Annotated in this window: 111 protein-coding genes, 1 tRNA gene and 2 pseudogenes (1 of these 114 running past the window's edge); 70 read left to right on the top strand and 44 right to left on the bottom strand. The window is 53.4% G+C overall.

Annotated features, from left to right (window positions below):
* The 5 genes from rbsB to kup form a co-directional block, all read right to left on the bottom strand.
* Positions 1 to 387: the 5' end (the start) of a ribose ABC transporter substrate-binding protein RbsB gene (rbsB, locus tag DK872_RS23785; RefSeq protein ID WP_007369354.1), read on the bottom strand. 504 nt of this gene lie to the left of the window's left edge; only the first 387 of its 891 coding nucleotides appear in the window; its start codon is at positions 385 to 387; its stop codon lies beyond the left edge, outside the window.
* Positions 388 to 413: 26 nt separating this feature from the next.
* On the bottom strand, positions 414 to 1,379 hold the full coding sequence (gene rbsC, locus DK872_RS23780) for a ribose ABC transporter permease (protein ID WP_007369355.1): 966 nt from the start codon (positions 1,377 to 1,379) through the stop codon (positions 414 to 416).
* 5 nt (positions 1,380 to 1,384) lie between these two features.
* Positions 1,385 to 2,890, bottom strand: a complete 1,506-nt coding sequence (gene rbsA, locus DK872_RS23775) for a ribose ABC transporter ATP-binding protein RbsA (protein ID WP_007369356.1) — start codon at positions 2,888 to 2,890, stop codon at positions 1,385 to 1,387.
* 7 nt (positions 2,891 to 2,897) lie between these two features.
* Entirely contained in the window at positions 2,898 to 3,317 is a 420-nt protein-coding gene (rbsD, locus tag DK872_RS23770) for a D-ribose pyranase (protein ID WP_007369357.1), read from the bottom strand.
* A 204-nt stretch (positions 3,318 to 3,521) separates the two neighbouring features.
* The gene (gene kup / locus DK872_RS23765) at positions 3,522 to 5,390 is read right to left on the bottom strand and encodes a low affinity potassium transporter Kup (RefSeq protein ID WP_007369358.1); all 1,869 of its coding nucleotides are present in this window, start codon (positions 5,388 to 5,390) and stop codon (positions 3,522 to 3,524) included.
* 222 nt (positions 5,391 to 5,612) lie between these two features.
* On the opposite strand from kup, the gene ravA reads away from it, so the two are divergent.
* On the top strand, positions 5,613 to 7,109 hold the full coding sequence (ravA, locus tag DK872_RS23760) for an ATPase RavA (RefSeq protein WP_161518471.1): 1,497 nt from the start codon (positions 5,613 to 5,615) through the stop codon (positions 7,107 to 7,109).
* Complete coding sequence (gene viaA / locus DK872_RS23755; RefSeq protein WP_007369360.1) at positions 7,103 to 8,554, top strand: ATPase RavA stimulator ViaA; 1,452 nt, start codon at positions 7,103 to 7,105, stop codon at positions 8,552 to 8,554. Before ravA ends, viaA begins: the two co-directional genes overlap by 7 nt.
* Here the strand turns inward: viaA and asnA are convergent.
* Positions 8,551 to 9,543, bottom strand: a complete 993-nt coding sequence (gene asnA, locus DK872_RS23750) for an aspartate--ammonia ligase (protein ID WP_072440502.1) — start codon at positions 9,541 to 9,543, stop codon at positions 8,551 to 8,553. The genes viaA and asnA overlap by 4 nt on opposite strands.
* A 150-nt stretch (positions 9,544 to 9,693) precedes the next feature.
* Between asnA and asnC the strand changes: the two genes are divergently transcribed.
* The 13 genes from asnC to DK872_RS23685 all read left to right on the top strand — a co-directional run bounded on the left by asnC (position 9,694) and on the right by DK872_RS23685 (position 21,207).
* Positions 9,694 to 10,152 (top strand): transcriptional regulator AsnC, encoded by a 459-nt coding sequence (gene asnC, locus DK872_RS23745; RefSeq protein WP_007369362.1) that lies wholly within the window; start codon positions 9,694 to 9,696, stop codon positions 10,150 to 10,152.
* A 119-nt stretch (positions 10,153 to 10,271) separates the two neighbouring features.
* Complete coding sequence (mioC, locus tag DK872_RS23740) at positions 10,272 to 10,721, top strand: FMN-binding protein MioC (protein WP_007369363.1); 450 nt, start codon at positions 10,272 to 10,274, stop codon at positions 10,719 to 10,721.
* A gap of 372 nt (positions 10,722 to 11,093) precedes the next feature.
* Positions 11,094 to 12,983, top strand: coding sequence for a tRNA uridine-5-carboxymethylaminomethyl(34) synthesis enzyme MnmG (mnmG, locus tag DK872_RS23735; RefSeq protein ID WP_007369364.1), 1,890 nt, complete (start codon positions 11,094 to 11,096; stop codon positions 12,981 to 12,983).
* A 94-nt stretch (positions 12,984 to 13,077) separates the two neighbouring features.
* The gene (rsmG, locus tag DK872_RS23730; protein WP_144134644.1) at positions 13,078 to 13,701 is read left to right on the top strand and encodes a 16S rRNA (guanine(527)-N(7))-methyltransferase RsmG; all 624 of its coding nucleotides are present in this window, start codon (positions 13,078 to 13,080) and stop codon (positions 13,699 to 13,701) included.
* A gap of 617 nt (positions 13,702 to 14,318) precedes the next feature.
* Positions 14,319 to 14,699 (top strand): F0F1 ATP synthase subunit I, encoded by a 381-nt coding sequence (gene atpI / locus DK872_RS23725; protein ID WP_035941962.1) that lies wholly within the window; start codon positions 14,319 to 14,321, stop codon positions 14,697 to 14,699.
* A gap of 8 nt (positions 14,700 to 14,707) precedes the next feature.
* A complete protein-coding gene (atpB, locus tag DK872_RS23720) occupies positions 14,708 to 15,526 on the top strand; it encodes a F0F1 ATP synthase subunit A (RefSeq protein WP_007369367.1) in 819 nt (272 codons plus the stop codon).
* A gap of 48 nt (positions 15,527 to 15,574) precedes the next feature.
* Positions 15,575 to 15,814 carry a F0F1 ATP synthase subunit C gene (gene atpE / locus DK872_RS23715; RefSeq protein WP_007369368.1) on the top strand — a complete coding sequence of 80 codons (240 nt, stop codon included), beginning with the start codon at positions 15,575 to 15,577 and terminating at the stop codon, positions 15,812 to 15,814.
* 58 nt (positions 15,815 to 15,872) lie between these two features.
* Positions 15,873 to 16,343 (top strand): F0F1 ATP synthase subunit B, encoded by a 471-nt coding sequence (atpF, locus tag DK872_RS23710; protein WP_007369369.1) that lies wholly within the window; start codon positions 15,873 to 15,875, stop codon positions 16,341 to 16,343.
* 13 nt (positions 16,344 to 16,356) lie between these two features.
* On the top strand, positions 16,357 to 16,890 hold the full coding sequence (gene atpH / locus DK872_RS23705; protein WP_007369370.1) for a F0F1 ATP synthase subunit delta: 534 nt from the start codon (positions 16,357 to 16,359) through the stop codon (positions 16,888 to 16,890).
* A 12-nt stretch (positions 16,891 to 16,902) separates the two neighbouring features.
* On the top strand, positions 16,903 to 18,444 hold the full coding sequence (gene atpA / locus DK872_RS23700; RefSeq protein ID WP_007369371.1) for a F0F1 ATP synthase subunit alpha: 1,542 nt from the start codon (positions 16,903 to 16,905) through the stop codon (positions 18,442 to 18,444).
* A gap of 50 nt (positions 18,445 to 18,494) precedes the next feature.
* Complete coding sequence (gene atpG, locus DK872_RS23695) at positions 18,495 to 19,358, top strand: F0F1 ATP synthase subunit gamma (protein WP_007369372.1); 864 nt, start codon at positions 18,495 to 18,497, stop codon at positions 19,356 to 19,358.
* Between the two features lie 26 nt (positions 19,359 to 19,384).
* The gene (gene atpD, locus DK872_RS23690; protein WP_007369373.1) at positions 19,385 to 20,767 is read left to right on the top strand and encodes a F0F1 ATP synthase subunit beta; all 1,383 of its coding nucleotides are present in this window, start codon (positions 19,385 to 19,387) and stop codon (positions 20,765 to 20,767) included.
* A 20-nt stretch (positions 20,768 to 20,787) separates the two neighbouring features.
* A complete protein-coding gene (locus DK872_RS23685; protein WP_035886837.1) occupies positions 20,788 to 21,207 on the top strand; it encodes a F0F1 ATP synthase subunit epsilon in 420 nt (139 codons plus the stop codon).
* 336 nt (positions 21,208 to 21,543) lie between these two features.
* Here the strand turns inward: DK872_RS23685 and DK872_RS23680 are convergent, their stop codons facing one another.
* On the bottom strand, positions 21,544 to 23,652 hold the full coding sequence (locus DK872_RS23680) for a right-handed parallel beta-helix repeat-containing protein (protein ID WP_161518470.1): 2,109 nt from the start codon (positions 23,650 to 23,652) through the stop codon (positions 21,544 to 21,546).
* Between the two features lie 344 nt (positions 23,653 to 23,996).
* Here DK872_RS23680 and glmU point away from each other — a divergent pair, with 344 nt between their 5' ends.
* The 7 genes from glmU (at position 23,997) to phoU (ending at position 32,308) form a co-directional block, all read left to right on the top strand.
* On the top strand, positions 23,997 to 25,367 hold the full coding sequence (gene glmU / locus DK872_RS23675; RefSeq protein ID WP_035886834.1) for a bifunctional UDP-N-acetylglucosamine diphosphorylase/glucosamine-1-phosphate N-acetyltransferase GlmU: 1,371 nt from the start codon (positions 23,997 to 23,999) through the stop codon (positions 25,365 to 25,367).
* A gap of 179 nt (positions 25,368 to 25,546) precedes the next feature.
* Positions 25,547 to 27,376, top strand: a complete 1,830-nt coding sequence (gene glmS / locus DK872_RS23670) for a glutamine--fructose-6-phosphate transaminase (isomerizing) (protein WP_007369381.1) — start codon at positions 25,547 to 25,549, stop codon at positions 27,374 to 27,376.
* A 303-nt stretch (positions 27,377 to 27,679) separates the two neighbouring features.
* Positions 27,680 to 28,720 carry a phosphate ABC transporter substrate-binding protein PstS gene (gene pstS, locus DK872_RS23665; RefSeq protein WP_007369383.1) on the top strand — a complete coding sequence of 347 codons (1,041 nt, stop codon included), beginning with the start codon at positions 27,680 to 27,682 and terminating at the stop codon, positions 28,718 to 28,720.
* 123 nt (positions 28,721 to 28,843) lie between these two features.
* Entirely contained in the window at positions 28,844 to 29,803 is a 960-nt protein-coding gene (pstC, locus tag DK872_RS23660) for a phosphate ABC transporter permease PstC (protein ID WP_007369384.1), read from the top strand.
* On the top strand, positions 29,803 to 30,693 hold the full coding sequence (gene pstA, locus DK872_RS23655) for a phosphate ABC transporter permease PstA (protein WP_007369385.1): 891 nt from the start codon (positions 29,803 to 29,805) through the stop codon (positions 30,691 to 30,693). Before pstC ends, pstA begins: the two co-directional genes overlap by 1 nt.
* 46 nt (positions 30,694 to 30,739) lie before the next feature.
* Positions 30,740 to 31,513, top strand: coding sequence for a phosphate ABC transporter ATP-binding protein PstB (gene pstB / locus DK872_RS23650; RefSeq protein ID WP_007369386.1), 774 nt, complete (start codon positions 30,740 to 30,742; stop codon positions 31,511 to 31,513).
* Between the two features lie 69 nt (positions 31,514 to 31,582).
* On the top strand, positions 31,583 to 32,308 hold the full coding sequence (gene phoU, locus DK872_RS23645; protein WP_007369387.1) for a phosphate signaling complex protein PhoU: 726 nt from the start codon (positions 31,583 to 31,585) through the stop codon (positions 32,306 to 32,308).
* A 44-nt stretch (positions 32,309 to 32,352) separates the two neighbouring features.
* On the opposite strand, the gene DK872_RS23640 is transcribed toward phoU, so the two are convergent.
* From DK872_RS23640 to yieH, 3 genes are read right to left on the bottom strand one after another with little or no spacing between them, the layout of a single operon-like run.
* A complete protein-coding gene (locus DK872_RS23640) occupies positions 32,353 to 33,249 on the bottom strand; it encodes an ADP-ribosylglycohydrolase family protein (RefSeq protein ID WP_007369388.1) in 897 nt (298 codons plus the stop codon).
* A 27-nt stretch (positions 33,250 to 33,276) separates the two neighbouring features.
* The gene (cbrC, locus tag DK872_RS23635; RefSeq protein ID WP_035886833.1) at positions 33,277 to 33,864 is read right to left on the bottom strand and encodes a PF03691 family colicin E2 tolerance protein CbrC; all 588 of its coding nucleotides are present in this window, start codon (positions 33,862 to 33,864) and stop codon (positions 33,277 to 33,279) included.
* A 26-nt stretch (positions 33,865 to 33,890) separates the two neighbouring features.
* Entirely contained in the window at positions 33,891 to 34,556 is a 666-nt protein-coding gene (gene yieH / locus DK872_RS23630; RefSeq protein WP_071921734.1) for a 6-phosphogluconate phosphatase, read from the bottom strand.
* Positions 34,557 to 34,723: 167 nt separating this feature from the next.
* On the opposite strand from yieH, the gene DK872_RS23625 reads away from it, so the two are divergent.
* The gene (locus tag DK872_RS23625) at positions 34,724 to 36,061 is read left to right on the top strand and encodes an NCS2 family permease (protein WP_035886832.1); all 1,338 of its coding nucleotides are present in this window, start codon (positions 34,724 to 34,726) and stop codon (positions 36,059 to 36,061) included.
* Positions 36,062 to 36,097: 36 nt separating this feature from the next.
* On the opposite strand, the gene DK872_RS23620 is transcribed toward DK872_RS23625, so the two are convergent.
* The 7 genes from DK872_RS23620 to rpmH form a co-directional block, all read right to left on the bottom strand.
* A complete protein-coding gene (locus DK872_RS23620; RefSeq protein WP_007369392.1) occupies positions 36,098 to 36,664 on the bottom strand; it encodes an NADPH-dependent FMN reductase in 567 nt (188 codons plus the stop codon).
* A 20-nt stretch (positions 36,665 to 36,684) separates the two neighbouring features.
* Complete coding sequence (locus tag DK872_RS23615; RefSeq protein WP_007369393.1) at positions 36,685 to 37,428, bottom strand: 4'-phosphopantetheinyl transferase superfamily protein; 744 nt, start codon at positions 37,426 to 37,428, stop codon at positions 36,685 to 36,687.
* A gap of 197 nt (positions 37,429 to 37,625) precedes the next feature.
* Entirely contained in the window at positions 37,626 to 38,990 is a 1,365-nt protein-coding gene (mnmE, locus tag DK872_RS23610; protein ID WP_007369394.1) for a tRNA uridine-5-carboxymethylaminomethyl(34) synthesis GTPase MnmE, read from the bottom strand.
* Positions 38,991 to 39,092: 102 nt separating this feature from the next.
* Positions 39,093 to 40,739 carry a membrane protein insertase YidC gene (yidC, locus tag DK872_RS23605; RefSeq protein WP_007369395.1) on the bottom strand — a complete coding sequence of 549 codons (1,647 nt, stop codon included), beginning with the start codon at positions 40,737 to 40,739 and terminating at the stop codon, positions 39,093 to 39,095.
* Between the two features lie 2 nt (positions 40,740 to 40,741).
* Positions 40,742 to 40,999, bottom strand: coding sequence for a membrane protein insertion efficiency factor YidD (yidD, locus tag DK872_RS23600; RefSeq protein ID WP_071531959.1), 258 nt, complete (start codon positions 40,997 to 40,999; stop codon positions 40,742 to 40,744).
* Complete coding sequence (gene rnpA / locus DK872_RS23595; RefSeq protein WP_035886831.1) at positions 40,963 to 41,322, bottom strand: ribonuclease P protein component; 360 nt, start codon at positions 41,320 to 41,322, stop codon at positions 40,963 to 40,965. The genes yidD and rnpA overlap by 37 nt, the downstream gene beginning before the upstream one ends.
* A 16-nt stretch (positions 41,323 to 41,338) precedes the next feature.
* A complete protein-coding gene (gene rpmH / locus DK872_RS23590) occupies positions 41,339 to 41,479 on the bottom strand; it encodes a 50S ribosomal protein L34 (RefSeq protein ID WP_000831330.1) in 141 nt (46 codons plus the stop codon).
* Positions 41,480 to 42,083: 604 nt separating this feature from the next.
* Here rpmH and dnaA point away from each other — a divergent pair.
* The 6 genes from dnaA (at position 42,084) to DK872_RS23560 (ending at position 50,621) form a co-directional block, all read left to right on the top strand.
* Complete coding sequence (dnaA, locus tag DK872_RS23585) at positions 42,084 to 43,481, top strand: chromosomal replication initiator protein DnaA (RefSeq protein WP_007369397.1); 1,398 nt, start codon at positions 42,084 to 42,086, stop codon at positions 43,479 to 43,481.
* Between the two features lie 4 nt (positions 43,482 to 43,485).
* Positions 43,486 to 44,586, top strand: coding sequence for a DNA polymerase III subunit beta (dnaN, locus tag DK872_RS23580; RefSeq protein ID WP_007369398.1), 1,101 nt, complete (start codon positions 43,486 to 43,488; stop codon positions 44,584 to 44,586).
* A gap of 140 nt (positions 44,587 to 44,726) precedes the next feature.
* Positions 44,727 to 45,800, top strand: a complete 1,074-nt coding sequence (recF, locus tag DK872_RS23575) for a DNA replication/repair protein RecF (RefSeq protein WP_007369399.1) — start codon at positions 44,727 to 44,729, stop codon at positions 45,798 to 45,800.
* 28 nt (positions 45,801 to 45,828) lie between these two features.
* Positions 45,829 to 48,243, top strand: coding sequence for a DNA topoisomerase (ATP-hydrolyzing) subunit B (gene gyrB / locus DK872_RS23570; RefSeq protein WP_007369400.1), 2,415 nt, complete (start codon positions 45,829 to 45,831; stop codon positions 48,241 to 48,243).
* Positions 48,244 to 48,466: 223 nt separating this feature from the next.
* Positions 48,467 to 49,279, top strand: a complete 813-nt coding sequence (gene yidA / locus DK872_RS23565) for a sugar-phosphatase (protein WP_144134632.1) — start codon at positions 48,467 to 48,469, stop codon at positions 49,277 to 49,279.
* A 115-nt stretch (positions 49,280 to 49,394) separates the two neighbouring features.
* On the top strand, positions 49,395 to 50,621 hold the full coding sequence (locus DK872_RS23560) for a DUF3748 domain-containing protein (RefSeq protein ID WP_007369402.1): 1,227 nt from the start codon (positions 49,395 to 49,397) through the stop codon (positions 50,619 to 50,621).
* A 1-nt stretch (position 50,622) separates the two neighbouring features.
* Here DK872_RS23560 and DK872_RS23555 read toward each other — a convergent pair whose 3' ends face one another.
* The gene (locus DK872_RS23555) at positions 50,623 to 50,952 is read right to left on the bottom strand and encodes a YceK/YidQ family lipoprotein (protein ID WP_007369403.1); all 330 of its coding nucleotides are present in this window, start codon (positions 50,950 to 50,952) and stop codon (positions 50,623 to 50,625) included.
* 311 nt (positions 50,953 to 51,263) lie between these two features.
* On the opposite strand from DK872_RS23555, the gene ibpA reads away from it, so the two are divergent.
* Both ibpA and ibpB read left to right on the top strand, forming a co-directional pair.
* On the top strand, positions 51,264 to 51,677 hold the full coding sequence (gene ibpA, locus DK872_RS23550; protein WP_007369404.1) for a small heat shock chaperone IbpA: 414 nt from the start codon (positions 51,264 to 51,266) through the stop codon (positions 51,675 to 51,677).
* Positions 51,678 to 51,788: 111 nt separating this feature from the next.
* Positions 51,789 to 52,217: a small heat shock chaperone IbpB gene (gene ibpB, locus DK872_RS23545; protein WP_071921730.1), complete on the top strand. Its 429-nt coding sequence runs from the start codon at positions 51,789 to 51,791 to the stop codon at positions 52,215 to 52,217.
* 42 nt (positions 52,218 to 52,259) lie between these two features.
* On the opposite strand, the gene oxlT is transcribed toward ibpB, so the two are convergent.
* Complete coding sequence (oxlT, locus tag DK872_RS23540; RefSeq protein WP_071921729.1) at positions 52,260 to 53,522, bottom strand: oxalate/formate MFS antiporter; 1,263 nt, start codon at positions 53,520 to 53,522, stop codon at positions 52,260 to 52,262.
* A 276-nt stretch (positions 53,523 to 53,798) separates the two neighbouring features.
* Between oxlT and DK872_RS23535 the strand changes: the two genes are divergently transcribed.
* Positions 53,799 to 55,460, top strand: a complete 1,662-nt coding sequence (locus tag DK872_RS23535) for a putative transporter (RefSeq protein ID WP_007369408.1) — start codon at positions 53,799 to 53,801, stop codon at positions 55,458 to 55,460.
* Here the strand turns inward: DK872_RS23535 and DK872_RS23530 are convergent.
* Entirely contained in the window at positions 55,407 to 56,174 is a 768-nt protein-coding gene (locus DK872_RS23530) for a GntR family transcriptional regulator (protein WP_072440492.1), read from the bottom strand. The two genes, DK872_RS23535 and DK872_RS23530, sit on opposite strands and share 54 nt — an antisense overlap.
* Positions 56,175 to 56,396: 222 nt before the next feature.
* Between DK872_RS23530 and DK872_RS23525 the strand changes: the two genes are divergently transcribed.
* From DK872_RS23525 to DK872_RS23505, 5 genes are all read left to right on the top strand, one after another.
* A complete protein-coding gene (locus DK872_RS23525) occupies positions 56,397 to 58,013 on the top strand; it encodes an alpha-glucoside-specific PTS transporter subunit IIBC (RefSeq protein ID WP_161518474.1) in 1,617 nt (538 codons plus the stop codon).
* A complete protein-coding gene (locus tag DK872_RS23520) occupies positions 58,010 to 59,332 on the top strand; it encodes a 6-phospho-alpha-glucosidase (protein ID WP_161518469.1) in 1,323 nt (440 codons plus the stop codon). The genes DK872_RS23525 and DK872_RS23520 overlap by 4 nt, the downstream gene beginning before the upstream one ends.
* A 163-nt stretch (positions 59,333 to 59,495) precedes the next feature.
* Positions 59,496 to 59,843: a YidH family protein gene (locus DK872_RS23515; protein ID WP_007369411.1), complete on the top strand. Its 348-nt coding sequence runs from the start codon at positions 59,496 to 59,498 to the stop codon at positions 59,841 to 59,843.
* Entirely contained in the window at positions 59,833 to 60,183 is a 351-nt protein-coding gene (locus DK872_RS23510; protein ID WP_007369412.1) for a DUF202 domain-containing protein, read from the top strand. Before DK872_RS23515 ends, DK872_RS23510 begins: the two co-directional genes overlap by 11 nt.
* Positions 60,184 to 60,193: 10 nt before the next feature.
* The gene (locus DK872_RS23505; protein WP_161518468.1) at positions 60,194 to 61,315 is read left to right on the top strand and encodes an anaerobic sulfatase maturase; all 1,122 of its coding nucleotides are present in this window, start codon (positions 60,194 to 60,196) and stop codon (positions 61,313 to 61,315) included.
* 1 nt (position 61,316) lies between these two features.
* On the opposite strand, the gene DK872_RS23500 is transcribed toward DK872_RS23505, so the two are convergent.
* Positions 61,317 to 62,633: a D-serine ammonia-lyase gene (locus tag DK872_RS23500; protein ID WP_071921727.1), complete on the bottom strand. Its 1,317-nt coding sequence runs from the start codon at positions 62,631 to 62,633 to the stop codon at positions 61,317 to 61,319.
* 160 nt (positions 62,634 to 62,793) lie between these two features.
* On the opposite strand from DK872_RS23500, the gene DK872_RS23495 reads away from it, so the two are divergent.
* Entirely contained in the window at positions 62,794 to 63,882 is a 1,089-nt protein-coding gene (locus DK872_RS23495; RefSeq protein WP_050998872.1) for a cellulase family glycosylhydrolase, read from the top strand.
* Here DK872_RS23495 and emrD read toward each other — a convergent pair.
* From emrD to tisB, 3 genes are all read right to left on the bottom strand, one after another.
* Positions 63,785 to 64,969 carry a multidrug efflux MFS transporter EmrD gene (emrD, locus tag DK872_RS23490; RefSeq protein WP_079517163.1) on the bottom strand — a complete coding sequence of 395 codons (1,185 nt, stop codon included), beginning with the start codon at positions 64,967 to 64,969 and terminating at the stop codon, positions 63,785 to 63,787. The genes DK872_RS23495 and emrD overlap by 98 nt on opposite strands.
* Before the next feature lie 177 nt (positions 64,970 to 65,146).
* Positions 65,147 to 65,980, bottom strand: a complete 834-nt coding sequence (locus DK872_RS23485; protein ID WP_007369417.1) for a DMT family transporter — start codon at positions 65,978 to 65,980, stop codon at positions 65,147 to 65,149.
* A gap of 119 nt (positions 65,981 to 66,099) precedes the next feature.
* The gene (gene tisB, locus DK872_RS23480) at positions 66,100 to 66,189 is read right to left on the bottom strand and encodes a type I toxin-antitoxin system toxin TisB (RefSeq protein WP_064562565.1); all 90 of its coding nucleotides are present in this window, start codon (positions 66,187 to 66,189) and stop codon (positions 66,100 to 66,102) included.
* A 513-nt stretch (positions 66,190 to 66,702) separates the two neighbouring features.
* On the opposite strand from tisB, the gene ivbL reads away from it, so the two are divergent.
* The 5 genes from ivbL (at position 66,703) to nepI (ending at position 70,737) form a co-directional block, all read left to right on the top strand.
* A complete protein-coding gene (gene ivbL, locus DK872_RS27385) occupies positions 66,703 to 66,801 on the top strand; it encodes an ilvB operon leader peptide IvbL (protein WP_139227959.1) in 99 nt (32 codons plus the stop codon).
* Between the two features lie 103 nt (positions 66,802 to 66,904).
* Positions 66,905 to 68,593 carry an acetolactate synthase large subunit gene (gene ilvB / locus DK872_RS23470; protein ID WP_071921725.1) on the top strand — a complete coding sequence of 563 codons (1,689 nt, stop codon included), beginning with the start codon at positions 66,905 to 66,907 and terminating at the stop codon, positions 68,591 to 68,593.
* Positions 68,594 to 68,596: 3 nt separating this feature from the next.
* On the top strand, positions 68,597 to 68,881 hold the full coding sequence (gene ilvN, locus DK872_RS23465; protein ID WP_007369420.1) for an acetolactate synthase small subunit: 285 nt from the start codon (positions 68,597 to 68,599) through the stop codon (positions 68,879 to 68,881).
* Positions 68,882 to 69,007: 126 nt separating this feature from the next.
* Complete coding sequence (locus DK872_RS23460) at positions 69,008 to 69,460, top strand: DUF1198 domain-containing protein (RefSeq protein ID WP_090397932.1); 453 nt, start codon at positions 69,008 to 69,010, stop codon at positions 69,458 to 69,460.
* Positions 69,461 to 69,558: 98 nt separating this feature from the next.
* Positions 69,559 to 70,737: a purine ribonucleoside efflux pump NepI gene (nepI, locus tag DK872_RS23455; protein WP_072440486.1), complete on the top strand. Its 1,179-nt coding sequence runs from the start codon at positions 69,559 to 69,561 to the stop codon at positions 70,735 to 70,737.
* 100 nt (positions 70,738 to 70,837) lie between these two features.
* Here nepI and DK872_RS23450 read toward each other — a convergent pair whose 3' ends face one another.
* The 6 genes from DK872_RS23450 to DK872_RS23425 form a co-directional block, all read right to left on the bottom strand.
* Positions 70,838 to 71,752, bottom strand: coding sequence for an EamA family transporter (locus DK872_RS23450; RefSeq protein WP_072440484.1), 915 nt, complete (start codon positions 71,750 to 71,752; stop codon positions 70,838 to 70,840).
* Between the two features lie 109 nt (positions 71,753 to 71,861).
* Positions 71,862 to 73,241, bottom strand: coding sequence for a carbohydrate porin (locus DK872_RS23445; protein WP_072440482.1), 1,380 nt, complete (start codon positions 73,239 to 73,241; stop codon positions 71,862 to 71,864).
* 146 nt (positions 73,242 to 73,387) lie between these two features.
* On the bottom strand, positions 73,388 to 73,699 hold the full coding sequence (locus tag DK872_RS23440; RefSeq protein WP_007369426.1) for a PTS lactose/cellobiose transporter subunit IIA: 312 nt from the start codon (positions 73,697 to 73,699) through the stop codon (positions 73,388 to 73,390).
* Between the two features lie 5 nt (positions 73,700 to 73,704).
* A complete protein-coding gene (locus tag DK872_RS23435; protein ID WP_007369427.1) occupies positions 73,705 to 75,093 on the bottom strand; it encodes a glycoside hydrolase family 1 protein in 1,389 nt (462 codons plus the stop codon).
* A gap of 12 nt (positions 75,094 to 75,105) precedes the next feature.
* The gene (locus DK872_RS23430; protein WP_007369428.1) at positions 75,106 to 76,434 is read right to left on the bottom strand and encodes a PTS cellobiose transporter subunit IIC; all 1,329 of its coding nucleotides are present in this window, start codon (positions 76,432 to 76,434) and stop codon (positions 75,106 to 75,108) included.
* A 12-nt stretch (positions 76,435 to 76,446) separates the two neighbouring features.
* Complete coding sequence (locus DK872_RS23425; RefSeq protein WP_161518467.1) at positions 76,447 to 76,761, bottom strand: PTS sugar transporter subunit IIB; 315 nt, start codon at positions 76,759 to 76,761, stop codon at positions 76,447 to 76,449.
* A gap of 296 nt (positions 76,762 to 77,057) precedes the next feature.
* On the opposite strand from DK872_RS23425, the gene DK872_RS23420 reads away from it, so the two are divergent.
* Positions 77,058 to 78,014, top strand: a complete 957-nt coding sequence (locus DK872_RS23420; protein WP_007369430.1) for a LacI family DNA-binding transcriptional regulator — start codon at positions 77,058 to 77,060, stop codon at positions 78,012 to 78,014.
* Between the two features lie 48 nt (positions 78,015 to 78,062).
* On the opposite strand, the gene fabV is transcribed toward DK872_RS23420, so the two are convergent.
* A complete protein-coding gene (fabV, locus tag DK872_RS23415; protein WP_071921722.1) occupies positions 78,063 to 79,256 on the bottom strand; it encodes an enoyl-ACP reductase FabV in 1,194 nt (397 codons plus the stop codon).
* A 16-nt stretch (positions 79,257 to 79,272) separates the two neighbouring features.
* Positions 79,273 to 79,695, bottom strand: coding sequence for a MaoC family dehydratase (locus DK872_RS23410; protein ID WP_007369432.1), 423 nt, complete (start codon positions 79,693 to 79,695; stop codon positions 79,273 to 79,275).
* Positions 79,696 to 79,931: 236 nt separating this feature from the next.
* Here DK872_RS23410 and DK872_RS23405 point away from each other — a divergent pair, with 236 nt between their 5' ends.
* The 10 genes and pseudogenes from DK872_RS23405 (at position 79,932) to DK872_RS23360 (ending at position 90,157) form a co-directional block, all read left to right on the top strand.
* Entirely contained in the window at positions 79,932 to 81,119 is a 1,188-nt protein-coding gene (locus DK872_RS23405) for an acetyl-CoA C-acetyltransferase (protein WP_071921721.1), read from the top strand.
* Between the two features lie 40 nt (positions 81,120 to 81,159).
* Positions 81,160 to 81,900 carry an acetoacetyl-CoA reductase gene (gene phbB, locus DK872_RS23400; RefSeq protein WP_071921720.1) on the top strand — a complete coding sequence of 247 codons (741 nt, stop codon included), beginning with the start codon at positions 81,160 to 81,162 and terminating at the stop codon, positions 81,898 to 81,900.
* Positions 81,901 to 81,981: 81 nt separating this feature from the next.
* On the top strand, positions 81,982 to 82,872 hold the full coding sequence (locus DK872_RS23395) for a phosphate acyltransferase (protein ID WP_072440474.1): 891 nt from the start codon (positions 81,982 to 81,984) through the stop codon (positions 82,870 to 82,872).
* Between the two features lie 2 nt (positions 82,873 to 82,874).
* A complete protein-coding gene (gene buk, locus DK872_RS23390; protein WP_035886815.1) occupies positions 82,875 to 83,945 on the top strand; it encodes a butyrate kinase in 1,071 nt (356 codons plus the stop codon).
* Positions 83,946 to 83,957: 12 nt separating this feature from the next.
* A complete protein-coding gene (locus DK872_RS23385) occupies positions 83,958 to 84,158 on the top strand; it encodes a hypothetical protein (RefSeq protein ID WP_007369437.1) in 201 nt (66 codons plus the stop codon).
* Between the two features lie 393 nt (positions 84,159 to 84,551).
* Positions 84,552 to 86,254, top strand: a pseudogene (locus tag DK872_RS23380) (ABC transporter substrate-binding protein).
* A gap of 45 nt (positions 86,255 to 86,299) precedes the next feature.
* Positions 86,300 to 87,259: an ABC transporter permease gene (locus DK872_RS23375; protein ID WP_161518466.1), complete on the top strand. Its 960-nt coding sequence runs from the start codon at positions 86,300 to 86,302 to the stop codon at positions 87,257 to 87,259.
* Positions 87,259 to 88,206 (top strand): oligopeptide ABC transporter permease, encoded by a 948-nt coding sequence (opp4C, locus tag DK872_RS23370; RefSeq protein ID WP_161518465.1) that lies wholly within the window; start codon positions 87,259 to 87,261, stop codon positions 88,204 to 88,206. The genes DK872_RS23375 and opp4C overlap by 1 nt, the downstream gene beginning before the upstream one ends.
* The gene (locus DK872_RS23365; protein WP_071921716.1) at positions 88,203 to 89,183 is read left to right on the top strand and encodes an ABC transporter ATP-binding protein; all 981 of its coding nucleotides are present in this window, start codon (positions 88,203 to 88,205) and stop codon (positions 89,181 to 89,183) included. The genes opp4C and DK872_RS23365 overlap by 4 nt, the downstream gene beginning before the upstream one ends.
* The gene (locus DK872_RS23360; RefSeq protein ID WP_161518464.1) at positions 89,180 to 90,157 is read left to right on the top strand and encodes an ABC transporter ATP-binding protein; all 978 of its coding nucleotides are present in this window, start codon (positions 89,180 to 89,182) and stop codon (positions 90,155 to 90,157) included. Before DK872_RS23365 ends, DK872_RS23360 begins: the two co-directional genes overlap by 4 nt.
* Before the next feature lie 29 nt (positions 90,158 to 90,186).
* Here DK872_RS23360 and DK872_RS23355 read toward each other — a convergent pair whose 3' ends face one another.
* Entirely contained in the window at positions 90,187 to 90,723 is a 537-nt protein-coding gene (locus tag DK872_RS23355; RefSeq protein WP_007369443.1) for a carboxymuconolactone decarboxylase family protein, read from the bottom strand.
* Between the two features lie 125 nt (positions 90,724 to 90,848).
* Here DK872_RS23355 and DK872_RS23350 point away from each other — a divergent pair, with 125 nt between their 5' ends.
* Positions 90,849 to 91,754 (top strand): AraC family transcriptional regulator, encoded by a 906-nt coding sequence (locus DK872_RS23350; RefSeq protein WP_107146765.1) that lies wholly within the window; start codon positions 90,849 to 90,851, stop codon positions 91,752 to 91,754.
* Between the two features lie 142 nt (positions 91,755 to 91,896).
* Here the strand turns inward: DK872_RS23350 and DK872_RS23345 are convergent, their stop codons facing one another.
* Entirely contained in the window at positions 91,897 to 92,550 is a 654-nt protein-coding gene (locus tag DK872_RS23345; RefSeq protein ID WP_007369445.1) for an oxygen-insensitive NAD(P)H-dependent nitroreductase NfsB, read from the bottom strand.
* 189 nt (positions 92,551 to 92,739) lie between these two features.
* Here DK872_RS23345 and DK872_RS23340 point away from each other — a divergent pair, with 189 nt between their 5' ends.
* Positions 92,740 to 93,675 (top strand): LysR family transcriptional regulator, encoded by a 936-nt coding sequence (locus DK872_RS23340; RefSeq protein ID WP_071921713.1) that lies wholly within the window; start codon positions 92,740 to 92,742, stop codon positions 93,673 to 93,675.
* A gap of 79 nt (positions 93,676 to 93,754) precedes the next feature.
* Complete coding sequence (locus DK872_RS23335) at positions 93,755 to 94,708, top strand: aldo/keto reductase (protein ID WP_035886809.1); 954 nt, start codon at positions 93,755 to 93,757, stop codon at positions 94,706 to 94,708.
* 49 nt (positions 94,709 to 94,757) lie between these two features.
* Here DK872_RS23335 and DK872_RS23330 read toward each other — a convergent pair whose 3' ends face one another.
* Positions 94,758 to 95,510, bottom strand: a complete 753-nt coding sequence (locus DK872_RS23330) for a molybdenum ABC transporter permease (protein WP_035942317.1) — start codon at positions 95,508 to 95,510, stop codon at positions 94,758 to 94,760.
* A gap of 17 nt (positions 95,511 to 95,527) precedes the next feature.
* A complete protein-coding gene (locus DK872_RS23325) occupies positions 95,528 to 96,445 on the bottom strand; it encodes an extracellular solute-binding protein (RefSeq protein WP_369878897.1) in 918 nt (305 codons plus the stop codon).
* 347 nt (positions 96,446 to 96,792) lie between these two features.
* Between DK872_RS23325 and DK872_RS23320 the strand changes: the two genes are divergently transcribed.
* The 7 genes from DK872_RS23320 (at position 96,793) to DK872_RS23290 (ending at position 104,020) form a co-directional block, all read left to right on the top strand.
* A complete protein-coding gene (locus DK872_RS23320; protein WP_007369451.1) occupies positions 96,793 to 97,674 on the top strand; it encodes a YafY family protein in 882 nt (293 codons plus the stop codon).
* An 80-nt stretch (positions 97,675 to 97,754) separates the two neighbouring features.
* Positions 97,755 to 98,684: an ATP-binding protein gene (locus DK872_RS23315; protein ID WP_035942318.1), complete on the top strand. Its 930-nt coding sequence runs from the start codon at positions 97,755 to 97,757 to the stop codon at positions 98,682 to 98,684.
* Positions 98,685 to 98,697: 13 nt separating this feature from the next.
* Positions 98,698 to 99,963 carry a hypothetical protein gene (locus DK872_RS23310; RefSeq protein ID WP_007369453.1) on the top strand — a complete coding sequence of 422 codons (1,266 nt, stop codon included), beginning with the start codon at positions 98,698 to 98,700 and terminating at the stop codon, positions 99,961 to 99,963.
* On the top strand, positions 99,960 to 101,714 hold the full coding sequence (locus DK872_RS23305; protein WP_161518463.1) for a hypothetical protein: 1,755 nt from the start codon (positions 99,960 to 99,962) through the stop codon (positions 101,712 to 101,714). Before DK872_RS23310 ends, DK872_RS23305 begins: the two co-directional genes overlap by 4 nt.
* Positions 101,715 to 101,722: 8 nt before the next feature.
* Positions 101,723 to 102,409: an OmpA family protein gene (locus tag DK872_RS23300; protein WP_007369455.1), complete on the top strand. Its 687-nt coding sequence runs from the start codon at positions 101,723 to 101,725 to the stop codon at positions 102,407 to 102,409.
* A complete protein-coding gene (locus DK872_RS23295) occupies positions 102,399 to 103,139 on the top strand; it encodes a DUF3944 domain-containing protein (protein ID WP_071921710.1) in 741 nt (246 codons plus the stop codon). Before DK872_RS23300 ends, DK872_RS23295 begins: the two co-directional genes overlap by 11 nt.
* Complete coding sequence (locus DK872_RS23290; protein ID WP_007369457.1) at positions 103,139 to 104,020, top strand: hypothetical protein; 882 nt, start codon at positions 103,139 to 103,141, stop codon at positions 104,018 to 104,020. The genes DK872_RS23295 and DK872_RS23290 overlap by 1 nt, the downstream gene beginning before the upstream one ends.
* Here the strand turns inward: DK872_RS23290 and DK872_RS27850 are convergent.
* From DK872_RS27850 to DK872_RS23280, 3 genes are all read right to left on the bottom strand, one after another.
* Positions 104,017 to 104,139 (bottom strand): hypothetical protein, encoded by a 123-nt coding sequence (locus tag DK872_RS27850; protein WP_255416474.1) that lies wholly within the window; start codon positions 104,137 to 104,139, stop codon positions 104,017 to 104,019. The genes DK872_RS23290 and DK872_RS27850 overlap by 4 nt on opposite strands.
* A gap of 10 nt (positions 104,140 to 104,149) precedes the next feature.
* Positions 104,150 to 104,545, bottom strand: coding sequence for a cupin domain-containing protein (locus DK872_RS23285; protein WP_161518462.1), 396 nt, complete (start codon positions 104,543 to 104,545; stop codon positions 104,150 to 104,152).
* Positions 104,546 to 104,709: 164 nt separating this feature from the next.
* A complete protein-coding gene (locus DK872_RS23280; RefSeq protein ID WP_161518461.1) occupies positions 104,710 to 105,876 on the bottom strand; it encodes a multidrug effflux MFS transporter in 1,167 nt (388 codons plus the stop codon).
* Between the two features lie 191 nt (positions 105,877 to 106,067).
* Here DK872_RS23280 and DK872_RS23275 point away from each other — a divergent pair.
* Positions 106,068 to 106,291 (top strand): annotated as a pseudogene (locus DK872_RS23275) (hypothetical protein); the annotation flags it as partial.
* Between the two features lie 19 nt (positions 106,292 to 106,310).
* Complete coding sequence (locus tag DK872_RS23270; RefSeq protein WP_161518460.1) at positions 106,311 to 107,198, top strand: dihydrodipicolinate synthase family protein; 888 nt, start codon at positions 106,311 to 106,313, stop codon at positions 107,196 to 107,198.
* Between the two features lie 32 nt (positions 107,199 to 107,230).
* On the opposite strand, the gene DK872_RS23265 is transcribed toward DK872_RS23270, so the two are convergent.
* Positions 107,231 to 108,283 carry an AbrB family transcriptional regulator gene (locus DK872_RS23265; RefSeq protein WP_090397957.1) on the bottom strand — a complete coding sequence of 351 codons (1,053 nt, stop codon included), beginning with the start codon at positions 108,281 to 108,283 and terminating at the stop codon, positions 107,231 to 107,233.
* A 771-nt stretch (positions 108,284 to 109,054) separates the two neighbouring features.
* On the opposite strand from DK872_RS23265, the gene DK872_RS23260 reads away from it, so the two are divergent.
* Positions 109,055 to 109,684, top strand: coding sequence for a LuxR C-terminal-related transcriptional regulator (locus DK872_RS23260; RefSeq protein WP_090397959.1), 630 nt, complete (start codon positions 109,055 to 109,057; stop codon positions 109,682 to 109,684).
* 103 nt (positions 109,685 to 109,787) lie between these two features.
* Here DK872_RS23260 and DK872_RS23255 read toward each other — a convergent pair whose 3' ends face one another.
* Positions 109,788 to 110,069, bottom strand: a complete 282-nt coding sequence (locus tag DK872_RS23255) for a hypothetical protein (protein ID WP_007369466.1) — start codon at positions 110,067 to 110,069, stop codon at positions 109,788 to 109,790.
* Positions 110,070 to 110,546: 477 nt separating this feature from the next.
* On the opposite strand from DK872_RS23255, the gene DK872_RS23250 reads away from it, so the two are divergent.
* On the top strand, positions 110,547 to 111,230 hold the full coding sequence (locus tag DK872_RS23250) for a hypothetical protein (protein WP_090397961.1): 684 nt from the start codon (positions 110,547 to 110,549) through the stop codon (positions 111,228 to 111,230).
* 146 nt (positions 111,231 to 111,376) lie between these two features.
* Here the strand turns inward: DK872_RS23250 and DK872_RS23245 are convergent, their stop codons facing one another.
* Both DK872_RS23245 and DK872_RS23240 read right to left on the bottom strand, forming a co-directional pair.
* The gene (locus tag DK872_RS23245; RefSeq protein WP_107146774.1) at positions 111,377 to 112,414 is read right to left on the bottom strand and encodes a virulence RhuM family protein; all 1,038 of its coding nucleotides are present in this window, start codon (positions 112,412 to 112,414) and stop codon (positions 111,377 to 111,379) included.
* Between the two features lie 110 nt (positions 112,415 to 112,524).
* On the bottom strand, positions 112,525 to 112,833 hold the full coding sequence (locus DK872_RS23240; protein ID WP_007369470.1) for a SymE family type I addiction module toxin: 309 nt from the start codon (positions 112,831 to 112,833) through the stop codon (positions 112,525 to 112,527).
* 132 nt (positions 112,834 to 112,965) lie between these two features.
* Between DK872_RS23240 and DK872_RS23235 the strand changes: the two genes are divergently transcribed.
* Entirely contained in the window at positions 112,966 to 113,139 is a 174-nt protein-coding gene (locus tag DK872_RS23235; RefSeq protein ID WP_072000377.1) for a YlcI/YnfO family protein, read from the top strand.
* Positions 113,140 to 113,697: 558 nt separating this feature from the next.
* Here DK872_RS23235 and DK872_RS23230 read toward each other — a convergent pair.
* A tRNA-Sec gene (locus DK872_RS23230) sits at positions 113,698 to 113,792 on the bottom strand.
* Between the two features lie 289 nt (positions 113,793 to 114,081).
* Between DK872_RS23230 and DK872_RS23225 the strand changes: the two genes are divergently transcribed.
* A partial coding sequence (locus DK872_RS23225) for a glycoside-pentoside-hexuronide (GPH):cation symporter (protein ID WP_202626153.1) occupies positions 114,082 to 114,755 on the top strand: 674 nt, incomplete at its 3' end.

Raw genomic sequence — 114,755 nt, 5'->3', positions numbered from 1 at the left:
GTCAGACGCAATGTGGCTTACCACTTCACCGCTGCTTGCTACGCGGTCGAGGGTAATTACCGGGATTTTTGCCTGGTTAGCCATTTTGATCGCGTTACCAACAGCATCGGAGTCTGTCGGGTTAATCAGCAGCAGTTTGGTACCGCGAACGGTCAGATCCTGCACGTTGGCCAGCTCTTTGGCCGGGTTGTTCTGCGAATCCAGGACAACCAGGTCATACCCCAGTTTATCCGCCTCTTTCTGTGCTCCATCCTTCAGGGAGACGAAGAACGGGTTGTTCAGCGTGGAAATCACCAGAGCAATAGAGTCTTTCGCCATCGCGTTTGCGCTAATGGTGGCGCTCAGTGCAACAGCAGAAACCAGAGTGGCCAGTTTTTTCATGTTCATATTCACGAGTCCTGTTGTGTAGGTAATTACTGCTTTTTGTTGTCTACCAGCACCGCGAGCAGAATCACCACTGCTTTAACGATCATCTGGTAATAGGAGGAAACGCTCAACAAATTCAATCCATTATTGAGGAAGCCCAGAATCAATGCGCCGATCAACGTCCCAACAATGCGACCTTTACCGCCAGCCAGACTGGTTCCGCCCAATACCACCGCAGCAATAGCATCCAGTTCATAACCGGCCCCAGCAGTAGGCTGTGCAGAAGAGAGACGCGCCACTTCAATAATGCCCGCCAGTGAAGCCAGCAGGCCGCACAGCGAGTAGACGATAATTTTCACTTTATCGACGGAGATGCCGGACAAGCGCGTCGCCGCTTCGTTACCGCCCAAAGCATAGATATAGCGACCCAGGCGAGTTTGATGCAATAAATACCAGGCGGCGATAAAGACCACAGCCATCAGCCACACTGGCGTCGGGATCCCGAGCGGACGGCCAATACCAAACCAGCCAAAAATATCTGCGTTAGCGGTAAATCCGGTATTGATTGGGCTGCCATTGGTATAAACCAGCGTTACGCCGCGCAGCAGCAACATCATTACCAACGTAGCGATAAACGCCTGCACGCGGCCTTTCGCGACAATCGCCCCGGTAACGGCGCCGATAGCCGCCCCCAGCGCCAGCGCGCCAGCAACGGCCACCAGCGCATTCACTTCCACGCCAATCATCGATGCCGCAACCGCGCCGGTGAGCGCCAGCAGGGAACCGACGGACAGATCAATTCCCGAGGTCAGGATAACCAGCGTCATCCCCACCGCCATAATGGCGTTTACCGAGGTTTGTTGCAGGATATTCAGCAGGTTATTGACGGTAAAAAAGTTCGGACTCATGGTCGAAACAATCGCAATCAACACCAGCAAAGCAATTAACGATTTTTGTTCCATTAGCCATGCTTTGCTGAAATAACGGCGACCAGAAACAGCCTGGGTAGTCATCTTTTTTACTCCTGATTCACACGATTAAGCTTGCCCACAGCGGCAGCCATCAACACTTCCTGAGTGGCCTGCTCGCGCGTGAATTCACCGCCGAGATGCCCTTCATGCATCACCATAATGCGATCGCTCATTCCCAGCACTTCCGGCATTTCAGAGGAGACCAGGATGATGCTCAGCCCGTCTGCCTTGAACTGGTTAATAAGCTGATAAATCTCTTTTTTCGCCCCAACATCGACGCCACGCGTCGGTTCGTCGAGGATCAGCACTTTTGGCCGCGTCATCAGACCACGGGCAATCGCCACTTTTTGCTGATTACCGCCGGAGAGCAAACCAATCGCCTGTTCCATCGATGGCGTTTTCACATTGAACAGACGGATAAAATCATTCACCGCCTGCTGTTCATCTTTATGCTTCAGCGAACCGCCCGCACGGCTGAAGTAACGCAGTGCCGTCAGCGACATATTCTCTTTCACCGACATGCCGAGCACTAAGCCGTCGCGCTTACGGTCTTCTGAAATATAGACGATGCCGTTCGCCAGCCCGTCCTGCGGAGAGCGGGTGATCACTTCATGGCCGTCGAGTGTCACATAACCGCTGGTGCGCGGCAGTGCGCCATACAGCACTTTCATCAGTTCGGTGCGGCCAGCGCCCATCAACCCGGCGACGCCAAGGATCTCGCCTTTGCGCAGGGTGAAACTGACGTTTTCCACGCCGGGACCACACAGATTATTGACAGTAAGGCGCACTTCGCCCGGCGCTTGATCCAGACGCGGGTATTGGTCTTCCAGCTTGCGGCCAACCATCATTTCGATCAGCGTATCTTCGGTGAGCGTCGCCACTTCACGCTCGGCGATAAACTGCCCGTCACGGAAAACCGTCACATCATCGCAAATCTCGAAGATCTCTTTCAGACGATGGGAGATATAGACAATGCCGCGCCCCTGCGATTTCAACTCGCGGATCACGCGGAACAGCGATTCAGTTTCGGTGTCCGTCAGGGCATCGGTGGGTTCATCCATAATGATGACCTGTGATTCGTAGCTCATCACTTTGGCGATTTCGACCATTTGCTGATCGCCAATGGAGAGTTCGCCTACAAGCCGATCGCTCTTAAAGCGCAGATTCAGTTTGGCCAGCAGCTTGTCGGCTTCAGCAAACATCTTTTTCCAGTCGATTTTACCGAAACGATTGACGAACTCACGTCCGAGAAAAATGTTCTCAGCAATGGTGAGCTGCGGGATCAGGTTCAATTCCTGGTGGATGATGCCGATACCGGCTTCCTGCGATGATTTTGGGCCGTTAAAGGTGGTCTCTTTTCCCAGCCACAGCAGCGAACCAGCGTCACGGGTATAGATGCCCGTAAGCACTTTCATCATCGTGGATTTACCGGCACCATTTTCGCCCACCAGCGCCATCACACGGCCAGGATAGACGTTCAGCGCCGCGCCGGAAAGCGCTTTAACGCCGGGGAATGCTTTATCGATCCCCTTGAGTTGCAGTAACGCGTCCATGATGGCCTCAGAAAGTGACGCCAGCACAGAGAATGATATTCGCAAACGGGGAACACTCCCCGCTGCGAATCACCGCATGACTGTCCGCGGTGTGTTTTTTAAACTGCTCGTGCGTAACGTACCGCACTTCTATGGTGTTTCCCTGGTGTTGTTGCAGTTGCTCAAGAGACTTAAGCAACGTTTCGTGGAGCTGCGGATTATGTTCTTTGATTTCCAGCGCCAGGATAGCGGATTCAACTTGCATTTCGGTTGTCACCACATCCAGCACCTGCATAAAGGACGGTACGCCCTGCGTTAGCGCCATATCGATTCGTTGCGTATTACGCGGCACCGGCAACCCGGCATCACATACCACCAGCGTATCGGTATGACCAAGACGAGAGATAACTGACGAAATGTCAGTGTTCAATACACGACCTTTTTTCATTTTTTATGCTCCACTAGCGAAACGTTTCGCTGAACGCAGTGTAGTACAAAGAATAATCTTATAACTATGTCTCAGTTACAGAAGTGTGATCGATATCGAAACGTTTCGCGTCTGAATGTGATGAAAAAAACAGCTTGATTATCTTAAATGAAATTAACAGGCATAAATAACAAAAACCCCTCATAAGGAGGGGTTTGATAAACGCTAAATTTCGACCTGTGTTCCCAGCTCGATAACCCGGTTTGGCGGGATTTCAAACTGGTCCGGCGCGCGCAGCGCGTTGCGCTGTAATACCAGGTAGAGCTTACCGCGCAGCCGCAAATACCATGGTCGTTTACCGAGAATCAACGACTCATGCGACATAAAGAAGGAGGTTTCCATCATCCGGCAATTGAGCCCCTCCAGACCACAGCGGTGGAACACCTCTTCAACGTTCGGCGTTTCGCGCCAGCCGTAACTTGCCACCACGCGCCAGAAAGTTGGCGACAACTGTTCAATTTGCACCCGACGCACATTGTGGACGTAAGGTGCATCTTCAGTACGCAGCGTCAGCAGAATCACGCGTTCATGCAACACCTTGTTGTGCTTCAGGTTATGCATCATGGCAAACGGAATGACATTCAGCGCGCGGGACATGTACACCGCCGTACCCGGTACACGAACCGGCGGCGATTTCTCCAGCGACGCAATCATCGCCTCCAGAGAGTTGCCGTGTTCGTGCATACGGCGCAGCAGGCGGAACCGTTCGCTTTTCCAGGTAGTCATCACCAGGAACATCACCATGCCGAGCGTTAACGGCAACCAGCCGCCGGAGACGATTTTATCGAGGTTCGCCGAGAACAGCGGCACATCAATACTCAGGAATAAAATCAGAATCAGCCCCACCAGCACTTTATTCCAGTGCCAGTTTTTGCGTGCCACGGTCGTGGAAAGAATTGAGGTCAGCACCATCGTCCCGGTAACGGCAATACCGTAAGCCGCCGCCAGATTGCTGGAGTGCTCAAAGCTGACAATCACCAGTACCACCGCAAAATAGAGCAGCCAGTTAATGAAAGGGATATAGATCTGCCCGGATTCCATCTCCGAGGTATGAATAATACGCATCGGCGCCAGATAACCCAGACGCACGGCCTGGCGAGTCAGGGAGAAGACGCCTGAAATAACCGCCTGCGACGCAATGACCGTCGCCAGCGTGGCGATAATCAGCATCGGGATCAGCGCCCACTCCGGTGCCAGCAGGAAGAAGGGGTTCTTAATCGCTTCCGGCGTTTTCAGCAATAATGCGCCCTGGCCAAAGTAATTCAGCGCCAGCGACGGCAGCACCACAATAAACCACGCCACGCGGATCGGCAGCTTACCGAAGTGTCCCATATCCGCATACAGCGCCTCGACACCGGTGATCGACAGCACCACGGCGCCAAGCGCAACAAAAGAGACCGTCTTGTACTCAAGGAAGAAATTCACCGCCCAAAGCGGATTCAGCGCCTGCAACACTTCAGGGTTTTCGATAATACCGCGCGCGCCGAGCACGGCCAGAATCAAAAACCACGCCAGCATGATCGGTGCAAACAGTTTCCCCACCAATCCGGTACCGTGCTTCTGAATCATAAACAGCAGGGTTAAAACGATAATCGACAGCGGCACAATCCAGCTATCGAGCGAAGGCGCGACAATCTCCAGCCCCTCTATCGCCGACATCACCGAGATCGCGGGAGTAATAACCACCTCACCATAGAAGAAGCTACCGCCAATCAATCCCATGATCACCAGCATCGAAGTCATTCTGGCCGAAGTGTTGCGACCGGCCAGCGACATCAGCGTCAGAATACCGCCTTCACCGGCGTTATCCGCGCGCATGACGAATGTCAGATACTTAATGGAGACCACAAAAACCAGTAGCCAGAAGATCAGTGACAAAAAGCCGAAGACGGCATCGCGCTCAACACCGAAACCAAACTGACCAGACAAACATTCACGAAGTGTATAAAGTGGGCTGGTGCCGATATCACCGTAGACAACCCCAATTGCCGCGAGAGTGACAGCGGGTAACGATTGTTTATTATCAGTGCTCATAGACTAATCTTTTGTTTGAATGACAAATGTGTGCTTAGTCCCTTGGCCCACAAAAAGCGCACAGTATGCACGATTATTTGCAAAATCGTACCCCTAAATGCGGCCACATTAATCTGGCGCAATGAAAATAAAGCCGTTCTTCAGTCTATTACAAGCCCTTTCGGAAACGTCTATACTCGCTTTTGCAAGCCGGATAACACGGCGAAAGGACGCAAATCTATTATGGCTCACTCACATTTATTAGCAGAAAGAATTTCCCGCTTAAGCAGCGCGCTGGAAAAAGGACTCTTTGAGCGTAGCCACGCTATCCGGTTGTGCCTGCTGGCTGCGTTGAGCGGCGAGAGCGTATTTCTTCTTGGCCCGCCAGGCATTGCGAAAAGCCTGATCGCACGTCGCCTGAAATTCGCCTTTAAACATGCCCGCGCCTTTGAATACCTGATGACGCGCTTCTCCACGCCGGAAGAGGTTTTTGGTCCGCTCTCCATTCAGGCGTTAAAAGATGAAGGGCGCTATGAGCGCTTAACTGACGGTTATCTTCCGGAAGCAGAAATCGTGTTTCTGGATGAGATCTGGAAAGCCGGCCCGGCGATCCTCAACACCCTGCTCACCGCCATTAACGAACGTCGCTTCCGTAACGGCGCGAGCGAAGAGAAGATCCCGATGCGTTTGCTGGTGGCCGCCTCGAACGAACTGCCGGAAGCCGACAGCAGCCTCGAAGCGCTGTATGATCGCATGTTAATCCGCCTGTGGCTCGATAAAGTGCAGGAGAAGGGGAATTTCCGCTCCATGCTGGTCAGCCAGCAGGACGAAAACGAAAACCCGGTACCCGCCGAACTGCAAATCACCGACGAGGAATATCAGCGTTGGCAACAGGATATTGGGCTGGTCAAACTGCCCGATCCGGTATTTGAGCTGATCTATACGCTACGCCAGCAGCTCGATGCCTTACCGAATGCGCCGTATGTTTCCGATCGCCGCTGGAAAAAAGCTATCCGCTTATTACAGTCCAGCGCCTTTTTCAGCGGGCGCGATGCGGTTGCCCCCATTGATTTGATCCTGCTGAAAGATTGTCTGTGGCACGATGCCGAAAGCCTGCGTTTGTTGCAGCAGCAACTGGATATTTTGATGACCGGGCACGCATGGCAGCAACAATCGATGCTGACACAGCTCACCAGTATCAATCAGCGTCATATGCAGCTTCAGCAGCAACAAAGCGACAAAACCGCGCTGAAAGTCAGCCGCCAGGGCGGTATGTTCAGCCGCCGTCCGCACTATGATTTACCCGAAGGTCTGAACGAACCGCTGTTAACGCTACTGTTACAGCAGCCGCTAAAATTGCACGATTTACAGGTAATTCACGTCACTATTGAGCGCAATGCGCTGGAGCAGTGGCTGGCGAAAGGCGGTGAAATCCGCGGCAAGCTTAACGGTATCGGTTTTGCGCAACCTTTAAATCTTGAAGTTGATACCTCGCTTCATCTGGTGATCCGCGATGTCAGTTTGCAGGGATCGCGTCTTGCGCAGCCTGGCGCCACTACCGAAAACGTCCCGGAAGAGATAGCCCAACAACTGGAAGCGCTGGATAACACCTGGCACCAGCAGCACACCCGTTTTAGCGAGCAGCAAAAATGCCTGTTCGTCTCTGGCGACTGGTTGGGTCGCATTGAAGCCAGTCTGCAGGACGTCCGCGCACAGATCCAACAGGCGCGTCAATGCTAACGCTGGAAACACTGAATGTGATGCTTACCATCAGCGAAGAGACGCTGGTAGAAGAGCTTATCGTTCTGCTGCTGGCTTCTCCGCAACTGGCGCTGTTTTTTGAAAAATTCCCGCGCTTAAAACATGCGATCACGGAAGATATTCCCCGCTGGCGCGAAGCGCTAAAAAAGCATCTGAAAGAGACCGCTGTGCCGCCGGAACTGGCGGAAGAAGTGCTGAGTTACCAGCAAAGCCAGCTACTCTCAACATCGCAATTTATCGTCCAGTTACCGCAGATCCTGGCATTACTGGAAAAGTTGCATTCGCCTTTTGCCGCCCAGGCACGGCAAATGGTAACGGATAACCCGCAGTTCACACCCGCTTTGCATACCCTCTTTTTGCAGCGCTGGCGTCTGAGCCTTGTCGTGCAAACCACCACCTTTAATCAGCAATTGCTGGAAGAGGAACGCGAGCAGTTGTTGAGTGAGGTGCAGGAGCGCATGACGCTGAGCGGGCAGCTGGAGCCGGTACTGGTCGAAAATGAGAACGCCGCCGGACGCTTGTGGGATATGAGCGCCGGTCAGCTTAAACGCGGCGACTACCAGTTGATCATCAAATATGGCGATTTTCTGAAAGAGCAGCCGGAGCTTCAGCAACTGGCGGAGCAGCTTGGCCGCTCGCGGGAGGCGAAATCAGTGCCGCGTAAAGATGCACCGATGGAAACGTTCCGCATGCTGGTGCGTGAACCGGCAACCGTACCGGAACAGGTCGATGGTTTGCATCAGAGCGATGATATTTTGCGCCTGTTGCCGCCGGAGCTGGCAACGCTCGGCATTACAGAACTGGAATATGAGTTTTACCGGCGGCTGGTGGAAAAGCAGCTGCTCACCTACCGTCTGCACGGCGATGCCTGGCGGGAAAAAGTTACCGAACGCCCGGTGATCCATCAGGATTTTGATGAGCAACCGCGCGGGCCGTTTATCGTCTGCGTTGATACTTCCGGTTCAATGGGCGGGTTTAATGAGCAGTGCGCGAAAGCATTCTGCCTGGCGCTGATGCGCGTGGCGCTGGCGGACAAACGGCGCTGCTTTATTATGCTGTTTTCCAGCGAAGTTGTGCGTTATGAACTGACCAGCGCGCAGGGGCTTGAGCAGGCGATCCGCTTTCTGAGCCAGCGCTTTCGTGGCGGAACCGATCTGGCAAGCTGTTTTCGGGCGATCATTGAACGGATGCAGGGCGGCGAATGGTTTGATGCCGACGCCGTGGTGATCTCGGATTTTATCGCCCAGCGCCTGCCGGACGATATCATTAGCAAAGTGAAAGAGTTGCAGAACGTTCACCAGCACCGCTTCCACGCGGTGGCTATGTCGGTACATGGTAAGCCCGGCATCATGCGTATTTTCGATCACATCTGGCGTTTTGATACCGGGATGCGCAGCCGTCTGCTGCGACGCTGGCGGCGTTAGAGCAGGCCGGAAACCTGCCCGCGAACCATTGCGGGCCACACACCGCACTGTACCTGGCCGATATGCGACAGTTGCAGCAGCAGCATCGTCAGACGCGACTGACCAATACCGCCGCCGATGGTTTGCGGCATCTCACCGCGCAGAAGCGCCTGGTGCCACTCCAGTTGCAACCGATCTTCGTCACCGGTGATCCGCAACTGACGTTTCAATGCCTCCGCATCTACGCGGATCCCCATCGAAGAGAGTTCCAGCGCATCTTCCAGCACCGGGTTCCACACCAGAATATCGCCGTTCAGGCCGCTAAAACCGGCCTCAGCAGGCGTGCTCCAGTCATCATAATCCGGAGCGCGCACATCGTGGCGCTTGCCATCGCTGAGTTTGCCGCCAATCCCCATCAGGAACACAGCGCCCAGTTCTTTCGCAATCGCTTTTTCCCGCCCTTTAGCATCCAGTTCCGGGAAGCGGCTGAGCAGCGTTTCGCTGTGCACAAAATGGATCTGTTCCGGCAGAAACGGTACAAGCCCAAAGGTTTCGCTGACGGCGGCTTCAGTCGCTTTGATCCCGGCCCAGATCGCTTCAACAGTGGATTTCAGCGTTGTAACATGGCGCTCGCCATCGCCCAGCACCCGCTCCCAGTCCCACTGATCAACATAAACGGAGTGAATAGCCGAAAGGCGGTCTTCATCCGGACGCAGGGCTTTCATGTGGGTGTACAAGCCTTCCCCGGCGCTGAAATCATGCTGGCCCAGCGTCTGTCGTTTCCATTTCGCCAGCGAATGCACCACCTCAAAACGGGCATCCGGCAGCGTTTTCACATTAACCTGCACCGCTTTTTCACATCCTGACAGGTTATCCTGCGTGCCATCACCGACGCGGCTGAGGATCGGCGCCTGAACTTCAATCAGACCCAATTTCTCTTCCAGTTGGCGGGAGAAAAAAGATTTCACGAAGGCGATTTGGCGTTGTCTGGCGATGTAAGAGGTTTTCATTATGTTACTCCTGTCTTCTGTTGCTGATAATTAAGCAACAAAATGCCGCCTCAACTCAATAATCCATAATTAAAAAGGCCAGTACGGTTTTAAATCGATAAAATAAGCGGGTAAAATAGAAAGAATCTCTATCCTTCATAAGAAAACCCTATGGAAAATTATCAGATCGATAATCTGGACCGCGGCATCCTCGACGCTTTAATGGCCAATGCGCGCACCGCTTATGCCGAACTGGCCAAACAATTTGGCGTCAGCCCCGGTACCATTCATGTGCGTGTAGAAAAGATGAAGCAAGCCGGGATCATCACCGGCGCGCGTATCGATGTCAGCCCGAAGCAACTGGGTTACGATGTCTGCTGCTTTATTGGCATCATTTTGAAGAGCGCAAAAGATTACCCTTCAGCGCTGGCGAAACTGGAAAGTCTGGAAGAAGTGACCGAAGCCTATTACACCACCGGCCACTACAGCATCTTTATAAAAGTAATGTGTCGATCCATCGATGCCCTGCAGCAGGTACTTATCAACAAGATCCAAACAATTGATGAAATTCAGTCCACGGAAACATTGATCTCCCTGCAAAACCCTATCATGCGTACGATCCGCCCTTAACAGGGCGTTTTTCTCCTTCCTTAATACCCATATTGTCCACAGGTAGATCCCAGGCCTTTCACAGCGTACAATACGCCTCACTTTGTCGCCGGATGGCGAATAAACGGAGCGGGGTTTTCATGGCGGATATTACTCTTATTAGCGGCAGCACCCTCGGCGGTGCGGAATATGTGGCGGAACATCTGGCTGAAAAGCTGGAAGATGCCGGTTATAGCACCGAGACGCTGCACGGCCCGCTATTAGAGGATCTTTCTCCGCAGGGCATCTGGCTGGTTATCAGTTCCACCCATGGTGCCGGCGATCTGCCTGAGAACCTGCAGCCGTTTTTAGACGATCTACAGGAACAGAAGCCGGATCTCGCGCAGGTGCGCTTTGGCGCGATCGGCATCGGCAGTCGCGAATATGACACCTTCTGCCAGGCAATCGAGAAGATTGAGGACGCGTTGAAGGCAAATGGCGCGAAACAGATCGGTGAAACGCTGAAGATCAACATCCTTGAACACGATATTCCGGAGGATCCAGCAGAAGAATGGCTGGGATCCTGGAAAAATTTACTCAAGAACGATTAAAGATTGCGCGATCAGTTGTGGATAACTGTGCTTAAAAGGCCTTATTAACCGGTAGTTATCCCATGAACAACTCTTGTTTAGTTTTCAGCCTGTGTATAAACAGGCATTCTGATCCCAGCTTATACTGTTCAGGATCACCGATCATTCACAGCTAATGATCCTCTCTAATAAATTGATCTTACAGCGATGATCCGGGTTATCCACAAGGCATCGCGATCCTAATAAGAGATCACAATAGAACAGATCTCTCTATATAAAAGATCTTCTTTTTAATACCCGGGATCCGGATCTTTCTCACTGGGCTAAAGTTGAGTAGAATCCACGGCCCGGGCTTCAATCCAATTTTTAACCGCTTAGGCGAGGCATACCACCATGTTTTATCCGGATCCTTTTGACGTCATTATCATTGGCGGGGGTCATGCAGGTACTGAGGCCGCGATGGCTGCAGCACGTATGGGTCAACAGACTCTGCTTTTGACACACAATATCGACACGCTGGGACAGATGAGCTGCAACCCGGCGATCGGCGGTATTGGGAAAGGACACCTGGTAAAAGAAGTGGATGCGCTCGGCGGGCTGATGGCGAAAGCGATCGATCAGGCGGGCATTCAGTTTAGGATACTAAACGCAAGCAAAGGCCCGGCGGTGCGCGCCACTCGTGCGCAGGCAGACCGTGTGCTTTACCGTCAGGCGGTACGCACCGCTCTGGAAAACCAGCCGAACCTGATGATCTTCCAGCAGGCGGTTGAAGATCTGATCGTGGAAAACGATCGCGTTGTTGGCGCAGTTACCCAGATGGGGCTGAAATTCCGCGCTAAAGCTGTGGTACTGACGGTCGGGACATTCCTTGACGGTAAAATCCACATCGGCCTTGATAACTACAGCGGTGGCCGCGCTGGCGATCCGCCGTCTATTCCGCTCTCGCGTCGCCTGCGTGAACTGCCGTTGCGTGTCAGCCGCCTGAAAACCGGTACGCCGCCGCGTATTGACGCCCGTACCATCGACTTCAGCGTTCTGGCGCAGCAGCACGGGGATAACCCGATGCCGGTATTCTCGTTTATGGGTAACGCCGCGCAGCATCCGCGTCAGGTACCGTGCTATGTCACGCACACCAATGAAAAAACCCATGACGTGATCCGTAATAACCTCGATCGTAGCCCGATGTACGCTGGCGTGATCGAAGGGATCGGCCCGCGTTACTGCCCGTCGATCGAAGACAAAGTGATGCGCTTTGCCGATCGCAACCAGCATCAGATCTTCCTGGAACCGGAAGGGCTGACCTCCAACGAAATTTATCCGAACGGTATCTCCACCAGCTTGCCGTTCGATGTGCAGATGCAAATCGTCCGTTCCATGCAGGGGATGGAAAACGCGAAGATCGTGCGCCCTGGCTATGCCATTGAGTACGATTTCTTTGACCCGCGTGATTTGAAGCCGACGCTGGAAAGCAAATACATCCATGGCCTGTTCTTTGCCGGCCAGATTAACGGTACCACTGGTTACGAAGAAGCTGCTGCGCAAGGGCTGCTGGCCGGTCTGAACGCCGGGCGCTTCTCTGCTGAAAAAGAGGGCTGGGCGCCGCGTCGCGACCAGGCTTACCTCGGTGTGCTGGTGGACGATCTCTGCACGCTCGGCACCAAAGAACCGTACCGCATGTTCACCTCCCGCGCGGAATATCGTCTGATGCTGCGTGAAGATAACGCCGACCTGCGTCTGACCGAAGCTGGTCGAGAGCTGGGTCTGGTGGACGATGAACGCTGGGCGCGCTTTAACGAGAAGCTGGAAACGATTGAACGTGAACGCCAGCGTCTGAAATCGCAGTGGGTTTCACCATCATCGGAACATGCTCCGGCGGTGAATGCGCACCTGACTGCGCCATTATCGCGTGAAGCCAGCGGTGAAGATCTGCTGCGTCGCCCGGAAATGACTTATGAACAACTGGTACAGTTGACACCGTTCGCGCCGGGTCTTGATGACCAGCAGGCGGCTGAACAGGTTGAAATCCAGGTGAAATACGAAGGTTACATTGCACGCCAGCAGGATGAGATCGAAAAACAACAGCGCAATGAAAACACTTTGTTGCCGGCATCGCTGGATTACCGTCAGGTGAATGGCCTGTCCAACGAAGTGATCGCCAAACTTAACGATCACAAACCTTCCTCGATCGGTCAGGCATCCCGTATCTCAGGCATCACGCCAGCGGCTATTTCCATTTTGCTGGTATGGCTGAAAAAACAAGGTATGCTGCGCCGCAGCGCTTAATAGTATTGCCCGGCAGTGCTTGCCGGGCCGATTGAACTTTTAGGACGGGCCGCATCGCGCTGCCTGCCGCTTAGTATCTCAACAGGTATTCACTGTGCTCAATAAACTCTCTCGTCTGCTGGATGAAGCAGGCATTTCGTTGTCGGTTGAACAGCAGAAACAGCTGGTGGCCTATGTCGAACTGCTGCACAAATGGAACAAGGCCTATAACCTGACCTCTGTGCGCGATCCGAACGAGATGCTCATCCGCCATATTCTCGACAGCATTGTCGTTGCGCCGTACCTGCAAGGGACACGTTTTATCGATGTTGGTACTGGGCCGGGCTTGCCGGGGATCCCGCTTTCAATCGTCCGTCCTGAATCCCATTTCACACTGCTCGACAGCCTGGGGAAACGCGTTCGTTTCTTACGCCAGGTGCAGCATGAGCTGAAATTGAGCAATGTTGAGCCGGTTCAGAGCCGCGTTGAAGATTTCCCGGCCGAACCGCCATTTGACGGTGTGATTAGCCGCGCCTTTGCCTCGCTGAATGATATGGTGAACTGGTGTCACCATTTGCCGGGTGAAGAGGGGCGTTTCTACGCGCTTAAAGGTCTGGTGCCGGAAGATGAGATCGCGCTGTTACCTGCGGAGTTAGCCGTTGAAGCTATTGTTAAACTGAATGTTCCGCACCTGGAAGGCGAACGTCATCTGGTGATCGTTAAGCCAAATAAAGTTTAATTTTTATCAAAAAATGTATCTTTCGTGCTGTTGCTTAGATGTTAAAAAACGAAGGAAAAAAGGGCGATACGTTCAGTTACATTTCACCGTCTTGTTACCAGGATTTTTCTGACATTTAACGTCCAGAATTTGATTCATGGAAATAATAGTCAACAGCGAAAATATCAGCCCGCTAAAAGTCGGCAGGTAGAATGAAATACGGATGTAAAATAATTATTATAAATGTCAATGGAAGGTTTTCGATGTATAGGCAGGTGTTTTAAAAAGAGTTGTGATAAATCGTCTTGAATATCATAAAGTTGAAAAGTGGTAATTTCTTTGCGTGATTAACCCTGCAGACGCATAAATGTTTAATTTGTGACCGAGTGCACGCTTTGTTGTTGGGTTTTTGGTGTTATTCGCACTTTTGCCCGACAGTTCACAGTTTCCTCAAAAGTTTAAAAATAGCGCTCGGGAAAAATATTTAAACATTTATTCACCTTTTTGCTACTTATTGTTTGAAATCACGGGGCCGCACCGTATAATTTGACCGCTTTTTGATGCTTGACTCCGGACCATAAAGAACGTTTTATACGACACGCGGCATACCTCAAAGGGAGCAGGAGTTAAGAAACGTCATGTCTGTGTCGCTTTATAGTCGAAACGTTGCTCGCAAGCTTCTGCTTATTCAGTTTCTGGCGGTAATGGCAAGTGGATTGCTGTTTAGCCTCAAAGACCCCTTCTGGGGCATTTCCGCCGTGTGCGGAGGTATGGCAGTCTTACTGCCGAATATGTTTTTTATGATTTTTGCCTGGCGTCATCAGGCGCATACACCTGCTAAAGGCCGCGTGGCCTGGACCTTCGCCTTCGGTGAAGCGCTCAAGGTGTTGGTAACATTCTTGTTACTGGTGGTGGCGCTGGGGGTTTTTAAGGTGGCTTTTTTGCCGCTGATAGTCACGTGGGTTTCGGTGCTGGTTGTTCAGATACTGGCACCCGCTGTAATTAACAACAAAGGGTAAGAGGCATCATGTCTGCAGGAGAAATCTCTACACCACAGGAGTACATAGGTCACCATCTGAATAACCTTCAGATTGATCTTCGTACCTTCTCGATGGTGGATCCGCATAACCCCCCGGCCACCTTCTGGACGCTGAATATCGACTCCATGTTTTTTTCGGTGGTACTGGGTCTGTTGTTCCTGGTGATGTTCCGTAGCGTAGCGAAAAAAGCCACCAGCGGTGTCCCAGGGAAATTCCAGACGGCGATTGAGCTGGTGATTGGTTTTGTTCATGGTAGCGTTAAAGACATGTACCACGGCAAAAGCAAGCTTATCGCGCCACTGGCCCTGACGATTTTCGTTTGGGTATTCCTGATGAACCTGATGGATTTGCTGCCTATCGACCTGCTCCCGTACATCGCTGAACATGTACTGGGTCTGCCTGCGCTGCGCGTGGTGCCGTCTGCTGACGTCAACATCACCCTGTCTATGGCGTTGGGCGTATTTATCCTGATTCTGTTCTACAGCATCAAAATGAAGGGTATTGGCGGTTTCGCTAAAGAGCTGACTCTCCAGCCGTTCAACCATCCGGTATTTATTCCGGTAAACCTTATCCTTGAGGGCGTGAGCCTGCTGTCCAAACCGGTTTCTCTCGGTCTGCGACTGTTCGGCAACATGTACGCGGGTGAGTTGATTTTCATTCTGATCGCAGGTCTTCTGCCGTGGTGGTCACAGTGGATTCTGAATGTGCCATGGGCCATTTTCCACATCCTGATTATTACGCTGCAAGCCTTTATCTTCATGGTTCTGACGATTGTCTATCTGTCGATGGCATCTGAAGAGCATTGATTTTTAACAACACTACTACGTTTTAACTGAAACAAACTGGAGACTGTCATGGAAAACCTGAATATGGATCTGCTGTACTTGGCTGCCGCTGTGATGATGGGTCTGGCGGCAATCGGTGCTGCGATCGGTATCGGCATCCTCGGGGGTAAATTCCTGGAAGGCGCAGCGCGTCAACCGGATCTGATTCCTCTGCTGCGTACTCAGTTCTTTATCGTAATGGGTCTGGTGGATGCTATCCCGATGATCGCTGTAGGTCTGGGTCTGTACGTGATGTTTGCTGTCGCGTAGTAAGGGTTGCTTTACAAGCAATTGTTTAGAACGTTAACCAGATAAGAGGCATTGTGCTGTGAATCTAAACGCAACAATCCTCGGCCAGGCCATCGCGTTTGTCCTGTTCGTTCTGTTCTGCATGAAGTATGTATGGCCGCCGTTAATGGCTGCCATCGAAAAACGTCAGAAAGAAATTGCTGACGGTCTTGCTTCCGCAGAACGAGCTAAAAAGGATTTGGATCTTGCACAGGCCAATGCGACCGACCAGCTGAAAAAAGCGAAAGCTGAAGCTCAGGTTATCATTGAACAGGCGAACAAACGCCGTGCTCAGATCCTGGATGAAGCGAAAGCAGAAGCCGAGCAGGAACGTAACAAAATCGTCGCGCAAGCGCAGGCTGAAATCGATGCCGAGCGTAAACGTGCGCGCGAAGAGCTGCGTAAACAGGTGGCTCTGCTGGCAGTAGCCGGCGCCGAGAAGATCATCGAACGTTCCGTGGATGAAGCTGCTAACAGCGACATCGTGAATAAACTGGTCGCTGAACTGTAAGGAGGAGGGGCTGATGTCTGAATTTGTAACGGTAGCTCGCCCCTACGCCAAAGCAGCTTTTGACTTTGCCGTCGAAAACCAGAGCGTTGACCGCTGGCAGGATATGCTGGCGTTCGCTGCCGAGGTGACGAAAAATGAACACATGGCCGAGCTTCTCTCTGGTGCTTTAGCGCCGGAAACGCTCGCTAAGTCGTTTATCGCAGTCTGTGGGGAGCAACTTGACGACAAAGGTCAGAACCTGATTCGGGTGATGGCTGAAAACGGTCGTATCAAGGTGCTTCCTGATGTTCTTGAGCAGTTTATTCAATTGCGTGCAGCCAGCGAGGCTATTGCAGAAGTCGATGTGACTTCTGCAACTGCACTGAGTGAAGAACAGCTTTCGAAAATCAGCGCCGCGATGGAAAAACGTCTGTCACGCAAAGTGAAGCTGAATTGCAATATCGATAAGTCTGTAATGGCAGGCGTAATCATCCGTGCGGGTGATATGGTCATTGATGGCAGCGTTCGCGGCCGTCTTGAGCGCCTTGCAGACGTCTTGCAGTCTTAAGGGGACTGGAGCATGCAACTGAATTCCACCGAAATCAGCGAACTGATCAAGCAGCGCATTGCTCAGTTCAGTGTTGTGAGTGAAGCTCACAACGAAGGTACTATTGTTTCTGTAAGCGACGGTGTTATCCGTATCCACGGCCTGGCCGATTGTATGCAGGGTGAAATGATCTCCCTGCCGGGTAACCGTTACGCTATCGCACTGAACCTGGAGCGCGACTCCGTGGGTGCAGTTGTGATGGGTCCGTATGCTGACCTCGCCGAAGGCATGAAGGTTAAGTGTACTGGCCGTATTCTCGAAGTTCCGGTTGGCCGTGGCCTGCTGGGTCGCGTGGTGAACACCCTGGGTGCGCCAATCGACGGTAAAGGTCCGGTTGATAATGACGGCTTCGCTGCCGTAGAAGCTATCGCACCGGGCGTTATCGATCGTCAATCCGTTGATCAGCCGGTACAGACCGGTTATAAATCCGTTGACGCCATGATCCCAATCGGTCGTGGTCAGCGTGAATTGATCATCGGCGACCGTCAGACCGGTAAAACTGCGCTGGCAATCGATGCCATCATCAACCAGCGTGATTCCGGCATTAAATGTATCTACGTTGCTATCGGCCAGAAAGCATCCACCATCTCTAACGTGGTGCGTAAGCTGGAAGAGCACGGCGCGCTGTCTAACACCATCGTTGTTGTGGCAACCGCGTCTGAATCCGCAGCACTGCAATACCTGGCTCCGTATGCCGGTTGCGCAATGGGCGAATATTTCCGCGATCGCGGCGAAGATGCGCTGATCATTTATGATGACCTGTCTAAACAGGCAGTCGCATACCGTCAGATCTCCCTGCTGCTCCGTCGTCCGCCTGGACGTGAAGCATTCCCGGGCGACGTATTCTACCTCCACTCCCGTCTGCTGGAACGTGCTGCGCGTGTTAACGTGGAATACGTTGAAAGCTTCACTAAAGGTGAAGTGAAAGGTAAAACCGGTTCTCTGACCGCGTTGCCGATTATCGAAACGCAAGCTGGTGACGTTTCCGCGTTCGTTCCGACTAACGTAATTTCTATTACCGATGGTCAGATCTTCCTGGAATCCAACCTGTTTAACGCCGGTATTCGTCCTGCGGTAAACCCGGGTATTTCCGTATCCCGTGTAGGTGGTGCAGCGCAGACCAAGATCATGAAAAAACTGTCCGGTGGTATTCGTACCGCTCTGGCACAGTATCGTGAGCTGGCAGCGTTCTCTCAGTTTGCTTCCGACCTTGACGATGCAACTCGTAAACAGCTCGACCACGGTCAGAAAGTGACCGAGTTGCTGAAACAGAAACAGTATGCGCCGATGTCTGTCGCGCAGCAGGCTCTGGTTCTGTTCGCGGCTGAACGCGGTTACCTGGCGGATGTTGAACTGGCGAAAATCGGTAGCTTTGAAGCCGCTCTGCTGGCTTACGTTGACCGTGACCACGCTCCGCTGATGCAAGAGATCAACCAGACCGGTGGCTATAACGACGAGATCGAAGGCAAGCTGAAAGGCATCCTCGACTCCTTTAAAGCAACCCAGTCCTGGTAACGTCTGGCGGCTTGCCTTAGGGCAGGCCGCAAGGCATTGAGGAGAAGCTCATGGCCGGCGCAAAAGAGATACGTAGTAAGATCGCAAGCGTCCAGAACACGCAAAAGATCACTAAAGCGATGGAGATGGTCGCCGCTTCCAAAATGCGTAAATCGCAGGACAGAATGGCGGCCAGCCGTCCTTATGCAGATACCATGCGCAAAGTGATTGGTCACCTTGCTCACGGTAATCTGGAATATAAGCACCCTTACCTGGAAGAACGCGACGTTAAACGCGTGGGCTACCTGGTGGTGTCGACCGACCGTGGTCTGTGCGGCGGCTTGAACATTAACCTGTTCAAAAAGCTGCTGGCGGATATGAAAGCATGGTCCGATAAAGGCGTTCAGAGCGAACTCGCAATGATCGGCTCCAAGGGCGTAGCGTTCTTTAATTCCGTCGGTGCGAACGTTGTCGCGCAGGTGACAGGTATGGGGGATAACCCTTCCCTGTCCGAACTGATTGGACCGGTAAAAGTGATGTTGCAGGCCTATGACGAAGGCCGTCTGGACAAGCTTTATATTGTCAGCAACAAATTTATCAACACCATGTCTCAGGTGCCAACCATCACCCAACTGCTGCCGCTGCCGGCTTCAGAGGATGAAGGCTTGAAGCATAAAGCCTGGGATTATCTGTATGAACCAGACCCGAAAGCGCTGCTGGATACCCTGCTGCGTCGTTACGTCGAGTCTCAGGTTTATCAGGGTGTTGTGGAAAACCTGGCCAGCGAGCAGGCCGCACGTATGGTGGCGATGAAAGCCGCAACCGATAATGGTGGCAGCCTGATTAAAGAGCTGCAGTTGGTATACAACAAGGCTCGTCAGGCCAGCATTACTCAGGAACTCACCGAGATCGTCGGTGGTGCATCCGCGGTATAACCAGGTTAATTCGTAGAGGATTCAAGATGGCTACTGGAAAAATTGTCCAGGTAATCGGCGCCGTGGTTGACGTCGAATTCCCTCAGGATGCCGTACCGCGTGTGTACGATGCTCTTGAGGTGCAAAATGGTAATGAGCGTCTGGTGCTGGAAGTTCAGCAGCAGCTCGGCGGCGGTATCGTACGTACCATCGCAATGGGTTCCTCCGACGGTCTGCGTCGCGGTCTGGAAGTTAAAGACCTCGAGCACCCGATCGAAGTCCCGGTAGGTAAAGCAACACTGGGTCGTATCATGAACGTACTGGGTGAACCAGTAGACATGAAAGGCGACATCGGTGAGGAAGAGCGTTGGGCTATCCACCGCGCAGCACCGACCTATGAAGAGTTGTCAAACTCTCAGGAACTGCTGGAAACCGGTATCAAAGTTATCGACCTGATGTGTCCGTTTGCTAAGGGCGGTAAAGTTGGTCTGTTCGGTGGTGCGGGTGTAGGTAAAACCGTAAACATGATGGAGTTGATCCGTAACATCGCGATCGAGCACTCCGGTTACTCTGTGTTTGCGGGCGTGGGTGAACGTACTCGTGAGGGTAACGACTTCTACCACGAAATGACCGACTCCAACGTTATCGACAAAGTATCCCTGGTGTATGGCCAGATGAACGAGCCGCCGGGAAACCGTCTGCGCGTTGCGCTGACCGGTCTGACCATGGCAGAGAAATTCCGTGACGAAGGTCGTGACGTTCTGCTGTTCGTCGACAACATTTACCGTTATACCCTCGCCGGTACTGAAGTATCCGCACTGCTGGGCCGTATGCCTTCAGCGGTTGGTTACCAGCCGACGCTGGCAGAAGAGATGGGCGTGCTGCAGGAGCGTATTACCTCCACCAAAACCGGCTCCATCACCTCTGTTCAGGCGGTATACGTACCTGCGGATGACTTGACTGACCCGTCTCCGGCAACCACCTTTGCGCACCTTGACGCAACCGTGGTACTGAGCCGTCAGATCGCGTCTCTGGGTATCTACCCGGCCGTTGACCCGCTGGATTCCACCAGCCGTCAGCTGGATCCGCTGGTTGTTGGCCAGGAACACTATGATGTTGCGCGTGGCGTTCAGTCTCTGCTGCAACGTTATCAGGAACTGAAAGACATCATCGCCATCCTGGGTATGGATGAACTGTCTGAAGACGACAAACTGGTGGTAGCTCGCGCGCGTAAGATCCAGCGCTTCCTGTCCCAGCCGTTCTTCGTAGCGGAAGTATTCACCGGTTCTCCGGGTAAATACGTTTCCCTGAAAGACACCATCCGTGGCTTTAAAGGCATCATGGAAGGCGAATACGATCACCTGCCGGAGCAGGCGTTCTACATGGTCGGTTCCATCGACGAAGTCGTGGAAAAAGCCAAAAAACTTTAACGCCTTAATCGGAGGGTGATATGGCAATGACTTACCACCTGGACGTCGTCAGCGCAGAGTTACAAATGTTCTCTGGTCTGGTCGAAAAAATCCAGGTAACGGGTAGCGAAGGTGAACTGGGGATTTACCCGGGTCACGCGCCGCTGCTCACCGCCATTAAGCCTGGTATGATCCGCATCGTGAAACAGCACGGTCATGAAGAGTTTATCTATCTGTCCGGCGGCATTCTTGAAGTGCAGCCTGGCACAGTGACCGTTCTGGCTGATACTGCTATTCGTGGTCAGGATCTCGACGAAGCGCGAGCCCTGGAATCGAAACGCAAAGCAGAAGAGCACATTAAAGCTTCTCACGGTGACGTGGATTACGCTCAGGCGTCTGCGGAACTGGCGAAAGCTATCGCGAAACTGCGTGTTATCGAGTTGACCAAAAAAGCGATGTAACACCGGCTTGAACCTAAAAGGCCAGTCTGATTTCCAGGCTGGCTTTTTTTATGGCTGCGTTTCAGAAAAATCAGAACTGAAAATGCGTTTTATTATTTTGTGATATGAGTCACAAAAATGTTGATCGGTTAAAAAATGAGGGGTAGACTTCTTTTTGTGATGTAAATCACAAAAAACACTCTCACTTATCAGGACGCCATCATGAAACTGATCAATAAAATCATCGCTCTTTTCAGCAACATGAACATTTCTTTCGGTACGTTCAACCACTAATGTGCTGATACGCTGAGTGGCGCCGCGCTTACCGTTGTGTGATAAGCGAAGCGCTATCTGGCATCACTGGCTGAGTTGCACCAGATACGGTTTACTATCCAGTTCTTTTTGCGCCAGATTTACGCTTTTACCGTCGATGATAAAGTAGTTCGTCTCATCCACATTCCCCACCACTGAATCATCATATTTTCCCGGCTTACTGCGCACAGATATGTTGCCGCTAAACACGCCTTGCGTTGACGCATCGCCATACGGGGCCGGACGAAAGATGAAATTAAAGCGTTGGTTATCGACAGCAATATTGTTTTCAACCCGCAGTTTCCCCGGATTGAAGTTATCGGTAAAACCATCCAGATAATTACCTATCGCCTTACTGTTACGAACCTGATGCGCGACCGGTTGCCCTTCGCCCCCCAGTTTGAAACCGTTACTGGTATTGTTGCTGGCAATAGAATCCTCGATCACCACAACGCCATTTGCGCCATCCTCGATTTTGTTAAACAGGTCAAAACCATCATCAATATTGTCATGTGAATAGCAGCGTTTCAGGTGATTGCCTTCGCCAACGCGCATCTTCACGGCAAAACCATCAGCGTTAATTTTCCCCGGATCTTCATTACCCCAGGATTCCGAATCGATAACGAGGTTGTTGCTCGCCCACAGGGCGCGGCCCACTTTTTCCGGCGATGAAATCTGAATACCGGTATCGTCATTACGCCAGGCGACCACTTTTTCGATGACGTTATGGCTGCCCTGAATACGCAAGCTTTTCTCGGTCACTTCTATACCTTTAATGTGCCAGTAGCTGGCGTCAATCAGCAAGCCGTGGATCACGGCTTTTCCATCCGCTTGCAGGATTTTCTGTTTATCGCGCACTCCACTGGCGGAAAGAGGGATCTCCGTTTGTGCATAATCCCCGGCCTGCAACACAATTTTGCCGCCTGGCGGCAGTAAGCGAATCGCGCTGGTCAGATCCAGAGGGGATGCAGCCGTACCTTTACCTTCGCTTTTACCCTGGGGGGCGACATACAACGTTGCTGCTGTCGGGCCGGCAATTTTCTCTACCTTAATCTGCTGGCTGACAGGCGTATTGTCGCTGGCGCTGGAGGGCATAAATGTCACTGCAAACGTGGCATTGCCACTCAGTGTGGCGGGCAGGGTATACATTTCCCCCGCTTTAACCGGTTTTTCATTACCGATCACCACTTCGTCCTGCCGGGTACTGAACAGGCCATCATAATTGGCTCGTGCCTGTAATGTGTATTTGTCGCTGCTGCTTTGCGCAGGAGAGGCAATTTGCACCACGACTGGTAGCGGTTTAGCCTGCCAGGGTTTTGTCACAGCGGTATGCGCCGTTGAAGTGGTCAACGAAGCATCGCTGATGGTGATTTTGGCATTACGCGAGGCAAAGAAACCGACGTAATAATGATCCTTATACTGTATGGAGATAAGATCTGCGCGCGGTACGCTGCGGCTAACCCATTGGTCGCTGCCTTGCGGCGCCCAGGCCGTGATAAAACCGTCGTTGGTGCGCTCCAGTTTCAGGCGAAAGGTCGGCGTCTGGCGCAGATCAATCTCTTCCTGATAGCTCTGTTTCACTATTGCCGCACCAGCATTACCCCAGGGCTGCGTGATCCCTTCACGGGAGATCGCCTGCATCTTCACGCGAAAATTGTCTTTTTTATCCTGCGTCATGATGGCATTCATCACCATATTCGACGCCGCAGGAAACTCCTCATAACCTTCTTTAAGCGGCTGCTGACGCGGATTGCCAATCACGTCACGCACCAGCAATCCGGCACCCTCCTGTGCCGCGGGTTTCGCGCCGTTTTCCGGGCCGAACTGCTCAACGGTCACGGTGGCCTGTAAAACGAAGTTTTCACTGCCAGGCAAAGTGGTATAAAAGAACGTCAGGCCGTCATGAGCGTTGGCGATTTTACCGCCTCGGCTTTCGAGGGTAACGGGCCTGGAGAGATCGGCACTGTCCGTTACGGAGAGTTTTTTGCCGTCAATGGTGACATCATTCACGCCAATCTTTTCCGGCAGAACATTCGATGAAAAGTTCACGTCGGTCGATTGGCCAAAAGCGATTGCTTTCCAGACCGTTGCTGATGATGGAAAAGCGATAAGCGAGCTACAAACCGTTAAAGCCAGAGGTATTTTATAATTCATTTTATTCTCCTGATTGATTATTGCCCGCCATTATCTTCAAGATGAAACGCTGTTTCTTTTTTATGCGTCACAATCTCCAATGATCAAAACGACGTTTTGTTTTTGCACGATCTTTATTCAGGATGAAAAAAAACAGCTAACCCATTGTATGAATTAGCGGCAAACAGAAATGGAGATATTTTTTAGCGGCAAACCTGGTTGCTTTGTCGGTAAAATAGCCCGCAAAAGCGCAGTAACTGTGGATGTTGGGCGTTTCACCAGCATTCCATTTCATGCTACAAAATATGTAGAATTTTCAATATGAAAGAGGTTAACTTCTTTCTCCAATGACAGTCAGGACGCGTATGTTGAATACAAAAATGAGTGTGGTGATCCTTGCCGCAGGTAAAGGCACACGCATGTACTCCGATATTCCCAAAGTGCTGCATACCCTTGCAGGGAAAGCGATGGTTCAGCATGTCATTGATACTGCTAATCTTCTCGGCGCCGATAATGTTCATCTGGTTTATGGCCACGGTGGCGATTTGCTCAAACAACATCTCGCTGATATCAAGCTTAACTGGGTCCTGCAGGCAGAACAGTTGGGCACCGGCCATGCGATGCAGCAGGCTGCGCCGTTCTTTGCAGACGATGAAGATATTTTAATGCTCTACGGCGATGTGCCGCTGATCTCGCTGGAGACGTTGCAGCGTCTGCGCGATGCGAAACCGCAGGGCGGCATCGGTCTGTTAACGGTGGTGCTCGACGACCCGACGGGTTACGGGCGTATCACGCGTGAAAACGGCGCGGTGACAGGCATTGTTGAACAGAAAGATGCCACTGAAGAACAGCGTAAGATCACCGAGATCAACACCGGCATTCTGATTGCCAACGGCGGCGATCTGAAACGCTGGTTGAGCAAACTGACTAACAATAATGCGCAGGGTGAATATTACATCACGGATATCATCAGCCTTGCCTGGCATGAAGGCCGTGAGATTACTACCGTGCATCCGCAGCGCCTGAGCGAAGTAGAAGGTGTGAATAACCGACTTCAGCTATCCCGGCTGGAGCGTGCGTATCAGGCTGAACAGGCTGAAAAGCTGCTGCTGGCTGGTGTTATGCTGCGCGATCCTGCGCGCTTCGACCTGCGCGGTACGCTGGAGCACGGGCGGGATGTTGAGATCGATGCTAACGTCATCATTGAAGGCAACGTAAAACTGGGCGATCGTGTGAAGATTGGCGCAGGTTGCGTGCTGAAAAACAGCGACATCGGCGACGACTGCGAAATCAGCCCCTACAGCGTGGTGGAAGATGCGCGTCTCGAAGCTGATTGCACTATCGGGCCATTTGCGCGTTTGCGTCCTGGCGCTGAACTGCTTGCCGGTGCGCACGTGGGCAACTTCGTGGAAATGAAAAAAGCGCGTCTGGGCAAAGGCTCGAAAGCGGGCCATCTGACTTACCTGGGCGATGCGGAAATCGGCGACAACGTGAATGTTGGCGCGGGTGTTATCACCTGTAATTACGATGGTGCAAACAAGCACAAAACCATTATTGGCGATGATGTGTTTGTTGGTTCCGATACACAGCTGGTGGCGCCGGTTACCGTTGCCAAAGGTGCGACTATCGCCGCCGGGACTACAGTAACGCGCAATGTTGCGGAAAATGAACTGGTTATCAGCCGTGTACCGCAAATCAATAAACAAGGCTGGATACGTCCGGTTAAGAAGAAGTAGCCCGGATAAGCGCAGCGCCATCCGGCAATGTATTCATAATGAATTTAGGGTGAGGGGAAAGATAATTCCTCCGCCCGGCAGGCAGTACCTATAAAAATAACCCCACTCTCTACAAGGCTCGGGGCGATACAGGTTGACCGACAACAAAAGGCATAACGCCTAAATCGGAATCGAAAAATATGTGTGGAATTGTTGGCGCAGTCGCGCAACGTGATGTTGCAGAAATCCTTCTCGAGGGATTACGTCGTCTGGAATACCGTGGCTATGACTCTGCTGGTCTGGCCGTTGTAGATGCAGAAGGTCATATGACCCGTCTGCGTCGTCTTGGAAAAGTCCAGATGCTGGCCCAGGCCGCAGAAGAGCATCCGCTGCATGGTGGAACTGGTATTGCTCACACCCGTTGGGCAACACACGGTGAACCGTCAGAAGGTAACGCGCATCCGCATGTTTCTGATCATATTGCGGTTGTACATAACGGTATTATTGAAAACTACGAGCCGCTGCGGGAAGTGTTAAAAGAGCGTGGCTATGTATTTGTTTCGGAAACGGATACCGAGGTTATCGCACATCTCGTTCACTGGGAGCTTGAGCAGGGCGGCACGCTGCGTGAAGCGGTTATGCGCGCTATCCCGCAATTACGTGGCGCTTATGGCACAGTGATTATGGATACCCGTGACAGCGGTACTCTGCTGGCGGCACGCTCTGGCAGCCCGCTGGTTATCGGTCTTGGCATGGGGGAAAACTTTATTGCCTCCGATCAGCTGGCGTTACTGCCGGTGACGCGTCGCTTTATCTTCCTTGAAGAGGGCGATATTGCGGAAGTGACTCGCCGCAGCGTGACCGTGTTTGATAAATCCGGCGCGCAGGTAAAACGGCCTGATATCGAATCCAGCCTGCAATATGACGCGGGCGATAAAGGTATCTACCGTCACTACATGCAAAAAGAGATCTACGAACAGCCGAACGCGATTAAAAATACGCTGACCGGCCGTATCAACCACGGTGAAGTGGATCTGAGCGAACTGGGTCCGAATGCCAACGCGCTATTATCGCAAGTTGAGCATATTCAGATCGTTGCCTGTGGCACTTCTTACAACTCCGGTATGGTTTCCCGTTACTGGTTTGAGGCGCTGGCTGGTGTGCCGTGTGATGTGGAAATCGCCTCGGAATTCCGTTACCGCAAATCTGCTGTGCGTCATAACAGCCTGATGATCACCCTGTCGCAATCCGGTGAAACGGCGGATACGCTGGCGGCGCTGCGCTTGTCCAAAGAGCTGGGTTATCTGGGTTCGCTGGCGATTTGTAACGTGCCGGGCTCCTCGCTGGTGCGTGAATCCGATCTGGCGATGATGACTAAAGCCGGTACTGAAATCGGTGTTGCCTCCACTAAAGCGTTCACCACTCAGCTTACCGTTCTGCTGATGCTGGTGGCGAAACTGAGCCGCCTGAAAGGGCTGGATGCGTCCATTGAGCACGATATCGTTCACGGTTTGCAGGCATTGCCGAGCCGTATTGAACAGATGCTGTCGCAGGATAAACGCATCGAAGCGCTGGCCGAAGATTTCTCCGACAAACACCATGCGTTGTTCCTGGGGCGTGGCGATCAGTATCCGATCGCGCTGGAAGGCGCGCTGAAACTGAAAGAGATCTCCTACATTCACGCCGAAGCCTATGCGGCAGGTGAGCTGAAGCATGGCCCGTTGGCGCTGATTGATGCGGATATGCCGGTGATTGTCGTTGCGCCTAACAACGAACTGCTGGAAAAACTGAAATCCAACATCGAAGAAGTGCGTGCCCGTGGCGGCGTACTGTATGTGTTCGCCGATCAGGATGCGGGTTTCACCAGCAACGACAATATGCACATTATTGATATGCCGCACGTCGAAGAGGTGATTGCACCGATTTTCTATACCGTGCCACTGCAATTGCTGGCTTATCACGTTGCGCTGATAAAAGGCACCGATGTTGACCAGCCGCGTAACCTGGCGAAATCAGTAACGGTAGAGTAAACATTTATTGCCATAAAATGCGAAAGAGGTTGCCGGCGGGCAACCTCTTTTTTTTACTTTATTTTGTGAATTCTCATTCGTTTCAACTACTTTTTTATTGTCACAAAAATAAAATATGACTGAAATATTACTGTGATGTTTTTTATTAAGAGTTTGATTTTTATCTTTTTTATATCATGCGATAACGATATTTTTCCGCTGTCATCAAACAGTAACAATGATTGCATATAACTGTCATCAAAGTGTCCTATTTTGCTCGTCGTAGCCACTAAACAACGATTTACGATCCTTGCAGGAGACATTATGAACGTTATGCGTACCACTGTCGCAACTGTTGTCGCCGCGACCTTTTCTCTGAGTGCTTTTGCTGTTAATGCAGCAGCCAGCCTGACTGGTGCGGGTGCAACTTTCCCGGCGCCGGTGTATGCCAAGTGGGCTGATACTTACCAGAAAGAAACAGGTAACAAGATCAACTACCAGGGTATTGGTTCTTCTGGTGGAGTAAAACAAATTACTGCTAAAACTGTGGATTTCGGTGCATCCGATGCCCCTCTGGCTGACGATAAACTGGCTCAGGAAGGCCTGTTCCAGTTTCCGACCGTAATCGGCGGTATCGTGCTGGCTATCAACGTCCCGGGTATAAAATCCGGTGAGCTGGTGCTGGACGGAAAAACCCTGGGTGACATCTACCTGGGTAATATCAAAAAATGGGATGACGCAGCGATCGCTAAACTCAACCCAGGCCTGAAACTGCCTTCGCAGAACATCGCCGTAGTTCGCCGTGCTGACGGTTCCGGTACGTCATTCGTCTTCACCAACTACCTGGCAAAAGTGAACGAAGAGTGGAAATCGAAAGTCGGTTCTGGCTCTACCGTTAACTGGCCGACCGGTCTGGGCGGTAAAGGCAACGACGGAATCGCGGCATTCGTTCAGCGTCTTCCGGGTTCAATCGGTTATGTTGAATATGCTTACGCTAAGCAGAACAACCTGACCTACACCAAGCTGCTGTCTGCGGATGGTAAGGCTGTAAGCCCGACTGAGCAGAGCTTCTCCAATGCGGCTAAAAATATCGACTGGAGCAAATCCTTCGCGCAGGATCTGACCAACCAGAAAGGTGCTGACGTATGGCCGATCACCTCAACTACCTTTATCCTGGTACACAAAGAGCAGGCTAAGCCGGAGCAAGGTGCTGAAGTCCTGAAATTCTTTGACTGGGCCTATAAAAAAGGCGGCAAACAGGCTAACGACCTTGATTACGCAACCCTGCCGGATAGCGTAGTTGAACAAGTTCGTGCTGCATGGAAAACCAATGTGAAAGACAGCAGCGGTAAAGCACTGTACTAACAGCTGGTTTTTTTAGAACATGGCGGATGGCGCTTACACCATCCGCCTTACAGATCCTCTGTAGGCCTGGCCGCGTAAGCATTACCGGGCAAATTCGTAAGACGTTAAACTGAAGAGTAATTTATGGCTGCAACCAAGCCGGCATTTAATCCTCCGGGTAAAAAAGGTGACATGATTTTCAGCGCGCTGGTAAGACTGGCTGCGCTGATTGTGCTATTGCTGTTGAGTGGCATCATCGTGTCGCTGATTTTCTCCTCATGGCCAAGCATTCAGAAGTTTGGTTTTTCATTCCTGTGGACCAAAGAGTGGGATGCGCCCAATGATATTTACGGTGCGCTGGTGCCCATTTACGGGACAATTGTTACCTCTGTCATCGCCTTGCTGATCGCCGTTCCGGTGAGTTTCGGCATTGCGCTGTTTCTGACGGAACTGTCGCCGAACTGGCTGAAGCGTCCACTGGGTATCGCCATTGAATTACTGGCTGCGATTCCAAGTATTGTGTACGGCATGTGGGGGCTGTTCATTTTTGCTCCGCTGTTCGCGACTTACTTTCAGGAACCGGTGGGCAACGTGCTTTCTAACATCCCGTTTGTTGGCGCACTGTTCTCTGGCCCGGCATTTGGTATTGGGATCCTGGCGGCCGGGGTTATTCTCGCCATTATGATTATTCCTTACATTGCGGCGGTAATGCGCGATGTATTCGAACAAACGCCGGTGATGATGAAAGAGTCGGCCTACGGCATTGGCTGCACCACCTGGGAAGTTATCTGGCGCATTGTGCTGCCATTTACCAAAAACGGGGTGATTGGCGGCGTGATGTTGGGTCTGGGACGCGCACTGGGTGAAACCATGGCGGTGACCTTTATCATCGGTAACACCTACCAACTCGACAGCGCTTCGTTGTTTATGCCGGGTAACAGTATCACCTCTGCGCTGGCGAACGAATTTGCCGAAGCGGAGTCCGGCCTGCATGTTGCGGCATTGATGGAGTTGGGGCTGATTCTGTTTGTGATCACCTTTATCGTACTGGCTATATCTAAGTTTATGATCATGCGCCTGGCGAAAAATGAGGGGGCTCGCTGATGGCTACGCTCGAAATGCAAAGCATCACAAAGCTGGCTGAATCGCGCCGTAAAATGCAGGCTAAGCGCCGTCTGAAAAACCGCATTGCTCTGACATTATCAATGGCGACCATGGCGTTCGGTCTTTTCTGGCTGGTCTGGATCCTGTTGTCTACCGTAACGCGCGGCTTTGACGGCATGTCGCTGGCGCTGTTTACTGAAATGACGCCACCACCAAATACGGCAGGAGGTGGTCTGGCGAACGCCCTGGCGGGTAGCGGCCTGCTTATCCTGTGGTCGACCATTGTCGGTACGCCGCTCGGCATCATGGCGGGGATTTACCTGGCGGAGTATGGCCGTAAATCGCTACTGGCCGAAGTTATCCGTTTTATCAACGACATTCTGCTTTCCGCGCCATCAATTGTGGTTGGCCTGTTCGTCTACACCATTGTCGTCGCACAGATGCAGCACTTCTCCGGCTGGGCGGGCGTGATTGCGCTGGCGCTGTTGCAGGTGCCAATTGTCATCCGCACCACGGAAAACATGCTGAAACTGGTGCCGGACAGCCTGCGCGAAGCGGCTTATGCGCTGGGTACACCGAAGTGGAAGATGATTGCTTCCATTACGCTGAAAGCGTCTGTTTCCGGGATTATGACCGGGGTGCTGCTGGCCGTGGCGCGTATCGCCGGGGAAACGGCACCACTGCTGTTTACCGCGCTCTCTAACCAGTTCTGGAGCACCGATATGATGCAGCCTATCGCTAACCTGCCAGTGACCATTTTCAAATTCGCCATGAGCCCGTTTGCCGAATGGCAGCAACTGGCCTGGGCCGGGGTGCTGATTATCACGCTCTGCGTACTGCTGCTGAATATTCTGGCGCGCGTCATTTTCGCGAAGAGTAAACACGGTTAATTTTTGCGACGCGGCGAAAGCGGCGTCGAGTTGAGGAAAGAGATAAATGAGTATGGTTGATACGACGCCGGGCAAAATTCAGGTTCGTGATTTGAACTTCTATTACGGCAAATTCCATGCACTGAAAAACATCAGCCTGGATATTGCCAAAAATCAGGTAACGGCGTTTATCGGGCCGTCAGGCTGCGGTAAATCCACGCTGCTGCGTACTTTTAACAAAATGTTTGAGCTCTACCCTGAGCAGCGAGCCGAAGGCGAGATCCTGCTGGATGGCGACAACATTCTTACCAATACGCAGGATATCGCGCTGCTGCGCGCGAAAGTGGGGATGGTATTCCAGAAACCAACGCCGTTCCCGATGTCGATTTACGACAACATCGCCTTTGGCGTGCGCCTGTTTGAAAAGCTGTCGCGTCCGGATATGGACGAGCGTGTACAGTGGGCTTTGACCAAGGCCGCATTATGGAACGAAACCAAGGATAAACTGCACCAGAGCGGATACTCTCTCTCCGGTGGTCAGCAGCAACGTCTGTGCATCGCCCGTGGTATCGCGATTCGCCCGGAAGTGCTGTTGCTCGATGAACCCTGTTCAGCCCTTGACCCGATCTCTACCGGTCGTATCGAAGAACTGATCACGGAACTGAAACAGGATTACACCGTGGTTATTGTGACGCACAACATGCAGCAGGCTGCACGTTGTTCCGATCACACGGCGTTTATGTATCTCGGTGAGTTGATTGAGTTCAGCAACACAGATGATCTGTTCACGAAGCCGAAGAAGAAGCAAACGGAAGACTATATTACCGGGCGCTATGGTTGATTTGCTGCACCCTGAGGGTATAAGCGACCTTGTTACCACGTGAAATCTGTCGGGCATTTGGAGTGCACCATGGACAATCTCAACCTTAACAAACATATTTCCGGGCAGTTCAACGCTGAGCTGGAAAGTATCCGCACTCAGGTAATGACCATGGGTGGGATGGTGGAGCAGCAGCTTTCTGATGCGATCACCGCCATGCACAATCAGGACAGCGAGCTGGCCAGGCGCGTTGTTGAAGGCGACAAACAGGTTAATATGATGGAAGTCGCCATCGATGAAGCCTGCGTGCGCATCATTGCAAAACGCCAGCCAACGGCGAGCGATTTGCGTCTGGTGATGGCGATCATCAAAACAATTGCCGAGCTGGAACGTATTGGCGATGTGGCAGACAAAATCTGCCGTACTGCGCTGGAGAAGTTCTCTCAGCAGCACCAGCCGCTGCTGGTGAGCCTGGAATCGTTGGGCCGTCACACCGTGCAGATGCTGCATGATGTGCTGGACGCTTTCGCCCGTATGGATCTGGACGAAGCAGTGCGGATCTATCGCGAAGATAAAAAAGTGGATCAGGAGTACGAAGGCATCGTACGTCAGCTAATGACTTACATGATGGAAGATTCCCGCACCATTCCGAGCGTCCTGACCGCCCTGTTCTGTGCCCGTTCTATCGAACGTATCGGTGACCGCTGCCAGAATATCTGCGAATACATCTTCTACTTCGTGAAGGGACAAGATTTCCGTCATGTTGGCGGCGACGAGCTGGATAAACTGCTCGCCGGAAAAGATGTTAAAGAGTGATATAACGATAACCCCCTCGCTGTGAGGGGGTTTTTGTTGCAGGGTTATTTGGCCAGTAACTTTCTCGCCAGAGTATCAATATCCCCGTACTGCCACAGTTTTTCCTGCCACTGCTGCGGGATTCCATTAATACCGTAATACGCGCCAGCCAGTTGCCCGGCGATAGCGGCGGTGGTGTCCGCATCGTCACCGAGATTGGTGGCCAGCAGGATAGTTTCTTTAAAGTTTTTACCCTGCGCAAAGCACCACAATGCCGCTTCCAGACTCTGCACGCAGTAACCCGTACCGAAGATCTCCGCTCGCGTTTTCTTCAGGTAGTTCCCTTCAGCTATGCGACGCAGATTCTCCTGTTCCGGTAGCTGCGGGATAGCTGTCAGCGTTTCCCGCTTACTTTTACCGCTCAGGGCGTTCATCAGCATTTGTGCAAACAGGCGACAGCAGGCGAGCGCTTCTGGTGCTGCATGCGTGGTTCGCGATGAGGCTTCGGCATACTCCAGCGCCAATAACTCATCGGGGAAATACCACAGCACCACCGGCGCGAGGCGCATTAACGAACCGTTTCCTGCCGTTCTGGGATGGCTGGAACCGGCAAACGGATCGCCGTCATTCGCATATTTTTGCAATGCGTGTGCGACTGTCGTACCAATATCAAAACAGTGGCCGGTGGCGCTTAAGTAACCCCATTGCCACCAGTTCATATACCGGTTCATCTGATCCTTTGCATCAAACCCCTGGCGAGCGATCAGGCTTTCCGCAAGGCACAGCGCCATAGAGGTGTCGTCTGTCCATTGCCCCGCCTGCAGATGAAACGGCCCGCCTCCCACCATGTCGGTGATGGGCGGAAAGGAATCTTTTGCACTGAATTCCACCGCCGTGCCGACGGCATCACCGATGGCTAGGCCGAGCAAACAGCCCTGATAACGTTCGAGTAATTCCGACATCTGTTGTTCCTTATTCCGTGGAACTGCTCAGGAAAAATCCGCCCATAACCGTAATTTGCCGCAGTGTAAGCAGCGGAAGAGATATCCCTGGCAGTCGCCACCATCGAGCAGGTATTCCGGTAATTTCTCATAATCCATGCCGAAGGCATCGCAATCGGCCTGAATATCCACGAACTGGTCGAGTTTGTCAGCAATATCTTGCCAGCCAACGTAGCCGATAAACGCGCAGAAATCATTACAGTGCGCCAGCCAGTACTCCTGCTGCCAGCCACAATATCCCGGTGTTCTCTGAGTCAATTCCTGCAAACTGGCTTCCGGCCACGGATTTTTGAAACCGGTAAATTCACCCTCATCATCGAACAGGCTGTCCACACCTTCAATGCTGGACTTATCGTGAAAGCTGCCGCCAAATTTTTGCGCGGCGGAACCATCCGCGATGCACCACGGGCAAAGGGTATCGACATCCGCTGTGGTGTAAAACGGGTTGGTGTAATACACGTCCGTTAGCTGTTCACAGCAGGCGCAAGTCACAGTTTTTCTTTGTGAAAAGACGCCCGTGTCCAGGGGCTGAGGGTGGTACTTAAATACCGGGAGAGAACGGTTTGTCTGAGCCATAAAAACATCCTGTTTAGTGGTTTAGATTAACGCGTAACATGCCACCCACGCGCACGCCAGAGTTCCGGCAGCTGCGCTAAATCAGTGAACGTCGTCACTTTAGGGTGATCAATGGGTTTGTTATGCGGATCGGCGCAGAAGTAATACACTTCCATCCCTGCCGCGATTCCTGATTGTGCCCCAGCGGAGGAGTCGTCCACCAGAATACAGTTCACAGGATCAACATTCAGCGCTCTGGCTGCATGGTACATTAACGCCGGATCGGGCTTCCAGCGTTGGATGTCATAACCGCTAAACAGTTTTCCAGGAAAGTGATGTAGCATGCCTAATTTGCCCAATGAGTGTTGCATTTTGCTGACCGGGCCATTAGAAACCACACACATCGGTACACTCACTGCATCCAGCAATGCGTTCGCACCGGCAATTACTTCCAGTTCGCTGTCGAACAGGCGCGCCACTTCCGCACGATAAATGGGTTCAAGCGCCTCTTTCTCCAGGCTTACACCGCGCTCTCCGGCGATGACATCAATAATTTCGTATAACTTCATGCCTTTAAAGCGTTTAAAGACCTCTTCCAGATCCAGTGTGATGCCAAAAGCCTGAAACATATGCACATAGGCGCGGGAACAAATAACTTCACTATCGACCAGGGTGCCGTCACAGTCGAAAAATATTGCATCAATGTGGGACATGCCATTTCCTGTTATTGCGAGTTTAACGTTTACTTAACGCAGATAGCGAAACGCAATCGTTGCCGTATAAGCAAATTCAATGAAAAAAAGTGTGTGATAACCGTCAATATTGTCTCATTTTGGTATAGGATAGCGACGAATTTTCCCCCCTATTCCGGAAATTGATAATGAGCCAACAACACACTACCCAGGCTTCGGGCCAGGGGTTGCTTGACCGCGTGTTTAAATTACGCGAGCACGGCACATCGGCACGCACCGAAGTGATCGCCGGTTTCACGACGTTTTTGACGATGGTGTATATCGTTTTTGTTAACCCCCAGATTCTGGGCGTCGCCGGGATGGATACCAGCGCAGTATTTGTGACCACCTGCCTGATTGCTGCGTTCGGCAGCATCCTGATGGGGCTGGTAGCTAACCTGCCGGTTGCGCTGGCACCGGCAATGGGTCTGAACGCCTTCTTTGCGTTTGTGGTTGTTGGCGCCATGGGGCTTTCCTGGCAGATCGGCATGGGCGCAATCTTCTGGGGCGCGGTGGGTCTGTTGCTGCTTACCTTGTTCCGCGTTCGTTACTGGATGATCGCCAATATTCCGGTCAGTCTGCGCGTGGGTATCACCAGCGGTATTGGGCTGTTTATTGGCATGATGGGGCTGAAAAACGCTGGCGTAATCGTGCCGAACAAAGAGACGCTGGTGAGCATCGGTAACCTGACTTCCCACAGCGTTCTGCTGGGCGTTCTTGGTTTCTTTATCATCGCTATTCTGGCGTCGCGCAACATTCACGCCGCTGTGCTGGTGTCGATTGTTGTTACTACACTGCTGGGCTGGCTGCTGGGCGATGTGCAGTATCACGGTATTGTTTCTGCGCCGCCGAGCGTGGCAAGCGTTGTCGGTAATGTGGATCTGGCCGGTTCCTTTAATATTGGCCTGGCGGGTGTGATCTTCTCGTTTATGCTGGTGAACCTGTTTGACTCCTCCGGTACGCTGATCGGCGTGACCGATAAAGCCGGGCTGGTGGATGAAAGTGGTAAGTTCCCGCGCATGAAGCAGGCGCTGTTTGTCGACAGCGTCTCTTCGGTGACTGGTGCCTTTATCGGTACCTCTTCTGTTACCGCGTATATCGAGTCTTCTTCTGGTGTTTCTGTTGGCGGCCGTACCGGTCTGACTGCGGTGGTGGTTGGCCTGCTGTTCCTGCTGGTGATCTTCCTGTCGCCGTTAGCGGGTATGGTACCAGGCTATGCTGCTGCGGGTGCGCTGATCTATGTGGGCGTGCTGATGACATCCAGCCTGGCGCGTGTGAATTGGCATGATCTGACAGAAGCCGTGCCGGCGTTTATCACTGCGGTAATGATGCCGTTCAGCTTCTCGATTACCGAAGGTATCGCGCTGGGCTTTATCTCTTACTGCGTGATGAAAATCGGTACTGGCCGCCTGCGCGATCTCAGCCCATGCGTGATTGTGGTTGCGGTGCTGTTCCTGCTGAAAATCGTCTTTATCGACGCGCATTAATGCTTTTCCCCTCTCGCGCTGCGGGAGGGGGTTCCATTACGGCTTAACGCGCTGAATATACTCGCCGAAAGCCGTAAGCTGGCCAGTCAGATGGTCAAGCGTGCTTTGATCAACCACTTCTCCCGTCTGCTGATCAACCTTGCTTTGAATCACCCCACCCATAAACTCCGGTTTGTTCATGACCATCGCATCAAGGAACACCAGGATCTGGCGCAGATGATACTGGCAACGCGCGCCGCCAATCGCGCCCATTGAGCTGGTCTGAATCAGCACCGGCTTACCCGCCAGCGGCTGCTCTGGTAAGCGAGACAGCCAGTCAATCGCATTCTTCAGGCCGCCCGGCACTGAGTAGTTATATTCCGGCGTCACAATCACCACGCCGTCAGCCGCACGGATATGTTCGGCAAGTTCCTGCACACTTTCCGGGAAACCTTCTTCTTGCTGAATATCGGCATCATACAGCGGGATATTGGCAATCGAAGGCAATGGCGTGATGTCCATGCCCGCTGGCGCAAGCTTAGGCAATGTGCGCGCGACCATGGCATTAAAAGAGCCTTTACGCAGGCTACCGAGCAGGGTCACAACCTTGAGTTCAACAGACATGATGACTCCTCATTATGGGATCAATTAAGGATCAGGGCTTTTTCTGCGGGCAAGCTGGTGAAACGCATTAACCGGGAGGCGGGATCGTTGGCGCGCGTTTGCACATCGGAGAGATAACGCCACCCTGTACGGCTATCGAATTCCCATATTTTCAGGCTTTCGATGGCCGGAGATACCGCTACAGACCAGATCAGCACATCTTCTGCATCAGACATCACTTCAACCCGCGTTAGCGGCGTCAGACGCAGACGTCCGGAGCCAGGCAACAGTTGCAGCAGGCCTTGATCATCGTGCATTTGATGGATCAATTTCATTGCACTCTGGCGCAGCGTGACAAGTTGAGTTTGCGCTTCGTTGGGATCGTTTTGGTTATTGATCCACAGCAGTTCATTATTGCTGAAAAGGGGCTTCTGCGCGTGCACACTGTGAAAACTGCGCGTAGCGCGTTGCAACTCCATATCCAGACCGCATTCGCCTTCAGTCGTAATGGCGACACCCACCATATTCCCGGCATAGGCCAGCGAAAAGTGCGGCAGCCTCACGTCGGCAAACTTCGGCTTGCCGCTGGATTCAATGACTATCTCTGGCAGTTCGCTGGTGCCATACAGCATAAACATCATTTCAGCGAGTAATGCACGGGAAGCAAGAAAACGTGTGCGGCGATGCTCAGGAAGCTGGCGAGCCGTATCGTGACAGGACACCGGTAGTCGCGTGGAGACAAGATGCCCTTCGGAAATTATCCCTCGTGCAAAATGCGTAGCCATTTTTCTCTCCGTGATAATGGTCTGAATGAATCGAATCGATAGTGAATATTATCGCCCATAGTCCATAGGTTTTAATGCGGAAATTGGTTTCTGAAAAGTCCTGGCGGGGATATTTACACTTTGTTTGGCCAATCCCGCACTTTACGAGGCTTCGTCGTTATAACAGGAACGGCCATTTTTATGGCCGTTCGGTACGATTACTTACCAATACAGAAGCTGGAGAAGATACGGCCCAGCAAATCATCGGAGGTAAATTCGCCGGTGATCTCACTCAGGTTCTGCTGCGCGAGGCGCAGCTCTTCGGCCAGCAATTCACCTGCCCAGGCACCCAGCAGTTGCGCTTTACCCTGTTGCAGATGCTCTGCGGCCGCTTCAAGCGCCTGTAAGTGCCGGCGACGCGCCAGGAAACCGCCTTCCATGCTGGTGTCAAACCCCATACTCTGCTTGAGATGCTGACGCAGCACGTCAACGCCTTCGCCGGTACGCGCGGAGAGACGCACAAGTGAGTGATTGTTCACATCGCTGATACCCAGCGGCTCGCCGGTAACATCCGCTTTATTGCGTACCACGGTGATCGGTAATCTGGCGGGCAGACGGGCAATAAAGTCCGGCCAGATTTCTGCCGGATCAACCGCATCGGTGGTGGTGCCATCAACCATAAACAGCACGCGATCGGCCTGCTCAATCTCCTGCCAGGCGCGTTCGATACCGATACGTTCCACTTCGTCGCTGGCTTCGCGCAAACCGGCGGTATCGATAATGTGCAGCGGCATACCGTCGATATGTATGTGCTCGCGCAATACGTCGCGCGTGGTGCCTGCAATATCCGTCACAATAGCGGCTTCACGCCCGGCCAGCGCGTTCAACAGGCTCGATTTCCCTGCATTTGGGCGACCAGCAATGACCACTTTCATTCCTTCACGTAACAGGCTTCCCTGACGCGCTTCAGCTCGTACCGCGTCCAAATCGGCGATAACGTCGTTCAACTGGGCTTCGATTTTGCCGTCTGAAAGGAAGTCGATCTCTTCATCCGGGAAGTCGATAGCCGCTTCCACATAGATTCGCAGGTGAGTAAGTGCTTCCACAAGGTGGTTAACACGGGCAGAGAAAGCGCCCTGCAACGAGTTCAGTGCGGAGCGCGCGGCCTGTTCGGAACTGGCGTCAATTAAATCGGCAATCGCTTCAGCCTGCGCCAGATCGAGCTTATCGTTAAGGAACGCACGCTCGGAGAACTCGCCCGGCCGGGCAATGCGCAGCCCCGGTAAGGTCAGTATGCGTTTTAACAGCAGGTCGAGGATAACCGGGCCGCCGTGCCCTTGTAGCTCCAGTACATCTTCACCGGTAAAGGAGTTCGGGCCCGGGAACCACAGCGCAATGCCTTGATCCAGCGCGCTGCCATCAGCGTCCTGGAATGGCAGATAGTCGGCATAACGCGGTTTCGGCAGCTTGCCCAGCACCGCCTGCGCCACGTCTCGCGCTTTTACGCCCGAAATACGCAGGATCCCCACCCCACCGCGTCCCGGTGGGGTGGCCTGTGCGACGATAGTGTCGTTATGGCTCATGGTATGTTTTCCGAAATCTCAAAATAAAAAAGGCGGTCAACTGACCGCCCTTTGTTTGTTGTTCCTTTTGCCGGGTGGCGCTTCGCTTACCCGGCTCGCGTATCAGGAGCTTTTCTTCTGGCGGCTATGCAGACCGCGCTTCTCCAGACCACGGTAAATCAGCTGCTGCTGAATGATGGTCACCAGGTTGCTGACGATATAGTACAGCACCAGACCTGACGGGAACCACAGGAAGAACACCGTGAAGATGACCGGCATAAAGGTCATGATCTTCTGCTGCATCGGGTCGGTCACGGTGGTCGGCGACATCTTCTGGATGAAGAACATCGTTACGCCCATCAGGATCGGCAGAATGTAGTACGGGTCCTGTGCAGACAAGTCATGGATCCACAGTGCGAACGGCGCATGGCGCAGTTCAACGGAACCCATCAGCATGTAATACAGCGCCAGGAAGATAGGCATCTGAATAATCAGCGGGAAGCAGCCGCCCAGCGGGTTTACTTTCTCCGCTTTGTACAGCGCCATCATCTCCTGACTCATACGCTGTTTGTCGTCACCCAGACGCTCACGCATGGCCTGAATCTTCGGTTGCAGCATGCGCATTTTCGCCATGGAGGTGTACTGCGCTTTGGTCAGCGGGTACATGATGCCACGAACGATGAAGGTGATTGCGATGATGGAGAAGCCCCAGTTACCCAGGAAGCTGTGGATCCACTTCAGCAGTTTGAACAGCGGCTGAGAGATAAACCACAACCAGCCGTAATCCACGGTCAGATCCAGGTGCGGCGCCGCCGCAGCCATTTTGTCCTGAATTTCCGGGCCGACCCACAGGGTGCTGTTCAGCGCGGTAGTCTGACCCGGCTGCACCAGTACCGGCTGGGATTTATAACCGATAGCGGCTACGCCATTACCCAGATTGCTGGTATAGAAGTTATTCGCACCTTCGTTACGAGGGATCCATGCGGTAGCGAAATACTGCTGCAGCATCGCAACCCAGCCGCCATTGGAGCTGACGTTCAGGTTTTCGTTATCGGCGATGGTGTCGAATTTGTATTTTTCATACTTCGCGTCAGGCGTGGAATACGCCGCACCGCGGAAGGTATGCAGCGCAAAGTTGCTGCTGCCGGTATCGCGGTGAGAAGGCAAATTGATGGATTGCTTCAGCTGACCAAACGTTGCTACTTCCAACGGTTTATCACCGGCGTTTTGCACACTGTAGCCTACGTTCACCGCATATTCGCCGCGTTTCAGCGTGAAGGTTTTGGTGAAGGTATTGCCAGCCGCGTCGGTGTAAGTCAGCGGGATCGCCAGTTCGTTCTGACCATCAGCCAGCACAAACGCATCTTTTTCTACGTTATACAGTGGGCGCGGGCCGTTAGCCGGATTATCCGGGCCGTCACGACCGGTCAGGCCGCTTTGTGCCTGATAGATAAACTGCGGCGTAGTTTCCAGTAACTGGAACGGCTCATTGGAGCCCAACTCTTTCGGGTATGTCGGAAGCAGTGCCTGCTCAACATCACCACCACGGGTGTTGATGGTCAGCTCAAGCACATCGGTTTTCACCGTGATCAGTTTCCCCTGGCCACTGGCTGGTACGCCCTGGTCGGCTGCGCTACCCGCTGCGGTGGTCGTAGTCTGCGTGGTCTGCTGCTGCGCCGGAGGAGGATTTTTATCCTTCTCCCACGTTTGCCAGATCATGAAAGACACGAACAACAAAGCGATGATAAAAAGATTGCGTTGCGAATCCATCGTTAGTGTTCTCTGGTTTTAGAAGGTCCTGGCGGGACGGGATCGTCGCCACCCGGGTGTAAAGGGTGGCATTTTAATACGCGTTTCATTGTCAACCAACTGCCTTTTAACATACCAAACCTGCGCAATGCCTCAATTCCATATTGCGAACAGGTGGGGGTGAAACGGCAGTGCGGCCCAAGTAGCGGACTAATCAGGCGTTGATAGACCCTAATCAGGGCTATCAGGACCCGTGAGCCAGGCGACAATGGCGGCGCCATAATTTTTCCAACGCTTCCGAGAGAGCACGGTTATCGAGGTCGGCAACCCCCTTCTTCGCCACCACCACGAAATCCATTGCTGGCAATTCATGCTGGCGTAAACGGAAACTTTCACGCGTCAGACGTTTAATCCGATTGCGTTCATGGGCGCGTTTAACATTTTTCTTGGCGACGGTCAGACCGATACGGGGATGCCCCAGCGAATTCAGGCGGCCGAGGATGGTGATTTGCGGCGTGCCAGCCCGTTGTGGCTGCTGGAAGACGAAAGTGAAATGAGTGGGAGTTAACAAACGTAACTCCCTGGGAAAAGCGAGCTTAACCACTCAGGGGTTAGCTTTATTACTTGGAAACGGTCAGACGTGCGCGGCCTTTAGCGCGACGACGAGCCAGAACCTGGCGACCATTTTTAGTAGCCATACGAGCACGGAAGCCGTGAGAACGGTTGCGCTTCAGTACAGACGGTTGAAAAGTGCGTTTCATGGCGGTTTCTACCTAAACTTGAATAAATTCACTGACTTTTGCGTATGCCTGAACGGATATCGAACGACAGGCGCGCAAGCCATGGGTAATTAAAGAGGCCGGATTGTAATAATTGTACACTCCAGAGTCAATTCTCTTTCCTTATAGCGCACGTATTTTCGCACATAATCGCGCAAAAAATAAGCTGCATTCGACGCCTGAAAACGAGCAAGACGCGCCGGGGGCAGAATTATACGGGGCAAACGGCAAAGCGCAAGGATCCTCCAGGATCTTCATTAGATCGTTTAAGCAAGAAATCATCATTACTCATTAAATTTTCCAATATGCGGACTAAAACGTCCCGCACGCCTGCGCGGATCGATTACACTTAGCCGGTTCCGAATTGCCCTGTGGATAAATCATAAAGAATCTGTGAGAAACAGAAGATCTCTGCGGCGGTTTACGCTATGATCCGCGGTCCCGATCGCGATCCAGGATCGTTCTTAGGGCACAAACCGTAGATAGCGGTTCGCACGTCACCCGGTTGGGTCTTATCGATGTGCGTCAAAAAACTTTAATGTTTCTGTCTTTTTATTTATCGATTTTCGTTCGAGTGGAGTCCGCCGTGTCACTTTCGCTTTGGCAGCAGTGTCTTGCCCGATTGCAGGATGAGTTACCAGCCACAGAATTTAGTATGTGGATACGCCCGTTGCAGGCGGAACTGAGCGATAACACGCTGGCACTGTACGCGCCAAACCGTTTTGTGCTCGATTGGGTAAGAGACAAATATCTTAATAATATCAATGGACTGCTGAATGAGTTCTGCGGCCCGGATGCCCCGCAGCTGCGTTTTGAGGTGGGTTCCCGCCCGGTCAGCCAGTCGCTGAAAGAACCTGCGACAATCGCTGCGCCCGCACAGGCGGCGCAGGTCGTCGTTCAGCGTGCAGCGCCGGCAGCGCGTCCTGGCTGGGACAATGTTCCTGCGCCGGCAGAGCCGACCTATCGTTCCAATGTTAATGTGAAACATACCTTTGATAACTTTGTTGAAGGTAAATCCAACCAGCTGGCTCGCGCGGCGGCTCGCCAGGTTGCGGATAACCCCGGTGGTGCCTATAACCCGCTGTTTTTATATGGCGGTACAGGTCTGGGTAAAACGCACTTGCTGCATGCGGTGGGTAACGGCATTGTGGCGCGAAAGCCGAATGCCAAAGTGGTGTATATGCACTCCGAGCGCTTTGTCCAGGATATGGTAAAAGCCCTGCAAAACAATGCGATCGAAGAGTTTAAACGCTACTACCGCTCCGTTGATGCCCTGCTGATTGACGATATTCAATTCTTTGCCAATAAAGAACGATCCCAGGAAGAGTTTTTCCACACCTTTAACGCGTTGCTGGAAGGCAATCAGCAGATCATTCTTACATCGGATCGCTATCCGAAAGAGATCAATGGCGTTGAGGATCGTTTAAAATCTCGCTTTGGCTGGGGCTTAACGGTAGCGATCGAGCCGCCGGAACTGGAAACCCGCGTTGCGATCCTGATGAAAAAAGCAGATGAAAACGATATTCGTCTGCCGGGCGAAGTGGCCTTCTTTATTGCCAAGCGCCTGCGCTCGAACGTGCGTGAGCTTGAAGGGGCGCTGAACCGCGTGATTGCTAATGCCAACTTCACCGGTCGCGCGATCACCATCGATTTTGTCCGTGAAGCATTGCGCGATCTGCTGGCGCTACAGGAAAAACTGGTCACCATTGATAATATTCAAAAGACAGTGGCCGAGTACTACAAGATCAAGGTTGCGGATCTTCTCTCCAAGCGTCGATCCCGTTCGGTAGCACGTCCGCGCCAGATGGCGATGGCGCTGGCAAAGGAGCTGACTAACCATAGCCTGCCGGAAATCGGTGATGCTTTTGGTGGTCGCGACCATACTACCGTGCTGCATGCCTGCCGTAAGATTGAGCAGTTGCGTGAAGAAAGCCATGATATCAAAGAAGATTTTTCCAATTTAATCAGAACATTATCTTCGTGACGCTATGAAATTTACCGTTGAACGTGAACATTTATTAAAGCCGCTGCAACAGGTTAGCGGCCCATTGGGCGGTCGCCCGACGTTGCCTATTCTCGGTAATCTGCTGCTTCAGGTTACTGAAGGCGCGCTGTCGCTGACCGGCACCGATCTTGAAATGGAGATGGTGGCGCGCGTTGCGCTGGTTCAGCCGCATGAACAGGGCGCAACCACGGTACCGGCGCGTAAATTCTTCGACATCTGTCGCGGTCTGCCGGAAGGGGCGGAAATCGCCGTGCAGCTGGAAGGCGAGCGTATGCTGATCCGTTCCGGGCGCAGCCGTTTCTCGTTATCCACGCTGCCCGCTGCGGACTTCCCGAATCTGGACGACTGGCAAAGCGAAGTGGAGTTCACGCTGCCGCAGGCCACGATGAAGCGCCTGATCGAAGCGACACAGTTCTCCATGGCGCATCAGGACGTACGTTACTACTTAAACGGCATGCTGTTTGAAACCGAAGGCGAAGAGCTGCGTACCGTGGCCACTGACGGCCACCGTCTGGCGGTCTGTTCGATGCCAATTGGCGAATCATTGCCGAACCATTCGGTGATCGTGCCGCGTAAAGGCGTGATTGAGTTGATGCGTATGCTTGATGGTGGCGATACGCCGCTGCGCGTGCAGATTGGCAGCAACAATATTCGTGCGCACGTCGGTGATTTCATCTTCACTTCCAAACTGGTTGATGGCCGTTTTCCGGATTATCGTCGCGTTCTGCCGAAGAATCCTGACAAAACGCTGGAAGCTGGCTGCGATTCGCTCAAGCAGGCATTTGCCCGCGCGGCGATCCTCTCCAACGAGAAGTTCCGTGGTGTGCGTCTGTATGTCAGTGAGAACCAGATCAAAATCACCGCCAACAACCCGGAGCAGGAAGAAGCCGAAGAGTTTCTCGACGTCACCTACGCTGGCAGCGAAATGGAAATCGGCTTTAATGTCAGCTATGTGCTGGACGTACTGAATGCGCTGAAGTGCGAGAACGTACGTATTCTGCTGACGGATTCAGTTTCCAGCGTGCAGATTGAAGATGCGGCCAGTCAAAGCGCGGCCTATGTCGTCATGCCAATGCGTTTGTAGAAAAGTATCGGGCTATCTTACTTGTTATTCTGGCTCCGGGCAGTGCTCGCAATCCTCACGTACTTCAGTACGCTCCGGTTGCTGTGCGCTGGCCGTAACCAGACTAACTGCGACGATAACGCCCTGGTGATGAGTAAATCATGTCGCTAACCCGATTACTGATCAAAGATTTCCGTAACATCGAGAATGCAGATCTCGCGTTATCTCCCGGCTTTAATTTCCTCGTCGGCGCCAACGGCAGCGGTAAAACCAGCGTGCTGGAAGCCATTTACACGCTCGGTCATGGCCGGGCGTTTCGCAGTTTGCAAATCGGCCGCGTGATTCGTCATGAGCAGGAATCCTTTGTTTTACATGGGCGATTGCAGGGCGAAGAGCGCGAAACCTCGATTGGTTTGACCAAAGATAAGCTCGGCGACAGCAAGGTGCGCATTGACGGCACCGACGGTCACAAAGTCGCTGAACTGGCCCTGCTGATGCCGATGCAGCTCATCACCCCTGAGGGGTTTACTTTGCTCAATGGCGGCCCCAAATATCGAAGAGCGTTCCTTGACTGGGGTTGTTTTCACAATGAGAGCGGTTTTTTTACCGCCTGGAGCAATCTCAAGCGCCTGCTGAAGCAGCGCAACGCCGCATTGCGCCAGGTGAGCCACTATGCGCAGCTTCGTCCGTGGGATAAAGAGTTGATCCCGCTGGCGGAACAGCTAAGCCGCTGGCGTGCCGAATACAGTGCCGCCATTGCGGAAGATATGGCTGATACCTGCCGCCAGTTTTTACCGGAGTTCTCCCTCACTTTTTCGTTTCAGCGCGGGTGGGAAAAGGAGACCGATTACAGTGAGGTGCTGGAGCGCAATTTTGAGCGCGACCGCATGCTGACTTACACCGCTCACGGTCCGCATAAAGCGGATTTCCGCATCAGGGCGGACGGTGCGCCGGTTGAAGATACGCTGTCTCGCGGGCAGTTAAAACTCCTGATGTGCGCGCTGCGTCTGGCGCAGGGCGAGTTTTTAACGCGTGAAAGCGGACGACGCTGTTTATACCTGATAGATGATTTTGCCTCCGAACTTGATGACGAGAAGCGCGGCCTGTTAGCCAGCCGGTTAAAAGCCACGCAGTCACAGGTTTTTGTCAGCGCGATCAGCGCCGAGCACGTAATGGACATGTCGGACAAAAATTCGAAGATGTTCACCGTGGAAAAGGGTAAAATAACGGATTAACCCAAGATAAAATGAGCGAGAAACGTTGATGTCGAATTCTTATGACTCCTCCAGTATCAAAGTCCTGAAAGGGCTGGATGCGGTGCGTAAGCGCCCGGGTATGTATATCGGCGATACGGATGACGGCACCGGTCTGCACCATATGGTATTCGAGGTGGTAGATAACGCTATCGACGAAGCGCTCGCAGGGTACTGTAAAGACATTGTCGTCACCATCCACAGCGATAACTCTGTCTCTGTACAGGATGACGGCCGTGGTATCCCGACCGGTATTCACCCGGAAGAGGGCGTTTCCGCAGCGGAAGTGATCATGACCGTTCTGCACGCAGGCGGTAAGTTCGACGATAACTCCTATAAAGTTTCCGGCGGTCTGCATGGCGTAGGTGTTTCCGTGGTTAACGCCCTGTCGCAGAAACTGGAGTTGGTGATCCAGCGCGACAACAAAGTCCATCGTCAGATTTATGAGCACGGCGTGCCGCAGGCTCCGCTGGCGGTCACCGGTGAAACCGAATCGACTGGTACGATGGTGCGTTTCTGGCCAAGCTATGAAACCTTCACCAACGTCACCGAATTCGAATATGAAATTCTGGCGAAACGCCTGCGTGAGTTGTCCTTCCTCAACTCCGGCGTTTCTATTCGCCTGCGCGACAAGCGCGACGGCAAAGAAGACCATTTCCACTATGAAGGCGGCATCAAGGCGTTTGTTGAGTATCTCAACAAGAATAAAACGCCGATCCACCCGAACATTTTCTACTTCTCCACGGAAAAAGACGGTATCGGTGTGGAAGTGGCATTGCAGTGGAATGACGGCTTCCAGGAAAACATCTACTGCTTTACCAACAACATTCCGCAGCGCGACGGCGGTACTCACCTTGCTGGCTTCCGCGCGGCGATGACTCGTACGCTGAATGCCTACATGGATAAAGAGGGCTACAGCAAGAAAGCCAAAGTCAGCGCCACCGGCGACGATGCCCGTGAAGGCCTGATTGCTGTGGTTTCGGTAAAAGTGCCGGATCCGAAATTCTCCTCGCAGACCAAAGATAAACTGGTCTCCTCTGAGGTGAAAACGGCGGTTGAACAGCAGATGAATGAACTGCTGGCTGAGTACCTGCTGGAAAACCCGTCCGACGCGAAAATCGTGGTCGGCAAGATTATTGATGCGGCGCGCGCCCGTGAAGCTGCGCGTAAAGCTCGTGAAATGACCCGCCGTAAAGGCGCGCTGGATCTGGCCGGTCTGCCGGGCAAACTGGCTGATTGCCAGGAGCGTGACCCGGCGCTGTCCGAGCTCTACTTAGTGGAAGGGGACTCGGCGGGCGGTTCTGCGAAGCAGGGCCGTAACCGTAAGAACCAGGCGATTCTGCCGCTGAAAGGTAAGATCCTCAACGTTGAGAAAGCACGCTTCGACAAGATGCTCTCTTCGCAGGAAGTGGCGACGCTTATCACTGCGCTGGGCTGCGGTATTGGCCGCGATGAGTACAACCCGGACAAACTGCGCTATCACAGCATCATCATCATGACCGATGCGGACGTCGATGGCTCGCACATCCGTACGCTGCTGTTGACCTTCTTCTACCGTCAGATGCCGGAAATCGTTGAGCGTGGTCACGTCTACATCGCTCAGCCGCCGCTGTACAAAGTGAAGAAAGGCAAACAGGAACAATACATTAAAGATGACGATGCGATGGATCAGTATCAAATCGCCATTGCGCTGGACGGCGCAACGCTGCACGCCAACGCCAGCGCACCAGCTCTGGCCGGAGAGCCGCTGGAAAAACTGGTTGCCGAGTATAACGCTGCACAGAAAATGATCGGTCGAATGGAGCGCCGCTTCCCGCGTACGCTGCTGAAAGCGCTGGTGTATCAGCCGACGCTGACGGAAGCCGATCTTTCCGACGAACAGAAAGTGTCTCGTTGGGTGAACGCGCTGGTTACCGAGCTGAATGAGAACGAACAGCACGGCAGCCAGTGGAAGTTTGATGTACGTGAAAACAGTGCGCTGAGTCACTTCGAGCCGATCATTCGCGTGCGTACGCACGGCGTCGATACCGACTATCCGCTGGATCACGAGTTTGTTACCGGTGGCGAATATCGTCGTCTGTGCACGCTGGGTGAAAAACTGCGCGGCCTGATTGAAGATGATGCCTTTATTGAACGCGGTGAGCGCCGTCAGCCGGTCACCAGCTTTGAGCAGGCACTGGACTGGCTGGTGAAAGAGTCGCGCCGTGGTCTCGCTATCCAGCGTTATAAAGGTCTGGGCGAGATGAACCCGGAACAGCTGTGGGAAACGACCATGGATCCGGAAAGCCGCCGTATGCTGCGCGTGACCGTGAAAGACGCCATCGCTGCTGATCAGCTGTTCACCACGCTGATGGGCGATGCCGTTGAACCGCGTCGTGCGTTTATCGAAGAGAACGCCCTGAAAGCGGCGAATATCGATATTTAACGGCTTACAGGCCGAATTGTAGGCCGGGTAAACGCAGAGCCACCCGGCGAAAAGCGCCTGATGGCGCTGCGCTTATCAGGCCTGGAGGCTGAATCCTCCGTTTTATGGCGAAAAAGGGGAATCCCGGTTCCCCTTCCTGTCCCCCTTTTCACCCCGTCGCGCTGCTGTTTTTTGAGCGGAATCGCGTTAGCATGGGTCCTGAAAAATCTCATCTGGGGATCTCATGGCTATAAAACTTATTGCAATCGATATGGACGGCACGCTGCTGCTGCCGGATCACACCATCTCTCCCGCCGTTAAAAATGCTATCGCCGCTGCGCGCGAGCGCGGTATTAACGTGGTGCTGACCACGGGCCGACCCTATTCGGGCGTTCACAGCTACATGAAAGAGCTGCATATGGAGCGGGAAGGTGATTATTGCATTACCTACAACGGCGCACTGGTACAGAACGCCATTGACGGCAGCACGGTAGCGCAAACGACGTTGAGCTATGATGATTACCGCTACCTGGAGAAACTCTCCCGCGAAGTTGGTTCTCATTTCCACGCCCTTGATCGCAATACGCTTTACACCGCAAACCGGGACATCAGCCACTACACGGTGCACGAATCTTACGTGGCAACGATTCCGCTGGTGTTCTGCGAGGCAGAAAAGATGGATCCCGCAACGCAGTTCCTCAAAGTGATGATGATTGATGACCCGGTGATCCTCGATCAGGCTATTGCCCGCATCCCGCAGGAAGTGAAAGAGAAGTATACCGTGCTGAAAAGTGCGCCGTACTACCTCGAAATACTGGATAAACGCGTCAATAAAGGCACCGGTGTGAAATCCCTTGCCGAGGCGCTGAATATCAAGCAGGACGAGATCATGGCGATTGGCGATCAGGAAAACGACATCGCAATGATCGAATATGCTGGCGTGGGTGTGGCGATGGATAACGCCATTCCATCGGTGAAAGAAATCGCGAACTTTGTCACCAAATCCAACCTTGAAGACGGCGTTGCTTACGCCATCGAGAAATTTGCCCTGAACTAAGCGATTCTCGCAGGCAGGAGCGCATTGCTCTTGCTTGTGGCTTTCCGAATCGTAGTCATTTCCCCTCGGATCCATTACTCTGAAGCGCTTACTCCGCTTCCGGGTTTATCCGCTAATGAAACAACTCACCTTCGCTGCGCGTCACCATCAACTGACCAATATTCATAGCTGGACACCAGACAGCCAGTGGCTGGTTTTCGATGTTCGCCCTTCCGGCGCATCGTTTACCGGGAAAACCATTGAGCGTGTCAATGTGCACAGTGGTGAGGTTGAAGTGCTGTATACGGCAACGGACGGCGCGCATGTTGGTGTGGTGACGGTCAGTCCACAGGCGGAAAAATATGTTTTTATCCATGGCCCGGAAAACCCTGACGACAACTGGCAGTATGATTTTCACCATCGCCGGGGCGTTATTACGGAAAAGGGCGTAACGCGGAATCTGGATGCGCTGGATATCACCGCGCCTTACACGCCGGGCGCGCTGCGCGGCGGCACGCACGTGCATGTGTTCAGCCCGAATGGTGAAAACGTCAGCTTTACCTATAACGACCACGTTATGCATGCGCTTTCTCCGGCAAAAGATCTGCGTAATGTCGGCGTTGCGGTGCCGTTTGGCCCGGTAACGCCGCCCTGCACACATCCGCGTGAATATGGCGGCAGCCACTGGTGCGTACTGATCAGCCGCACAACATCCACGCCCGTGCCGGGCAGCGACGATATCAATCGTGCTTACGAAGAGGGATGGGTTGGCAACGACAGGCTGGCGTTCATCGGCGATACGCTTTCGACAGGCGGTGAAAAAGTGCCGGAGTTGTTTATTGTCGCGCTGCCTGGCGATGAACAAGGCTGGAAAACCGCAGGTGATGCGCCGCTGGCGGGCAGCGAACAAACTCTGCCCGCGCCGCCAAAAGGCGTGGTGCAAAAGCGTCTGACATTCACTCACCAACGCCGTTATCCTGGCTTAGTAAATGTGCCGCGCCACTGGGTGCGCAGCAATCCGCAGGCCACGCAGATTGCGTTTTTGATGCGTGATGAGCGCGGTATTGTGCAGTTGTGGTTGATAAGCCCGGACGGCGGTGAACCGCGCCAGTTAACTTTTACTGCCGGTGGTATCCAGTCGGCCTTTAACTGGCATCCCTCCGGCGAGGCGCTGGGATTTGTACTGGAAAACCGCATTGCGCTATGCGATGCCGGGCGCGGTGACATCACCTTTTTGACATCCGATCACGTAAATCCACCGTCTGCCGATGCCGTGGTGTTTTCACCAGACGGGAAGCTGATCGCCTGGATGGAAGAGGTGGAAGGCTTCCGCCAGCTGTGGATGACGGAAACCCGACTGTAAATCAGGGAGCAGGCATGGGCGCTGGCGGGATCACCGAGTTGGTCGCCAGGTTTGCCTGTTCGCTCTTTTCAACCCGTGATTTGATGGAATCATCCTTGCGGAAGAGATCCCACGGCAGCAGTAAGGTGTCCATGACAGCGGTAAAAGGCATATCCAGTACCACCAGCGACTTGGTGCCAATGCCAGTTTCATCATCGGAAAGCATGGCCGAACTGGCGCGCGTTCCAGGATAAACCCCTTCTTTGCCGCCCGTATGCGACATGACGCTTGAGCAACCTGACAACATCATTCCGTAGAGCAAAACAGAAACTATAAGCGTTGTTTTCATCATCGATTAATCATCGTTGTTTGTAGTTTGAATGCTACTCAGGCGGTTATAGCCTCCCTTTTGGGAAAGGGATAGCATTCGGGTTCCGCTCTGTGGCGGTACTCGCACTTTGTCCTTTTGTGCTGTGATCCCAGTCTATGCATTGCGCCAGAAAGTGCAAAAAAAAGTCGGTATTCCACCCTTGAAATCAGACCCGTCAGCCATATTTTAGGAATGTAACCAAGAAACACGCCGGAAGGGTGTTGGGTTACGGTAATGGCCTGTTCCTTGTGGAAGGCATGGAAAAATCTCGCTGATTTCAGGAGCTTTTAAGTATGCGTAATTTCGATCTCTCCCCGCTTTATCGTTCGGCTATTGGTTTTGACCGTCTGTTTAATCTGCTGGAAAACAACCAGAACCAGAGCAATGGCGGTTACCCTCCGTACAACGTTGAATTAGTGGATGAAAACCACTACCGCATCGCCATTGCTGTGGCCGGTTTCGCTGAGAGCGAACTGGAAATCACCGCGCAGGACAACCTGCTGGTGGTGAAAGGCTCCCACAGTGACGAGCAAAAAGAGCGTACTTACCTCTATCAGGGCATTGCCGAGCGCAACTTCGAACGCAAATTCCAGCTGGCGGAAAATATTCATGTCAATGGTGCCAACCTGGTGAACGGCCTGCTCTACATCGATCTGGAACGCGTGATCCCGGAAGAGAAAAAACCGCGTCGCATCGAAATTAACTAATTGTTCCGGGTTGCCACTGGCGGCCCGGTCCCGACATGCTCGCCGACAGGGGGCATATGTGAGCCATTGCGCTCGCAGGTATTCACTCGCTTCTTAGAAGGAGAAACACTCATGCGTAACTATGATTTATCCCCGATTTTTCGTCAGTGGATTGGCTTCGACAAACTGGCTAACGCCCTGCAAAGCACCACTGAACAGCAGTCTTTCCCTCCTTACAACATTGAGAAAGGCGACGATAACCACTACCGCATCACCCTTGCGCTGGCCGGTTTCCGCCAGGAAGAGCTGGATATTCAGCTGGAAAATAACCGCCTGACCATTAAAGGCACGCCGGAAAAACCGGCCAACGAGCCGAAATGGTTGCATCAGGGGTTGGTGATACAGCCGTTCAGCCTGAGCTTTACGCTGGCCGACTTTATGGAAGTCTCCGGCGCGACCTTTGCCAACGGTTTGCTGCATATCGATCTACTGCGTAACGTGCCGGAAAGCGCGGCGCCGCAACGGATTGCCATCAGCAATCGACCGGCGTTAAATAGCTAACGGCTGCAGAACAAAAGGCTCCGCATACGGAGCCTTTATTGTTTATGCGTGAACGCGCTGCAAAAAACGCTGCCGCCAGGGTTTGAGCACGAAAAAGGCCAGCAGCGCGCAGAGAATATCAAGCGTGATGGCGCAGCCAAACACCAGATTCCAGCTTCCCGTTTGCTGATACATCAGCGCCGCCAGCGGCCCGCCAAAGATGGAACCAATCCCCTGCGAAATATAGAGCCAGCCGTAGTTCGCTGTCGCATGCTGCGTGCCGAAGGTATCGGTTAGCGTGGCGGGGAAAAGTGAAAAAATCTCGCCCCAGCCGAAAAAAACCACCCCGGAGAGCAAAACAAACAGCAGCGGATCGTCTTTGCACAACAACCACAACGCCATCGCACAGCCTTCCAGGCCAAAAGCGATAAACATCATATTTTCGCGACCGATGCGGTCAGAAATATAGCCGCACACCGGGCGCGTCAGCCCGTTCATAAAGCGGTCGATGGTCATCGCCAGCGGCAGCGCCGCCACGCCCATTACGGTCACTGCGGTAATACCGAAATCTTCGGCGAAAATCGCCATCTGTGAAGTGACCATCAGCCCGGAGGTGGACATCATGGTCATCATCACAAACATCAGCCAGAACAACGGCTTGCGTAGCATCTCTCCTGGAGAAAAACTTTTAGCACTCATCGCCAGGCTACTGTTGCTCTCCTGCGTGTTGAGTGTTTGCGGCGCGCGTAGCCCCTGGCTGGCAATAAAACCAATGACCGCCATGACCAGCCCGAACTGCCAGAGCGTGTTTTCCAGCCCCTTCGCGGCCAGCGATTGTGTGACCGGAAAGGTGGTCAGAATCGCGCCCATGCCATAGCCCGCCGCCACCATCCCTGTGGCAAATCCGCGTTTTTCCGGGAACCAGCGCACCATCAGACCCACCACGCCGATGTAAACAATCCCGGTGCCAAGGCCGCCCAGCACGCCGTAATAGAGATAAAGTTCGCTCAGGCTACTGATGGTTGAGGTCAGCATCCAGCTTACGCCGCTCAGCACAGTACCAATGGCAATTAACCTGCGCGGGCCGAACTTATCGATCAATCGCCCCTGAAAAGGTGAGAAGAAGGTTTGCAAAATGATCAACAGGGAAAAGGTGAGCTGAATTTCCGCCAGCGGAACGTTCAGCTTTGCCATAAAAGGGCGCGTAAACAGCGCCCAGACATATTGCGGGCTGGAGATGGAGATCATACACAGCAAGCCCAGCGCTAACTGGGTCCACTTTTTCTGGCTGGTAACCACTACGTGAGTCAGTGTTGTATTTGTCATGCCGCCCCCTGTTTTTAACAAAAGTGGGCTTTTGCATTAACCATGCCATAACCTATTGTTGTGTCTGACATTCCCGGAATGCTTAGCAGGCGCACGGTTTTTTCCGCCCGTGTCGGTAAAAGGGTGTGCTTTTGTTCAGGGCAACGGTTTTCTGCTGGTGCAATCTTCGCCACATTCTGAGGCAAATAAATTCCATACACTGTGTAAGGGGTAACCTATACAGCTATTACGGGTTCTGCCAAACTCCTTGCAGTCATCATGTACAGGGAAAAGATCATGAGTGATATTGCCTTAACGGTAAGCGTACTGGCGCTGGTGGCCGTTGTCGGATTGTGGATCGGCAATGTGAAGATCCGCGGTGTGGGTTTCGGTATTGGCGGTGTGCTGTTTGGCGGGATAATTGTCGGCCACCTTTTAGATAAACTGGGTATCACTATAAGCGGTCAGATACTGCTTTTTGTGCAGGAATTTGGCCTGATCCTGTTTGTTTATACCATCGGCATCCAGGTGGGCCCGGGGTTCTTCGCTTCTTTACGCGTTTCTGGCCTGCGCCTGAATCTGTTCGCTGTTTTAATCGTTGTTCTCGGCGGTCTTGTCACCACCATTCTGTATAAACTTTTTGCCATTCCGCTGCCGGTGGTGCTGGGGATTTTTTCCGGTGCGGTCACCAATACGCCAGCGCTTGGCGCAGGGCAGCAGATCCTGCGTGATTTAGGCATTCCTGGCCCGCAGCTCGACCAGATGGGGATGAGCTACGCCATGGCGTATCCGTTTGGTATTTGCGGTATTTTGCTCAGTATGTGGCTGCTACGCGTGTTGTTTCGCGTTAATGTCGATGAAGAGGCGCGACAGCACGACGCAACGCTAAGCAATGGCACTTCACTGATCCGCACCATCAATATCCGCGTGGAAAACCCGAATCTCAACAATATGGCGATTCAGGACGTTCCCATTCTTAACAGCGATAAAATCATCTGCTCGCGTCTCAAACGGAATGATTTACTGATGGTGCCCTCGCCGGGCACGCTGATTCAGTCCGGAGATTTGTTGCATCTGGTGGGGCTTCCGAAGGATCTGCATAACGCGCAGTTGGTGATAGGCAAAGAAGTTGATACCTCTTTGTCGACGCGCGGTACGGATTTGCGTGTCGAACGCGTGGTGGTAACCAACGAAAAAGTGCTGGGGAAAAAAATCCGCGATCTGCACTTCAAGGAGCGCTACGACGTCGTGATTTCCCGCCTGAACCGCGCCGGTGTGGAGCTGGTAGCCAGCAGCGATGCCAGCCTGCAATTCGGCGATATCCTTAATCTTGTCGGGCGTCCGGCGGCAATCGAAGCGGTGACTAACGAAGTCGGCAATGCCCAGCACAAGTTGCAGCAGGTACAAATGCTGCCGGTGTTTATTGGTATTGGGCTTGGCGTTCTGCTGGGATCGTTGCCGTTGTATATACCAGGGTTTCCGGCAGCGCTGAAGCTGGGTCTCGCGGGCGGGCCGCTGATTATGGCGTTGATTCTTGGGCGAATTGGTACGATCGGCAAGTTGTACTGGTTTATGCCGCCCAGTGCGAACCTGGCGCTGCGCGAACTGGGCATTGTGCTGTTCTTGTCGGTGGTGGGGCTGAAATCGGGCGGTGATTTTATTGCCACGCTGACCCAGGGCGATGGGTTGAAATGGATGTGTTATGGCATTCTTATCACCGCCATTCCGCTGATCACCGTCGGTTTACTGGCGCGAATGCTGGCGAAGATGAACTATCTGACCCTCTGCGGCATGCTGGCCGGGTCGATGACCGATCCGCCGGCGCTGGCGTTTGCCAACGGCCTGCATGCCACCAGTGGCGCGGCGGCACTCTCGTATGCGACGGTTTATCCGCTGGTGATGTTTTTACGTATTATCACCCCACAGCTTCTGGCGGTACTGTTCTGGGGGATGGGTTAATGGCGTTCCGGCATGAACACGGCGCAGGTGGTAATCCACCTGATACTCGCTGGTGTTGCGGAACATCACTGAGTAGTTAAGAAATTCGCCGCTGTCGCTGTAGGAGAGTGAAGTAATACGCAGCAGCGGCGTTTGTTCCGCCACGTTCAGCAAGCTGGCCACCTGTTTATCGGCCAGCACCGGCGTCAGGCTCTCGTAGTTACCGCTGATGGTGATTCCGCACTCCTTCTCGATATAATCGAATTTCGACCCCTCCAGATGCCCCAGTGACAGCGAACGGAATAGTTTCACCGGCATATAGCTGTCTTCCAGCATCAGCGGCTTTCCCTCTACGTAGCGAACCCTCCGTGAGAAGTAGATCCGTTCGTTAATTTGTATGCGCAACTGGCTGGCAATGGCTGGCGGGGCCGGCATCACTTCGAACTGCAAAACCTGGCTCTGCACCTCTTTGCCCTGTCGGCGCAGCACTTCTACCAGCCCAGTCAGATTGGTGGTTTCATGATGAACGTCTTTGCGTGCGACAAATGTCCCGCTGCCGTGACGGCGTACCACTAATCCCCAGCCCACCAGCAGATCAACCGCCTTGCGAATCGTCATTCGCGCCACGCCAAACTCCAGCGCCAGCGCCTTTTCGCCCGGTAACGGGCTGCCGATATTGTAATCCGATGAATTGAGCCGCAGGCGTAATCGCTCAGCAATAGATTTGTAGATCACCTGTAGACCTCTCTGCCCCCGTCAGCGGGAACATTGCCTCTGAATATGTCCATTTTTTGCCTGAAAAGTAGACCTGAGCGCGTGAAATAAAACCATGAAAGCGATCACGAATCACAGCGGCGCGCCATGTTGGCGCGGCGGCGACTTCTTATGCTGCTCACAGGTCCACAAAAAACCAACAAGGCCTCTACCCCCTACAAGTTGTTACATGAGGATTCTATGATGCTCAGTCAAATACAACGCTTCGGCGGCGCTATGTTCACACCGGTGCTGCTCTTCCCGTTCGCCGGTATGGTGGTGGGTATTGGCATCATGCTGAGTAATCCCCTGTTTGTCGGTGCGACATTAACCGCACCCGACAATCTGTTTGCGCAATGTGTCCATATCATCGAAGAGGGCGGCTGGGCGGTGTTTCGCAATATGCCGCTGATTTTCGCCGTCGGTTTACCGATTGGGCTGGCGAAACAGGCGCAAGGGCGAGCCTGCCTGGCGGTGCTGATCAGTTTTCTGACCTGGAATTACTTCATTAACGCCATGGGAATGACCTGGGGTCACTTTTTTGGCGTCGATTTCAGCATTGAACCCACGGCGGGCAGCGGTTTAACGCTGATTGCCGGGATCAAAACTCTCGACACCAGCATTATCGGGGCGATTGCGATTTCCGGCATTGTCACCGCCATCCATAACCGCTTTTTCGACAAACCGCTGCCCGTGTTTCTCGGCATCTTCCAGGGCACCTCATTTGTGGTGATTATCGCCTTCCTGGTGATGATCCCCTGCGCCTGGCTGACGCTGTTGGGCTGGCCGAAAGTGCAGCTTGGCATTGAATCGTTGCAGACTTTTCTGCGCTCTGCCGGGGCGCTGGGCGTGTGGATTTACACTTTCCTGGAACGCATTCTGATCCCGACCGGGCTGCACCACTTTGTCTACGGCCCCTTTATCTTCGGCCCGGCGGCGGTGGAAGGCGGTATTCAGATGTACTGGGCGCAACATCTACAGGCATTCAGCCAGAGTACCGAACCACTAAAAGTTCTGTTCCCGGAAGGCGGCTTTGCCCTGCATGGTAACTCGAAAGTGTTTGGCTCCATCGGCATCGCGCTGGCGATTTGGTATACCGCCGCGCCGGAAAACCGCGTCAAAGTCGCGGGACTGCTGATCCCCGCAACGCTGACGGCTGTGCTGGTGGGCATTACTGAACCGCTGGAATTCACCTTCCTGTTTATCTCCCCACTGCTGTTTGCCGTTCACGCTGTACTGGCAGCGACGATGGCGACGGTAATGTATAGCTTTGGTGTGGTGGGCAATATGGGCGGTGGGCTGCTCGACCAGTTTCTGCCGCAAAACTGGATCCCGATGTTCCATAACCATGCTGCGACGGTTTTCACCCAGATTGCCATCGGCCTCTGTTTTACCGCGCTCTATTTCGTCGTTTTCCGCACGTTGATCGCCGTCTTAAACCTGAAAACGCCCGGCCGGGAAGAGAGTGAAATCAAACTCTACAGCAAGGCCGATTACAAAGCAGCGCGCGGACAAACCACGGCGGCAGCGAAAGACTCGCTGGGCCAGGCTGCGGGATTTTTGCAGGCGCTGGGCGGTGCGGCAAACATCGAAAGCGTCAATAACTGCGCGACGCGGCTGCGCATCACGCTGGTCGATACGGCGAAAACCCAAAGCGACGACGTCTTTAAAGCGCTGGGTGCGCACGGTGTTGTGCGACGCGGCAACGCCATCCAGGTGATTGTCGGCCTGCATGTTCCCCTGCTGCGCGACCAGCTTGAATCCCTGATGAAAACCCCTTTGACCAATGAACCATCCACCATGACGGAGGCAGTATCATGAAACAGTTTTCAGTGGTTATCGCCGGCGGCGGCAGCACGTTTACCCCCGGTATCGTTTTGATGTTGCTGGCAAACCGCGAACGCTTCCCGCTGCGGGCGCTGAAATTTTATGACAACGATGGCGCGCGCCAGGAAACCATCGCCGAAGCCTGCAAAATTATCCTGCAGGAGCAGGCGCCGGAGATTGAATTCAGCTACACCACCGACCCGCAAAAGGCCTTTACCGATGTCGATTTTGTGATGGCGCATATCCGCGTCGGCAAATACCCGATGCGTGAAAAAGATGAAAAAATCCCGCTGCGCCACGGTGTATTAGGCCAGGAAACCTGCGGGCCTGGCGGTATCGCCTACGGTATGCGTTCTATCGGCGGCGTTCTGGAGCTGGTTGATTATATGGAAAAATATTCACCCAATGCGTGGATGCTTAACTACTCCAACCCGGCAGCAATTGTCGCAGAAGCCACGCGTCGCCTGCGCCCGCAGGCCAAAATTCTTAACATCTGCGATATGCCTATCGGCATTGAAGGACGGATGGCGCAAATTGTCGGTCTGAAAGACCGCAAAGAGATGCGGGTACGCTACTACGGGCTTAACCACTTCGGCTGGTGGACATCAATTGAAGATCTGAACGGTAACGATTTGATGCCGAAATTGCGCGAATATGTGGCGAAACACGGTTATGTTCCGCCAGCGGATAACGCACATACCGAAGCAAGCTGGAACGATACGTTCGCCAAAGCGAAAGATGTGCAGGCGCTCGACCCGGATACCATGCCAAACACTTATCTGAAGTATTACTTCTTCCCGGATTACGTGGTTGCTCACAGTAACCCGGAACGTACGCGTGCCAATGAGGTGATGGATCATCGTGAGAAGCAGGTGTTTGGCGCTTGCCGGGCGATTATTGCTGCCGGGAAGTCTTCCGCCGGTGAGCTGGAGATTGACGAACATGCCTCTTACATTGTCGATCTGGCTACCGCCATTGCCTTTAACACCCAGGAGCGCATGTTGCTGATCGTGACGAACAATGGTGCCATTCATAATTTTGATGCCGATGCGATGGTAGAAATTCCTTGTCTGGTGGGGAAAAACGGCCCGGAACCGCTGACGGTCGGTGATATTCCGCACTTCCAGAAAGGGTTGATGAGCCAGCAGGTGGCGGTGGAAAAACTGGTGGTTGATGCCTGGGAACAGCGCTCCTACCAGAAGTTGTGGCAGGCGATCACACTGTCGAAAACTGTGCCCAGTGCGACGGTGGCGAAAGCGATTCTCGACGATCTGCTGGAAGCGAACAAAGCGTACTGGCCGCCGCTGCATTAATTCTCCTGTCCGGCACCGTCAGGGTGCCGGCTTTCCATTGCGCGAAAGAGTCGAAAAGCGTCAGTTTATCCGCTACTTTGAAGGCCTGGCCGGAGCGGTTTTTCCCTTTACCGTTGCAAGAAGGGGTAATGCCGGCAAGGTTATCAACGTGGAAGGAGAACAGATGAAAATTTCCCGCGTCGGTGAAGCGCCGGACTACCGCTTCTCGCTGGCGAATGAGCGCACGTTTCTTGCCTGGATCCGCACTGCTCTGGGGTTTCTCGCGGCGGGCGTTGGGCTGGACCAGTTAGCGCCGCAGTTTGCCACGCCGCTGATTCGTGAAGTGCTGGCGCTGCTGCTGTGTCTCTTCTCCGGCGCGCTGGCGCTCTATGGCTATCTGCGCTGGCTGCGCAATGAAAAAGCGATGCGCCTGAAAGAAGATCTGCCCTATACCCGCGTGCTGATGGTAATAAGCGTGGCGCTGCTGGCGGTTGCGCTGGTGGTGATGGTGCTGGTGTTCTATGCCGGATAACCGCAAAGCCCGGCGCGAAACGGATCCTGGTCTGCAACCGGAACGGACATCGCTGGCATGGTTGCGCACGCTGTTCGGCTACGGCGCGCTGATGGCGCTGGCCGTCAGGCATAACTGGCAACATTCGGGCATGCCTTTCTGGATCTCGCTCATCATTCTGGCGCTGGCAGCGTTACTGCTCTGGCGCTATACCCATAAGCGTATCTTAATGGACGTCAATAAAAGCGATTTCGCCTTACCCGGCGCAATACGTGACAAATTATTGATCTCCCTCGCGGTGCTTTCCCTCGCATTACTGTTTGCTGTAACGCATATCCGTCAGCTTATTCTTATCTTGTGAGGATGTTTGCATGCCAGGCTGCCACGTTATGGCTAAGCCCGCCAGTTCACGCTGCAACCTTAACTGCCGCTACTGTTTTTACCTCGAAAAACCGCAGCAAAATGTTATGGATGACACCACGCTGGAGGCATTTATTCGCCAGCAGATCGACGCCCAGCCGGGCGAAAGCGTGCCGTTTGCCTGGCAGGGCGGCGAACCGACGCTCTGCGGGCTGGAATTCTTTCAGCGCGTTGCCGCCCTGCAAAAAAAGTACGCCAACGGCAAACGTATTGAAAATGCCTTCCAGACGAATGGCATTCTGCTGAATGAGGAGTGGTGCCGTTTTTTTCACGACCACGGCTGGCTGGTGGGCGTTTCCATCGATGGCCCGGCGGATTTGCATGATGCTTACCGTGTGAACCGCAGCGGCAAACCATCACACCCGAAAGTCCTTAATGCCATTGCGACGCTGAATAAACATCAGGTCGAGTACAACCTGCTGTGCGTCGTCAATAATCTCAATAGCCAGCAGCCGCAGCGCCTGTATCGCTATTTACGTGCGCTTGGTACGCCGTTTTTGCAGTTTATTCCGTTGGTGGAGCTGGACGCGCAGGGGCGCTTGTCTGCCGAATCGGTCAGCGGCGAAGCCTGGGGAAACTTTCTTACCGCGATATTCGACTTGTGGGTGCGGGAAGATATTGGCCGCGTTTACGTGCAGTTATTTGACTCCACGCTCGGCGTCTGGAGCGGCTATCCGTCGCAAATGTGCAGCTTAGGCGAGACCTGCGGCCACGCTTTTGCGCTGGAAGCGAACGGCGATCTCTACCAGTGCGATCACTATGTCTCCCCGGATTACCGGCTGGGCAATCTGCATCAGATCCCGATTAAAACGCTCAACGCCAGCCATGAAGCAGCGGCTTTTGGGCAGAGTAAAAAAGCCAGCCTCAGCGAAGTCTGCCTGCGTTGTGACATGCTGCGTTTTTGCCGGGGCGACTGCCCGAAGCACCGCATCGTTGAGGGAAGAAGCGCGCTTTGCCACGGTTATCACCGCTTTTTCAGCCACAGCGCGCCGCATATGCGCGTGATGCGCGATCTGCTGCGCCAACGGCGCTCCCCTGTCGAACTGATGGCCTGGCTGCGCCGGAGCGGCTGATTTAGCGGGCTTTCGCCAGATAGTGCGCCATCTCATCGGCGGGCACCATTCCGCCGCCGGTGGCCCATACCAGGTGGGTGGCCTGCGCCAGTTGTTCAGGGCTAAAGCCGTGCAGTTGATGATAGCCGCTGTTGCTGCAAATCCGTTGCGGCCCGGACATTCCCGCCAGCGCTGACGGCTCCAGTTGAATGCCCTCTTCCTGCGCCAGCCAGCCGAGTTGCTGGTAAAGTGTGTTGTCATCAACGGTGTAGAAGCCGTCCAGCAGGCGCTCCATTGCCCGTCCGACAAAGCCGGAAGCGCGCCCGACCGCCAGACCATCGGCCGCCGTCTGGTTATCAATCCCCAGATCCTGCACCGCAATGCCGTCATGCAGCCCGGTATACACGCCCAGCAACATACAGGGAGAATGCGTTGGTTCGGCAAAAATACAGTGTACCGCGTCGCCAAACGCCAGCTTCAGACCAAAGGCGACACCGCCAGGCCCGCCGCCCACGCCGCACGGCAGATAGACAAACAGCGGATGCGCGTTATCCACCACTTTGCCAAGCCGTGTGAACTGATCTTTCAGGCGCTGTCCGGCGACGGCATAGCCCAGAAAGAGGGTGCGGGAGTTCTCATCATCAATGAAAAAGCAGTTCGCATCCGCTGCCGCCGCTTTGCGCCCTTGTTCAACGGCCACGCCGTAATCTTCGGCATACTCCACCACGTTTACGCCGTGGCTGCGCAGTAGCGCTTTTTTCCATGCCCGGGCATCGGCTGACATATGTACCGTGACGTGAAAACCAAGCCGCGCGCTGATAATCCCGATCGATAACCCCAGATTTCCCGTGGAGCCAACGGCGATGCTGTACTGGCTGAAGAAACGGGCAAATTCAGGCGACAACAGTTTGCTGTAATCGTCATCCGGCGTCAGTAATCCGGCGGCGAAAGCCAGTTTTTCCGCGTGGGTCAGTACTTCATAAATGCCGCCGCGCGCTTTAATAGAACCGGAAATCGGCAAATGGCTGTCTTTTTTCAGCCACAGCTCGCCGGTGATATCCGGACTGAAGCGGCGCTGCATTGCCGGAATCGGAACCACGTCAGATTCAATCATGCCGCGGCTTGCCGCCGTTTCCGGGAAAGCCTGCGCAATGAACGGTGCGAAGCGGGCAAGCCGCGCGTGGGCCTCGCTAACATCCTGTTGTGTCAGGCCAACATGCGGCAAAGCGCGTGCAACGGAGGTACTATTAGGGTTAAACCACTGCGTTTCTTTCAGCGCGATCAACTGCTCTATAAGCGGAAACTGCTGGATGAGTTTCTGAATGTCGGCGTTTTTCATCGGTTCGTTTTCGTAAGAATCGGAGCGTTAAAGAAAACAGGAATCAGCCAGCGGTGCAAGTGGGTCGCGGTTTTGAGAATTTATTACGTTTTGCTGCTACACGTGTAAACGCAAGCATGCTAAATACATGTATTCATCCCTGATTTTCACAAGGTCAACTGTGTTAAAACCACTGATTGCAGTTGTTATGCTGTTGGCGGGAACCTCTGTGTTTGCCGCTGATACTCCGCTGACGGCGGCGCAATATGCGCAAAAGCTGGGGGTGGGGATGGATGTCGACTGGGCGCGTACCGATCGGGGTATCCGCGAGTTCGACCCGCTGATTGTGCGTGATTTCTACGACGCTGGTATCCGCCATGTACGCATTCGCGTTGCCGATAATATGACGGAAGCGCGGCTGATCCACCTGCGTAAACTGGTGGAGGCCTGCGAACAGTATGGGGTGATTCCGGTAATTGCCTATCAGGCAGACAGCTTCAAAGCCGATCCGGACGCCAAAAACGAAGCGCAACTGGTGGCGTGGTGGTCAACGGTAGCGAATTTTTTCGGTACCGGGCACCCGATGCTCGGTTTTGATGTGATTTATGAACCGGCTGACAAACTTAACCGCGATTTGCCCGCCCTGAATCGCGCTTATGAAAATGTCGTGCGCACCCTGCATGATATCGACGCTCAACGCATGATTTTTATTGCCCCGCGTATGCGCGCCGCGCCGGAAGATCTCTCCTCGTTGAAACTGCCGCCACACAGCCAGAACTATCTGTTGGCCGAGTGGCACATTTTCCCGTGGGGGCCACTGAAAAATAACGGTAAATATCCGTGGACATCGGGCACGGCGGCGGAAAAAGCCGCCATTCGCGCGCGGATTAATACAGCGGTGCGCTGGCAGCAGAAATCCGGGCATGCCAGCTGGGTTGGCGGCTGGGCGGTAGGCGAATCCATTAAAAATGCGCCCACCGAATCACAAATGGCTTTCGCCCGTTTTATGGCCTGCGAACTGAATAAGGTGAAAATTCCCTATGCGATCAATACCGATACGCAATTTTATGACGGGGAAGAGGGCGCATGGCGGCCAGGGCCGGAGCCGTTACTGAAAATGATGATTGCGCCGGAGTGCGACAAGCCCGACGCGAGGCCGGGCCATCATGAGGTTAAATCACCGGTTCATGGCGAGAAAAACGCGTCGCCAGCGGCAGCCAGCACAACAGAATTAAAAGCCCCGCCAGCGTCATCAGCATCCCAAGGCTAAACTGGCCGTTCTGCGGCAGTTGTGAAGAGAGCCACGCCAGGCCGCCAGAGCCGATGTTCTGCAACCCGCCAACCAGCGCGCCCGCGGTGCCCGCCAGAAACGGGAATGGCTCCATCGCGCCGCTGGTCGCCAGCGGGAACAGCATTCCGGCGCCGAAGAAAAACAGCGCGGCGGGCACGATCAGCGTCCAGATATTCATCACCCCGACAATGCCCGGGAGCCACATCATCAGACCGGCCGCAAGGCAGCAGATCACCGACTGCCACATCAACGAAGTAAAGCGCTTGTTCTGCCGCCCGGCAAACCACGCGCCGAAAAAGGCCGCTGGCACTGGCAGAATAAACAGGACGCTGACCGTCATGCTGTTCAGGCCCAGCACGCCGCCCATCAATACGCCCGAGCTGGCTTCAAAGACCGCAATCCCGGCCAGACCGCCAATCAACATCAGCAGGTAACAGTTAAATGCGCCGTTGCCGAACAGGGTTTTGTAGCTGGCCAGCAGGCGGATGCGCGGCGCGTCTTTTGGCCGGGTTTCCGGCATCCAGCGCGCCATACTCCAGGTGACGACCAGGCACAGCACCAGCAAAAAGATAAAACAGGCGCGCCAGTTAAACAGCGTATTCAGCACACCGCCGATCAGCGGCGCAAGCAGCGGACTAACCAAAATCCCCATATTCAACAAACTGTTGGCGTGACGCAGTTCCGTACCGGCATACAGATCGCGCGGCAGCGTTCGCGCCATCACGCCGCCCACGCCGGTGCCAATGCCCTGTAAGGCGCTGGCCAGAATTAACATCGACAGGCTGTGCGTGGTAATGGCGATCAGCGTCGCCAGCAAAAAGATGCTCATTCCGGCCAGGATCACCGGGCGGCGACCGACTCTGTCCGCCAGCGGGCCATAGAAGAGCTGAGAGACACCGTAAGTCAGCAGATATGCAGCCATGACGCTTTGTACCGCGCCTTCGCGAACATTCAGGGTGAGCGCCATATCCGCTATCGCCGGGATATAGATGGTTTGCGCCATCTGCCCGACAGCCACCAGAAGCACCAGCATCAATAACAAATTGACGTTTCTCTGCCTTTTCATGTCGATGATTACTTTTAAAAAATGGAGGATTAAAGAATATATGGCTGCAATACAGCCTTAATACCGGAGAAATCTAGCACAGCCAGATGACAGAACCACAATTATCCGGTGCAAAGACAGGAGGGAGACAGGCAGGTTTTATAGACAACATTCGGCAACTTTTGTTGCCAGTAAGTTTCAGGAAAGGCGCAGCAGTATCGCACCGGCGGCAATGCCACAGGCGGCAACAATCCGCAGCCCGGCAACCTGCTCTTTGAGAAGAACAAACGCAATCAGAGCGCCGAACAGAATTGAGGTTTCGCGCAGCGCAGCGACGACCGCCAGCGGCGCTTGCGTCATCGCCCACAGCGCCAGGCCGTAAGAGCCCATGGTGCCGATGCCGCCGGGAATGCCCTTTTTCCAGTTGGCGACCAGATAACGCGTCACCTCTTGCCGCCGCGCCAGCATCGCCCACAACAACAGGCAAAAACCGTTAAGGAAGAAGGTCCATAATGTGTAGCCCAGCGCAGAACCGGCAAGACGAACGCCGGTGCCATCGACCAGCGTGTAACCCGCGATGAACCCCGAATTAATCAGCGCCAGCCAGATCCCTTTGCGTGACTGCGTGCGTCCGTTAAACGCCATCGCCAGTATCGACAGGCAGATCACGGCAATACCGCCCCACGCCACGCCAGAAAGCGAATCGCCGAGGATCAGTACGCTGATAAGCGCCACCAGCAGGGGCGCGGTGCCGCGCATCAGCGGATAGGTCTGGCTCATATCCGAAACCTGGTACGTTTTTGCCACCAGCACGGTGTAAACCACCTGCAACGCGCACGAGACGGCGAGATAAGGCACGCTGGCGAGCGTCGGCTGTGGCGAGAAAGGTAACAAAATCAGCGCGATCAGCGCGGCGGAACCGCTGACGGCAATTGCCGAATAGAGTTTGTCGCTGCCGGATTTCACAATGGCATTCCAGCTGGCATGAAGCAGAGCGGCAAATAGCAAAATGCAGAAAACGGAGAGTGTCATGGTGGCCCGGGCGAGTGAGTTGTCAACAAAATGTAACATGCCGCCCGCAGCGGATACCAGATTAGCGGTGTTAAAGAGGGGCGGTTGCCCGCCCCTCTTTGGTGCGGCTTGAACCTGAATTAACGCAGGAATTTCAGGACAGCTTCAAGCAGTTGCAACAAAGCAACAATGAGTTTCAGGATCAGAATAAACAGTTCCATTCCGCTCATACGCGTCTCCTCTGGTTCAGGAGCACCGGCTGGCTTACCTTTCCGCTGCCTGTTGTCAGCCGTGTTGTTGGCGTAACGCAGTGTGCTCGCTTAGGGGTTAAGGCGCTGACGGCACCACCCGTTTCAGCCAGGACTTGTTTGCGCCGTAGAATTGCGGCCCCTGCACACTGATTAGCAAGGTCAGTATATATTAACACTGTTTATATATACAGTATTTATTGGACGAAATTTTGACCTTGATCCATACTCAATGCGGGAAAAAACGCCTGAAAATTGCGCGGCGGCCTGTTTCCGCGTATAGTTCCACTGTTGACGTAACGCAGTGTGTTTGCGGCCACCAACCGCAAAAAACTGTATAAAAACCTCGCTCCGGCGGGGTTTTTTGTTTTCAGCGGCTGCATAACCAAACGTGATCCGCCGCGCAGTTTTCTGCGGGTGCGTAAAAAGCAGTTGTCGGCGACGAAATCCTGTGTTTGTATAAATCCTGTTAATTACATGACAGACAGGTCCCTAATGAACGCTTCCACAATGTCGATGAACCTACTAAAAACCGCGCATAACGCCGCGGTGGTCGTCGTGCGTGTGGTGGTCGTCGTCGGCAATGCGCCGTAGGGTCCGGAACAACACACGATTCCAAAACCCCGCCGGCGCAAACCGGCGGGGTTTTTCGTTTAACCCCCTCCGGAAAGCTGGCCCAGAAGAAAAGGACTGGAGCATGGCAAGTTCGGGCAGCACATCACAACCCACGCGCTACACTGGCGCGCAACTGATTGTTCATTTACTGGAACGACAGGGCATCACCACGGTAACCGGCATTCCTGGCGGTACGGTTCTGCCGCTGTACGACGCGCTCAGCCAGAGCAAACAGATTCGCCATGTGCTGGCGCGCCACGAGCAGGGCGCAGGTTTTATTGCGCAGGGCATGGCGCGTACGCAGGGTAAACCGGCGGTATGTCTGGCCTGTAGCGGGCCGGGTGCGACCAACCTGGTGACCGCCATCGCCGATGCGCGCCTCGACTCCATCCCGCTGGTTTGCATTACCGGCCAGGTACCCGCCTCGATGATCGGCACCGATGCGTTTCAGGAAGTGGACACTTACGGCATCTCTATCCCCATCACCAAACACAACTACCTGGTGCGTGACATCGCCGAACTGCCGCAGGTAATTTGCGATGCGTTTCGCATTGCGCAGTCCGGCCGCCCTGGCCCGGTGTGGATAGATATTCCTAAAGATGTGCAGACGGCGGAAATCACCCTGAGCGAACTGCCGGAACCTGGCTACAAAACCCCGGCCCCGGCCTGGAATGCGCAGGCGGTGCGCGAAGCCGCAGAGATGATCAATGCCGCGCAGCGTCCGGTGCTCTATCTCGGTGGCGGGGTAATCAATGCGCCGCAGCAGATTCGTCATCTGGCGGAGAAAGCCAACCTGCCGACCACCATGACGCTGATGGCGCTCGGCATGCTGCCGAAGCAACACCCGCTGTCGCTGGGCATGCTGGGGATGCATGGCGCACGCAGCACCAACTTTATCCTGCAAGAGGCGGATTTACTGGTGGTGCTTGGGGCGCGTTTTGATGACCGGGCAATTGGTAAAACAGAGCAGTTCTGCCCGAATGCCAAAATTATCCATGTCGATATCGACCGCGCGGAGCTGGGCAAAGTGAAGCAGGCGCATGTAGCGATCCAGGGCGATGTCGGCGAAGTGCTTGACGCGCTGATCCCGCACGTTGAGGCGCACTCCCGCCACGCCTGGCGTAACACAGTTGAGCAACTGCAACGCGAGTTTCCGGGCGCCATTCCGCAGGGCGGCGATCCGCTGAGCCACTACGGTCTGATCAACGCCGTTGCGGCTTGCGTTGATGATAACGCCATTATTACGACCGATGTGGGCCAGCACCAGATGTGGACGGCGCAGGCGTACCCGCTTAACCGTCCGCGTCAGTGGCTGACTTCCGGCGGGCTGGGCACCATGGGTTTTGGTCTCCCTGCCGCCATTGGTGCCGCGCTGGCGAACCCGGATCGCAAAGTTATCAGCTTCTCCGGCGATGGCAGCCTGATGATGAACATTCAGGAAATGGCCACCGCCGCAGAGAATAACCTCGATGTGAAGATCGTGTTGATGAACAACGAAGCACTGGGGTTGGTTCACCAGCAGCAGAGCCTGTTTTATAAATCTGGCGTGTTTGCGGCAACCTATCCGGGGATGGTTAATTTTATGCAGATCGCCGCAGGTTTCGGCCTGCAAACGTGTGATTTAAACGCCGCCGCCGATCCGCAGGCCGCGTTGCAGGAGATCATCGCTCGTCCTGGCCCGGCGTTGATCCATGTCCGTATCGACCCGCAAGAAAAAGTTTATCCGATGGTACCGCCGGGCGCGGCAAATACAGAAATGGTGGGAGAATAAGCCATGCAAACAACTGATAACGTCATTCTCGAACTCACCGTGCGTAACCATCCGGGCGTCATGACGCATGTTTGCGGGCTGTTCGCGCGCCGTGCATTCAACGTGGAAGGTATTCTCTGTTTACCGCTACAAAATGGCGAACAGAGCCGCATCTGGCTACAGGTTGCCAACGACCAGCGGCTGGAGCAGATGATAAGCCAGATCGACAAACTGGAAGATGTGGTGCAAATCATCCGTCACCAGAGCGATCCGGGCGTGTTTAACAAACTGGGGCTGTTCTTCGAGTAATCGCGCTATTTATGCGAAGCGCCCGGTAAGCCGATAATTAATTGTCGGCTTACGGCTGTTTTTACGGCTGTGCGTCAGAGGGGATTTCCCCGTATGATGAGCCTCTTTTACGCACCGGGAGCAGGTATGATTTGGTTGATGTTGGCAACGCTGGTGGTTGTTTTTGTGATTGGCTTCAGAGTGTTAACCTCTGATTCCCGGCGGGCGATCCGCCGTCTCACCGACCGGCTTAACATTCAACCCGTTCCGGTGGAATCGATGATGGATCAGATGGGCAAAACGGCGGGCAATGAGTACTTAAGTTACCTGGCGCGCCCGGATGAAGCACATTTGCAAAATGCGGCGCAGGTGCTGCTGATCTGGCAGGTTTCCATTGTCGATAGCAGCGAACAGAACCTGCAATACTGGCACCGGCTGATGCAAAAAGCGCGGCTTGCCGCGCCGATAACCGATGCGCAGGTGCGCCTGGCACTCGGGTTTTTACGCGAGCTGGAGCCGGATACCGTCGAACTGAACAACTTCCAGCTGCGTTATAACGCCCAGTTTATCGCGCAAGAGGGCGTCCACTGGCTGCACTGATCCCCATCATAAAATGAGTTGCCGAATTGTTAATTGCGTCACAGATGATGAATGTTACACTGCGCGACCTTCACGACGAATAACTAAGCAGGTGACAAATGAGTGAGCAAACTGTGGCGCAACCGGACGCGGTAACCCGTCCTAACTGGTCAGCCGTTTTCGCGGTGGCTTTTTGCGTTGCCTGTCTGATCACCGTGGAGTTTTTACCGGTGAGCCTGCTGACGCCAATGGCGCTGGATTTGGGCGTTTCCGAAGGCATTGCCGGGCAAACGGTCACGGTAACCGCGTTTGTGGCTATGTTCGCCAGCCTGTTTATTACGACGGTGATCCGCGCCGCCGACAGGCGTTATGTGGTGATCGCCTTTGCGGTACTGCTGACCCTCTCCTGCCTGCTGGTCTCTTTTGCTACTAACTTTACGCTGCTGCTGGCAGGCCGCGCTTGTCTGGGGCTGGCGCTCGGCGGTTTCTGGGCGATGTCGGCCTCGCTGACCATACGTCTGGTGCCGATGCGTACCGTGCCGAAAGCGTTGTCGGTGATTTTTGGCGCAGTGTCGATTGCGTTGGTGATCGCCGCGCCGCTGGGCAGTTTCCTCGGCGGCATTATCGGCTGGCGCAATGTCTTTAACGGTGCGGCGTTGATGGGAGCGATCTGCATTCTCTGGGTGTGGCGGGCGTTGCCGTCGCTGCCGGGCAAAACCGAACATCACGAGAATATGTTTGGCCTGCTCAAACGCCCTGGTGTACTGGCGGGCATGATCGCCATCTTTATGGTCTTCGCCGGGCAGTTCTCGTTCTTTACCTATATTCGTCCGGTATATATGAACCTGGCCGGGTTTAGCGTCGATGGCTTAACGCTGGTGCTGCTGAGCTTTGGTATCGCCAGCTTTGTCGGGACGTCCTTCTCTTCGGTGGTGATGAAGCGTTCGGTCAAAATGGCGCTCGCCCTTGCACCGCTGACGCTGGCTGTCAGTGCGCTGGTACTGATTTTGTGGGGCAGCGATAAAGTCGTTGCTGCGGGGATCGCCATCGTCTGGGGGCTGGGTTTTGCGCTGGTGCCGGTGGGTTGGTCAACCTGGATCACCCGCACGCTTGCCGATCAGGCGGAAAAAGCCGGTTCCATTCAGGTGGCGGTGATTCAGCTTGCCAATACCTGCGGTGCGGCGATTGGTGGTTTCGCGCTGGACCATTATGGTTTGCTGTCGCCGCTGGTGCTCTCTGGCAGCCTGATGCTGCTGACCGCGCTGCTGGTGGCGGCGAAGGTGCGGGTAAAAGCGTAAACGCCACAATTCGCCAGGTGGCGCTGCGCTTACCCGGTCAGAGTGTTCGCGTATTGCACAGCGCGTAGGCCTGATAAGGCGTTGCCGCCATCGGAGAATGTCACGCCGAGGCGCTGGCGAGCCGCATTTTGCGGCGCGAATCCCAGGAGATCAGCAGTACCGACGAGACAATCAACAGCGTGCCAAGCCAGTCCGGTAAAGAGTAAGCAACGCCAAGCAGTACCACCGAGAGCAGTGCGCTGCTCAGCGGTTCCGCGCAGCTCAGAATGCTGGCCTTCGAGCCGCCAATCATCTGCGCGCCTTTCAGATAGAGGCTAAAGGTGAGCGCCGTGCCGATCACCACCAGATAGAAGAACGCCATCAGCAGGTGCCCATCTACCGCCACACTTTCCGCTTGCCCGCCAAAAAACGGCGCCAGCATCAGCCCTGCCAGCAACATACTCCAGCCGACAATCGGCAGTGTGCCGTACCGGGCGATCAGCGCCGAGGGATAAGTGGTATAGAACGCGGCGGAAAACGCCGAAACGATCCCCCACAGCAGCGCTTGCGGCGAGATAGACAGCGACGTCAGATTGCCGTGCGTCACCAGCAGGAAAGTCCCCATCAGTGAGGTGAAAATCGCCGTAACAACCGGCATGGTGGGGCGTGCTTTCCGCACCAGCGCAAGCCAGGTCACGATGATCGTGGGCGATAAAAATTGCAGTACCGTGGCGGTAGCGGCGTTGGATTTTTCGATGGTCAGCAAAAAGGTCAGTTGTACGGTCAGCGCGCCAAACAGTGAGAAGATCAGCAGGCTGATGGCATCTTTGCGGTTTTTCAGGATGGCGAAAATTTTATCGCCGTGCACAAAAGAGAGCGTAAGCAAAATGATGCCGGTAAACAGCAGCCGCGTCATGGTTAACCACGGTGACGGGATATGACTTTTCTCCATGATGTACTGCGCGCAAACCCCGGAACTGCCCCATAACACCGCGGCTGCCAGTACATAAAGCATCCCTTTTTTTGTGGAACCCATCTTTTAACCCAACTCTGTCATGCTGATTGCTTATTGATAAGGCGCGCATCATAACACATGTACAGAGATTAACCGGAGGCGGCTGAGGGTGACCGCCTCCGGTTTTACATTAGAACCAGGCCTCCCACATTGCGCCGACGTTAAACGAATCGAGCGTACTGTCGTCGGTGCCATTGACCCGCGCGGTACGTTTGTTATCCACTTCACCGCCGGTCACGTAGAAGCGCAGCATCGGACGGAATTCCGGCCCCATCGCAATTGAGATGTTCTGCGACAGCGTCAGTTTCCAGCCGTGGTTATCGCCGCCATTGTCATAGTCGACGCGCTGATAACCGGCTTCCAGCCAGGTTGAATGGACATCGTTCCACCAGTGCATCGGGCGAATAATCGCGCCGTAGTTGCGGCGGTTATCGGCTTTGTTGGCGCTGTTATCGTAATCATGGAAGGCCAGCAGGTATTCCACCTGGGTTTGCTGGCTGAACTTGTAGTTGCCTTCGAAGCTGGCGTAAATCGCTGTCAGATCGTCGGTTTTGTTGAATACGCTGTTGTCCGCGTTATCGGAATAACGGGCAATCACTTTGTTCACGCCGTGGTCATAGGTGTGGCTCAGCACCACGCCGCCCTGCCAGGCGCGCTGGCGGTCTTCACTTTCGATCGCTTTGGAGTCAAAGCCGTAGTTGGCATAGATCTCCAGATCGAGCGGGCCGACCTTCATGCCGTGAATTTTCGAGGTGACCGCATAGTTACCCTTGTCCCCGACGTTCGAACTGCCCGTACAGGTAATACGTGACGGGTTGGCTTCATCCTCCAGCACTTCCGGGCTACAGGATTCCACGGCCGCCACGGCAGCTACGTCAAACTGTACGCCGCCAATATCAAAGTTTTTCACCCCGGCGCCCTGACCATCATGGTTCATCCAGAAGTAGTCGTTGATGCCCTGTTGCGGACGCTGGTGGAAGTCGCGCCCCGCCCAGAAGTAAGCATTCGGGTTCGAGGCCAGCAGGTTGGTTACCCCGGCATAGGCTTTTTTCAGGTTAACTTCGTCGCCCCAGTGATCGAACATCACGTTAACGTCCCAGATTGCGCCGTTGTCGCCTTTAAACGCTTTCGAAAGCTGGAACTCGCCGCCGTTGCCTTCGTTACCCAGACGACCAATGGCGGAGGCGCCATTATAGGAACCATCGACGCCGACATATTTCTGATCGCCAGACTGGAAGTGCGCGCCGTAGCGGGCATAGCCGCTGAATTTCACGCCGTAAGGAATGGCTTTATCCGGCTCCTGGGCGGTGGTTTGTGGTTCAACAATGACATCTGCTTTTTTATTGATGGCGGCATCCATTTTGGCCTGCCGTTCCGCCAGCGCTTTATCGACCGCTTTGGCGACAATGGCATCGATTTGCTCTTGCGTAAATTCTTGTGCGAAGGCGGAGCCAGAGCAAAGGGTGGCCGTAACCGCCAGCGCCACTGGAAGTATTTTATTTATTCTCATGGTTATCTCAATTTAGTAAGTTATTCGCAGACAATAGTTACCCTGCGCTGGCAGGGTAAAAATATTGCCATCACCAAAAACTAATATTTATTTTGTAGAGTCGGGTACAGATTAATTAAGATTTACCGTAATCAATTCTCCATTTATTACTGTCGATATAATGAATGCAGTTGAATAATTTCTTCAGATAATTCGCGGGCCAGTAATGACGTCATTAAATGATCCTGGGCATGCACCATAATTAACGTCATTGGCTGACGGCCTTCACCGGCATCCTGCTCAATCAATTGCGTCTGCATTTTGTGCGCCTGGCGCGAATAACCATCGGCCTCACGCAGCAGGCTGCGGGCTTCTTCAATATTGCCCTCCCTGGCCGAGCGCAGTGCCTCAAAGCACAAGCTACGCGACTGTCCGGCGTTGACGATAATTTCCATTACCGCTTCTTCAAGTGCGACCATAATCATTATTCCTGAGTAAAACCATTAAGCGCGGCGGTGGCGGCAAACCACTCTCCACTTTTCTTAATAGTGCGTTGCTGAGTTGCCAGATCTAATTGCACAAAACCATAGCGGTTTTTATATGCGTTACACCATGACCAGTTATCAATAAATGTCCACATATGGTAACCAAGACAATTACAGCCTTCGCTGATTCCTTTATGTAGCCATTTCAGGTGATCGCGAACAAAGGTAATACGATAACTGTCGTTAATTTGTCCGTTTTCAATAAAGCGTTCTTCATTCTCGACGCCCATACCGTTTTCAGAAATAAAACAGCGTGGGTTGCCATAATTCAGACGCAGGTTGGTGAGAATATCGTAAATACCTGGTTCGTAAATTTCCCACCCGCGATACGGGTTCATTTTACGACCTGGCATTTCGTAATAATCAAACAACCACTCAGGCATAAATGGCGCATCGGGATTGACCGCACTGTCCCGGCACTTTACCCGCCGCGGCTGGTAATAGTTGATGCCGAGCAGGTCGATTTTCCCTTCTGCAATCAGCGAGATATCTTCCGGCTGGCAGGCGGGGAGCTGATCGTACTCTTTGAGCAGCGCCACCAGGTCAGCGGGATACTCGCCGCGCAGTACCGGGTCGAGAAAACTGCGGTTAAACAGCAAATCCGCGTGGTGTGCCGCTTTCACATCCGCAGGATGTTGCGAGCGCGGATAAGACGGCGTCAGGTTCAGCACAATGCCGATGTCGCCGGAGTGGTGCCCGGCGCGAAACGCTCTGACAGCGCTGGCATGAGCCAGTACCGTGTGGTACGCCACCGTCGCCGCGCGTTTGAAATCCACCACGTTCGGGTAATGGAAATCGTACAGATAGCCGCCTTCGACCGGAACGATCGGCTCGTTAAAGGTAAACCAGTGCTGCACCCGATCGCCGAATAGCTCAAAGCAGATTTGCGCGTAGCGACTAAAAGCCTCAACCACTTCACGGCTTTCCCAGCCGCCTTTCTCCTGCATCACCATCGGCATGTCGAAGTGAAACAGCGTGATAAACGGCGTAATTCCCTGCGCCAGTAGTTCGTCGATGACGTCGTTGTACCAGGCGACAGCCTGCGGATTCACTTCACCGGTTCCATCCGGGATCAGGCGCGACCAGCTCAGCGAAGTACGAAAACTGTTGTGATTAAGCTGCTTCAACAGCGCGATATCTTGCCGCCAGTGGCGGTAAAACGTCGAGGTTTCCTGCGGCCCAACCTGCTGGTGAAAACGCCACGGTTCGCGAGCAAACCACGTATCCCAGGTAGTGGCGCTTTTACCGCCTTGCTGGCTTTCCCCTTCGGTTTGCAATGCCGAGCAGGCGCTGCCCCACCAGAAGTTTGCGGGAAAAACGTATTTCATTACCGACTCCTTTTAGTTACTGCGGACGGTTTCCGTCATCGGTGCGCTGGTCTGCGCTTTTTGTTCTTCTGCTTTCATCAGCGAGTGTTCATACGCCCGCAGGAATGGCAGATACATCAGGGCAGACATCACCATACAAATCAGGCACATCACCACCGGGCTAAAGGCCCAGTTCGCCGCCCATGAGGCACCGATTGGCGCGGGTGTTGTCCACGGCGTCAGCGAAACCACCTGTGCCAGCAGGCCCATTTTGGTCGCGGTGTAAGCCAGCACGGCGTTAACCAACGGCACACAGACAAACGGCACAAACAGCATCGGGTTCATGATGATGGGCGCACCGAAAAGAATCGGTTCGTTGATGTTGAAGAAGCTTGGCACAACGCCCATTTTGCCAATGGTACGCAGATGTGCGACGCGGCTGCGCAGCAGCAGGAACGCCAACGGTAAGGTCGAACCCACGCCGCCAATCAGCAGATAGTGATCCCAGAAGCCTTGCAGATAGACGTGCGGCAGCGCAGCGCCCGCTGCCAGCGCGGCCTGGTTGGCAGAGAGGTTGGCCATCCAGAACGGGTTCATAATACCGGTGACAATCAGCGAACCGTGAATACCGGCGAACCAGAAGATTTGGCACAGCAGCACGGAGAGCAGAATGGCGGGCAGGGAATCAGAGGCGGAAACCAGCGGCTCCAGCAGGTGCATAATCGCCTGCGGCAGGATCATCCCGGTTTGCGCTTCGATAAACAGGTTCAGCGGGTGCAGCGTACCAATGATCACCACCACCGGAATCAAAATCTCAAACGAACGCGCCACGCCGGTTGGAACCTCTTTCGGCAGGCGGATGGTGATGTTGTGCTGTTTGAGCCAGGCGTAAACGCGCGACGAGTAGATGGCGGTCAGCAAGGCGGTAAAAATGCCCTGGCCGGAGAGATACTGGGTGGAGATTTTGCCGTCCGCATACGGCGCGGCAACCAGCAGAAACGCCATAAACGCCAGCAGGCCGGTCATCACCGGGTCGAGGTTAAACTGGCGACCGAGGCTGGCGCCAACCCCAACGGAGATAAAAAACGTCATCACTCCCATGCTGAGGTTAAACGGCAGCATCAGTTGCGCGCGGTATTCGGTAGAGAAATCGAGCCAGGCGCGGGCAAAACCGACGGTGGTGTCGGCGGAAAATGGTGGGAAGATAAACACCAGCATAAAGGAGCCGATGATCATAAACGGCAGCGCAGCGGTAAAACCGTCGCGGATGGCGATAACGTACTTCTGCTGTCCAAGACGACCGGCCAGCGGCGTAATGGATTGCTCAATAATCGTAATCATTGATTGATATAAGGAACTCATAAGAACACCTTTTTAATGCGCCGCTTCAATCAGCGACAAAGCGTAGTCCAGTACCTCATTACCGCGTTGCATGCCGTAATCCATCGGATTGATGGGTTGAACCGGAATGCCGTGTGCGGCGGCCTTTTCTGACAGTGTATTTAACATGTACTTAACCTGCGGTCCGAGAAGCACGAGCTGATAACGCGGAAATTGTGTGTCGAATTCCGCGACGCCGTACGCGTCGATCTCCACTGGCAGCTCCCGTTCCTTCGCCGCCTCAAGCATTTTTCTCACCAACAAGCTGGTGGACATCCCGGCAGAGCAGCACAACATAATCCTGAACATCGTTAACCATCCTCGAAGTGTAAAAAGTTATTGCGGGGATGATTGGATATCATATGGAAACCGGTTTCCATTTTTTCTCCACAGAAGTGTGATAGCTATCAACATCTGCTATCCATAAGGCTTTTTTATTGGATTTACATCACGGAATTTTGCGCTTCGTTGATAGCAAAAGAGGTGAAATGGAAAATCGGTTTCCATCAAAAAGGGAAACCGTTATACTGCGAGTGGTTATAGATTGAACCGATTTTGCAGGACGAATTTTCAGGCGCAGGCTACGCGCTGTTCAGGGGAGAAAGATGTCTACAATCAACGATGTATCACGTTTAGCTGGGGTCTCCAAAGCCACAGTCTCACGGGTGTTGAGTGGTTCGCGCGGCGTTAAGGAAGCCAGTCGCCTCGCGGTACTGAAAGCGGTCGAAGAGCTGAATTATCGGCCCAATGTTATCGCCCAGTCATTGCTCAGCCAGTCGACAGGCTGCATCGGGGTGATTTGCGCCCAGGAGAATATTAACCAGACCACCGGTTACCTGTATGCGCTGGAAAAACATCTCAGCCAGAATCAGAAACATTTGCTGTTGCGCTTCGCCAATACCAAAGCCGGGGTGATGAGCGCGCTGGATGAACTGACCTGCGGGCTGTGCGACGATGTATTGATTATCGGCGCGCGTTTCCCTCTGAAAATTGAAGATGAAAATGTGATTCTGGTCGATTGCGAAGAATCCATCGATTCCACGCCCAACAGCATTCAATTCGATCACGCTTTTGCGGCGGAAACCGCCTGCAACTACCTGATTAGCCAGGGCCGCCGACAAATTGCGCTTATCCATCCCGATACCGCTGCGGCTGAGCAGGTATTGCACGGCTACAAGCTGGCGCTGGAAAACAATTTCCTGCCGTTTAACCGCAACCTGGTTTTTATGGATGACACCAGTTCATCGGTGGCGTTGCAGGTGCTGCTCAATAATGCCACCACGCTGAATTTTAACGCGCTACTGGTGGCTGACGAGCAGGAAGCGCAGCGCGTGATCCCGCAACTGCAAGCGTTTAATAAATCGGTGCCGGGCGACATTATGGTCTTCAGCCTTGCTGGCTCTTTGCATTTACCGGGGATCCCGACCATCCCGGCGATTGAATATTCAATGGATGCGATGGCGGCGCGCATTGTGGCATGGCTGAATGAGAAAACGCAGAGCGTGCTGGGTTCGTACCGCGTGCGCGGCGATTTAATTATTCCTGACGTCGGTAAGCGCTAATAAATAAAAAGCCTCCATGCGGAGGCTTTTTTAATGGCATTTCAGACGTTACGCAAGGCTATATTCTTTAACCAGCGTGTGAATATCCAGTTCATCCGAATAATCCACCCCCGCTATGCCAAAGCCGTTCAGTTCGTGAAACTCCTGCAAATAACCGGCAAAATCGCCAATGACCATAAAGTTATCCGCAGTCACCTGTTTTCTGAGTAATTCCACCGCGTTTTGCACATCCGGGCGAAGTTCATAATCATCCATGCGAATCAACCGTTGAGCATCGGTAGTCACCTTGCCAAGAGGGGGATAAAGATGATCCAGCATCAGCCGGTGCATTTGCTCAATACAGGTTTCATGTAACCGTTTCTGTTTCATGACTTTATACAACAGGGTGATATACAGCGGAAACACAGGAATAAACGCGCTGGCCTTGGTGACCAGCGCTTTACAAATAACCGCATAAGCATTGCCGCTGATACGTTGCAACTGCGCATTAATTTCATCGGCGGTATTATGTAAATGCGCTTTTGCGGCACCCAAAGAGCCCTCTTTATAAAGCGGCCAGGTTGATTCCGGGCCAATATACGAATAGGCAACCGTTTTAAACCCTGTGGCTAATACATCGGCTTGTTCCAGCATGGTGATCCAGCGCTGCCAGTCTTCGCCACCCATCACTTTTACTGTATCGGCAAGCTGCTGTTCGGTAACAGGTTCCAGCGTCTGTTCTACCATGCGCTGACTTTCCAGTTCAAAACCAGGGCCGGAGAAAGCCTGGCCGCGAACGCCCAGCGTTGAGTGATAACGCGTACCGTCAGGATGAAGGCGTATGCCAGACGCAACGGAATACACCACCAGATCGATTTTCCCGCCAAATTCTTGCTGGATAAAATCAATCACGTTTTGCCGCGTGGTATCGGAAAAAGCATCGGCAATAAAATCTTTCGCGATCAGCCCTTTTTCACTCGCCCGTCGCTGAAACAGAACGTTGTTATACCAGCCCGCGCTGCCTGCGCCTTTTTCACCGGGACCCTTTTCAAACGAGACGCCAATGGTGTCGGCGCCGCCGCCAAAAGCCAGCGCAATACGTGAAGCCAGCCCATAACCGGAGGAGGCGCCAATCACCAGAACCTTTTTAGGCCCATAGATCTCGCCGTGTGATTCGACATAGGCAATCTGTTTATCAATGGCTTTCAGCAGCCCTTCCGGGTGGCAGTTTTTAGCCACATTACCCTGAATAATCGGTTTCATAATGTGTTATCTCCGGTCAGTGTTTTACGGCGGGAGATAACACAAGTGCTTCTCCTTTAATGACAACATCGCCATGCTGATTTGTGCAGGTGGTTTTCAGACTGACCCGTTTTTTCTCCGTATCAATAGCAATAATTTCCACGGTTGCTGTCACCGTATCGCCAATAAAAGTTGGTTTGGTAAATTTAAGATCCTGCGCCAAATAAATAGAGCCTTTACCGGGGAGTTTATTTGCAATAACTGCAGAAATTAAACCGCTTACCAGAATTCCGTGAACAACACGCTGGCCAAATATGCTTTTTTTACCCGCGGCATCGTCAAGATGCACTGGGTTCATGTCACCTGAGGCCTCTGCAAAATTCATCACGTCTTCTTCAGTGAGTTTTTTTGTAAATTGCGCTTTTTGCCCTGTTTGTAAACATTCGGCTCTTTCTGTCATTTTTAAAAACCTCCATTTAAATATATCATGTAAATATCCTTTTTTGAGCGGTGATAAGAATTATCAAATTTAAATACTATCGATCTTGAAATCGCCTTATTTATATAAAATTCATAGTAAGCATTGAATAAATTGTATGGGTCAGCTTTTACTCAAACATTGACATTAATCAAAGTACCCTTTCACCTAATTAGGATAAAAATTCTCGTAGTTTAATTAAGCGAAAGGCTAAAATAATGAAGGATACTGATATTGTTATACTTGGCGCAGCAAGGACAGCTATTGGCTCGCTTAATGGTTCCCTTGCCAATATATCCTCACCTAAACTGGGATCTATAGTGATTAAATCACTTCTTGAAAAGTCTCATATTCCGGTAAAAGAAGTGGATGAGGTTATCATTGGTCAGGTTTTAACGGCGGGGTGTGGGCAAAATCCAGCGCGACAAACATTAATTCATTCCGGTATTTCACAGGATGTTCCCGCACTGACAATTAATAAAGTTTGTGGCTCAGGAATGAAAGCATTACAGCTTGCATATCAGTCATTAAAGTGCGGTGAAGCTGAGCTGATTATTGCGGGCGGGCAGGAAAATATGAGTCAGTCGCCGCATATTCTTCCTCACTCCCGTAATGGAATGAAAATGGGTAACTGGGAAATGCAGGACAGCATGGTTAATGATGGATTATGGGATGCATTCCATGATTATCACATGGGGATGACTGCGGAAAATATCGCGGAGAAATATGGTATTACGCGTGAAGAGCAGGATGAATTTGCGCTGGCCTCGCAACGTAAAGCCGCTGCTGCCCTTGAGGCTTCCCGTTTTGTCAGTGAGATTGTGCCGGTTGTTATTATCAAACCCGGTAAAGATACCATCGTAGTTGAAAAAGATGAATTTCCGCGTCCACAAACCACGCGTGAAGGGCTGGCAAAACTACGCCCGGCTTTCAAGAAAGAGGGAACCGTAACCGCCGGCAACGCTTCCGGGGTAAATGATGGCGCGGCCATGGTTATTTTGGCTACCGCGAAAAAAGCCAGAGAACTGGGTATTACACCGCTTGGCCGAATCGTTGAATTTGCAACCTCAGGCGTTGCACCGGAAATAATGGGAACCGGGCCGATTGAAGCTTCCCGAAATGTACTTAAAAAATCAAACTGGCAGGTCAGCAACCTTGATCTTATTGAAGCCAATGAAGCGTTTGCGGCGCAGGCTATCGCGGTTAACCGTGAAATGGGCTGGGATCTGACGAAAGTGAATGTTAATGGCGGTGCCATTGCTCTCGGTCACCCTATTGGCGCGTCTGGCGCCCGTATTTTTGTGTCGTTAATTCATGAAATGCAGCGCCGAAAAAGTAAAAAAGGTCTGGCGACATTATGCATTGGCGGCGGCATGGGCATTGCTGTCACAGTTGAGATGGATTAACGCGGCGATCCGGAATTTTATTTGATACAGGAAACAGGTCATGGAAGAAAAAATTGCACTGGTAACGGGCGGAATTCGGGGTATTGGTGAAAAAATTAGCCTGCGATTTCTTAAAGAAGGTTACCAGGTCGTTGCGTTTGATAATGATGCCAGTCGGCTGAACGACTGGGCGGAAACGCAAAAAGCAGCAGGCTTTGAAAAAATCGATACGGTTGTTTGTGATGTCAGTAATTATGAACAATGTCAGTCTGCCGTTGCCTCGGTATTGAATAAATATGGCCACATTGATGTGCTGGTCAATAATGCCGGTATTACCCGTGATGCAACGTTCAAGAAAATGGATAAATCCCAGTGGGATGCAGTAATTCAGGTTAACCTGAATAGCATGTTTAATATGACCAAACCGGTGATTGACAATATGTTAGCCAATCAACGTGGTCGCATAATTAACATGTCATCCATTAACGGTCAGAAAGGGCAGTTTGGTCAGGCTAATTATTCTGCGGCTAAAGCAGGCGTTCACGGTTTTACCAAAGCGCTGGCGCAGGAAGTTGCGCGTAAAAACATTACCGTAAACACCATTTCTCCAGGATATATCAATACGGAAATGATGCAGGCGATTCCGGATGATGTGCTGGAAACTATTAAAGCGCAAATTCCGGTTGGTCGTCTTGGTGAAGCCGATGAAATCGCAGAGCTTGTGTTATATCTCTGTGGTGATAAATCGGGTTATATCACCGGCTCTAATATTGCCATTAATGGCGGCCAGCATATGTGTTAACAGGTAAGTGATTGCCGAATTTCAGCAGGTATGATGGCTCATACCTGCTGAGCTTTTAGTGAGTATTCAGGATATTCCATTATGCTAAAGCAGCTAGATTCATTTTTAGAGTTAGCCAAAAGAAAAAGTCAGAAAACCATTGCAGTAGCTGCTGCGGAGGATGCTTTTGCACTCGATGCAATCAGGATGATCGTCGTGCAGGGGTTAGGTCGCGCTATTTTAGTCGGTTGCCGCGAAAAAATCGTCACCATTGCCGGGCGTCTGGATTTTGATATCAGAGAAGTTGAAATCATTGATCTTCCCGATAAAACGCAAGCGTGTAATAAAGCTGTGGAGCTGGTGAAGTCAGGAAAGGCCGATATTTTAATGAAGGGCCTGGTCGACAGCCCCGTTTATCTGCGGGCCATCCTTAATAAAACCTTTGGGATTGCTGCATCCAGCCTGGTCACGCAGATGGCTTTTATTCAGAGCCCTTTTTATAGAAAGTTATTCGCTATTACTGATGCCGGAATTAATATTTCCCCGACAAAACAGGATAAAAAAATCATGGTTACGCAGTCAGTGGATTTACTCCACCGGCTGGACATCAGTAATCCGAAGGTTGCCCTCATAGCTGCCGTGGAACATGCCACACCTGCAATCCAGGCAACGATAGATGCAGCGGAATTAAGCGAAGAACATTTTGATAATTGCATCGTTGAAGGGCCGCTCTCTGTTGATCTGGCGTTTAGCCACGATTCCTGCCGGCATAAAGGGCTGGATACGCAGGTCGGCGGTGATGTTGATTTAATCGTGCTGCCCGATGTTAACAGCGCGAACGTCTTCTATAAAACCGTGATGCAGCTCGGCAGCGCTTCAAGCGCCAGTGTCCTGACAGGCACTTCCGCTCCCGTGGTATTTACTTCGCGCTCGGACACGGCCACCACGAAGTATTTTTCTATTGCTTGTGCAATAGCTCAGTGTAAGGACTAGTTATGTATATTCTGGTCATTAATCCTGGATCAACCTCAACCAAGCTGGCGATTTATAACAACAGAACGCAACTGGTTTGCCGGACATATAACCATAATGAAGCTGAGTTAGGTCCGTATTCAAATATCCTGGAACAAAAACAATTCCGCAAAGAAATTATTCTTGGCATGTTGCATGAACACGGTTTCAGAACCAAAGATATGGATCTGTTTGTCGGGCGCGGCGGGCTGGTCCGCTATCTTGAAAGTGGTGTTTACCGTATTAACGACGCCTACTTACACGATGCAAGCGTGGGTCTTAACGGTGAGCATGCTTCAAATCTCGGCGCTATTCTGGCCTGGGAACTGGCAAAAGACGCTGATAAAGAGAATATGGCTTATACCGTTGATCCGGTGGTGGTGGATGAGTGTGATCCTGTTGCTAAAATCTCCGGCATGCCGGAAATATCGCGGGTCGGCGCTTTTCATGCCCTTAATCAGAAAGCGGTTGCTCATCGTTACGCCATTCAGGTGGAAAAACCTTATGCCAGCCTGAATTTAATTGTTGCGCACCTCGGCGGCGGTATCAGCGTCGGCGCTCATCGCGATGGCCGGATTGTTGATGTGAATTCCGCATTAGGCGGCGATGGACCGTTCTCGCCGGAACGCGTGGGTCGTCTCCCTTGCCTGGCTTTATTAAACCTCTGTTTTTCTGGTGAATATACCTATGATTCGCTGAAGAAAAAGCTCATTGGTGAAGGCGGTGTGTTTGGCTATTTAGGCACGAAAGACATTCGCGATGTTGAGCAGCTAATCAGCGATGGAAATCAAAAAGCGTTAGAGGTGCTTGAGGCGATGGCTTACCAGGTCGCAAAAGAGATCGCCTCATGCGCGGCTGTTCTCGCGGGCCGCGTCGATGCCATTATTCTCACCGGAGGCGTTGCCCGGAGCGGCAGAGTGATTAATGACATTCGTAAACGCATCGGCTTTATTACCCCTGAATTTATCGTTTACCCCGGCGAGGATGAATTATTTGCTCTGGTTGACGGAGCACTGTCGGCAATAGAAGGCCGAAGAGAATTACTGGAATATTAATAGGAGAATATTATGTTAGATAAAAGTAATACAACACTGACTCCTGACAGAACAACACTGGTCGAGTCAAATGGCTGTGTTTATCTTTCTTTCGCATTCAATGATAAGAAAGACAATATGTTAATTAAACTTGGTTTGTTTGAAGTTAATTATCTTGCCGATGAGTTTGATGAATTAAATCAAAGGATCCTTATTAGCTCTGAATATAATTAGCCAACACGCTAATCACCAAATTCTGTGCTACGGACGTTATTCCTCAGTAACGTAAATAAGCAGGCATGCAGCCACAGGCAAACAGGAAGCGCTTCTTTCTGTTTGCCTGTTTTTTCAGGCGCGCACTTTCATGGTGATAAAACGACCAGAGTTGTGGAAATCACGCCTTTACTACCGGGGATGGTTTTGACCGGGCTTTGCGGGTTCCTCAATTCGTCGGCACAATGCGGTTTGTAAGCTGCTTAGCAAACTTATGACATTGATTTGCCATAAATTTGCTAATGACAATTTGCTATAAGCCAGATTTTTTCGTTGTTAGACAGGGTGCGGTGCGGCTTTTATCGTTCGTCATGATTTGTAAATTCCACGCAATCATTTGATGAGGGAGCAATTTTGTCCAGCTTACTGAATAGCTTAAAAACAAAACCCACGCGCTTTACTCTGGCGCTGAAAATCGCGTTACTCAGCAGTGTGGTGGCTTTCTCTTCAGCCTCTTTCGCCGATGAACCCTTAAAAGAGGGTATTACGCCAGCACCGATGCCAGCCAAATTCCGGCGGCGGCTAAGCTGCGTAAAGACACGGTGGTGGCAGGCATCTCTGAACCGCAGGGTATTTTTAACCCCTATTTCTTTGTTAACGGCTGGGACGAAAACGTCACCAACGTGATTTTCTCACGCCTGATCGACTGGGATAGCCACGGCAATCTGGTGCCTGGCCTGGCGGAAAGCTGGAGCGTCAGCCCGGACAACAAGGTCTACACCATTAAGCTGCGCCCGAACCTGACTTTCAGCGACGGTTCGCCGCTGACTGCCGAAGACGTGGCGTTTACCCTGACCGTGCTGTATGACCCGAAATATGATGGCGATACTGACATCACCCTCGCCAATATTGCGGGCGGCGCGGAGTATAAAGCCGGAAAAGCCGATAGCGTCAGCGGCCTGAAAGTGATCGACCCGCTGACCTTACAGGTCACCACCACGCAGCCAGGCGCGACTACGCTGGCGAAAATCGGCGGCCCGGTGCTGTCGAAAGCGTATTACGGTAAAGAGTATCAGCGCGGTAACCTCGATTATCTGCGCACGTTGCACGGGAAACCGCTGGGTAACGGGCCATATGTCTATGAAAAATACATTCCGGGCCAGGAGATTCGTTTCCACGCCAACACCCATTTCTACCGTGGCACACCGCCAACGCCGCGCTTTATCTATCGCGTAACCAACCCATCCACCAACTTCCAGTTGTTCCAGACCGGCGAAACCGATTACGACTCGTTCACTTCGCGCCCGGATGATATCGAACAACTGAAAATGCTGGGCTTCGCCAATATCAACCTGTTTGGCTCCAGCGACTACAGCAAAGTGGAATTCAACGTGCGCCGCCCGGCGTTGCAGGACGTGAAAGTGCGCCAGGCGCTGATTTACGGCCTTGACCGCCAGAAGCTGATCGATGTGGTTTATCAGGGCTACGGCAAAGTGGCGATTGAACCTATTGCCCCGATTTCATGGGCGTATAACACCGACGGCGTGAACCCGTACAAATTCGACCCGGCACAGGCGAAGAAACTGCTTGATGAAGCGGGCTGGAAACCGGGGCCGGATGGCATCCGCGTGAAGGACGGTAAACGTCTGGAGCTGACGCTGCTGGTGAGCAAGAAAGTGCTGAACGATGCGCTGATCCCCATCGCCAAAGAGAACTGGCAGCAGATTGGCGTGCTGCTGAAACCGCAGGTGGTGGATTTCAACGCCCTGATGGCGCAGCGTAAAGCAGGCAACTATGACCTGGCCTCTTTCAGCACCAGCACGCTCAACGATCCGCATGATGGCGTGTGGGATTACTACAGCACGGAAGCGAAAGAGTCCGGCTATAACAATCCGCAGGTTGATAAGCTGATCAACGAAGGTAATGCGGTGCTGGATGTGGAAAAACGCAAACCGATTTATCACCAGCTGTATAAAGTGCTGGCGGACGATCCACCGGCGATTCTGCTGGGTAACCGCGAGATTCTGTCGGCCAGCAGCGCCCGCGTCACCGGCTTTAAGCCGGATATCTACAACGGACTGACCGGTAGCCTGCCGGATGTGAAAATCGTCAAGTAACACCAACAACTGCCGGGGCTCCCCGGCAGTTGTCATGAGAAAGCTATGCGAAATTTTATCCTCAGGCGACTGCTGCAAACCCTGCCAATGCTGCTGCTCGCATCACTGATTATTTTTATGCTGTTCGCGAAAACGCCGGGCGACTTTATCGACGGTAACATTACCCTCACCGCCGCCCGCGCCGCCGAACTGAAAGCCATTTATGGACTCGATCAACCGCTCTTCACCCGCTATCTGCACTGGCTCGGCCAGTTGCTGCGCGGCGATTTGGGGTTCTCGCTGCAATACCAAATCCCGGTGAGCCAGCTACTTAACCAGTACATCTGGAACTCGTTCCTGCTGGCAAGCGTTGCGCTGGTGTTTTACTGGGGCATCGGGCTGGCGGTGGGCATTGCCTCAGCGCTGAAACCCAATTCGCTGTTCGATCATCTGGTCAGCGTGGTGGTGTTCGCCGCCATGTCATTCCCGACCTTTTTCCTCTGCCTGTTGCTGATTAAGTGGTTCGCGGTCGATCTGCACTGGTTGCCGGTGGGCGGCATGACCAACACCGGCAGCGACGATAGCGGCTGGGCGTGGGTGATGCAGGTTGCGGCGCATCTGGTGTTGCCGGTCATGGCGCTGGTGATGTTGCAGGCGGGCAGCCTGACGCGCTATTTCCGCGCCAGTATGCTGGACGTGGTGAAGATGGATTTTATCCGCACCGTGCGCGCCAAAGGTCTGCGCGAACGCACAGTGATCCTCAAACACGCGCTGCGCAATGCGCTACTGCCGATCATCACCCTGCTCGGTTTTGAGCTGCCGGGGCTGTTTTCCGGCGCGATCATCACCGAAAAGGTGTTTAACTGGCCGGGTGCGGGGCATATCCATATTGATTCGCTGGCCGCCCGAGATTATCCGGTGCTGATGGGGTTCACTCTGTTTCTGGCGGTATTAACCATTGTTGGCAACCTGATTGCCGATGTGCTGTACGCGTGGGCCGACCCGCGTATTCGCGTGAGGTCGTGATGTTCGGTTCCCTTTTCTCAACCAATCGCCGCCTGCGCAAGGCGGAAATTCCGGCGCTGGCGCAGGCCACGCCCTCTCCGTGGCGCCAGGCGTGGAAAGCGCTGCGCCACAATCATCTCGCGATGCTGTGCCTGGTTCTGCTGGTGGTCATGACCATCTGGTGCGTGCTGGGGCCGGTGTGGTCGCCGTGGAAAGATGACGCCACCGACGCGCTGATGATCAACAAACCGCCTGGCGCAGAGCACTGGCTGGGCACCGATTTTCTTGGCCGCGACATCTATACCCGCTTACTGCTTGCCGGGCGTATCTCGCTGATTATTGGCCTGCTGACCATGCTGCTGTCGGTGGCGCTGGGCTACCTGCTGGGCGCGATCTCCGGTTATGCCGGCGGCTGGACGGAAAAACTGATTATGCGCCTCGCGGATCTGGTGATGACGATCCCCAGCCTGCCGCTGCTGATTGTCGCCGGAGCGATGTTATCAGAGCTCGATTTCTCGTCCGATTCGCGCATCTATATGGTGGTAGTGATGCTCAGCCTGCTGGAATGGCCGAAGCTGGCGCGGCTGGTGCGCGGGCAAATCCTCTCGCTGCGAGAACGCGATTTTATGCTGGCGACGCAGGTTCTGGGCCTCTCTTCGCGCCGCCGCCTGTTCGGCCATCTGTTGCCGAACACTATTCCCATTCTGGTGGTGATGGCGACGATGGCGGTGGCGAATGCCATCCTGATGGAATCTGCGCTCAGCTATCTCGGCCTTGGCGTCGTACCGCCAACGCCCTCATGGGGTAATATGATGGATGCGGCCAACAGCCTGATCGACTTTCAGCGTCGCCCGTGGCTGTGGATGCCGCCGGGTATCGCCATTTTTCTGACCGTCATCGCCATTAACGTGCTGGGAGATGGCCTGCGCGATGCGCTGGATCCGAAAATGAAACGGAGCCTGAAATGAGCGAGCCGCTAATTACCTTTAATAACTTATCCATCTCCTTCGCCAGCGAGCAGGGGCGCGTGCGCGCTGTACAGGATGTCTCATTTGCCATTCAGGCCGGGCAAACTATTGGCGTGGTGGGTGAATCCGGCTGCGGCAAAAGCGTTACCGCCATGTCGCTGATGGGGCTGTTACCGCCGCAGGTTGCGCGTATCGACGGCGGAGAAATCCGCTTTCAGGGCACCGATCTGCTGCGCCTGAAGCCGTCAAAAATGGCCGATCTGCGTGGTAATCAGTTAGCGATGATCTTTCAGGAGCCGATGACGGCGCTCAACCCGGTGCTGACCATTGGCGAGCAGCTCTGTGAACCGCTGATTCGCCATCGTGGTGAAACGCCAAAAGCGGCCTGGGCGCATGCCACGCAATTGATCGCCGATGTCGGGCTGGCGCGGGCGGAGAGCCTGATGAGCAGCTATCCGCACCAGCTTTCCGGCGGTATGTTGCAGCGCATCATGATTGCCATGGCGCTAAGCTGCCAGCCGAAACTGCTGATTGCCGACGAGCCCACCACGGCGCTGGATGTCACCGTACAGGCGCAAATCCTGCGTTTACTGCGTGACCAGGCGCGGGCGCAGCAGATGGCGCTGATGCTGATCACCCATGATTTGGGCGTTATCGCGCAGATGGCGGAACACGTCGTGGTAATGTACGCCGGGCGCATCGTTGAGCAAGGTCCGACCGCCGATGTGCTGCGCAACCCACTGCACCCTTATACCAAAGGGCTGATCGCGTCGCGCCCTGTTCCGGGCGAGCGCCGACGCCGCCTCTATTCCATTCCCGGCCAGGTGCCGGATCTGGCCGAGCTGCCGCCGTACTGCGCGTTCTTCGATCGCTGCGAACGTGCCACGGCGCAGTGCCGCGCGGGTATTCCGCCGCTGATCGGGCAAACGCGGCAAGCCGCATGTATTCACAGTGAGTTAGCGGAGCCGGTCGCATGAGCCAACAATATGTGATTGAAGTGGATGGTCTGAAAAAGCACTTCCCGCTGCGCGACGGGCTGTTTGGTCAGGAAACCGGACAGCTACGCGCCGTGGACGGCGTCAGTTTTAACATTCGACCCGGCACCATTTTTGGCCTGGTGGGCGAATCCGGCAGCGGTAAAACCACCGTCGGACGCACGCTGCTGGGGCTGTATGACAAAACGGCGGGTAGCGTGAAGTATCGCGGTCAGGAGTTGCAGGATATGACGCCGAAACAGATGCGCGCGCTGCGCCCGAAAATCCAGCTGGTGTTTCAGGATCCTTACAGCTCGCTGAATCCGCGCATTCGCATTGGCGATGCGATTGGCGAAGCGATGCTGGAACACAAGCTGTGCAGCAAAGCGGAACTGCGCGATAAAGTGCTGGAGGTGATGAAAATCTGTGGCCTGGCCCCGCAGCATTACAATCGCTTTCCCCATGAGTTCTCCGGCGGCCAGCGCCAGCGTATCGGCATTGCCCGCGCGCTGATCCTCAACCCGGATTTTATTATTGCCGACGAACCCATCTCGGCGCTGGATGTCTCCATCCAGGCGCAAATCATTAATCTGTTCTCCGATTTGCGCGATGAGCATGGCGTCACCTTCCTGTTTATTTCTCACGATCTCGGTGTCGTGGAGCATTTGTGTGATGACGTGGCGGTGATGTATCTGGGGAAACTGGTGGAAACCGCTAGCCGCGATGCGTTGTTCAGCCAGCCGCTGCACCCTTACACCCAGGCGCTGCTGGCGGCGGTGCCAACGCTCGACCCGGAAAGCGAACCCGTGGCGGTGGTGCAGGGGGAAATCCCCGATCCGTCGCGCCCGCCTTCCGGCTGCCGCTTCTCTTCACGCTGCCCGCAGGCAACGGAACGCTGTCGTACTGAAATCCCGGAACTGCGTGAAGTGCGCCCCGGCCATCAGGTGGCGTGCCACTGGGTGGAGTCGTGGCAATAAAAAAGGGAGGCTTCCGCCTCCCGGATTGATCAATTCACTTTCGGAAAATCCACCACCGTATCATTGACGCGGTTAATCATATTGGTGAACAGAATCGCGCTGACGGCGCTGATGGTTTCCACCACCTGGCGATCGTCGAAACCGGCATTGCGAAAGGCGGCAACGGTATCGTCAGCCAGTGTGCCGCGCGTGGTGACCAGCGTTTGCACGAATTTCACCAGCGCATCAATGTGCGCATCCTGCGGGTATTCGCCGCGACGCAACTGCCGGGTCTGCTCTTCGCTGTAACCTGCACCTTTTGCTGCCAGTGTGTGGGCGGCCAGGCAATAATCACAGCCGCTTGCTTCGCTGACGGCAAGGTTAATGGCTTCACGCTCTTTGGCGCTCAGGCTGCTTTTCGTCAGCATGGCATTATGTTGCAGCGCCTGGCCCAGCGCCTCCGGCGAGTGGCTGCCGATAGTCAGATAAGCATTCGGCACTTTGCCCATTGCGCGTTTGATGGCAGTAAATAATTCTGCGGCTTTACCGGTGGCTTCTTCAGCCTGAATGTGGGTTAAACGGCTCATGATTTGCTCCTGTTCAGTGTTAAATGAGGGCCGCTGTGGCGGCGTTGGGCTTATGTTAGGCTGCGCGGACGGTGTAGAATGCGCCAAATCGTCTCTGTTTTTTGTCTTATCGTCTCAGGGGAAAGATGGATACTCTCAGCCAGATGCTCACCCTGCTTGCGCCGGTCTGTGCGGTGAATCTTCACTGCCGTTTCGCCGGGCGCTGGCAGGCCGATCACGTTCAACTTGCGCCCGGCGCGGTGCCCTGGCATGTGATCCTGAAAGGGGAAGCTCGGCTGAATGTGGCGGGTAAAACCTACGATGTGCGCGCGGGAGACGTGCTGCTGCTGCCGCACGGTTCTCCGCATCTGTTGCAGGGGCTGATTGACTGGGGACACCTTGCGCCGGTGTCCAGCCAGTACAACGGCACGCTGACGGAGGTTGTGGCGGAAGGTGAAGGTAGCGCGGTGGAAGTGTTATGCGGCGAGTTCAATTTTGGCCCGCACAGCGGCTGGCTGTTTGCCCATGAAGTCGATGTTGTCCATTTGCATACCGACGGGCAGCAGGATTTTCCGGAGCTGCAAACCCTGCTGGCGATGCTGGTGCGTGAAAGCCTGAGTAACCAGCCCGGCGGGGCGAAGATGGTACAAAGCCTGGCGATGTCGTTTTTAACGATGCTGCTGCGCATTTTACTGGCCGCACAGGAGCCGCCAGCCGGGCTGTTGCGGTTGATGAGCGATCCGCGCCTCGCGCCTGCGGTACTGGCGGTACTGGCCGAACCAGCGCAGCCGTGGACGCTGGAGACGCTGGCACAGCGTTGCTTTCTCTCCCGCGCAACTTTCGCCCGCCATTTTTCCCGCTGTTATCACCTGACGCCACAAAGTTGGCTGACGCAAATCCGCCTTGCGCAGGCCGCGCGTTTGTTGCACCAGCAGCGTGGTCTGACGGTCGATGTCATTGCAGAACGTTGCGGGTTTCTCTCCCTCTCTTCGTTTTCCCGTGCGTTTAAGCAACGTTACGAGCAAACACCTGCACAATACCGGCGAACATAGCTCACATATTCATGGCAGAAAAAGGCGAACGGGACGATGTAATGAAAATCATCATGGATGCACTGTTGGTGATTTCCGGGTTGTATTAAACCCGGTTTACGTTGCAGGCCCGGTAAGCGTCGCGCCACCGGGCATAGCGGGGTTAGATAAAGGTGAAGATTTCGTCGCGCGGCAGGCGGGATTTCGGCAGGGCGGCGTTGAAGTCTTTATCGCTGCGCACGCCGAGCGAGACCAGCACCACGCTGGTCAGCCCTTTTTCACGCAGGCCCAGCGACAGATCCAGCGCGCGCTGGTCAAAACCTTCCATTGGCGTGGCGTCAATGCCAAGCATTGCCGCGCCCAGCAGAAGGCCGCCTAACGCCAGGTACACCTGTTTCTCCATCCACTGCGGCAGATCGCGCAGTTCGTAGCGATGCATATCGACGTAAGAACGGCGGCTTTTATCCTGGCCCGCCTGCGCGCCTTCTGCGACAAAGCGGCCATCTTTCTGCTCCTGCGCGAGAACGTTTTGCAGGTGTTTGTCGTCAATATCACTGCGGATGCACAGCGCAATCACATGCGAGGCGTTCAGGACTTTCGGCTCGTTATAGGCAAAAGCGCCGGTGGTGGATTTGGCAATGGCTTCACGCCCTTGCGCCGTGGAGGCGACAACAAAGTGCCACGGCTGCGAGTTAACGGAGGAGGGGCTGTTTTGCAGCACGTTCAGCAGCGTTTCGATTTTATCCTGCGGCAGCGTCTGGCCGGGTTCGAATGCTTTTACGGTATGGCGGGCAACGACGGCATCATCAAGGGTCATTTTTTCTCTCCTGGTGAAAATATGAACAAATCAGGGACGGTACTGTTGATTGCAGCGAGCATAAACGCAAAACATAACCAGATAAATCGGTGTAAAAAGGCAGCACTTTCACTCGAGGAGTGAAAATAACATTTCCCGCCACAGGGTTTTCTGGCAAAACAGAAGGGTTTTTGCGCTACGGGAGCCACCATGATTCGCCTGGAAGATGTCACGCTGTTTGTTCGCTCGGCCATGCTGGGCAGTTTTTCCAATGCTGCGCGGGAAGCCGGATTACTGCCGGGTCAGGTCAGCGCTGCCGTCAACCGGCTAGAGCGCGATCTGGATAAGCGCCTGTTTGTGCGCTCAACGCGCAGCCTGCGTCTGACCGCGGAAGGAGAAAAATATCTGCCCTTCGCCCAGGAGATGCTGGAAGTGGTGCAGGCGGGCGCTGAAAGCTTGCACAGCGGCGATAACGAGATCCGTGGCGAATTGCGCGTTGCCGTTCCTTCGGACATTGGCCGCAATGTCTTGCTGCCGTTGATCACCCGTTTTTGCCAGCAGTACCCGAAAATTTCGCTGCGCCTGTCGCTTTCCGATCAGGTAAGCGATGTCTTTCGCGATCCGGTGGACATCGCCATCCGCTACGGCGTGCTGGATAACAGCAGCTATGTCGCGCTGCCGGTGGCCGAGGATAATCGACGGGTACTGGCCGCTTCCCCTGATTATCTGGCACAACACGGTCGCCCCAAAACGCTGGATGAAGTGGTGAATCACCACTGTCTGTTATTCACCATGAACAACCAGGTGTATGACAAATGGAGCTTTCCGGAAAACGGCATGCGGCGTCAGCTTATTGTTAAAAGCCGTATGTTGTGTGATGACGCGGATATTGCCCGCCGCTGGGCGGTGGACGGAATGGGCATCGTCTATAAATCATGGATCGACATCAGCGCGGATGTGCTGGCAGGCCGGCTGGAGGTGTTGTTACCGCAACATGCTGGCGAAGCCGCGCCGCTGAATCTGGTGTGCCCGCACCGCAAACAGTTCAACCCGGCCATTCGCCACTTGCATAGCGTACTGCGCGAAAATCTGCGACCGATCACCGCGTTATTGCAGACGCATCCGGTGTTTAAACCGCACGGATGACCAAAAAACGCACGGCTCAGCAGGCCAGGATTAAAGTCTTTGCGTAAACAGATACGCTATTTCACGGAGGTATGAGCAAATGGCTTTACGTTCACTGGGTACAACTGGCTTGCAGATCCCCGCACTGGTTTTTGGCGGCAATGTTTTCGGCTGGACGGTAGATGAAAAGCAGAGCTTCAGCCTGCTGGACGCGCTTTTCGAACGCGGCTTTACCGCGATTGATACCGCGGATGTCTATTCGGCATGGGCACCGGGCAACAAAGGCGGCGAATCAGAAACCATTATCGGCAAATGGCTGGCGGCGCATCCGGGCGCGCGCGATAAAGTGACACTCTTTACCAAAGTGGGAGCCGATCTGCGCGAACCGGGTAAAAAAGGGCTTTCCGCCCGCTGGATAGCGCAGGCGGTTGAGGATTCACTGCGCCGTCTGCAAACCGACTATATCGATCTCTACTTTTCGCACTGGCCGGATAACGACACGCCGTATGAGGAAACCCTTGGCGCGTATGAGAAGCTGCTGAAAGCGGGGAAAATCCGCGCCGTCGGCGCGTCGAACCTCAATGCGGAGCAGCTGGCGGAATCGCTAAAAGTGGCGGATGCGAAAGGGTTGCCGCGCTACCAGGTGTTGCAACCGGAATACAACCTCTACGATCGTTCCGGTTTTGAAGGCGCGTTGCAGAACTTAACGGTGCGGGAGAATATCGGCGTGGTGACTTACTACAGTCTCGCTTCCGGTTTCCTCTCCGGGAAATACCGCAGCGAAAAAGATCTCAGCCAGAGCCAGCGCGGGCAGGGCATTGCCAAATACCTGAATCCACGCGGTTTCGCCATTATTGATGCGCTGGAAACCATTGCTGCAAAACATAACGTAAAACCGGCCGAAGTCGCGCTTGCCTGGCTGATTAACCAGCCGGGCGTCACCGCGCCGATCGCCAGCGCCACCAACGTCGCCCACGTTGAAAGCTTTGTCACTGCCGTAGCGTTAAACCTCTCTGCTGATGAACTGGCAACCCTGACCAAAGCGGGTGACTGATCCTCAGAGGCCCGGCGATGGAAAGTGTGCCGGGCCGTGACCTCTTATCTCAAAGCTGATTCACCTGCGCCCGCCTACCCAGTGCCATACAGATCATCGGCAGCGGCAGCGTGACGATCAGCAGCAGCCACAGCAGGGTATAAACGGAATCGACGCCGTCGTTTTGCAGGTTGGTGTAGAGCTTGACCGGAATACCCTGCGGAAAGTAAGCGAAGATCATCACAATGCCGAACTCGCCAACCGCCCGCACCCAGGCCAGCGCAATAGCCGAGGCCAGCCCTGGCATCGCCATTGGCAGCGCCAGATAGCGAAAGCGCTGCCAGCCGCCCGCGCCAAGCGTCTGCCCGGCTTCAAGAATCGTTTTCGGTACGGTGCTGAAGGCGCTGCGCGCCACCACAATAAAGTAGGGAAGCGCGCCGTAAAGCTGTGCCAGCACAAAGGCGGCAGGATTGTTGACCAGCGTCATGCCGACCTGCGACAGCCACTGACCAAATAGGCCGTACGGCCCCCATGCGGAAACCAGCAGAATACCCATCGACAGCGGCGGCGTCAGCAGCGGAATCATTACCAGCAGCTCGGCGATCAGACGTTTGCGCCCGGTAGCTCGCGCCAGCCACCAGGCCACCGGCAGTCCGATCAGGATAATCAGGCACAGCGCCAGCAGCCCAAGGCCGAGCGACACGGCAATCGCATTGTCATCCCGCCAGGCAAGCCGGAAGTGGCCCCACGGCGTTTCATGCAGCAGGGTAACAAACGGAATGCACAACAGCAGCAATGCGGGAAGCGACAACCAGCCCGCCATACGCCCGGCCTGGCGCATCAGCGGTACAGCGCGTTGCCTTTCGGCGCGGCGTAACCATATTGATTAAAGATCTGCTGCCCCTGCGCACTTTGCATAAATTCAACGAATTTCTTCGCCTGATCGGTGCCGTTTGGCGCGTTCTTCAGTACTGCCGCGTAAAACACCATCGGCTGCGTGTGCAGGGTTTGATCTTTGCCAGCGCTGTCTTTAATGGTGAAGCTGACAGTGTCATACCACTGTTTCGCCAGCGCCGGGTTACTCAGGTTGATCTCATCCGGCAGCGCAACATACGGCAGATGGGCGGAACGTACTTCGCTTTCGTAACCGGCTGCGGCATCAATCTGGCCGCTCTCGAGGCGCGCCAGCAGGCCGCCTTCCTGGTGAGTCTGTTCCGGGTTTTGCAGGTCGCCCAGCACTTTCTGCGCGATGCCCGGCTGGTGGTAATATTTTTCCGCCAGCAGAAGGGTAAAGACAATGTTCTGCCCTTTCGGATCGACATACGGATCGGTGCGGCCGAAGCGAATATCTTTCTGCGCCAGCAGCTTCAGCCAGCCGGCATCATGATGTTTACTGGAGTCGGCAAACTGCGCGGCATATTTCCCGTTCGGGCTGTACGCTATCACCATGCTGGTGCTGGCGACCGGGACGGCATCATCGATTAAGCCTGCATCTTTCAGGATCTGCATGGGGCCAGGGTTGATGGAGACAAACACGTCCGCCGTCAGTTTATGGCTCGCCAGCAAACGCGCCATCCCGTAAGCGCCCTGTCCCTGGCCCTGCCAGGCACCGTTTTCCGCTTTCGCAAACACCGGTCCCAGCCCCTGATCCATCACTTTGCCCATCGAACCGGCATAAGTGACGCGAATATCTTTTGCCAGAACGGGCGTAGCGCTCAACACTGCCAGCGCTATCACCGCTGCACACTTGCCTGTCATCGTTTTCATCATGCTTCTCGTTATATACAAAAGTAAATAACGATTATCTTTTCCGCACGGGGAATGAACAACGTAAGTGGCCGATTCGTTGATGTTTTGTTGAAGTTAGCGAAGCGGCAGGCGGCAATTACTGTGCACTGACATCTCCTGTCAGCGAGGACGTTTATCTTTCCCTTAATAGAATCAGGGGATTGCATAGCACGCGGAAATTTCATTTTAGTTTTCCTGTTTTCTGCCGTTAATCCCTATGAACAAAAACAAGGTTTTACCTGAAACTTCGGGCCGTGGCGCGATGGTCAGGCTGTACTTTTAACGTCTTGTGAGACTTTATTCCGGAACCCGCAGCAATGAAGGAAAGTCACGACAGAAAACACGACCCGTTGATTGAGCGGCTGTGCGAAATTTTCGCTGCGCTCTATCAGGGCAAAACCATCGATAAGGCGTGGCTGTGCGATAAATTCGGCATAACGGAACGCACGGCTTACCGCGACCTTGCGCGGCTGGGACATATCCTCGATCAGGTTTCGCCAGGACGCTATAAACTCAGCGCCCACCTTCTTCCGACATTACACAGCGGTCATCTGGCGGAATTCGCTGACTTTACCGGCGTGGCGCATCTCTTTCCGCGCCAGGACGGACAATCGCTGCGTAACAGCATGAAACAGCGCAGCAATATCTCCTTTCACGCACCGAGCAGCCGGCAAAATCAGCAGCTCGAGCCGCTGCTTAACCAGTTAAATCAGGCCATTAGCCAGCGCACAGAAGTGGAATATCGCTACCGCGACAAAGCCCGGCGCGCGCAGCCTTACCGGCTGATTAACCAATACGGCTTGTGGTACCTGGCGGCCATAGAAAAAGGGCAGTTAAAGGCGTTCGAAGTGGCGCGTATTGAGCGGCTAACCAGCACCGACCAGCGCTTTGAGCTGCTCGCTGAGGTGGTCGCCGAGCTGGAAAATCATGTCGGTATTCGCTTTGGCTCGCGGGTGGAGACGGTACTGCGCGTATCGGCGCATGCCGCGGAGTATGTCACCCGCCGGGCGCTGTTCCCCGCGCAACGCATTATTGAACACCACGACGATGGCAGCCTGACGCTCTCTACGGCGATCAGCGATCCGCATACGCTTTTTCGCTGGCTGCGCTACTGGCTGCCAGACATCGGCATTCTTTCGCCTGCCTCGCTGCGCGAGCAATTTGAACAGGATTTACATACCCGTTTTCACGCCGTATAGCGGCCGCGACGTTATCAAGGACAGGGACTTATATGTTTGGTTCGCGTAAACCGAAACCGTTAACACAGAGAGGCGATAGTATGACATCCGGACGCATCAGCCCGCAGTTCTCCCGGCAACGGGAAAAAGCCGATGATGAGGATAAATCACTTTTCGCTCCAGCGATTGCGCCGCGTTTTACGCTGGAAAGCGATGTCGCCCTGGCGGCGGAAGTAATTGAACAACTGGATGAAGCGAAAGCCAAAATCGAGCACTACCAGCAGATCTACCTCGACTGGGGATTCTCTGCCGTTGACCCGCAAGGAAAAGGTATTGTCCTTAATTTTTACGGCCCGCCAGGCACCGGAAAAACCCTGACCGCCGAGGCGCTGGCCGGTTCGCTGGCGCGCAATATCATGCTGGTGAGCATTACCGACCTGGAAAGCAAATTCATGGGCGAAACAGCGAAGAATATTGCTGCGCTTTTTCGCCAGGCCGAACGCGAAAATGCCGTGTTGTTTTTTGACGAAGCCGACACGCTGCTTGGTAAACGCCTCTCTTCTGTCACGCAGGGTATTGATAATGAGGTCAATGCCATGCGTTCCACCTTGCTTATCGAACTGGAAAAACACGCGGGTATCGTGATTTTCGCCACCAACTTTGTGAAAAATTACGATAGCGCCTTCCTGAGCCGCATCACCCATCATATCGGCTTTACCCTGCCCGGCGAGCCTGAGCGCCAGCGCATCTGGGCCAAACTGCTGGTGGCGACCATTCCTCTGGCGGACGACCGAGAAACCCTGATCGCGCAGGCGGTTGCCCTTTCCGATGGCCTTTCCGGGCGCGATATGCGCAATGCGATGCGGCTGGCATTGCCGAAAGCCGTTCGCAGCCCGCAACAACAACTGGCGCTGGCGCATATTGAAAGCGCGCTGACGCAGATCCGCGAAGCGTATCGCGCGATCGCCTCTTCTGCATCACACATACCTCCACACATTGACACAGCAAGAAAAATGCTCGGCGTGAGCTAAGGGATTAAAAATAATGGGTTGGTTAGATTCTGTATGCGATTTTGCTTCCTCTGTGGTTTCCTCGGTTGGCAGCTTTGTTTCGTCGGCGGTGAGCAAGGCGAAAGAGTACGTCAGTAGCGCCATTGGCTGGATGGCGGAAAAAGCGGAAGGTTTTGTCGGTAAAGTCAGCCAGATGTGGACGCGCATTAAACCGCACATCAGCAAAGGCCGCACCTTCCTGAAGATGGTAGGCGCGTACTTTACGCATCCCTGGGTCAAAACAGCGCTGGCATTGCTGGATAAAGGGCTGGCGTGGCTGGAGAAAGCCGATAAACACCCGCTGGTGCGTCGCGCGCAGAAAGCGATTCAATGGGTGATTGACTGGTGCAAAGGCGCGCGTCAGCAGCAGCTCGATAAAGCCGCGCTGGAAGAGGCTCGCCGCCATGCAGAAGCGCTGGCCGAAGCGGAACGTGAACTGCACGGTGAAGAGAAATCCGCCGTTTCCGCCATTGCGATGCTGAACAACTACATGATTGCCAAAGCGGAAGTGGACATCGCCCTTGAGCGCGACGATTTGCAGGACTTTGAATACTACCTGCGCCTGCGCGCGGTACAGAAACTGCTGGCGTTTTACGAAAGCCGTATGGAATCCGTTACCCGCGTGGAAGAGATTGATGATGACCTGCTGTTTATCATTTTCGCCGCTAACCGTCTGATTCAACAGGATGCGGAGTTCAGCGAAGAGCACACACTGCAACTGGATGCACTGACGACTCGTCAGTTCGGTAAGCCGATCATTCCGTTTATCTTCGAAGAGATGATCATCGCCTGGGAGAAAAGCCGTCAGTTACTGGAGGCGGACTGGGAACGCGATAGCAAGGTGCTCTCCCGCAGCCGCATGCTGCGCGATCGCCTGTTGCGCGCCCAGAACAATGAAACGCTGAGCGCGGAAGATATGGCTATGCTCAACGACTTGCAGATTTCCCTGCCGCGCGAAGAACAAGAATTGAATGCACTGGAAGATACCTTGCAGGCGCGTCGCTGTTACGTGAATGCGGCCGAAGGCTTCCTGCAAATGCTGGAAAAAGACGAACAGCAACTGATTGATGAAGGAAATGAATTTCTGCTGGAGCGCGGCGCGGAAGTGGGGCGTCTGCTGATTCAGTGTTCACAGGACAACCGCCCGTGGTCGGCGCTCTCGACGGAAGAACAGTATCTGATCAACGACTTTGCGCTCATCTTTGCCAACGATTGCGAGCAACGTACCGAAAAAGGGCTGATGGTTGAGGTGATGGCATGAACCTGCTGGCAGAGGTCGGCCATTTCCTGATTCCCGGTCTGGATGTGTTACAGCTTTTCTTTTTTTTGGTGATGGTAGCTGGCGTGGCGATGACTATTCGCAGCGTGAAGCGTCGGGCGAAAGAGGCGAACTGGCAAACATTATGGGATGGTCAGACGCAGGGAAAAATGAATTCCGGGCTGGGTTCCGCCGCTGAACTTAGCCTGTCGGTGGCGACGAAAGCGGAGAAGATCGCCGCCATTATGCCGGGGATGCTGTTAATTGTCGGCCTGCTGGGCACCTTTCTTGGCCTCGGGCTGGCGCTGGATAAAGCCTCCGGCATTCTGCATAACACCGGCAACAGCATTGGCGCAATGGATAGCGCCATGGGCGATCTGATGAATATGATGCAGGGGCTGGGGGTGAAATTTAAAACCTCCACCTGGGGGATTATCGCCTTTATTGTCCTGAAGTGGTGGGAAACCCATAACGGCTATGAAGAGCGCCGCTTAAGCTGGTGCATGGCCCGGTTGCAGCAGGCGATTGATGAGAGCCGCGAAGCGGAAGAGGCCGCGCGCCGTGCGCAACTTCAACAACAGCAGCAGGCGCAAATAACGGCGACTGACACGCTCGTTGCGGCATTCGCGCAGGAAACCCAAACGCTGCGCGATACGTTTGCGCAGCAGGTAAAACAGGGCGAAGAAGCCGAAGCGCAGCGCCACGCGCAGCAACAGCAGGCGCAGATAACGGCCACCGAAAGCCTCGTCGCGGCGCTGGTGCAGCAAACTCAGACATTACGCGATGAGTTTGTTCAGCAGGCGAAACGCGCCGAAGAGTACGAAACGCAACGCCATACGCATCAACTGGCGACATTGACGGAAATTGCCGATATCAACGGACAATCCCGCAGCCTGCTGGAGAGCTATACGCGCAGCAGCCAGCAGAACCTGGAGGCGCTGCAACAGGCGGCTGGCGCGATGAGTAAAGCTTCGCAGAAAGTGGCGGATTCCGCGGAAAGCCTGCAAGGAGTTGTTTCCACGCTGGGCGAGGATTTAAGCAGCGTGATGAACGATATCCGCAGCGAGCTTTCTGCTGTGGTGACAGAGATGAACAGCGACTTTACCCGCAACGTACAGCAGATGAGCGAGATGCTGTCTGCTTCCACCCGCCAGCTAAGCGCCACCATGGAAACCATCGAACGCTCTCTCAAAGCGGCGATTGGCGAGATGGGCGATGCCTTCAGCAGCAATATGACGGAGATGGCCAGCCAGCTCACCTCGGCGACCTCCGTGATCAGCCAGTCGGTCGATACCATGTCGGCGCGTATTGATAGCACCATGACGGAGCTGAGCGAGAAAACCAACGAGGCGGCGAAAGTACAGAGCCGGGTGATGAACGACTTCTCCATCACCAGTGAAAACCTCAACATTGAAGTGCAGGAGATGACGCAATACATCAAGCGGGTCACCAAAGAGATCCAGACCAGCCTGATGGCCGTCTCCGTCAGCAACCAGCGGCTGGAGTCGCTGCCGAAGCGCTTTAATGACTCGCAAGCCGCGCTGGAAAACGCCTGCAAGGTCATCGTCACGTTGCATGAGAAGCTGGAAGACCTGTGCGACGTCACGGCGAGACAGCTCGCCAGCCAGTTGCCCTCGGCAGAAAAAGAGGCGCTTATTGCCGCGGTGATGGATATGCAGCGTAAGCTCGCGACATTGCTGACCGAAGCGCAACACTACAGGCTGAATCCGCTGCCTGAAAGCGCAGAGGCGTAAATCAGCCGATGAAAGATAAACCAAATGAGTGGGTCTCTATCTCGGATCTGATGGCGGGCGTGATGGCCGTGGTCATGCTGATGCTGGTGTTATCGGTGCTGCAAAATAAAGTGGCGGAAGTGAAGCGCGAGCAGGAGAAAAACAGCGGCCTGGCGGCAGCGCAGCAGAAGCTGAACACCCTGATGCACAGCATGCAAAAGGAGATGGCCGATCGTGGTGAAGAGATGCTGGTGGGGTTTGATATGGCCAGCGGCAAAATCACCCTGCGCGACAAAATCTTCGCCAAAGGCAGCGCCTGTATCACCGATCAGGCAAAAGATGCGCTGGCGCGCCTGGCCCCGCGGATTGCTGAGTTTGTTGGCAGCGCGGCGAATACCCAGGTGTTTGTTGAAGGACATACCGACAACTTGCAGGTCAGTAATCCGGTCACCGATATTTCTCGTTTCTGCACCGTTTATGACGACAACTACACGCTCTCCGCCGCCCGTGCGCGGGAAGCGCGCAAGCTGCTGGTCACCTCGCTGGATGAACAACAATCGCGGCGCGTGATTGTCGCCGGTTTTGGCGATTCACAGCCGCTCAGCGGCATTTCGCCTGATGATGAGCGCAACCGCCGCGTTGAAGTGCAATTTCTCACCCATGCTGCCGCACGTCAGGACAGCACTACCACAGAGTCAATAACCGATGGCAAATAACTACAGGCAGGATACAGACCTGGAGCTTCTGCGCTATGCAGACCAGGAGATGCTGGGCGTACTGGTGAACTATTTAACCACCGACAAAGATGGTTCCACGCGCTACACCGAGTCATTAACCGGCGATGAGGCATTCAAGGCCGCAAACGGCGATTTTCGCCAGGTTTGGCAGCTTATTGGGGCTGAATTGCAGCATTTTGGCGGCGATTCTCTGATGAATTTCATTCGCCGCAACGGCGTGCCGTACAAAGAGATCCTGACCGATGTGTGTAAAAAAATCGGCGTGAAAACGGATTTCTCCGCCGACACGGTAGAAATCGAGAAAGCGATGCTGGCGAAATTGTTTGAGGATTCCTGGGAAAACATGAGTGAAGCCGAACGCGCCAGCGTGCGCGCACAGTTGAAAATCAACGGCAATCTGGCGGGCGGCGCGGCGCTGTCCGCCATTATCGCGGCGATTCGCCTCGGCGGATTTATGTCTTACCAGGTGTCGTTGATTGTGGCCAATGCTGTCGCCAGAGCGTTGCTGGGGCGCGGGCTGGCGCTGGCGGCCAATGCGGGACTGGTGCGGGCGATCGGTATTTTTGCCGGTCCAGTGGGGATGGCGATCTCCGCGCTGCTCACGCTACCGGCGCTGACCGGCCCGGCCTACCGCGTTACGTTGCCGTCGGTGGTACAAATTGCGGCGATGCGCCAGCAGCTTCTGAAACCTGAAGAGGACATTTTTTGATGGATACCATATTTACGTTTGACTGGCTTAAGGTCTATCCGGACGTGCTGGAAGCGCTGCAAAACGGGAAAGCGGTGCTGCGCGACGGCGTGGCGTACTGGACGGAACTGGCGGAAAAATCAGGGATTGCGCAGCATATGCCGCTCAAACAGATCCCTTTTAACCCGGAATCCATCACCGAACTGAAACAGCTGGTACAGATGGCGCAGGCCACGCAACTGGCGGCGATCGGCCTTTCGACAGGCATTGTTGTCGGCGCAATTGTGGTGCAAACCCTGTACCTGGCGAAAAAAATCGACAAGCTACAACAAAGCATCGACGTGATCTCCGCCGATATTCATGCGCAGAACGTCATCTTTTATATGGAAAAACTGTCGCGCTATTTTGGCGTGGTGGAATCGGCCCGCGTGCTGCTGCTGGATAAAGCGCTGGTGGAGGAGACCAAAGACGTAGCGGCAAGCCTGCTGGCGCAGTTGGCCTGCGAGCGTAATGAAGTGTTGTCGCTGATTGATAATCTGCTCTCGTTCGCCGATGAGCTGACCGATCGCCATCTTGAGCAGGTGCTGGATTTTATCACCCTGATGATGGATATCCTGCCGAAAGCGATCTACATCGAAAGTCAGCTTTGCGACCGCTACGGCAAATTCCGTCTGGCCGAACACCTGATGCGTGAGAATGCGCAGCGCTACCGCGCCACGCTGGAAGAGTACCGCCAGTGGTGTAACCGTAAAGCGAAACAGGCGATCAGTGGTAAAGCGAACCCGGAAGCGCTGGCCTTCCATAACAAAAAAACGGAGCTTAGCGAGCTGTTTAACTCGCCGGATAACCCGCTGTTGCTGAGTGAGTTGCAGCGTTTTACGCCAGAATTGTTGCCACGTTAAACCGGCGCAGGCACGCCCGGCGCTACGGTTTTACAGCGCTTGTCGCGCCGGGCGGAAGAGCATTCGTTGATATCCACATCGTCGGCGATCACCACCACGTTGTTTTCAACGCTATTCATGGCTTCTTCGTTAGCCGCGATATTGCTCGTCGGTAACCTGTTCAAGCCAGGTCACCGGGCTGCCATTTAACGACTCGGCGATGGCGATATGTGTCATCGCTGTATCCGCTGTCGCGCCGTGCCAGTGTTTAACATCCTCCGGGATCCAGACGATATCGCCCTGGTTCATCTCCTGAATGGCTTCGCCTTCGCACTGGATCCAGCCTTTACCGTGGGTGACGATCAACGTCTGGCCGAGCGGATGGGTATGCCACGCGGTGCGCGCGCTCGGTTCAAACGTCACCGTTGCGCCGCCCACGCGGGCAGGTTCTTCGGCCTTAAACGGCGCGTCGATACGAACATGGCCAGTGAAATATTCCTTTGGGCCTTGCGCAGAAGGAACGGAAGCATTGCGGATGATCTTCATGGTCTTCTCCAGTGTGGGTCTTATCGTTAAGTTTACTCACCGGGCGGAAAATCGGTGGAGGCTGGCGTGACCGCTGCCCCGCACGTTTTCCGGGAACAGCGATCATAGCCCTGCCGATTACCTGCGACTATTGGGAGAAATCGGCATGAGCTTATGAGCCAGAGTCATGAATGGCGGCGCAGTACCATCGCCGCGCTGGCGAGCGTGAAGAGCGCCATGATCCACACCATTGTCCATGGCGTGCCGTCGCGAAACCACGTCAGCAGCAGTGATGAAATGATACCGCTGCCGTACTGCAAGGAACCCATTAACGCGGCGGCTGACCCGGCAATGGCAGGCACCGCATCAAGCGCCGCAGCGGTAGACGTCGCGGCGATGATGCCGTTCATTGAGAAGAACAGGAAGACACAGACAACGACCGCAGCAATGCCACCCAGTTGCAGCTTCACCACCAGCGCCAGCGCAACGGCTGCAACAGCGGCACCGGCTACGGCGATTTTCAGCAGTCTTTCCAGCGGATGGCGCTGCACCAGCCGCCGGTTCACCATACTCATCCCCATCAGCCCCACAATATTGATGGCGAACAGCCAGCCGTAATATTGCGGATCGATACCGTAATAGCGGATATAGACAAACGGCGACCCGGTAATAAACGCATACGCGGAAACGTAGAAAAAGGTCAGGCACAGCGTAAAACGCATAAAGGTACGATTGCGCAACAGCGAGAAATAGTTGGTAAATGCGCCCGCCAGCGAGGTGTTGACCCGTTTTTCCGGCGGCAGGGTTTCCGGCAGCGCATAGAGAGAGAAGAACATCAGCCCGCCAATCACCGCCAGCAGCCAGAAAATGGCGTGCCAACTGGTGATCTTAATGATTTGCCCACCCGTCAGCGGCCCGATAATCGGGGCGATAGCCATAATGATGGTCAGCGTCGAGAGCATCTGCGCGGCGCGGGTGCGGGCAAACAGATCGCGGATCATCGCCCGCGCCAGCATCGGCCCGGTACAGGCGCCAAAGGCCTGGAACACGCGCCAGAAGACAATTTGCTGAATGTCCGTCGACAGGGCGCAGCCAGTGGAACCGATAATAAACAGCAGCATACCGATAAACAGCGGTCGACGGCGGCCAATGGCGTCGCTGATCGGTCCCCATACCAGTTGTGCCAGCGCGAAGCCGATTAAAAAACCGGTAATGGTTAGTTCGATATCCCCTTGCAGCTCGCTGGCCATCAGCGGCATGGCGGGCAGATAGATATCTGTCGACAGAGAAGTAAAGGCCATCAGCGCGCTGAGGATCGCGAGGAACAGCGGCCCGTGTATCTTGTTGCTCATAGGATCCTGATTCAGTAACGAGGAGGGTGCCGACAAAGGCGGAACGTTATCTTAATCAGAGCGACACAAATGATGATGTCATTAAATCATAATGACGTTATGAGGGAGATTCATGAATGGCGCTCGCTGGCCGTCATGGTAAAGATCACCGGCTGCGCGCTGTCGTTGGCATAGTGGTGCGGGATATCCGTTTGCGCCACGGCGTGGTACCGGCCATTGACCCGGTGGTGGATCTCTACAACGCTATCAGCCTGCGCTACGCTGTTCCGGTTGGCGACGAAAACTAAGGTTCATCCTCAAGAGCCTGCCGGAAATGCCGCAGGCTGCATTATGTGAGGCAGGCGACGAACCGATCGCCGGATTGCAACGTATGATGCCAGGCTGTTGCTGTGAGAAAACAGCGTTGGGTTTCTGACTCTGAAGGGGGGTAAAGCATGGATTTCACTGGACTGAGCGCATTTCCGCTGACGCCGCTGGTTGATGAGCGGCTGGATGAAGCGGCATACGTTCGGCTGATCGAAAAACTTCGCGTGGCCGGGGTGGATTCGATTGGGGCGTTAGGATCGACGGGTTGCTATCCCTATTTCAGCCGTAATGAACGCGCTGCTGCGTTGCGTCTGGCGACGGAACACTCCGGCGCGGTGCCGGTGATCGCCGGGATTGGCGCACTGCGTACCCGCGATGTGCTGTGGCTGGCGGAAGATGCGCAAAAAGCGGGCGTTAGCGCGGTGTTGCTGGCGCCGGTTTCCTATCACGCGTTAACCGAAGATGAAGTGTTCGGCCTGTACGCGGCGGTGACACGCGAATTGTCGGTGCCGCTCTGCGTTTACGATAATCCCCGTGCGACGCATTTCACCTTCAGCGATGCGCTGCTTGCCCGCATCGCCCAGTTACCCAATGTCGGCTCGATCAAAATTCCTCCCATTGCCGCGCTGGAGCGGATTGCGGCGCTGCGGGCGCACATTCCGGCACATATTACGCTCGGCATCAGCGGCGATGCCATCGCAGTTGATGGTCTGAGCGTTGGCTGCGGGATCTGGTATTCGGTGCTCGGCGGACTCTTCCCGCAAGCGGCGCTGGCCATCTCCCGCGCGGCGCAGGCCGGTGACATGGCGCAGGCACGGGCGCATTCCGACGCGCTGGCACCGCTGTGGGATCTGTTCAACCGCTATGGCGGCAGCCTGCGCGTGATCGCAACTGCCGCCGAATTACTGGGCGTGGTGACGGCGCCGTGTCTGCCGCCGCCATTACAGACGCTGCAAGGCGACGCGCGCCATGAAGTGGCTGGGGTGATCGAAAGGCTGCGTCTGGCTGCGGGGTGATTGTCGCCCCGGCATTGACGTTCCTGCCGGGGTTATGCTCCCAGCCTCTTCGCCACAAAGCGTGATATCGCCGGGCCGGTGATCAGCACCAGAATAAAGCGCCCGGTCTGCATCGCCATCACAAACGAGATATCAACGTGACTTGAAGAGGCGATGATCGCCACCGTGTCTGCCCCGCCGGGGCTGGTGGCGAGATAGGCGGTGAGCGGATCGATACCGGCGAACTGCACCAGCAAAAATGCAAAGCCGCAGCACACGGCCACCAGTGTCAGCACCGACAGCAACACGCGCGGCAGTGCGCGGGCGGCGTACCAGACAATCTCCCGCGTAAAGCGCAACCCGATGCTCCAGCCAATCACCGCGTAGGAGAGCGCCAGCAGCCACGGCGGCAATTCCAGTGATAACACCCCGGTATCTTCGATAATGGTTCCCAGAATTAACGTTATCAGCATCGGACCAGAGGGAAGTTTTACCCGCCGGGCGATCAGATAACCTGCCGCAATGACCAGCAACGTACCGACAAACGGCAGCCAGCGCACCGGGCCGAACAGGGTAAATGTCGCGACCGCATGATCCGGGCTGGTCGCGCCCATCCATATGCGGGTTACCAGCACCGCAACCAGCGCCACAATCATCACCCGCAGATACTGCATAAACGCCACCAGGCGGACATCGGCACCGAAACTCTCGGCCATAATGGTCATGGCTGCCGCCGCGCCTGGCGATGAACCCCAGATCGCCGTGGAGCCAGGAAAAACCTGTAGCTTCGCCATAATCCAGCCGAGAATGGCACTGGCGAAAATCACCGAAACAATACAACTGATAAACAGCGGCCAGTCGGCAGCAATGCGACCGAACACCGAAGGGGGAATGGCATGGGCGATCATGGCGCCGACCACCGCCTGCGCAACGCCGAAACTGGTTTTGCTTACTACCACAGGCCGGTTAAGGATGGCGAGAATAATCCCGGCAAACATCGGACCCAGCAGGAGCGCCGCAGGCAAATGGACCAGCTCCATCATGGCAACAAAGAGCAGTGAGAGGATGAGAAGAGGCAACCAGTTACGCAGTTTGGGTATCGCCATCAGCAGCACTCCGGATGAGTGACAGTGATAACCGTGGGATCAGCGAAAAACATAACACTCCCCGAATAATAACAGTTTGAAAAGCAAGGCATGTCTTTCGAATGTAAGCGTTCTCTTCGGGCTGTGCAATCTTTCATCTGGCACTGTGTAACACAGTTCGCTTTTGTATATTACATTAATATTACAGGTAAAATTTAAGAGGCAGGTTAACAACATCGTTTGTCAGCCCAGGATAAAAGGCAACTTGTTAATTAATTTCTTAATCACTCACTTGCCACATGAAAAATCCTAAAACATGATCGATATTCTTGCTATTAAGAAAAAGATAACTAATTTTAGTAGGTCGACTATTAGACAGGTAGCAAAAATTAGAAAATGAAATTTTCCCTTCATCCTTTTTTTCTTTTTTCATAATTAAGATATGTTAATCAACCTGTTAATACATACGGTGTTAAAAAATTCCGTATGAATAAACTTTTGGGCTCTCGTAGTGCATTTGGTTGATATATTCCAGTTCTTTTTTTTCGTTTTATGTTACCGATGAGCTTGCGAAGTTTTTAACGGAAATATAATGTATTGTTAACAACTCAGATGGTGCAGGCGAGCCGGCAGATAAGAATACCTGAGGACATTATTTATTAATAATACAATGGGTTGGAAAACTTTGTTTTTCAATGTGAAAGATAAACCCTGCGGCAAACGTTAACATTACTCTGACAAACGTATCAGTCATGTGGACGAGGCGAGAAATAACCTTATCGGGGGCTGAATATGTATATCATCTCACAGGACAGTTACTTTGTGATGGGCATGGATATACTGCTCAAAGCGATTAATCCTTGCGCAACGCATACATTGATTGCGTACGATCGTGGGGATGAACAAATATTATTCTTTAGTGTTGATAAACTCATTTTAATCCTGAGTGAAGAAAAAAGTTTTCCTTCATTTATATGTTCAAGATTCATAAAAGTGGACAAAGCTTCCTCTTTGTCTTTTCTGAAGCATGAGCTTAAGAAAATTCTTAAGCTATTGAAAGGAAAGGCAAAGTTTGATACTTCCCGGGAAATCCACCTGAATAAAACGGAACATAAGATTTTACTCCACCTGCTGGATTACCAGGCGGGTGATGAAATTGCGCAAGCGCTCGGTTTGGATAAGAAAATCGTCAGTAATTATAAAAATGCGATCCTGCGGAAACTCGGGTTAAACAGCGTCGCGGAACTGATCCAGATCTACAATAACTGGAATGACTGTTTTTGCTGTATTGCCGGTAAAGTTGTACCGGAGGCAACCTTTCAGGAGCGCAAAGACAGCAACGAGTTGAAAATGGTCAGATCCCCGACACGCTACACTCTTCCTGCTCCCCCTGGCCGACATTTGTTAACGCATATGCAATAAGCTTTCTTCGCAAAACGGTTCAGATTGCCTGGTGCAACGCCGCGGCAATATACCAGGAGATTCTGTTGGCACCTTCCATGATGTATTCACGTCAGAAGAGCTATCAGAAATCATAGGCATTGATGACCTTCATTAATTCCTCGTCGTTTTTATACTTTTCCCGTAACGTTTTGAGCTGAACCACGGCCTTACCGCAGGTAGCTTCAAGGTTGGCATCCAGTGCTTTTTGCTGTTGCTCATTGAGATCGCTGTCCTGTTCGCTGGCAAAATGTTCACACTGCTCGGCAAGCGCGCGGAAATCACTGACATCTTTTGGTAACGGCGCTGCGGCAAAAGTGGTGTTGAAGTAAAAAACGGTGATGACGATAAAAAGTGAGCGTTTCATCGGTTGTTGTCTGTCGGTGGTTATCTGTCGGTTTTTGGAGTGTCTATGTTACTCCTGAACATCCTGAGTGATAAATCGCAGTTGCGCCCGATATTGGTTGATTTATGCGCAGATAACATTGGTAAGGTTTATGCTACGGGGTTCGTCTTTCTGGCCGGGCGCGTTTGATGAATGCGGTAATATTTCCTTATCCTCCATTATTATCGTCACCCTTGCAAATACAGAGGGGGCCCATTAGGGGGAAGGGAAAATAGTGTATTGCATTGTTAATGCTGTTTGCATTGCGTCGTAACGCGAATAACAAACCATCAAATAGCAATCATTGTGTTAAACGCATTAGCGTTTATTGTAATTCTTATTTAAAGCGTTTTTAGAAGATTCTTACAGTGCATGCTTATATAGTTTTCATCCATGCGATTCGATCTTAATGTGCTTTTTTAATGGATTAATAAGTTATAAAATTAAGGTGCAATGCAAATGACTGAAATATTAAATGGATTTGAGAAGTGCGTCGATATTTATAGGGATTATAATAATTATCTTGATAAGCATCAGCTTAATGGGATTTGCTTCGGTTCTTCTCTGTACTGGACTTCTGATGCGCTGCGAGAAATTGCCAATGATAAAAATACAGTTGGATTTGCCATTAATGACAAACAGCGTTTTTTTGATTTTGGTAACTATGTGCAAAATTCTGCCATAAAAATGCACAGAACAACAGAAGGGCGTATACAACTTCTGCAAACGCTAAACAGGCAGGAGGATTTATTGGCAAGGCGAGCCGGTTACAGATTACATTATGAGTTGGCGGGCGATACTGCTGCGAGATTCCACATGAAATGTATTCTGAACAATGTTCCTGCATATAATAATACTGCCATTGTTATATCCACGGCATTAAGCGAAAGGATCCTGCATCCCCTTGAGCATACGTATTCCAGCTTTTCACATTCTACGGCATTGTTAAATTGTGGCGGATCGGTTTATTTATTTGATGTTAACGAGGGGGTTTACAGGCTGAGAAAAAATAATGCCTGTTCATGCGAAGCTGTTTTTAATGTTATCGCCCATAACCTTGGTTTATCCGGTATCGGAAACATAAAATATGATCTGCGCTGGGATGGTCATATTTTTATGCGCTTGAAAAAAACAAGATCGTGATTATAAAAACTGATGAACCATAACATCTCGGGGGTGTTTTATACCCCCGATTGACAATCGGGGGTATAAAAATAAAAATCAATTTTATGATATATAAATCCTGATTATCTCTTTATTTTTTGTATTATTGAAAATAAAAGATTCCACTATTTACGTGGCTTTTTACTCCATGGAAGTAAATCTGCGATGCTTTTCTCTCCTTCCGACTCTTTTAAGCGCCGCTGTTGCTCAGCAAACTGGACGTATTCCGTTTGTGCTTTTTCATCTGCTGCTTTTTTACTTATTTTTCCTGCATCTTGCAGAACATCACGGTCGTTGAACTGCAGAAATTGATCCAGCTTTAACTGCCAGTCACGCAGAAATACCTGCTGACGACGGCGGGCCTGGTCTTCGGCAAAGTCCAGCCACATATTAACCACGCGGTTGAGTTCGCTAACCTCATTCTGGTTGAGATAATTTTTTGCCACCGTCACGTCGCTTTTACGCACTTCTTCACCTTTATAGCTGGTTAATCCCATATTGGGTTGACGAGCATCAGCCCGCTGATGAATAAGCTCAGCGGCGGTCAGGCCGGTACAGGCAAAATGTAATTTGTTCTGGATAGTCTGGAAAAATAGCGTCGTTTCTTTGAGTGACGGCTGGTAATCGGCGGATAACGCAAAGATCTCCCGAACCCGTAAATATACCCGGCGCTCACTGGCCCGAATATCGCGGATGCGTTCCAGCATCTCATCGAAATAATCAGGCACGGCAGAAGAACCGACTGGCGGGTTTTTCAGCCGCTCGTCGTCCATCACAAAACCTTTAATCAGGTATTCCTGGAGCGTCTGGGTTGCCCACTGACGGAACTGTGTGCCCCGGGTGGAGCGAACGCGGTAGCCGATGGCAAGTATGACTGGCAAACTGTAGTGAAGAGTGTTGCGACTTACCTGCCGTGTCCCTTCCTGTTGAACTTGTAAGTAAGGCTTACAGGTTGCGTTTTGTTCAAGTTCTCCCTCTTCATAAATGGCTTTGATATGTTGGGTTATTGCTTGCGGGGTGACTTGGTAAAGTGCGGCAATGGATGCCTGCGGGAGCCATAAGGTTTCATGCTCGAAGCGGCATGTAATGCGTACTTTCCCGTCACCGCTGGCGAACATGATAAATTCACCTGCCGGGGATTGGGTTAAGCGTTCATCTGCCATGCTGCCTCCGCGATATGCGTTCTGATTGCTGAATAAGCTATGCAGTATGCCAGATACTCATACTGCATTTCATTAGCGCAACCACTATGAAGATAAAGGAGAAAGGGCGCTCAGTTAGGCTTTGATTGCAGATAGGCGTTTTTCATGACGCTTTTCACTTCCCTGAGTTGCCTGCGGGTTTTATCCAGCTCGCTTGCCAGCCACTCTTCCTTCTCGCTGTGTTTGGTTAGCACAATGCAACCCTGCATCACCTTCACCAGCAGATGTTGCCCGGTATCAAACCCGGCATCGCGCAGCCACTTGCCGGAAAGCATAATGCACGGCGTACTGGTGTCGCCCTGATTCGGGCGATAGCGCACAATTACACTGTGCTCGGTTCCGGTGGGCGTAAAGTCTGGGGTAGAATGCGGATCAGCCATTATCAACTCCTTGATAGTTGGGGATGGTTAGACGCTCCGGTTGTGTTGCATCACATCGGGGCGTTGTTTATGAAGTCCGGTTTCATGTGGTAGGTACCACATGAATATAACTTAGCTGAAGTGGTACCTACCATGCAAGAGAAGAAAAAGCTGAATTTTGATCGATCTAAAAGCACGATGAAGAACATCCGCTTTGAGGACGAGCTTTTGGAGCAGATTGAGAAGGCAGCCGGAAAAGGGAATTTTAGTAAGTGGGTGAAAGAGGCTTGCAGAATGCGGCTCGAGGTGGAACAGGGAAAAGCATAAAAATGACTTGTTTTTATTTTTAAAGGATTGGAATTAGTTTCTCTAAATCTGTTTTAGAAAGTATGGAATCAGAATGAAATTATTATGTTTTTATAAATTCATATATAACTAAAATTCAAAAGAATAACAGATCTTAGTCGTTTTCATATTTGATTTATTGTTAAGCTAATAAGCTGTCAAAAATGTAGGTGAGATAAAATATAATGTTTGGTTTCCTCTAAGAGAAAACCTGGCGGCATATTCAAATAATTTTTAATCTAATAAATTGTTTAATTCCTTAACTCTATTAAATTCGTGCTGATGTGATCTTCCAGAATTTTCTTCGGCGCGGGAGAGCGTTTTATACAGGACGCTCTGAAACGAATAGTTGTAGTTATATATTCAACTTGATTAGAGTGAATGTATAACTTACCAATAAGGAGAATTGTGAAATTAGTTGTGTTGTTGATGTTTTGATCTGTTCCACAAAAAATTATCTATATGCTTATAACGAATAAATTAAGGAAATGATTAATAAGAATTGAATAAACTATTAGCATATGTGGAATGTTTTCATTTTGGCGGAAGATCACAGGAGTCGAACCTGCCCGGGACCGCTGGCGGCCCCAACTGGATTTGAAGTCCAGCCACCTCACCGGAGATGACGATCTTCCGCGCCTGCATTGCTACATGGAGGCGGGGCGCATTATAGCTACTTTCAGTCATTTACCACATACCCTCATCAGAATTTTTCTCATTGTGCTGCCAGCAAAATCGTCGGTTTAAGATAAATCCCTATCTTTTCCATCGTTTAGCCGCTTCGCTTCGGTGAAAGGGGGTGCGATCACAGAAAAGAATAAACGTAAATTGATAACAAGAAATCGCAATACCCGGCTGAAAACCAATCGTTTACAACGAGTGAAACCGCTCTCTGTGCACTTTTCACGCGTAAAGGAAACAAAAATGGACAGTCAGATTATTTCTGTGAAAGAAAAAATTGGCTACGGGATGGGCGATGCCGCCAGCCATATCGTCTTCGATAACGTGATGTTGTACATGATGTTTTTCTATACCGATATTTTCGGTATTCCCGCCGGGTTTGTCGGCACCATGTTCCTGCTGGCGCGCGCCTTAGACGCCATTTCCGACCCGTGCATGGGGCTGCTTGCCGACCGCACGCGCAGCCGCTGGGGGAAATTCCGCCCGTGGATCATCTTCGGCGCGCTGCCGTTTGGCGTGGTCTGCGTGCTGGCATACAGCACGCCGGATCTCAGCATGAGCGGCAAAATGATTTATGCCGCTGTAACTTATACGTTACTCACCCTGCTTTACACCGTGGTCAATATTCCTTATTGCGCGCTCGGCGGCGTTATCACCAATGACCCGACACAGCGCATCTCGCTGCAATCCTGGCGCTTCGTGCTCGCCACCGCAGGCGGCATGCTCTCCACGGTGCTGATGATGCCGCTGGTGAAATTAATTGGCGGCGAAGACAAAGTCGCTGGTTTCCAGGGCGGGATTGCGGTGCTCTCGGTGGTCGCCGTATCATTAAAAAAAAAATGCTTCTTCACCACCAAAGAGCGTATCCAGGCACCGCCGAGCACCACCTCAATGCGTGAAGATCTGCGCGATATCTG

Source organism: Kosakonia sp. MH5 (assembly GCF_009935945.1).
Taxonomy (GTDB): Bacteria; Pseudomonadota; Gammaproteobacteria; order Enterobacterales; family Enterobacteriaceae; genus Kosakonia; species Kosakonia radicincitans.
The sequence above is the reverse complement of the archived record's forward strand: the minus strand, read 5'-3'. Positions and strand labels throughout refer to the sequence as shown.

Bases quoted from the DNA above. Each gene is read 5' to 3' on its own strand.
- rbsD (WP_007369357.1), bottom strand. From the start codon at position 3,317: ATGAAAAAAGGTCGTGTATTGAACACTGACATTTCGTCAGTTATCTCT.
- pstB (WP_007369386.1), top strand. From the start codon at position 30,740: ATGAGTATGGTTGATACGACGCCGGGCAAAATTCAGGTTCGTGATTTG.
- DK872_RS23355 (WP_007369443.1), bottom strand. From the start codon at position 90,723: ATGAGCCGTTTAACCCACATTCAGGCTGAAGAAGCCACCGGTAAAGCC.
- asnA (WP_072440502.1), bottom strand. From the start codon at position 9,543: ATGAAAACCTCTTACATCGCCAGACAACGCCAAATCGCCTTCGTGAAA.
- DK872_RS23640 (WP_007369388.1), bottom strand. From the start codon at position 33,249: ATGTCGGAATTACTCGAACGTTATCAGGGCTGTTTGCTCGGCCTAGCC.
- rbsA (WP_007369356.1), bottom strand. From the start codon at position 2,890: ATGGACGCGTTACTGCAACTCAAGGGGATCGATAAAGCATTCCCCGGC.
- yidA (WP_144134632.1), top strand. From the start codon at position 48,467: ATGGCTATAAAACTTATTGCAATCGATATGGACGGCACGCTGCTGCTG.
- phoU (WP_007369387.1), top strand. From the start codon at position 31,583: ATGGACAATCTCAACCTTAACAAACATATTTCCGGGCAGTTCAACGCT.
- mnmE (WP_007369394.1), bottom strand. From the start codon at position 38,990: ATGAGCCATAACGACACTATCGTCGCACAGGCCACCCCACCGGGACGC.
- phbB (WP_071921720.1), top strand. From the start codon at position 81,160: ATGGAAGAAAAAATTGCACTGGTAACGGGCGGAATTCGGGGTATTGGT.
- atpE (WP_007369368.1), top strand. From the start codon at position 15,575: ATGGAAAACCTGAATATGGATCTGCTGTACTTGGCTGCCGCTGTGATG.
- DK872_RS23440 (WP_007369426.1), bottom strand. From the start codon at position 73,699: ATGGTCGCACTTGAAGAAGCGGTAATGGAAATTATCGTCAACGCCGGA.
- DK872_RS23685 (WP_035886837.1), top strand. From the start codon at position 20,788: ATGGCAATGACTTACCACCTGGACGTCGTCAGCGCAGAGTTACAAATG.
- DK872_RS23680 (WP_161518470.1), bottom strand. From the start codon at position 23,652: ATGAATTATAAAATACCTCTGGCTTTAACGGTTTGTAGCTCGCTTATC.
- mnmG (WP_007369364.1), top strand. From the start codon at position 11,094: ATGTTTTATCCGGATCCTTTTGACGTCATTATCATTGGCGGGGGTCAT.
- atpD (WP_007369373.1), top strand. From the start codon at position 19,385: ATGGCTACTGGAAAAATTGTCCAGGTAATCGGCGCCGTGGTTGACGTC.
- DK872_RS23295 (WP_071921710.1), top strand. From the start codon at position 102,399: ATGGCAAATAACTACAGGCAGGATACAGACCTGGAGCTTCTGCGCTAT.
- DK872_RS23450 (WP_072440484.1), bottom strand. From the start codon at position 71,752: ATGGGTTCCACAAAAAAAGGGATGCTTTATGTACTGGCAGCCGCGGTG.
- DK872_RS23235 (WP_072000377.1), top strand. From the start codon at position 112,966: ATGCAAGAGAAGAAAAAGCTGAATTTTGATCGATCTAAAAGCACGATG.
- pstC (WP_007369384.1), top strand. From the start codon at position 28,844: ATGGCTGCAACCAAGCCGGCATTTAATCCTCCGGGTAAAAAAGGTGAC.
- atpB (WP_007369367.1), top strand. From the start codon at position 14,708: ATGTCTGCAGGAGAAATCTCTACACCACAGGAGTACATAGGTCACCAT.
- DK872_RS23420 (WP_007369430.1), top strand. From the start codon at position 77,058: ATGTCTACAATCAACGATGTATCACGTTTAGCTGGGGTCTCCAAAGCC.
- DK872_RS23365 (WP_071921716.1), top strand. From the start codon at position 88,203: ATGAGCGAGCCGCTAATTACCTTTAATAACTTATCCATCTCCTTCGCC.
- DK872_RS23260 (WP_090397959.1), top strand. From the start codon at position 109,055: ATGTATATCATCTCACAGGACAGTTACTTTGTGATGGGCATGGATATA.
- nepI (WP_072440486.1), top strand. From the start codon at position 69,559: ATGAGTGAGCAAACTGTGGCGCAACCGGACGCGGTAACCCGTCCTAAC.
- DK872_RS23375 (WP_161518466.1), top strand. From the start codon at position 86,300: ATGCGAAATTTTATCCTCAGGCGACTGCTGCAAACCCTGCCAATGCTG.
- DK872_RS23515 (WP_007369411.1), top strand. From the start codon at position 59,496: ATGAAAATTTCCCGCGTCGGTGAAGCGCCGGACTACCGCTTCTCGCTG.
- DK872_RS23265 (WP_090397957.1), bottom strand. From the start codon at position 108,283: ATGGCGATACCCAAACTGCGTAACTGGTTGCCTCTTCTCATCCTCTCA.
- tisB (WP_064562565.1), bottom strand. From the start codon at position 66,189: ATGAGCGGAATGGAACTGTTTATTCTGATCCTGAAACTCATTGTTGCT.
- DK872_RS23425 (WP_161518467.1), bottom strand. From the start codon at position 76,761: ATGTTCAGGATTATGTTGTGCTGCTCTGCCGGGATGTCCACCAGCTTG.
- DK872_RS23385 (WP_007369437.1), top strand. From the start codon at position 83,958: ATGTTAGATAAAAGTAATACAACACTGACTCCTGACAGAACAACACTG.
- glmS (WP_007369381.1), top strand. From the start codon at position 25,547: ATGTGTGGAATTGTTGGCGCAGTCGCGCAACGTGATGTTGCAGAAATC.
- DK872_RS23330 (WP_035942317.1), bottom strand. From the start codon at position 95,510: ATGGCGGGCTGGTTGTCGCTTCCCGCATTGCTGCTGTTGTGCATTCCG.
- dnaN (WP_007369398.1), top strand. From the start codon at position 43,486: ATGAAATTTACCGTTGAACGTGAACATTTATTAAAGCCGCTGCAACAG.
- ilvB (WP_071921725.1), top strand. From the start codon at position 66,905: ATGGCAAGTTCGGGCAGCACATCACAACCCACGCGCTACACTGGCGCG.
- atpG (WP_007369372.1), top strand. From the start codon at position 18,495: ATGGCCGGCGCAAAAGAGATACGTAGTAAGATCGCAAGCGTCCAGAAC.
- atpI (WP_035941962.1), top strand. From the start codon at position 14,319: ATGTCTGTGTCGCTTTATAGTCGAAACGTTGCTCGCAAGCTTCTGCTT.
- ivbL (WP_139227959.1), top strand. From the start codon at position 66,703: ATGAACGCTTCCACAATGTCGATGAACCTACTAAAAACCGCGCATAAC.
- DK872_RS23255 (WP_007369466.1), bottom strand. From the start codon at position 110,069: ATGAAACGCTCACTTTTTATCGTCATCACCGTTTTTTACTTCAACACC.
- yidC (WP_007369395.1), bottom strand. From the start codon at position 40,739: ATGGATTCGCAACGCAATCTTTTTATCATCGCTTTGTTGTTCGTGTCT.
- oxlT (WP_071921729.1), bottom strand. From the start codon at position 53,522: ATGACAAATACAACACTGACTCACGTAGTGGTTACCAGCCAGAAAAAG.
- DK872_RS23245 (WP_107146774.1), bottom strand. From the start codon at position 112,414: ATGGCAGATGAACGCTTAACCCAATCCCCGGCAGGTGAATTTATCATG.
- yidD (WP_071531959.1), bottom strand. From the start codon at position 40,999: ATGGCGCCGCCATTGTCGCCTGGCTCACGGGTCCTGATAGCCCTGATT.
- DK872_RS23315 (WP_035942318.1), top strand. From the start codon at position 97,755: ATGACATCCGGACGCATCAGCCCGCAGTTCTCCCGGCAACGGGAAAAA.
- emrD (WP_079517163.1), bottom strand. From the start codon at position 64,969: ATGAAAAGGCAGAGAAACGTCAATTTGTTATTGATGCTGGTGCTTCTG.
- DK872_RS23335 (WP_035886809.1), top strand. From the start codon at position 93,755: ATGGCTTTACGTTCACTGGGTACAACTGGCTTGCAGATCCCCGCACTG.
- kup (WP_007369358.1), bottom strand. From the start codon at position 5,390: ATGAGCACTGATAATAAACAATCGTTACCCGCTGTCACTCTCGCGGCA.
- DK872_RS23560 (WP_007369402.1), top strand. From the start codon at position 49,395: ATGAAACAACTCACCTTCGCTGCGCGTCACCATCAACTGACCAATATT.
- DK872_RS23250 (WP_090397961.1), top strand. From the start codon at position 110,547: ATGACTGAAATATTAAATGGATTTGAGAAGTGCGTCGATATTTATAGG.
- opp4C (WP_161518465.1), top strand. From the start codon at position 87,259: ATGTTCGGTTCCCTTTTCTCAACCAATCGCCGCCTGCGCAAGGCGGAA.
- mioC (WP_007369363.1), top strand. From the start codon at position 10,272: ATGGCGGATATTACTCTTATTAGCGGCAGCACCCTCGGCGGTGCGGAA.
- DK872_RS23345 (WP_007369445.1), bottom strand. From the start codon at position 92,550: ATGACCCTTGATGATGCCGTCGTTGCCCGCCATACCGTAAAAGCATTC.
- DK872_RS23430 (WP_007369428.1), bottom strand. From the start codon at position 76,434: ATGAGTTCCTTATATCAATCAATGATTACGATTATTGAGCAATCCATT.
- DK872_RS23445 (WP_072440482.1), bottom strand. From the start codon at position 73,241: ATGAGAATAAATAAAATACTTCCAGTGGCGCTGGCGGTTACGGCCACC.
- asnC (WP_007369362.1), top strand. From the start codon at position 9,694: ATGGAAAATTATCAGATCGATAATCTGGACCGCGGCATCCTCGACGCT.
- DK872_RS23240 (WP_007369470.1), bottom strand. From the start codon at position 112,833: ATGGCTGATCCGCATTCTACCCCAGACTTTACGCCCACCGGAACCGAG.
- ravA (WP_161518471.1), top strand. From the start codon at position 5,613: ATGGCTCACTCACATTTATTAGCAGAAAGAATTTCCCGCTTAAGCAGC.
- ibpB (WP_071921730.1), top strand. From the start codon at position 51,789: ATGCGTAACTATGATTTATCCCCGATTTTTCGTCAGTGGATTGGCTTC.
- DK872_RS23520 (WP_161518469.1), top strand. From the start codon at position 58,010: ATGAAACAGTTTTCAGTGGTTATCGCCGGCGGCGGCAGCACGTTTACC.
- DK872_RS23460 (WP_090397932.1), top strand. From the start codon at position 69,008: ATGATTTGGTTGATGTTGGCAACGCTGGTGGTTGTTTTTGTGATTGGC.
- DK872_RS23410 (WP_007369432.1), bottom strand. From the start codon at position 79,695: ATGACAGAAAGAGCCGAATGTTTACAAACAGGGCAAAAAGCGCAATTT.
- DK872_RS23505 (WP_161518468.1), top strand. From the start codon at position 60,194: ATGCCAGGCTGCCACGTTATGGCTAAGCCCGCCAGTTCACGCTGCAAC.
- DK872_RS23500 (WP_071921727.1), bottom strand. From the start codon at position 62,633: ATGAAAAACGCCGACATTCAGAAACTCATCCAGCAGTTTCCGCTTATA.
- DK872_RS23395 (WP_072440474.1), top strand. From the start codon at position 81,982: ATGCTAAAGCAGCTAGATTCATTTTTAGAGTTAGCCAAAAGAAAAAGT.
- DK872_RS23615 (WP_007369393.1), bottom strand. From the start codon at position 37,428: ATGGCTACGCATTTTGCACGAGGGATAATTTCCGAAGGGCATCTTGTC.
- DK872_RS23620 (WP_007369392.1), bottom strand. From the start codon at position 36,664: ATGTCTGTTGAACTCAAGGTTGTGACCCTGCTCGGTAGCCTGCGTAAA.
- DK872_RS23535 (WP_007369408.1), top strand. From the start codon at position 53,799: ATGAGTGATATTGCCTTAACGGTAAGCGTACTGGCGCTGGTGGCCGTT.
- DK872_RS23325 (WP_369878897.1), bottom strand. From the start codon at position 96,445: ATGACAGGCAAGTGTGCAGCGGTGATAGCGCTGGCAGTGTTGAGCGCT.
- DK872_RS23485 (WP_007369417.1), bottom strand. From the start codon at position 65,980: ATGACACTCTCCGTTTTCTGCATTTTGCTATTTGCCGCTCTGCTTCAT.
- DK872_RS23280 (WP_161518461.1), bottom strand. From the start codon at position 105,876: ATGAGCAACAAGATACACGGGCCGCTGTTCCTCGCGATCCTCAGCGCG.
- DK872_RS23350 (WP_107146765.1), top strand. From the start codon at position 90,849: ATGGATACTCTCAGCCAGATGCTCACCCTGCTTGCGCCGGTCTGTGCG.
- DK872_RS23285 (WP_161518462.1), bottom strand. From the start codon at position 104,545: ATGAAGATCATCCGCAATGCTTCCGTTCCTTCTGCGCAAGGCCCAAAG.
- atpH (WP_007369370.1), top strand. From the start codon at position 16,357: ATGTCTGAATTTGTAACGGTAGCTCGCCCCTACGCCAAAGCAGCTTTT.
- DK872_RS23625 (WP_035886832.1), top strand. From the start codon at position 34,724: ATGAGCCAACAACACACTACCCAGGCTTCGGGCCAGGGGTTGCTTGAC.
- pstS (WP_007369383.1), top strand. From the start codon at position 27,680: ATGAACGTTATGCGTACCACTGTCGCAACTGTTGTCGCCGCGACCTTT.
- viaA (WP_007369360.1), top strand. From the start codon at position 7,103: ATGCTAACGCTGGAAACACTGAATGTGATGCTTACCATCAGCGAAGAG.
- DK872_RS23290 (WP_007369457.1), top strand. From the start codon at position 103,139: ATGGATACCATATTTACGTTTGACTGGCTTAAGGTCTATCCGGACGTG.
- pstA (WP_007369385.1), top strand. From the start codon at position 29,803: ATGGCTACGCTCGAAATGCAAAGCATCACAAAGCTGGCTGAATCGCGC.
- DK872_RS23300 (WP_007369455.1), top strand. From the start codon at position 101,723: ATGAAAGATAAACCAAATGAGTGGGTCTCTATCTCGGATCTGATGGCG.
- rpmH (WP_000831330.1), bottom strand. From the start codon at position 41,479: ATGAAACGCACTTTTCAACCGTCTGTACTGAAGCGCAACCGTTCTCAC.
- glmU (WP_035886834.1), top strand. From the start codon at position 23,997: ATGTTGAATACAAAAATGAGTGTGGTGATCCTTGCCGCAGGTAAAGGC.
- DK872_RS23270 (WP_161518460.1), top strand. From the start codon at position 106,311: ATGGATTTCACTGGACTGAGCGCATTTCCGCTGACGCCGCTGGTTGAT.
- DK872_RS23525 (WP_161518474.1), top strand. From the start codon at position 56,397: ATGCTCAGTCAAATACAACGCTTCGGCGGCGCTATGTTCACACCGGTG.
- cbrC (WP_035886833.1), bottom strand. From the start codon at position 33,864: ATGGCTCAGACAAACCGTTCTCTCCCGGTATTTAAGTACCACCCTCAG.
- DK872_RS23405 (WP_071921721.1), top strand. From the start codon at position 79,932: ATGAAGGATACTGATATTGTTATACTTGGCGCAGCAAGGACAGCTATT.
- DK872_RS23320 (WP_007369451.1), top strand. From the start codon at position 96,793: ATGAAGGAAAGTCACGACAGAAAACACGACCCGTTGATTGAGCGGCTG.
- DK872_RS23305 (WP_161518463.1), top strand. From the start codon at position 99,960: ATGAACCTGCTGGCAGAGGTCGGCCATTTCCTGATTCCCGGTCTGGAT.
- recF (WP_007369399.1), top strand. From the start codon at position 44,727: ATGTCGCTAACCCGATTACTGATCAAAGATTTCCGTAACATCGAGAAT.
- gyrB (WP_007369400.1), top strand. From the start codon at position 45,829: ATGTCGAATTCTTATGACTCCTCCAGTATCAAAGTCCTGAAAGGGCTG.
- DK872_RS23555 (WP_007369403.1), bottom strand. From the start codon at position 50,952: ATGATGAAAACAACGCTTATAGTTTCTGTTTTGCTCTACGGAATGATG.
- fabV (WP_071921722.1), bottom strand. From the start codon at position 79,256: ATGAAACCGATTATTCAGGGTAATGTGGCTAAAAACTGCCACCCGGAA.
- ibpA (WP_007369404.1), top strand. From the start codon at position 51,264: ATGCGTAATTTCGATCTCTCCCCGCTTTATCGTTCGGCTATTGGTTTT.
- yieH (WP_071921734.1), bottom strand. From the start codon at position 34,556: ATGTCCCACATTGATGCAATATTTTTCGACTGTGACGGCACCCTGGTC.
- DK872_RS23435 (WP_007369427.1), bottom strand. From the start codon at position 75,093: ATGAAATACGTTTTTCCCGCAAACTTCTGGTGGGGCAGCGCCTGCTCG.
- rbsC (WP_007369355.1), bottom strand. From the start codon at position 1,379: ATGACTACCCAGGCTGTTTCTGGTCGCCGTTATTTCAGCAAAGCATGG.
- atpA (WP_007369371.1), top strand. From the start codon at position 16,903: ATGCAACTGAATTCCACCGAAATCAGCGAACTGATCAAGCAGCGCATT.
- DK872_RS23360 (WP_161518464.1), top strand. From the start codon at position 89,180: ATGAGCCAACAATATGTGATTGAAGTGGATGGTCTGAAAAAGCACTTC.
- DK872_RS27850 (WP_255416474.1), bottom strand. From the start codon at position 104,139: ATGAATAGCGTTGAAAACAACGTGGTGGTGATCGCCGACGATGTGGAT.
- buk (WP_035886815.1), top strand. From the start codon at position 82,875: ATGTATATTCTGGTCATTAATCCTGGATCAACCTCAACCAAGCTGGCG.
- DK872_RS23510 (WP_007369412.1), top strand. From the start codon at position 59,833: ATGCCGGATAACCGCAAAGCCCGGCGCGAAACGGATCCTGGTCTGCAA.
- ilvN (WP_007369420.1), top strand. From the start codon at position 68,597: ATGCAAACAACTGATAACGTCATTCTCGAACTCACCGTGCGTAACCAT.
- DK872_RS23340 (WP_071921713.1), top strand. From the start codon at position 92,740: ATGATTCGCCTGGAAGATGTCACGCTGTTTGTTCGCTCGGCCATGCTG.
- DK872_RS23310 (WP_007369453.1), top strand. From the start codon at position 98,698: ATGGGTTGGTTAGATTCTGTATGCGATTTTGCTTCCTCTGTGGTTTCC.